General features: G+C 68.1%; 114 protein-coding genes (2 of these 114 cut by a window edge). 49 read left to right on the top strand and 65 right to left on the bottom strand.

What is annotated here, in order from left to right; genetic code table 11:
* On the bottom strand, positions 1-416 hold the start of the coding sequence (gene rpsB / locus ACYVN4_RS32075; protein WP_379356575.1) for a 30S ribosomal protein S2. It extends 469 nt beyond the left edge of the window; only the first 416 of its 885 coding nucleotides appear in the window; it begins with the start codon at positions 414-416; the stop codon falls past the left edge of the window.
* A 254-nt stretch (positions 417-670) separates the two neighbouring features.
* Here rpsB and ACYVN4_RS32070 point away from each other — a divergent pair, with 254 nt between their 5' ends.
* From ACYVN4_RS32070 to ACYVN4_RS32060, 3 genes are all read left to right on the top strand, one after another.
* A complete protein-coding gene (locus tag ACYVN4_RS32070) occupies positions 671-1,195 on the top strand; it encodes a GNAT family N-acetyltransferase (RefSeq protein ID WP_460725719.1) in 525 nt (174 codons plus the stop codon).
* Positions 1,196-1,302: 107 nt separating this feature from the next.
* Positions 1,303-1,827 (top strand): M23 family metallopeptidase, encoded by a 525-nt coding sequence (locus ACYVN4_RS32065; protein ID WP_460725718.1) that lies wholly within the window; start codon positions 1,303-1,305, stop codon positions 1,825-1,827.
* Between the two features lie 102 nt (positions 1,828-1,929).
* The gene (locus ACYVN4_RS32060) at positions 1,930-2,445 is read left to right on the top strand and encodes a DUF1990 family protein (RefSeq protein WP_460725717.1); all 516 of its coding nucleotides are present in this window, start codon (positions 1,930-1,932) and stop codon (positions 2,443-2,445) included.
* A 35-nt stretch (positions 2,446-2,480) separates the two neighbouring features.
* Here the strand turns inward: ACYVN4_RS32060 and ACYVN4_RS32055 are convergent, their stop codons facing one another.
* The 5 genes from ACYVN4_RS32055 to ACYVN4_RS32035 all read right to left on the bottom strand — a co-directional run bounded on the left by ACYVN4_RS32055 (position 2,481) and on the right by ACYVN4_RS32035 (position 6,251).
* Positions 2,481-2,855, bottom strand: a complete 375-nt coding sequence (locus ACYVN4_RS32055; protein ID WP_460725716.1) for a GatB/YqeY domain-containing protein — start codon at positions 2,853-2,855, stop codon at positions 2,481-2,483.
* A 60-nt stretch (positions 2,856-2,915) separates the two neighbouring features.
* Positions 2,916-3,680 carry a siderophore-interacting protein gene (locus ACYVN4_RS32050; protein WP_460725715.1) on the bottom strand — a complete coding sequence of 255 codons (765 nt, stop codon included), beginning with the start codon at positions 3,678-3,680 and terminating at the stop codon, positions 2,916-2,918.
* An 85-nt stretch (positions 3,681-3,765) separates the two neighbouring features.
* Positions 3,766-4,557, bottom strand: coding sequence for an N-formylglutamate amidohydrolase (locus ACYVN4_RS32045; RefSeq protein ID WP_460725714.1), 792 nt, complete (start codon positions 4,555-4,557; stop codon positions 3,766-3,768).
* 23 nt (positions 4,558-4,580) lie between these two features.
* Positions 4,581-5,504: a tyrosine recombinase XerC gene (locus ACYVN4_RS32040; protein ID WP_460725713.1), complete on the bottom strand. Its 924-nt coding sequence runs from the start codon at positions 5,502-5,504 to the stop codon at positions 4,581-4,583.
* A 69-nt stretch (positions 5,505-5,573) separates the two neighbouring features.
* The gene (locus ACYVN4_RS32035) at positions 5,574-6,251 is read right to left on the bottom strand and encodes a FadR/GntR family transcriptional regulator (RefSeq protein WP_460725712.1); all 678 of its coding nucleotides are present in this window, start codon (positions 6,249-6,251) and stop codon (positions 5,574-5,576) included.
* A gap of 201 nt (positions 6,252-6,452) precedes the next feature.
* Between ACYVN4_RS32035 and ACYVN4_RS32030 the strand changes: the two genes are divergently transcribed.
* Genes ACYVN4_RS32030 through ACYVN4_RS32020 form a run of 3 tightly spaced genes read left to right on the top strand, consistent with a single transcriptional unit; the run spans position 6,453 to position 10,459 of the window.
* A complete protein-coding gene (locus tag ACYVN4_RS32030) occupies positions 6,453-7,928 on the top strand; it encodes an amino acid permease (protein WP_460725711.1) in 1,476 nt (491 codons plus the stop codon).
* Complete coding sequence (locus tag ACYVN4_RS32025) at positions 7,925-8,980, top strand: asparaginase (RefSeq protein ID WP_460725710.1); 1,056 nt, start codon at positions 7,925-7,927, stop codon at positions 8,978-8,980. The genes ACYVN4_RS32030 and ACYVN4_RS32025 overlap by 4 nt, the downstream gene beginning before the upstream one ends.
* Positions 8,981-9,040: 60 nt before the next feature.
* Positions 9,041-10,459, top strand: coding sequence for an aspartate ammonia-lyase (locus tag ACYVN4_RS32020; protein WP_460725709.1), 1,419 nt, complete (start codon positions 9,041-9,043; stop codon positions 10,457-10,459).
* A gap of 19 nt (positions 10,460-10,478) precedes the next feature.
* Here ACYVN4_RS32020 and dprA read toward each other — a convergent pair whose 3' ends face one another.
* The 7 genes from dprA to rplS form a co-directional block, all read right to left on the bottom strand.
* Complete coding sequence (dprA, locus tag ACYVN4_RS32015; RefSeq protein WP_460725708.1) at positions 10,479-11,630, bottom strand: DNA-processing protein DprA; 1,152 nt, start codon at positions 11,628-11,630, stop codon at positions 10,479-10,481.
* A gap of 299 nt (positions 11,631-11,929) precedes the next feature.
* On the bottom strand, positions 11,930-13,438 hold the full coding sequence (locus ACYVN4_RS32010; RefSeq protein WP_460725707.1) for a YifB family Mg chelatase-like AAA ATPase: 1,509 nt from the start codon (positions 13,436-13,438) through the stop codon (positions 11,930-11,932).
* Between the two features lies 1 nt (position 13,439).
* A complete protein-coding gene (locus ACYVN4_RS32005) occupies positions 13,440-13,796 on the bottom strand; it encodes a YraN family protein (RefSeq protein WP_460725706.1) in 357 nt (118 codons plus the stop codon).
* A gap of 86 nt (positions 13,797-13,882) precedes the next feature.
* A complete protein-coding gene (locus ACYVN4_RS32000; RefSeq protein ID WP_019929973.1) occupies positions 13,883-14,188 on the bottom strand; it encodes a DUF2469 domain-containing protein in 306 nt (101 codons plus the stop codon).
* A 46-nt stretch (positions 14,189-14,234) separates the two neighbouring features.
* Positions 14,235-14,918 carry a ribonuclease HII gene (locus ACYVN4_RS31995; protein ID WP_460726785.1) on the bottom strand — a complete coding sequence of 228 codons (684 nt, stop codon included), beginning with the start codon at positions 14,916-14,918 and terminating at the stop codon, positions 14,235-14,237.
* 90 nt (positions 14,919-15,008) lie between these two features.
* The gene (lepB, locus tag ACYVN4_RS31990) at positions 15,009-15,845 is read right to left on the bottom strand and encodes a signal peptidase I (protein ID WP_460726783.1); all 837 of its coding nucleotides are present in this window, start codon (positions 15,843-15,845) and stop codon (positions 15,009-15,011) included.
* Between the two features lie 122 nt (positions 15,846-15,967).
* Positions 15,968-16,309: a 50S ribosomal protein L19 gene (gene rplS / locus ACYVN4_RS31985; protein ID WP_120737548.1), complete on the bottom strand. Its 342-nt coding sequence runs from the start codon at positions 16,307-16,309 to the stop codon at positions 15,968-15,970.
* Positions 16,310-16,699: 390 nt separating this feature from the next.
* On the opposite strand from rplS, the gene ACYVN4_RS31980 reads away from it, so the two are divergent.
* The gene (locus ACYVN4_RS31980; protein ID WP_460725705.1) at positions 16,700-17,197 is read left to right on the top strand and encodes a hypothetical protein; all 498 of its coding nucleotides are present in this window, start codon (positions 16,700-16,702) and stop codon (positions 17,195-17,197) included.
* On the opposite strand, the gene ACYVN4_RS31975 is transcribed toward ACYVN4_RS31980, so the two are convergent.
* Together ACYVN4_RS31975 and ACYVN4_RS31970 are read right to left on the bottom strand one after the other, a co-directional pair.
* Complete coding sequence (locus ACYVN4_RS31975) at positions 17,198-18,880, bottom strand: alpha-keto acid decarboxylase family protein (protein WP_460725704.1); 1,683 nt, start codon at positions 18,878-18,880, stop codon at positions 17,198-17,200.
* Positions 18,881-18,916: 36 nt separating this feature from the next.
* Entirely contained in the window at positions 18,917-19,852 is a 936-nt protein-coding gene (locus tag ACYVN4_RS31970) for a hypothetical protein (RefSeq protein ID WP_460725703.1), read from the bottom strand.
* Positions 19,853-20,196: 344 nt separating this feature from the next.
* Here ACYVN4_RS31970 and ACYVN4_RS31965 point away from each other — a divergent pair, with 344 nt between their 5' ends.
* Together ACYVN4_RS31965 and ACYVN4_RS31960 are read left to right on the top strand one after the other, a co-directional pair.
* The gene (locus ACYVN4_RS31965) at positions 20,197-20,568 is read left to right on the top strand and encodes a bleomycin resistance protein (RefSeq protein ID WP_460725702.1); all 372 of its coding nucleotides are present in this window, start codon (positions 20,197-20,199) and stop codon (positions 20,566-20,568) included.
* A gap of 267 nt (positions 20,569-20,835) precedes the next feature.
* Positions 20,836-22,062, top strand: coding sequence for a methyltransferase (locus ACYVN4_RS31960; RefSeq protein ID WP_460725701.1), 1,227 nt, complete (start codon positions 20,836-20,838; stop codon positions 22,060-22,062).
* Between the two features lie 69 nt (positions 22,063-22,131).
* Here the strand turns inward: ACYVN4_RS31960 and ACYVN4_RS31955 are convergent, their stop codons facing one another.
* The gene (locus ACYVN4_RS31955) at positions 22,132-24,588 is read right to left on the bottom strand and encodes a Tex family protein (RefSeq protein ID WP_460725700.1); all 2,457 of its coding nucleotides are present in this window, start codon (positions 24,586-24,588) and stop codon (positions 22,132-22,134) included.
* Positions 24,589-24,709: 121 nt separating this feature from the next.
* On the opposite strand from ACYVN4_RS31955, the gene ACYVN4_RS31950 reads away from it, so the two are divergent.
* Positions 24,710-25,930 carry an outer membrane protein assembly factor BamB family protein gene (locus ACYVN4_RS31950; protein WP_460725699.1) on the top strand — a complete coding sequence of 407 codons (1,221 nt, stop codon included), beginning with the start codon at positions 24,710-24,712 and terminating at the stop codon, positions 25,928-25,930.
* On the opposite strand, the gene trmD is transcribed toward ACYVN4_RS31950, so the two are convergent.
* From trmD to ACYVN4_RS31900, 10 genes are all read right to left on the bottom strand, one after another.
* Positions 25,927-26,610, bottom strand: coding sequence for a tRNA (guanosine(37)-N1)-methyltransferase TrmD (gene trmD / locus ACYVN4_RS31945; protein ID WP_460725698.1), 684 nt, complete (start codon positions 26,608-26,610; stop codon positions 25,927-25,929). The two genes, ACYVN4_RS31950 and trmD, sit on opposite strands and share 4 nt — an antisense overlap.
* A gap of 4 nt (positions 26,611-26,614) precedes the next feature.
* Entirely contained in the window at positions 26,615-27,151 is a 537-nt protein-coding gene (gene rimM / locus ACYVN4_RS31940; RefSeq protein WP_460725697.1) for a ribosome maturation factor RimM, read from the bottom strand.
* Positions 27,151-27,393, bottom strand: coding sequence for an RNA-binding protein (locus tag ACYVN4_RS31935; protein WP_213557053.1), 243 nt, complete (start codon positions 27,391-27,393; stop codon positions 27,151-27,153). The genes rimM and ACYVN4_RS31935 overlap by 1 nt, the downstream gene beginning before the upstream one ends.
* Positions 27,393-27,830 (bottom strand): 30S ribosomal protein S16, encoded by a 438-nt coding sequence (rpsP, locus tag ACYVN4_RS31930; RefSeq protein WP_460725696.1) that lies wholly within the window; start codon positions 27,828-27,830, stop codon positions 27,393-27,395. The genes ACYVN4_RS31935 and rpsP overlap by 1 nt, the downstream gene beginning before the upstream one ends.
* 437 nt (positions 27,831-28,267) lie before the next feature.
* On the bottom strand, positions 28,268-29,335 hold the full coding sequence (locus ACYVN4_RS31925) for an LppU/SCO3897 family protein (protein WP_460725695.1): 1,068 nt from the start codon (positions 29,333-29,335) through the stop codon (positions 28,268-28,270).
* Between the two features lie 97 nt (positions 29,336-29,432).
* The gene (locus tag ACYVN4_RS31920; protein ID WP_460725694.1) at positions 29,433-30,533 is read right to left on the bottom strand and encodes an amidohydrolase family protein; all 1,101 of its coding nucleotides are present in this window, start codon (positions 30,531-30,533) and stop codon (positions 29,433-29,435) included.
* 48 nt (positions 30,534-30,581) lie between these two features.
* Complete coding sequence (locus ACYVN4_RS31915) at positions 30,582-31,508, bottom strand: LysR family transcriptional regulator (RefSeq protein WP_460725693.1); 927 nt, start codon at positions 31,506-31,508, stop codon at positions 30,582-30,584.
* Positions 31,509-31,749: 241 nt separating this feature from the next.
* Positions 31,750-32,484: an MBL fold metallo-hydrolase gene (locus ACYVN4_RS31910; protein ID WP_460725692.1), complete on the bottom strand. Its 735-nt coding sequence runs from the start codon at positions 32,482-32,484 to the stop codon at positions 31,750-31,752.
* A gap of 10 nt (positions 32,485-32,494) precedes the next feature.
* Positions 32,495-33,442: a fumarylacetoacetate hydrolase family protein gene (locus ACYVN4_RS31905; protein WP_460725691.1), complete on the bottom strand. Its 948-nt coding sequence runs from the start codon at positions 33,440-33,442 to the stop codon at positions 32,495-32,497.
* Positions 33,439-34,797, bottom strand: a complete 1,359-nt coding sequence (locus ACYVN4_RS31900) for an alpha/beta hydrolase family protein (RefSeq protein ID WP_460725690.1) — start codon at positions 34,795-34,797, stop codon at positions 33,439-33,441. The genes ACYVN4_RS31905 and ACYVN4_RS31900 overlap by 4 nt, the downstream gene beginning before the upstream one ends.
* Before the next feature lie 92 nt (positions 34,798-34,889).
* Between ACYVN4_RS31900 and ACYVN4_RS31895 the strand changes: the two genes are divergently transcribed.
* The 3 genes from ACYVN4_RS31895 to ACYVN4_RS31885 all read left to right on the top strand — a co-directional run bounded on the left by ACYVN4_RS31895 (position 34,890) and on the right by ACYVN4_RS31885 (position 36,539).
* Positions 34,890-35,483, top strand: coding sequence for a TetR/AcrR family transcriptional regulator (locus ACYVN4_RS31895; protein ID WP_460725689.1), 594 nt, complete (start codon positions 34,890-34,892; stop codon positions 35,481-35,483).
* Positions 35,480-35,971 (top strand): DinB family protein, encoded by a 492-nt coding sequence (locus ACYVN4_RS31890; protein WP_460725688.1) that lies wholly within the window; start codon positions 35,480-35,482, stop codon positions 35,969-35,971. Before ACYVN4_RS31895 ends, ACYVN4_RS31890 begins: the two co-directional genes overlap by 4 nt.
* Positions 35,972-36,056: 85 nt before the next feature.
* Positions 36,057-36,539: a cupin domain-containing protein gene (locus tag ACYVN4_RS31885; RefSeq protein WP_460725687.1), complete on the top strand. Its 483-nt coding sequence runs from the start codon at positions 36,057-36,059 to the stop codon at positions 36,537-36,539.
* Positions 36,540-36,801: 262 nt separating this feature from the next.
* On the opposite strand, the gene ffh is transcribed toward ACYVN4_RS31885, so the two are convergent.
* The 6 genes from ffh to ftsY form a co-directional block, all read right to left on the bottom strand.
* Positions 36,802-38,373, bottom strand: coding sequence for a signal recognition particle protein (gene ffh, locus ACYVN4_RS31880; protein WP_460725686.1), 1,572 nt, complete (start codon positions 38,371-38,373; stop codon positions 36,802-36,804).
* A 51-nt stretch (positions 38,374-38,424) separates the two neighbouring features.
* The gene (locus ACYVN4_RS31875; protein WP_460725685.1) at positions 38,425-38,733 is read right to left on the bottom strand and encodes a hypothetical protein; all 309 of its coding nucleotides are present in this window, start codon (positions 38,731-38,733) and stop codon (positions 38,425-38,427) included.
* A gap of 182 nt (positions 38,734-38,915) precedes the next feature.
* A complete protein-coding gene (locus ACYVN4_RS31870; protein ID WP_460725684.1) occupies positions 38,916-41,363 on the bottom strand; it encodes a [protein-PII] uridylyltransferase in 2,448 nt (815 codons plus the stop codon).
* A gap of 110 nt (positions 41,364-41,473) precedes the next feature.
* Positions 41,474-41,812, bottom strand: coding sequence for a P-II family nitrogen regulator (locus ACYVN4_RS31865; RefSeq protein WP_326309191.1), 339 nt, complete (start codon positions 41,810-41,812; stop codon positions 41,474-41,476).
* Positions 41,813-41,817: 5 nt separating this feature from the next.
* Positions 41,818-43,140, bottom strand: a complete 1,323-nt coding sequence (locus tag ACYVN4_RS31860; RefSeq protein ID WP_460725683.1) for an ammonium transporter — start codon at positions 43,138-43,140, stop codon at positions 41,818-41,820.
* Positions 43,141-43,402: 262 nt separating this feature from the next.
* Positions 43,403-45,169 carry a signal recognition particle-docking protein FtsY gene (gene ftsY, locus ACYVN4_RS31855; protein ID WP_460725682.1) on the bottom strand — a complete coding sequence of 589 codons (1,767 nt, stop codon included), beginning with the start codon at positions 45,167-45,169 and terminating at the stop codon, positions 43,403-43,405.
* A gap of 215 nt (positions 45,170-45,384) precedes the next feature.
* Between ftsY and ACYVN4_RS31850 the strand changes: the two genes are divergently transcribed.
* A complete protein-coding gene (locus ACYVN4_RS31850; RefSeq protein ID WP_326357779.1) occupies positions 45,385-45,774 on the top strand; it encodes a DUF2237 family protein in 390 nt (129 codons plus the stop codon).
* A 17-nt stretch (positions 45,775-45,791) separates the two neighbouring features.
* Here the strand turns inward: ACYVN4_RS31850 and ACYVN4_RS31845 are convergent, their stop codons facing one another.
* Both ACYVN4_RS31845 and ACYVN4_RS31840 read right to left on the bottom strand, forming a co-directional pair.
* The gene (locus ACYVN4_RS31845) at positions 45,792-46,727 is read right to left on the bottom strand and encodes a hypothetical protein (protein WP_460725681.1); all 936 of its coding nucleotides are present in this window, start codon (positions 46,725-46,727) and stop codon (positions 45,792-45,794) included.
* A 168-nt stretch (positions 46,728-46,895) separates the two neighbouring features.
* Positions 46,896-47,687 (bottom strand): TetR/AcrR family transcriptional regulator, encoded by a 792-nt coding sequence (locus ACYVN4_RS31840; RefSeq protein WP_460725680.1) that lies wholly within the window; start codon positions 47,685-47,687, stop codon positions 46,896-46,898.
* 103 nt (positions 47,688-47,790) lie between these two features.
* Between ACYVN4_RS31840 and ACYVN4_RS31835 the strand changes: the two genes are divergently transcribed.
* Positions 47,791-48,705 (top strand): NmrA family NAD(P)-binding protein, encoded by a 915-nt coding sequence (locus tag ACYVN4_RS31835; protein ID WP_460725679.1) that lies wholly within the window; start codon positions 47,791-47,793, stop codon positions 48,703-48,705.
* Here ACYVN4_RS31835 and ACYVN4_RS31830 read toward each other — a convergent pair.
* Together ACYVN4_RS31830 and smc are read right to left on the bottom strand one after the other, a co-directional pair.
* The gene (locus tag ACYVN4_RS31830; protein WP_460725678.1) at positions 48,684-49,328 is read right to left on the bottom strand and encodes an HAD family acid phosphatase; all 645 of its coding nucleotides are present in this window, start codon (positions 49,326-49,328) and stop codon (positions 48,684-48,686) included. The two genes, ACYVN4_RS31835 and ACYVN4_RS31830, sit on opposite strands and share 22 nt — an antisense overlap.
* Positions 49,329-49,433: 105 nt before the next feature.
* The gene (smc, locus tag ACYVN4_RS31825; RefSeq protein WP_460725677.1) at positions 49,434-53,093 is read right to left on the bottom strand and encodes a chromosome segregation protein SMC; all 3,660 of its coding nucleotides are present in this window, start codon (positions 53,091-53,093) and stop codon (positions 49,434-49,436) included.
* A gap of 94 nt (positions 53,094-53,187) precedes the next feature.
* On the opposite strand from smc, the gene ACYVN4_RS31820 reads away from it, so the two are divergent.
* Together ACYVN4_RS31820 and ACYVN4_RS31815 are read left to right on the top strand one after the other, a co-directional pair.
* On the top strand, positions 53,188-53,649 hold the full coding sequence (locus tag ACYVN4_RS31820; RefSeq protein WP_460725676.1) for a nitroreductase family deazaflavin-dependent oxidoreductase: 462 nt from the start codon (positions 53,188-53,190) through the stop codon (positions 53,647-53,649).
* Between the two features lie 33 nt (positions 53,650-53,682).
* On the top strand, positions 53,683-54,624 hold the full coding sequence (locus ACYVN4_RS31815; RefSeq protein ID WP_460725675.1) for a MerR family transcriptional regulator: 942 nt from the start codon (positions 53,683-53,685) through the stop codon (positions 54,622-54,624).
* Here ACYVN4_RS31815 and ACYVN4_RS31810 read toward each other — a convergent pair.
* Positions 54,611-55,111 (bottom strand): hypothetical protein, encoded by a 501-nt coding sequence (locus tag ACYVN4_RS31810; protein ID WP_460725674.1) that lies wholly within the window; start codon positions 55,109-55,111, stop codon positions 54,611-54,613. The genes ACYVN4_RS31815 and ACYVN4_RS31810 overlap by 14 nt on opposite strands.
* Positions 55,112-55,161: 50 nt before the next feature.
* Positions 55,162-55,584 (bottom strand): DUF1707 SHOCT-like domain-containing protein, encoded by a 423-nt coding sequence (locus ACYVN4_RS31805; protein ID WP_460725673.1) that lies wholly within the window; start codon positions 55,582-55,584, stop codon positions 55,162-55,164.
* Between the two features lie 173 nt (positions 55,585-55,757).
* Between ACYVN4_RS31805 and ACYVN4_RS31800 the strand changes: the two genes are divergently transcribed.
* Positions 55,758-56,990 carry an acyl-CoA dehydrogenase family protein gene (locus ACYVN4_RS31800; RefSeq protein WP_460725672.1) on the top strand — a complete coding sequence of 411 codons (1,233 nt, stop codon included), beginning with the start codon at positions 55,758-55,760 and terminating at the stop codon, positions 56,988-56,990.
* A gap of 2 nt (positions 56,991-56,992) precedes the next feature.
* Positions 56,993-58,117 carry an acyl-CoA dehydrogenase family protein gene (locus tag ACYVN4_RS31795; RefSeq protein ID WP_460726781.1) on the top strand — a complete coding sequence of 375 codons (1,125 nt, stop codon included), beginning with the start codon at positions 56,993-56,995 and terminating at the stop codon, positions 58,115-58,117.
* 32 nt (positions 58,118-58,149) lie between these two features.
* On the opposite strand, the gene ACYVN4_RS31790 is transcribed toward ACYVN4_RS31795, so the two are convergent.
* On the bottom strand, positions 58,150-58,320 hold the full coding sequence (locus tag ACYVN4_RS31790) for a hypothetical protein (RefSeq protein WP_460725671.1): 171 nt from the start codon (positions 58,318-58,320) through the stop codon (positions 58,150-58,152).
* Positions 58,321-58,548: 228 nt separating this feature from the next.
* Here ACYVN4_RS31790 and ACYVN4_RS31785 point away from each other — a divergent pair, with 228 nt between their 5' ends.
* The 5 genes from ACYVN4_RS31785 to ACYVN4_RS31765 all read left to right on the top strand — a co-directional run bounded on the left by ACYVN4_RS31785 (position 58,549) and on the right by ACYVN4_RS31765 (position 63,905).
* On the top strand, positions 58,549-58,980 hold the full coding sequence (locus tag ACYVN4_RS31785; RefSeq protein ID WP_460726779.1) for a carboxymuconolactone decarboxylase family protein: 432 nt from the start codon (positions 58,549-58,551) through the stop codon (positions 58,978-58,980).
* Between the two features lie 65 nt (positions 58,981-59,045).
* Positions 59,046-59,792 carry a metallophosphoesterase family protein gene (locus ACYVN4_RS31780; RefSeq protein WP_460725670.1) on the top strand — a complete coding sequence of 249 codons (747 nt, stop codon included), beginning with the start codon at positions 59,046-59,048 and terminating at the stop codon, positions 59,790-59,792.
* A 99-nt stretch (positions 59,793-59,891) separates the two neighbouring features.
* Positions 59,892-60,335, top strand: a complete 444-nt coding sequence (locus ACYVN4_RS31775) for a CBS domain-containing protein (protein ID WP_460725669.1) — start codon at positions 59,892-59,894, stop codon at positions 60,333-60,335.
* 43 nt (positions 60,336-60,378) lie between these two features.
* A complete protein-coding gene (locus tag ACYVN4_RS31770) occupies positions 60,379-61,671 on the top strand; it encodes an ArsB/NhaD family transporter (protein ID WP_460725668.1) in 1,293 nt (430 codons plus the stop codon).
* A gap of 83 nt (positions 61,672-61,754) precedes the next feature.
* Positions 61,755-63,905, top strand: coding sequence for an acyltransferase family protein (locus ACYVN4_RS31765; RefSeq protein ID WP_460725667.1), 2,151 nt, complete (start codon positions 61,755-61,757; stop codon positions 63,903-63,905).
* A 7-nt stretch (positions 63,906-63,912) separates the two neighbouring features.
* Here the strand turns inward: ACYVN4_RS31765 and ACYVN4_RS31760 are convergent, their stop codons facing one another.
* Positions 63,913-64,248, bottom strand: coding sequence for a winged helix-turn-helix transcriptional regulator (locus ACYVN4_RS31760; RefSeq protein WP_460725666.1), 336 nt, complete (start codon positions 64,246-64,248; stop codon positions 63,913-63,915).
* 148 nt (positions 64,249-64,396) lie between these two features.
* Here ACYVN4_RS31760 and ACYVN4_RS31755 point away from each other — a divergent pair, with 148 nt between their 5' ends.
* Positions 64,397-65,929: a substrate-binding domain-containing protein gene (locus ACYVN4_RS31755; protein WP_460725665.1), complete on the top strand. Its 1,533-nt coding sequence runs from the start codon at positions 64,397-64,399 to the stop codon at positions 65,927-65,929.
* A gap of 7 nt (positions 65,930-65,936) precedes the next feature.
* On the opposite strand, the gene ACYVN4_RS31750 is transcribed toward ACYVN4_RS31755, so the two are convergent.
* Positions 65,937-66,611 carry a phosphate signaling complex PhoU family protein gene (locus ACYVN4_RS31750; RefSeq protein WP_460725664.1) on the bottom strand — a complete coding sequence of 225 codons (675 nt, stop codon included), beginning with the start codon at positions 66,609-66,611 and terminating at the stop codon, positions 65,937-65,939.
* Between the two features lie 159 nt (positions 66,612-66,770).
* Between ACYVN4_RS31750 and ACYVN4_RS31745 the strand changes: the two genes are divergently transcribed.
* Entirely contained in the window at positions 66,771-68,717 is a 1,947-nt protein-coding gene (locus ACYVN4_RS31745; RefSeq protein ID WP_460725663.1) for an ATP-binding protein, read from the top strand.
* A 9-nt stretch (positions 68,718-68,726) separates the two neighbouring features.
* Here the strand turns inward: ACYVN4_RS31745 and ACYVN4_RS31740 are convergent, their stop codons facing one another.
* The 3 genes from ACYVN4_RS31740 to ACYVN4_RS31730 all read right to left on the bottom strand — a co-directional run bounded on the left by ACYVN4_RS31740 (position 68,727) and on the right by ACYVN4_RS31730 (position 71,821).
* The gene (locus ACYVN4_RS31740) at positions 68,727-70,604 is read right to left on the bottom strand and encodes a potassium transporter Kup (protein WP_460726777.1); all 1,878 of its coding nucleotides are present in this window, start codon (positions 70,602-70,604) and stop codon (positions 68,727-68,729) included.
* Positions 70,605-70,897: 293 nt separating this feature from the next.
* Positions 70,898-70,975 carry a 50S ribosomal protein bL37 gene (locus tag ACYVN4_RS31735; protein ID WP_379448814.1) on the bottom strand — a complete coding sequence of 26 codons (78 nt, stop codon included), beginning with the start codon at positions 70,973-70,975 and terminating at the stop codon, positions 70,898-70,900.
* A 27-nt stretch (positions 70,976-71,002) separates the two neighbouring features.
* Positions 71,003-71,821, bottom strand: a complete 819-nt coding sequence (locus ACYVN4_RS31730) for an SDR family NAD(P)-dependent oxidoreductase (protein ID WP_460725662.1) — start codon at positions 71,819-71,821, stop codon at positions 71,003-71,005.
* Between the two features lie 402 nt (positions 71,822-72,223).
* Between ACYVN4_RS31730 and ACYVN4_RS31725 the strand changes: the two genes are divergently transcribed.
* A complete protein-coding gene (locus ACYVN4_RS31725; RefSeq protein ID WP_460725661.1) occupies positions 72,224-72,781 on the top strand; it encodes an Rv1733c family protein in 558 nt (185 codons plus the stop codon).
* Here ACYVN4_RS31725 and ACYVN4_RS31720 read toward each other — a convergent pair.
* Positions 72,778-73,137 (bottom strand): hypothetical protein, encoded by a 360-nt coding sequence (locus tag ACYVN4_RS31720; protein WP_460725660.1) that lies wholly within the window; start codon positions 73,135-73,137, stop codon positions 72,778-72,780. The genes ACYVN4_RS31725 and ACYVN4_RS31720 overlap by 4 nt on opposite strands.
* 212 nt (positions 73,138-73,349) lie before the next feature.
* Between ACYVN4_RS31720 and ACYVN4_RS31715 the strand changes: the two genes are divergently transcribed.
* Together ACYVN4_RS31715 and ACYVN4_RS31710 are read left to right on the top strand one after the other, a co-directional pair.
* Positions 73,350-73,655: an ArsR/SmtB family transcription factor gene (locus ACYVN4_RS31715; protein WP_460726774.1), complete on the top strand. Its 306-nt coding sequence runs from the start codon at positions 73,350-73,352 to the stop codon at positions 73,653-73,655.
* Positions 73,652-74,134 carry an SRPBCC family protein gene (locus tag ACYVN4_RS31710; protein WP_460725659.1) on the top strand — a complete coding sequence of 161 codons (483 nt, stop codon included), beginning with the start codon at positions 73,652-73,654 and terminating at the stop codon, positions 74,132-74,134. Before ACYVN4_RS31715 ends, ACYVN4_RS31710 begins: the two co-directional genes overlap by 4 nt.
* Positions 74,135-74,190: 56 nt before the next feature.
* On the opposite strand, the gene ACYVN4_RS31705 is transcribed toward ACYVN4_RS31710, so the two are convergent.
* From ACYVN4_RS31705 to ACYVN4_RS31675, 7 genes are all read right to left on the bottom strand, one after another.
* Positions 74,191-75,120 (bottom strand): potassium-transporting ATPase subunit C, encoded by a 930-nt coding sequence (locus ACYVN4_RS31705; RefSeq protein ID WP_460725658.1) that lies wholly within the window; start codon positions 75,118-75,120, stop codon positions 74,191-74,193.
* A complete protein-coding gene (gene kdpB, locus ACYVN4_RS31700) occupies positions 75,120-77,264 on the bottom strand; it encodes a potassium-transporting ATPase subunit KdpB (protein ID WP_460725657.1) in 2,145 nt (714 codons plus the stop codon). Before kdpB ends, ACYVN4_RS31705 begins: the two co-directional genes overlap by 1 nt.
* Positions 77,261-78,937, bottom strand: coding sequence for a potassium-transporting ATPase subunit KdpA (gene kdpA / locus ACYVN4_RS31695; RefSeq protein ID WP_460725656.1), 1,677 nt, complete (start codon positions 78,935-78,937; stop codon positions 77,261-77,263). Before kdpA ends, kdpB begins: the two co-directional genes overlap by 4 nt.
* Positions 78,938-79,024 (bottom strand): K(+)-transporting ATPase subunit F, encoded by an 87-nt coding sequence (gene kdpF, locus ACYVN4_RS31690; protein WP_157514163.1) that lies wholly within the window; start codon positions 79,022-79,024, stop codon positions 78,938-78,940.
* Entirely contained in the window at positions 79,021-79,131 is a 111-nt protein-coding gene (locus ACYVN4_RS31685) for a potassium-transporting ATPase (protein WP_460725655.1), read from the bottom strand. The genes kdpF and ACYVN4_RS31685 overlap by 4 nt, the downstream gene beginning before the upstream one ends.
* Before the next feature lie 209 nt (positions 79,132-79,340).
* Positions 79,341-81,077, bottom strand: coding sequence for a serine/threonine-protein kinase (locus tag ACYVN4_RS31680; RefSeq protein ID WP_460725654.1), 1,737 nt, complete (start codon positions 81,075-81,077; stop codon positions 79,341-79,343).
* A 57-nt stretch (positions 81,078-81,134) separates the two neighbouring features.
* Positions 81,135-82,490 carry an MFS transporter gene (locus tag ACYVN4_RS31675; protein ID WP_460725653.1) on the bottom strand — a complete coding sequence of 452 codons (1,356 nt, stop codon included), beginning with the start codon at positions 82,488-82,490 and terminating at the stop codon, positions 81,135-81,137.
* 203 nt (positions 82,491-82,693) lie between these two features.
* Here ACYVN4_RS31675 and ACYVN4_RS31670 point away from each other — a divergent pair, with 203 nt between their 5' ends.
* From ACYVN4_RS31670 to ACYVN4_RS31630, 9 genes are all read left to right on the top strand, one after another.
* The gene (locus tag ACYVN4_RS31670) at positions 82,694-83,410 is read left to right on the top strand and encodes a hypothetical protein (protein WP_460725652.1); all 717 of its coding nucleotides are present in this window, start codon (positions 82,694-82,696) and stop codon (positions 83,408-83,410) included.
* Positions 83,411-83,427: 17 nt separating this feature from the next.
* Positions 83,428-83,769, top strand: coding sequence for a hypothetical protein (locus ACYVN4_RS31665; RefSeq protein WP_460725651.1), 342 nt, complete (start codon positions 83,428-83,430; stop codon positions 83,767-83,769).
* Between the two features lie 34 nt (positions 83,770-83,803).
* Complete coding sequence (locus ACYVN4_RS31660) at positions 83,804-85,153, top strand: hypothetical protein (RefSeq protein ID WP_460725650.1); 1,350 nt, start codon at positions 83,804-83,806, stop codon at positions 85,151-85,153.
* 9 nt (positions 85,154-85,162) lie between these two features.
* Positions 85,163-85,612: a hypothetical protein gene (locus ACYVN4_RS31655; RefSeq protein WP_460725649.1), complete on the top strand. Its 450-nt coding sequence runs from the start codon at positions 85,163-85,165 to the stop codon at positions 85,610-85,612.
* Entirely contained in the window at positions 85,599-85,880 is a 282-nt protein-coding gene (locus tag ACYVN4_RS31650) for a hypothetical protein (RefSeq protein ID WP_460725648.1), read from the top strand. Before ACYVN4_RS31655 ends, ACYVN4_RS31650 begins: the two co-directional genes overlap by 14 nt.
* The gene (locus tag ACYVN4_RS31645; RefSeq protein WP_460725647.1) at positions 85,877-86,173 is read left to right on the top strand and encodes a hypothetical protein; all 297 of its coding nucleotides are present in this window, start codon (positions 85,877-85,879) and stop codon (positions 86,171-86,173) included. The genes ACYVN4_RS31650 and ACYVN4_RS31645 overlap by 4 nt, the downstream gene beginning before the upstream one ends.
* Before the next feature lie 182 nt (positions 86,174-86,355).
* Entirely contained in the window at positions 86,356-86,508 is a 153-nt protein-coding gene (locus ACYVN4_RS31640) for a hypothetical protein (protein WP_460725646.1), read from the top strand.
* Entirely contained in the window at positions 86,505-89,024 is a 2,520-nt protein-coding gene (locus tag ACYVN4_RS31635) for an ATP-binding protein (protein WP_460725645.1), read from the top strand. Before ACYVN4_RS31640 ends, ACYVN4_RS31635 begins: the two co-directional genes overlap by 4 nt.
* On the top strand, positions 89,021-89,722 hold the full coding sequence (locus tag ACYVN4_RS31630) for a response regulator (protein ID WP_460725644.1): 702 nt from the start codon (positions 89,021-89,023) through the stop codon (positions 89,720-89,722). The genes ACYVN4_RS31635 and ACYVN4_RS31630 overlap by 4 nt, the downstream gene beginning before the upstream one ends.
* A gap of 209 nt (positions 89,723-89,931) precedes the next feature.
* Here ACYVN4_RS31630 and ACYVN4_RS31625 read toward each other — a convergent pair whose 3' ends face one another.
* Together ACYVN4_RS31625 and ACYVN4_RS31620 are read right to left on the bottom strand one after the other, a co-directional pair.
* Positions 89,932-91,533 (bottom strand): alkaline phosphatase family protein, encoded by a 1,602-nt coding sequence (locus ACYVN4_RS31625; protein ID WP_460725643.1) that lies wholly within the window; start codon positions 91,531-91,533, stop codon positions 89,932-89,934.
* Between the two features lie 142 nt (positions 91,534-91,675).
* A complete protein-coding gene (locus tag ACYVN4_RS31620; RefSeq protein ID WP_460725642.1) occupies positions 91,676-92,869 on the bottom strand; it encodes a cytochrome P450 in 1,194 nt (397 codons plus the stop codon).
* Positions 92,870-93,041: 172 nt separating this feature from the next.
* Here ACYVN4_RS31620 and ACYVN4_RS31615 point away from each other — a divergent pair, with 172 nt between their 5' ends.
* The 6 genes from ACYVN4_RS31615 (at position 93,042) to ACYVN4_RS31590 (ending at position 97,340) form a co-directional block, all read left to right on the top strand.
* Positions 93,042-93,701 carry an HAD family hydrolase gene (locus ACYVN4_RS31615; protein WP_460725641.1) on the top strand — a complete coding sequence of 220 codons (660 nt, stop codon included), beginning with the start codon at positions 93,042-93,044 and terminating at the stop codon, positions 93,699-93,701.
* Between the two features lie 70 nt (positions 93,702-93,771).
* Complete coding sequence (locus ACYVN4_RS31610; RefSeq protein WP_460725640.1) at positions 93,772-94,236, top strand: OsmC family protein; 465 nt, start codon at positions 93,772-93,774, stop codon at positions 94,234-94,236.
* Entirely contained in the window at positions 94,233-94,514 is a 282-nt protein-coding gene (locus ACYVN4_RS31605) for an acylphosphatase (protein ID WP_460725639.1), read from the top strand. The genes ACYVN4_RS31610 and ACYVN4_RS31605 overlap by 4 nt, the downstream gene beginning before the upstream one ends.
* A 27-nt stretch (positions 94,515-94,541) precedes the next feature.
* Positions 94,542-95,684, top strand: coding sequence for a hypothetical protein (locus tag ACYVN4_RS31600; protein ID WP_460725638.1), 1,143 nt, complete (start codon positions 94,542-94,544; stop codon positions 95,682-95,684).
* Positions 95,684-96,847, top strand: coding sequence for a glutathionylspermidine synthase family protein (locus ACYVN4_RS31595; RefSeq protein WP_460725637.1), 1,164 nt, complete (start codon positions 95,684-95,686; stop codon positions 96,845-96,847). Before ACYVN4_RS31600 ends, ACYVN4_RS31595 begins: the two co-directional genes overlap by 1 nt.
* Positions 96,848-96,890: 43 nt before the next feature.
* Positions 96,891-97,340, top strand: coding sequence for a DUF350 domain-containing protein (locus ACYVN4_RS31590; protein WP_460725636.1), 450 nt, complete (start codon positions 96,891-96,893; stop codon positions 97,338-97,340).
* Here ACYVN4_RS31590 and ACYVN4_RS31585 read toward each other — a convergent pair.
* The 6 genes from ACYVN4_RS31585 to ACYVN4_RS31560 form a co-directional block, all read right to left on the bottom strand.
* Positions 97,337-97,918, bottom strand: coding sequence for a dihydrofolate reductase family protein (locus ACYVN4_RS31585; RefSeq protein ID WP_460725635.1), 582 nt, complete (start codon positions 97,916-97,918; stop codon positions 97,337-97,339). The genes ACYVN4_RS31590 and ACYVN4_RS31585 overlap by 4 nt on opposite strands.
* A 118-nt stretch (positions 97,919-98,036) precedes the next feature.
* Entirely contained in the window at positions 98,037-98,894 is an 858-nt protein-coding gene (mutM, locus tag ACYVN4_RS31580; RefSeq protein ID WP_460725634.1) for a bifunctional DNA-formamidopyrimidine glycosylase/DNA-(apurinic or apyrimidinic site) lyase, read from the bottom strand.
* Positions 98,895-99,662: a ribonuclease III gene (gene rnc, locus ACYVN4_RS31575; protein WP_460725633.1), complete on the bottom strand. Its 768-nt coding sequence runs from the start codon at positions 99,660-99,662 to the stop codon at positions 98,895-98,897.
* A 20-nt stretch (positions 99,663-99,682) separates the two neighbouring features.
* Positions 99,683-99,865, bottom strand: coding sequence for a 50S ribosomal protein L32 (rpmF, locus tag ACYVN4_RS31570; RefSeq protein WP_033088742.1), 183 nt, complete (start codon positions 99,863-99,865; stop codon positions 99,683-99,685).
* Between the two features lie 2 nt (positions 99,866-99,867).
* Positions 99,868-100,530, bottom strand: coding sequence for a YceD family protein (locus tag ACYVN4_RS31565; RefSeq protein WP_460725632.1), 663 nt, complete (start codon positions 100,528-100,530; stop codon positions 99,868-99,870).
* Positions 100,531-100,635: 105 nt separating this feature from the next.
* Entirely contained in the window at positions 100,636-101,382 is a 747-nt protein-coding gene (locus ACYVN4_RS31560) for a DivIVA domain-containing protein (protein WP_460725631.1), read from the bottom strand.
* 266 nt (positions 101,383-101,648) lie between these two features.
* On the opposite strand from ACYVN4_RS31560, the gene ACYVN4_RS31555 reads away from it, so the two are divergent.
* Both ACYVN4_RS31555 and ACYVN4_RS31550 read left to right on the top strand, forming a co-directional pair.
* Entirely contained in the window at positions 101,649-102,185 is a 537-nt protein-coding gene (locus ACYVN4_RS31555; protein ID WP_460725630.1) for a GtrA family protein, read from the top strand.
* Between the two features lie 562 nt (positions 102,186-102,747).
* Positions 102,748-103,407, top strand: coding sequence for a hypothetical protein (locus tag ACYVN4_RS31550; protein WP_460725629.1), 660 nt, complete (start codon positions 102,748-102,750; stop codon positions 103,405-103,407).
* Between the two features lie 67 nt (positions 103,408-103,474).
* On the opposite strand, the gene coaD is transcribed toward ACYVN4_RS31550, so the two are convergent.
* Complete coding sequence (gene coaD / locus ACYVN4_RS31545) at positions 103,475-103,960, bottom strand: pantetheine-phosphate adenylyltransferase (RefSeq protein ID WP_460725628.1); 486 nt, start codon at positions 103,958-103,960, stop codon at positions 103,475-103,477.
* Between the two features lie 267 nt (positions 103,961-104,227).
* Between coaD and ACYVN4_RS31540 the strand changes: the two genes are divergently transcribed.
* Positions 104,228-105,376 carry an alkaline phosphatase family protein gene (locus ACYVN4_RS31540; RefSeq protein ID WP_460725627.1) on the top strand — a complete coding sequence of 383 codons (1,149 nt, stop codon included), beginning with the start codon at positions 104,228-104,230 and terminating at the stop codon, positions 105,374-105,376.
* Positions 105,377-105,441: 65 nt separating this feature from the next.
* Here ACYVN4_RS31540 and ACYVN4_RS31535 read toward each other — a convergent pair whose 3' ends face one another.
* The 4 genes from ACYVN4_RS31535 to ACYVN4_RS31520 form a co-directional block, all read right to left on the bottom strand.
* Positions 105,442-106,473, bottom strand: a complete 1,032-nt coding sequence (locus ACYVN4_RS31535; RefSeq protein ID WP_460725626.1) for a sigma-70 family RNA polymerase sigma factor — start codon at positions 106,471-106,473, stop codon at positions 105,442-105,444.
* A 12-nt stretch (positions 106,474-106,485) separates the two neighbouring features.
* Positions 106,486-107,226, bottom strand: coding sequence for an SDR family oxidoreductase (locus tag ACYVN4_RS31530; RefSeq protein ID WP_460725625.1), 741 nt, complete (start codon positions 107,224-107,226; stop codon positions 106,486-106,488).
* A gap of 70 nt (positions 107,227-107,296) precedes the next feature.
* Positions 107,297-107,854, bottom strand: a complete 558-nt coding sequence (gene rsmD / locus ACYVN4_RS31525; RefSeq protein ID WP_460725624.1) for a 16S rRNA (guanine(966)-N(2))-methyltransferase RsmD — start codon at positions 107,852-107,854, stop codon at positions 107,297-107,299.
* A complete protein-coding gene (locus ACYVN4_RS31520) occupies positions 107,851-111,255 on the bottom strand; it encodes a pyruvate carboxylase (protein ID WP_460725623.1) in 3,405 nt (1,134 codons plus the stop codon). Before ACYVN4_RS31520 ends, rsmD begins: the two co-directional genes overlap by 4 nt.
* 360 nt (positions 111,256-111,615) lie before the next feature.
* Between ACYVN4_RS31520 and ACYVN4_RS31515 the strand changes: the two genes are divergently transcribed.
* Together ACYVN4_RS31515 and ACYVN4_RS31510 are read left to right on the top strand one after the other, a co-directional pair.
* The gene (locus ACYVN4_RS31515) at positions 111,616-112,812 is read left to right on the top strand and encodes a DUF7373 family lipoprotein (protein WP_460725622.1); all 1,197 of its coding nucleotides are present in this window, start codon (positions 111,616-111,618) and stop codon (positions 112,810-112,812) included.
* A 3-nt stretch (positions 112,813-112,815) separates the two neighbouring features.
* Positions 112,816-113,278: the beginning of a DUF7373 family lipoprotein gene (locus ACYVN4_RS31510; RefSeq protein WP_460725621.1), read on the top strand. It continues 800 nt past the right edge of the window; only the first 463 of its 1,263 coding nucleotides appear in the window; it begins with the start codon at positions 112,816-112,818; its stop codon lies off the right edge, out of view.

Genomic DNA, 113,278 nt, shown 5'->3' with positions numbered 1-113,278 from the left:
CGCGTCAGCATGAGGATTTCCTTCTTGGTGCGACCCTCGAAACCGCCGGTCTGCTCCATCGACTCCAGCTCCTTGAGGCGCTGCAGCCGCTTGTGCACGGTCGAGAAGTTGGTGAGCATGCCGCCCAGCCAGCGCTGGTTCACGTAGGGCATGCCGACACGGGTCGCCTCAGAGGCGATCGACTCCTGGGCCTGCTTCTTGGTGCCGACGAAGAGGACGGTGCCGCCGTGGGCAACGGTCTCCTTGACGAACTCGTAGGCCTTGTCGATGTAGGTCAGCGTCTGCTGCAAATCGATGATGTAGATGCCGTTGCGGTCGGTGAAGATGAACCGCTTCATCTTCGGGTTCCACCGGCGGGTCTGGTGACCGAAGTGCGCGCCGCTGTCGAGCAGCTGCTTCATTGTTACGACAGCCATGGCTCCGTAACTTCCTCTCGTTGCTGGTTGACACAGGAATCGGCGATCCCTGCCCTGGCGACCACGGCCACCGGAACCTCCGAAAATGAATTCAGGGACCAGCCGGCGACACTCACTGTGGGCGCGCGAAGTCGGTTCGCATAAACGCAAACCGCTGGATCAGTTTACGCAGTAGTGCCCCCAGACCGAAATCGCCCCCGTCGGGCAGTGATAACCCGGTGCGGACCCGCAGGTCAGAAGCCTACTGTGGGCTGATGCTGCGGACCGCGCGGATGACCCTGACCCCACTGCACGCCAGCGACCACGACGAACTTTTGCGGCTGTGTCGCATGCCGAAAGTCCGCGAATTCCTGTTCGATGGCGAGCTGCTCTCCTCCGAACAGGTCACGACGACGATCGCCGATTCCGAAAGAGATTTCGCGACCGCGAATTTCGGAATCTGGGCGTTGCGGGAGACCGGTGGCGGAGATCTGCTCGGCACCGCCGGTCTTCGAAGGCTCGATGGCGGAGCCGACCTGGAAGTCGTCTACAGCCTCGACCCCGCCCGGTGGGGGCAGGGCCTGGCGGGCGAGGCCGCCACGGCGGTCCTGACCTACGCCTTCGAGGTACTCGGCCGCGACCGCGTCCTCGCCGAGATCGATGAAGGCAACAGGGCCTCCATCACCGTGATCGAGCGCCTCGGCATGCACCCGTTCGAAACCGTCCCGGGCGTGCTGGGTCCGATGACCCACTACGCGGTCGATCGCGCCACCTGGCAGCAGCTCACGGCCAGGGACTGAAAACCAGGCCGGGCGAGTGATATTCGCGCTGTTCACAACCGGCGGTAATATCCACACTCGCCGAAACCGCTGTTCCACAGTCGGTTTCGAGCGCGCACGCTGGTCGTATGCGGCTCACGATGGTGTTGCTACTGATTGTCGCGTGCACGGCGGCACTCCTGACGGAGTGTGCCAGTGCGGCGGCCGCGCCGGGCACGGTCGTTCCCGGCAGCGAATTCGACTGGCCGTTGCAGCCGCGACCGGCCGTGGCGCGGGTGTTCGACAAACCCGAGCACGATTGGCTGCCCGGGCATCGGGGCGTGGATTTGGCGGGCGCGCAGGGTGAGTCCGTGCTCGCGGCGGGCGACGGCATCGTGGTGTTCGCAGGCACCGTGGCGGGGAAGCCGGTCGTGTCCATCGATCATCCGGGCGGTCTGCGCACCACCTATGAGCCGGTCTCGGCGGCAATCCCCGTGGGCCGTCGCGTGATTCGCGGCACTCCCATCGGCACTCTGCAAGACGGCCATCCGCCTTGCTCCCCCTGCCTGCACTGGGGAGCGCGCCGCGACCGCGAATATCTGGATCCGCTGGGCCTCCTCCGGCACACGCCCCTGCGCCTCAAACCCCTGATCGCGGAGCCACTGCACAATTGAATGCGCACCTTGTGAAGGCCCACTTCGCCGCGAAGATCCGGCCCCACCACACGAGACTCACCTCACGTCGCATCGCCCCGCACTGGACGCAAGGATGAGGTTATGCCGCAACAGCCCGACGCCGTGCCGTTCACCTACGCCGAGGTCGGCGCAACCGCGGGCGACTTCCCGCCCGGCTACGACCAATTCCGGCTGCGTCGGCGAATCGGTTCCGGACGTGAGCTTTTCGAGCGGGCAGGCGAGCAAATCCGCACCTACCGAATTCAGCACGGCACCGGCATCTTCCAGTCCGCCAGCACCGCGACCGCCGAGCCCGGCACCGACCTGACGGTCCGCCTCGGCCTCGGCCCCCTCGGTGTGAGCGCGCCCTGCCGAGTCGTCTACGTCCTCGACGAGCCCAACCGCCGCGGCTTCGCCTACGGCACCCTGCCCGGCCACCCCGAAATCGGCGAGGAACTCTTCGCCGTCGAATACGACCCCACCGACGACGCGGTCTACGGCCTCATCGCCGCCTTCTCCCGCCCCGGCACCTGGTACGTCCGCCTCGGCGGCCCCATCGTCCGCCTCATCCAACGCTGGTTCGCGCACCGCTACATCAACACCCTCCGCCCCCGCTGATCGCGGGCGACGGCGAAAGGCCGCCGGTCGCGCGGTCAGCGCTGGTCGAGATGGGTGGCGAGGGCGGCGGCTTCGGCGCGGAGGAGGGTGGCGCGGTCGGCGCCGCCGGTGAGGGAGTCGTATTCCTTTGCGGCGGTGAGGCGGTCGTCGATTTCGGTGCGGACGATGGCTTCGATGTCGGATTCGGTGAGGTCGCGGCGGCGGACTTCGGCGGTGCCGAGGCCGACGGGGCTGGTTTCGATGGCACCCGCGCGAACCCCGGAACCGTCGACGGCTTCGGCATTGTCGATCGCGCCCAGGGCCGAGCGCAGGGCCGCGGTGGCGGCGCGGTCGCGGGCCTTCATGGCGGCGGGGAGCGCGGCGCGCAGGCGCTCACGCAGCGGGGATGTCTCGCTCGATCGGTCGGTCATGATCATCGACGCTACCGGCTCGTCGACGAGGGCTTCGTCTGATTCGACCGGGCGCGCGGTCTAAACGCCTGCGGGTGCGGCCTTCTCGGCCTCGGCGAGTTCGGACTTCCAGCGGCGGAAGCCCTCTTCGGTGCGGCCCAGCCGCCAATAGCCGGAGATCGAGGACGCCCAGACCGCGGGGACGCCGCGCTCTTTGCGGATGTAGGGGCGCAGGTCGTGCATGACGGCCCGCGCTTCACCGTGAATGAATACCTGTACGTTGCCGTCCAGCCACGGCGCGGAACGCACGGCCGCGGCCAGCGCCTCCCCCGGCTCGGCATCGCCACGGTGAATCCAGGTGAGCGCCACACCTTCCGGATACGCGAAGGACAGTTCGTCGCCGGGACCGGCGACCTCCAGGAAGACCTGCCCGACGGCATCGGCGGGCAGGACCGCGCAGGCGGCGGCGATGGCCGGGAGCGCGGATTCGTCCCCGGCGAACAGATGCCAGTCGGCGTCGGCGCGCGGCGCGTACCCGCCGCCGGGTCCCATCAATTCGATGGTGTCGCCGGGCTCGGCCGCGGCCGCCCACGGACCGGCCACGCCCTCGTCGCCGTGGTAGACGAAATCGATGGCGATCTCCTGCGCCGCCGCGTCCACCTCACGAACCGTATAGGTGCGCACGGTCTCGCCGTCGGGTCCCGGGAACACCAGCTTGACGTACGCGTCGGTGGAGTCGTTGGGCTGAAAGGCCGTGAAGCCGGGTCCGCCCAGGCGGACGCGGATCAGGTGATCGGTCAGGCGGATCGTGTTCTGGACCACCAGCGATATGCGTGTGCGTGCCAAGGTGCCACCTCCATAATTAGGATTACCTAAGTGACGCTAGCACGCTTTCCGATAGCTCGTCGATAACTTTTCGATATGCCATCGCTCAAGACACGGCTGCTACGAGGGAGGCCAGCGCCGCGGCCAGCCGATCTATTCCCGGCCCGGGTGGCCCGCCGGGCTCGGGCAGGTAGAGGTCGCGTCGGATCTCCACCATCAGCGCGGCGACCAGCGGCTCGGAACCATAGAACTCCAGCGGCACATACGTGCCCGCAAACGGGCTGTTGACGCCGACATCACCGAACTCGACGAAAACCCCGGCGGCACGGGTGAGCAGTTCGGGCGGAGTATGAAAAGCGTCCGCGCCCAGGCAGATCGGCGGGCGCGGACCGTAGCCGTGCAACTCGTATGGCAGCTGCCGCTCCGGATACGAATGCACATCGATGATCACGACCCGGCCGACCGCGGCCAGCCTCTCGGCCACCAGCTCCGTCATCGCCCGCGCATACGGGTGGAAGTAGCGATCCAGCAGCTCCCGCTGATCGAAATCCGCGCTGCGCAACGGCTTTCGATCCGTCGTCGCGGTATACACCGCGCCCATACCGACCCTGAGCATCTCCTCCCGCTCATCCGGAAACCGCTCCGGATCGACCACCAGCCGGGAGAGCCGATTCACGAACCGCCAAGGCCGCGACGGCGACAGGTCCGCCGCCGACTCGGCCAGCTGCGCGGTGTGCGCATCGGTGATGGCATCGAGCTCGGTCTCGAGCGCCCCGTCGTCAAGCAGCAGGTCCGCGCGCACGGCGGCGGGAATCGCGCGGGCCGAGTGCGGAACATGCAGTACCACGGGCGAATCGGCCGCGCCCGGTAGGACCTCGACCGATTCCGGAACAGACATCTCGCTCACCCCGCCATCATCGATCAGGCGCGCGGGTGGGCCTGATCGTGGACCTTCTTGAGCCGTTCGATGGAGACGTGGGTGTAGAGCTGGGTGGTCGCCATGCTGGCGTGACCCAGAATCTCCTGCACCACACGCAGATCCGCGCCGCCTTCGAGCAGGTGAGTGGCGGCCGTGTGCCGGAAACCGTGCGGACCGATATCGGGGGCGCCGGGAATCGCGGAAACCACGTCGTGCACAACCGTTCTGGCCTGCCGCGGGTCGATGCGGCGGCCACGGCGTCCGAGCAGCAGCGCGCGACCGGACTCCGGGATCGCCAGCGCCGAGCGGCCGAACCGCAACCATGCGTCGAGGGCCTGCTCGGCCGGTCCACCGAAAGGCACGGCACGTTCCTTGTTCCCCTTGCCGAGCACCCGCACCAGCCGCCGCTCGCGATCCACGTCCTCGATGTCGAGCCCGCACAGCTCGCTCACCCGGATCCCGGTGGCATACAGCATCTCCACGATCAGCCGATCCCGCAGCGCCATCGGATCCTGTTGCGCCGCACCCGACTCCGCCGCCTCCATGGCGGCCCGCGCCTGCTCCTTACCCAGCACCGAGGGCAGCACCCGGTGCGCCCGCGCCGACCCCAGCCGCGGCCCCGGATCCGCCGCCAACCTGCCGGTATGGGTCAACCATGCCGTGAAGGTCCGCGCCGACGAGGCCCGCCGGGCCATGGTGGTCCGCGCCGCCCCCGCACTCGCCTGCGCGGCCAGCCACGACCGCATCAACGCCAGATCCACCTCCCCCACACCGGAATCCACGGCCCGCTTCAGCAGGTGTTCCAACAATCCGCGCGCATCTCCCACGTACGCCCGCACGGTGTGCTCGGAGCGGTTGCGCCCCAACCGTAAATGCCGCCCGTACTCGGCCAGCAATGCCTCCAGGTCCTCGGGCAGCTCACTCATGCCCCCACGCTGACCCCGATTCCGGGAGATATCAAGCGCCCTCGCCGACGCGGGGGCCTCCGGCGGGGATCAGCCGTCGATGCGAGCGACGGTCTCGGCGACCTTTTCCAGATGCTCGGCCATCGCGCGGCGCGCCTCCTCGGGCAGGCGCGCCTCGATGGCCCGCACGATGGCCTCGTGCTCCCGATCGGAGTCAGCGCGGCGGTCCTGGGTTCGGTTGAGGAACTCCGACTGCACGTCGAGCGCGCGGCGGGTGTCGGCGACCATCGAGGTCAGCATCTTGTTTCCGCTGGCCGCGGCGATGGCGATGTGCAACTCGCCGTCGTGGCGGACCCATTCGCTCGGATCGGTGGTGGCGGCCAGCGTGTCCAGCAGGGTGAACAGATGCCCGAGCTGTTCGGGCGTGTGCCGCTCGGCGGCGAAACCGGCGGCCGGAATCTCGACCAGGCGGCGGGCCTCGATGAGATCCCCGGCATCGATGCCGGCGAAGGTCAGTCGCGCGTTCTCCTCGGTGGAGATGACGAAAGTGCCTCGGCCGGTACGCGTTTCGGTGAGCCCGAGAATGGCGCAGGCCTGCAGCGCCTCGCGCACCACGGGACGGCTGACCCCGAATTCCTTGGCCAGCGCGATCTCTCCGGGCATCCGATCGCCGACCGCGTATTCACCACCGGTGATCAGGCTCTTGAGTCGACGGAAGACGGCTTCGGTAGCGCCGATGCGCTGTACACGTCCCTCTTCGACCGTCACGCGACCAGTATGGGCGACCCGGCTCGAGGCACGCAAAACGCTCGTCCGGTGTCGCGGCCCGGTGAGCCATCAGGCCATTGACAGCCGGTGTGACGGCCATTACGGTTCACCTGTCTTACAGCCTGACAGCCTTACTGCCTGAGCGCATGTTCACCGCTCGCGGAGGCTGGATGCGGCCCCAGGAAGGTTTGAAGGTTTCCCATGCAGCTCGACCACCCGCCGTCCGCGGCGCACCCCACCGCCCCGACCGAACGAGTCGACGCCGGTGATCTCGGCTATCAGAAGCACCTGCGCACCCGACACCTGCGGATGATCGCCATCGGCGGATCCATCGGCACCGGCCTGTTCCTCGGCGCCAGCGGCCGCATGGCCCTGGCCGGGCCATCGCTGGCGATCGTCTACATCGTGTGCGGGATCTTCACCTTCATGGTGGTGCGCGCCCTGGGCGAACTGGTCATGTACCGGCCCTCGTCGGGGGCATTCGTGTCCTACGCCCGCGAGTTCCTCGGTGAGCGCGGCGCGTACTCGGTGGGGTGGCTGTACTTCCTGAACTGGTCGACGACCCTGGTCGCCGACATCACCGCGGTCGCGCTGTACGCGCACTACTGGTCGATGTTCGTGGCGGTGCCGCAGTGGGTGCTCGCGCTGATCGCGCTGGGGATCGTGGTCGGCCTGAATGTGGTGTCCGTCAAGCTGTTCGGCGAGCTGGAGTTCTGGTTCGCGCTCGTCAAGGTCGGCACCATCGTGCTGTTCATGCTGGTGGCGATCGGCTTCCTCGTCACCGGCACCGATATCGGCGGGCACACGCCGGGCCTGTCGACCATCACCGACAACGGCGGCATCTTCCCGCGCGGGCTGGCCCCGATGCTGACCATCGCGCTCGGTGTGGTGTTCGCCTTCGGCGGCACCGAGATGATCGGCGTGGCCGCGGGCGAATCCGATAACCCGCGGGCGGTGGTGCCGAAGGCGGTCAACTCCATCATGTGGCGGATCGTGTTCTTCTACGCCGGATCGGTCGTGCTGTTCACGCTGCTGCTGCCGTGGACCGCCTACTCCGCGGGCGAGAGCCCCTTCGTCACCGTCATGAGCAAGATCGGCATTCCGCACGCCGGTGACGTCATGAACCTGGTGGTCCTCACCGCCGCCATGTCCAGCCTCAATGCCGGGCTCTACGCCACCGGACGCACGCTGCGCTCGATGGCGGTCGCCGGTACCGCGCCGAGTTTCGCCGCGCGCATGAACCGTCGCGGCGTGCCCTACGGCGGGATCCTCATCACCAGTGCCGTCGGGATCGCGGGGGTGGTGCTGAATCTGCTGGTGCCGCAGAAGGCGTTCGAGATCGTGCTGAATCTGGCCGGGCTGGGCATCGTGGGCACCTGGGCCTCGATCATGGTGTGCCACTGGATCTTCGTGCGGCGCGCCGAGCGGGGCGAGTACGCCCGGCCGGAGTTCCGGCTGCCCTTCGCACCCGTGCTCAATGTGCTGACCCTCGGATTCCTGGTCGCCGTCGTGCTGCTCATGTTCTTCGACGCCGAGATCGGGCGCATCACGCTGGCGGCGTTCCTGGTCGTGGTGATCGCCATGGTGGCGGGGTGGTACCGGGTGCGCGGGCGGCTGAACCCCGATGTCCTCGCGAACGCCGATTCCACACCGGCGGAAGGGAAGCCCGCGCCGTGACCGACATCGCCTGCGACACGGTGACGCTGGATCTCGCGATACTGCGTGTCGAAATCCTTTACACCGGAGGCACCTTCGGCATGGTCGACGGCGGCGACGGGCTGCGCCCACGCACCGGGATCGGCGGCGACGTGGCCGATCTGATCGACGCCTACACCGACCGGTTCGGGATCCCGGTGGAATTCCGCTACCGCGAACTCGAGCACGTCATCGACAGTGCCCACGCCGGTCCGGACACCGTCGGTGTCATTGCCGAGCAGGTGCGCGCCGCGCTTCGGGTCACCCGGTCCGAGGGCGGCACCCCGCCCGACGGCGTCATCCTCATCCACGGCACCGACACCATGGCCTATACCGGCGCGCGCCTCGCGTTCGAACTGCATGACCTCGCCATACCGGTGGTGTTGACCGGTGCGCAGATCCCGCTCGGGCAGCCCGGCAGCGACGCCGGGGAGAATCTGCTGCTGGCATTGAATTCGATTGCCACCCAGCCTGCTTCGGGTACGTTCATCGCCTTCGGGTCGCGACTGCATCCGGCCGTGCGGGCCAGCAAGCGCAGCAGCCACGACCGCGACGGTTTCGTCACCGTGCGCCCGCACACCCCGCCACCGGGCCCGATCGCGTCCCCAGACACGGGGGCGAAGGCCGAAACACCCTCCCCCGTGGGTCTTTTCACTGTCTTCCCGGGGATGGACACCGATCTGCTCGATGCCGCGCTGCGCATCTATCACGGTGGCGTGGTGCTCGAATGCTACGGAGCCGGGACCATGCCTGCCTCCGCGGCTGCGATCGACGCGATCCGCAAGGCGACCGGGCGCGGCACGCCCGTCGTGGTGATCACGCACTGCGACAGTGGATCCGTCGACCTGAGCCTGTATCAGCCCGGACGGGCGCTGCTCGCCGCGGGCGCGATCGGGGGCGGCGATATGACGCGGGAGGCCGCGCTGGCCAAGCTCGGCCATCTCGCGGGCTTCGAGCTCACCGCCGCTGAGCTGCGCCGGTGGATGACGAGCAATCTGCTCGGTGAACTCACCGAATCCCCGGCTAGTCACTGAGTTTCGACCTGTTTCACCTCTCTTCCCCGCCAGCCACAAGCCGATCGGATGGAGCCGACCATGACCGAGACCCGCATCGAACACGATTCGACCCGGACCGAACACGATTCGCTGGGTGCACTCGAGGTGCCCCGGGGCGCCTACTGGGGTGTGCACACCGCCCGCGCCCTCGACAACTTCGCCATCTCCGGGGAGCGCCTGAGCCGGTACCCGGCGTTGATTACCGCCTTGGCCGCGGTCAAACAGGCCGCCTGCCAGGCCAATCGGGAACTCGGGCTGCTCGATGACCGGCGGGCCGGGGCGATCGAGGCGGCCTGCGCCGAAATCCGCGGCGGGGCACTGCACGACCAGTTTCCCATCGATCCCATCCAGGGTGGTGCGGGGACCTCGACCAATATGAACGCCAACGAGGTCATCGCCAATCGCGCGCTGGAGCTGCTGGGTCACGCGCGCGGCGACTACGCCGAGCTCGATCCGCTCGACCATGTCAACCTCGGGCAGTCCACCAACGACGTCTACCCGACCGCGGTGAAGCTCGCCGTCATCGGGCACATTCGGCTGCTGATCGCCGCGCTGGAGCGGCTCGCGGACGAATTCGCGCGCAAGTCGGCCGAATTCGCCGATGTCATCAAGATGGGCCGCACCCAGTTGCAGGACGCGGTGCCCATGACCCTCGGGCAGGAGTTCGCCACCTTCGCGATCATGCTGCGGGAGGACTGCGCCCGGCTGGCCGAGGGTACGGCGCTGCTGCGGGAGGTCAATCTCGGTGGCACCGCCATCGGCACGGGGATCAACGGCCATCCGCTGTATCCCGCGCTGGCCTGCGCACGGCTGAGTGAACTCACCGGCGAGCAGGTGGTTCCGGCCGAGAACCTGATCGAGGCCACCCAGGATTGCGGTGCCTTCGTGCAGGTGTCGGGCATCCTCAAGCGGGTGGCGGTGAAGCTGTCCAAGACCTGTAATGATCTGCGGCTCATGGCATCCGGGCCGATCACCGGGTTGCGGGAGATCACGCTGCCGCCGGTGCAGGCGGGCTCCTCGATCATGCCCGGCAAGGTGAATCCGGTGATTCCCGAAACCGTCAACCAGATCGCCTTCGAGGCGATCGGCGCGGATCTGACGGTGACCATGGCCGCCGAGGGCGGGCAGTTCCAGCTCAACGCTTTCGAACCGATCATCGCCTACAGCCTGTTGCGGACCACCGCCCACCTCACCGCGGCCGCTGACACCCTGGCCACCCGCTGCGTCAACGGCATCACCGCCCACCGTGACCACCTCGCCGCGGGCGTCAACCGTTCCATCGGCATCGTCACGGCCCTCACCCCGCACATCGGTTACGCCACCAGCGCCCGAATCGCCAAGCACGCCTTGAGCACCGGACAGCCGGTCGCCAAGGTGGCCACCGAACTCGGACTGCTCTCCCCCGAGACGGTCGCCGAGCTGCTCGCCCCGCACCGCCTGGCCGGCCTGCCCGACTGAGAACCCGGATCCCACGAGATCACCCCCGCCGTTCGTGGTCGGCGACGGCCACGGTGGAGATCGCCGATCCCGCGGCGCGATACCAGCCGTTCCCGTCGCAGCCGACCAGCCCCGCGATCTCCAAGGCCGACAAGGTGGCTCGGACAACCGGCAAGACCAGACCGGTGTCGGTGACCAGAGCGCGGGGCAGCCGGGAGCCGACAGCGGGCAGGGCTGCGAAGACGAGCGCCTCGTCGCCGGACAGGTTGTCCTCCGGGCTGGGCGCGACCGCCCCGGGCAATGAAAGCCGCAGCGGCCCCGCCTCATCGAGAATGTCCTCGGCCCGCGTAACGATGAATGCCTCCCCTTCCCGGATCATCCGGTGGCATCCAACCGAAGCCGCAGAGGTAACCGGCCCGGGCACGGCCATGGCCGGACGCCCCAGTCGTCGGCACCACTTCACGGTATTGCGAGCACCACTACGAATACCGGCCTCCACCACCACAACTCCGTCCGCGAGCGCCGCGATCAACCGATTGCGAGCCAGGAAGTAGTGTTTGCGCGCCGACGTTCCAGGCGGATATTCGGTGACCACCAGCCCGGTATCCGCGATCTCCGCAAGGAGATGATCGTGCTGCACCGGATACGGCCGATCCGGCCCACAAGCCAGCACCGCAATCGTCATCCCGCCGACAGCGAGCGCGGCCCTATGAGCCATCCCGTCGATCCCGAAAGCCGCCCCGCTCACCACGGTCCACCCCCGCGCCGCCAACTCCCCGGCAATCTCCCCCGTCGCATGATTCCCGTACCCGGTACTACACCGAGCACCCACCACCGCGATCGACCGCTCGGTGGTTTCCAACAACGACCTCTTCCCCCGCACCCACAACACCAGTGGCACAGCCCCATCCGCATCGTAAGCCGGATCCAACTGCCCCAACCCGAGCAACCGCCACGCAGGCCACTCCGCATCATCCGGCGTCACCACCCGCCCTCCGAGCCGCTCGATATGCGCCAAATCCTCCTCGGCCCTATCGATCCCACGCCGCAACTCGGTAGGCCCCCGCAACACCTCCGGCAACGCACACTCCCGCACCGCCCGAGCCGCCTCCACCACCCCCACCCCCTCGATCAACGCCGACAACGCCGCACAAGGCCCCTCCACCACCCGCGACAAATACACCCAGGCCAACCGCCGCTCATCGGCATTGCCACCACCAACCGGTTCCGCGGTGGTGCCGCGCAGTGCACCGGTCCAGCCGGACCCCCGGCCGCGTTCGGGGCTGTGGCCCGATACGTGTGTCTCTCCGGCTGAATCTTCACCGCCATCCCTGCGACCGAACGAACCGGATGCGGGCCCACCCGACTCGCCACGAACGGAATCGCGCTCGGCGGATGACCGCAGGCCGACCGTTCGATCCACTGCATCCGTTGCACCCGACCAAGTTTCGTCGAAATCCTGCGTCGAATCGCATCCATCCTCTGTCCGGCTCATGCTCCACTCCGCTGTCGAAAGCTCAAGGCCTGCAGGATGTCCTGACCATTGGGCAGGTCACCGCCGCGCAGATCGCAGATGGTCCAGGCAACTCGGATGGCGCGGTCCGCGCCGCGGGCGGACATGCGGCCGTGCCGTAGCGCGTTCTCCACGGGGGCCAACGCCTCGCGAGGCAGTCGAAAGCGTTGGCGCAGGACATGTCCCGGGACTTCGGCGTTCGTGGTCATGCCCAGCTCGGCCCACCGCCGTGCGGCAGTCTCGCGGGCCGCGGTCACCCGGGCGCGCACCGATTCGCTGCTCTCGACCTCGTCGCCGGTGAAGGCGCCTGCCGCCTGGGCGTGCATCTGAACCATGAGGTCGATGCGATCCATCAGCGGACCCGAGAGTTTGCCGAGGTAGCGGCGGCGGGCCAGCGGCGCGCAGATGCAGTCGATATCGCGAGCAGGGGCGCAGGGGCAGGGATTCGCGGCCAATACGAGCTGAAACCGCGCCGGGAAGCGCGACACGCCGTCACGCCGGGCAATGCGAACTTCCCCCTCCTCCAAGGGAGTTCGCAATGCCTCCAGCACCTTGCTACCGATTTCGGCGCACTCGTCGAGGAACAGGACGCCTCGATGAGCGCAACTCACCGCACCCGGCCGCGCCGAACCTGAACCGCCGCCGATCATCGAGGTCACCGACGACGAGTGATGGGGAGCGACGAACGGTGCGGCGGTGATGAGCGGGGCATCGTCGGACAGGGTGCCTGCCACCGAATGAATCGCCGTCACCTCCAGGGATTCTCGTTCGCGCAGGGGTGGGAGCAGGCCTGGGAGGCGTTGGGCCAGCATGGTTTTGCCGATGCCGGGTGGGCCGGTGAGCAATAGGTGGTGGCCGCCCGCCGCGGCGACTTCGAGGGCCCAGCGGGCCTCGTCTTGGCCTACTACCTCGCGGAGGTCTCCGATGGAGGTGGGGGTTGGGACTTCGAGGGGTTCGGGGTGGGCGAGGTCGCCGCCGCTGCGGAGCCAGTCGAGGAGTTCGATCAGGGTGGCGGCGCCGAGGACGCGGATGCCGTCGACGAGGCCGGCCTCGGGGAGGGCGTCGGTGGGGACGATCACGGTGCGGCGGCCTGCGGTGCGGGCGGCGAGGACGGCGGGGAGGATGCCTCGGACGCGGCGGACTCGGCCGTCGAGGGCGAGTTCTCCCAGGAGCACCGATTCGGCGAGGCGGTTGGAGGGGATGGCGCCTGCGGCGTCCAGGACCGCGCCGGCGAGGGCCAGGTCGTAGACGCTGCCGACCTTCGGGAGGGTGGCCGGGGAGAGGGCCAGGATGACGCGGCCGTCGGGCCATTTCTCGCCCGAGTTGCTGACCGCGGCCCGGACCCGGTCCCGGGATTCCTGGAGGGTGGTGTCGGGGCGGCCGACCAGGTGGACCGAGGGGAGGCCCTGGCCGATGTCGGCTTCGATTTCGACGAGTTGGCCTTCGACGCCGTTCACGGCGACGGAATAGGCTCGGCCCAAAGGCATCTCAGAACACCGCCTCGAGGTGGCGGATCTCCGGGTCGCGGCCGGGGAGCAGGAGGACCGAGACGACGTCGAAGCGGACCCGCTGCCAGGGGCCGTTCTGTTCGCGCAGCCAGCGCGCGGCCAGTTCTCGGATGCGGCGTTGTTTGCGGTAGGTGACGGCTTCCTCGGGGCGGCCGCAGGTCAGCCCGGTGCGGGTTTTGACCTCGACGAACGCCGTGATCTCGCCCACGCGGCCGATGATGTCGAGCTCGCCGAACCGGCATCGCCAGTTGCGGGCGATGATCTCCATCCCGGCCGCGCGCAGAAACCACGCCGCCAGGTCCTCCCCCTGCGCTCCGAGCGCCAGATGCTGTGCCATTCAGCCAGCATGGCCGGGCCCGCGCCGGGCCCGGCCATGCCGAACTGGGAAAACAGCGGAGCTGTGGATAGCCGCCGGCCTGTGGATTACTCCGGAAGCCGCAGGTCGGTCTTCTCCAGCTCCTCGATATTCACGTCTTTGAAGGTGATCACGCGAACGTGCTTCACGAAGCGCGCGGGCCGATACATGTCCCATACCCATGCATCCGACATCCGCACTTCGAAATACACCTCGCCATCGGCGTTCTGCGGTCGCAGTTCGACGGAATTGGCGAGGTAGAAGCGACGCTCGGTCTCCACCACGTACGAGAATTGGCCGACGATGTCCTTGTACTCGCGGTACAGGGATAGCTCCATCTCGGTTTCGTACTTCTCGAGGTCCTCGGCGCTCATCGGGTGGAACGTCCTCCTTGTCGCCCAACGACTGGGTGTAGAGACATCATCCCGCATACGCCGTATCGGTAGCCACTCGGCCGGTCTCCCGGACGTTTCGCCAGGACCGACGGTGCTCGGGGGTGATGCCGAGGCGCGTCAGCGCCTCGTTGTGCTCGGACGTGTTGTAGCCCTTGTGGGCGGCGAACCCGTAGCCCGGATACTGCGCGTCCATCTCGACCAGCATGCGGTCGCGGGTCACCTTGGCCAGCACGCTGGCCGCCGCGATACAGGCCGCCGACGCATCGCCGCCGATCACGGGCAGTGACGGCACCGGAATGCCGGGCACCCGGAAGCCGTCGGTGAGGACGTAGCCGGGCACCGGATCCAGGCCCGCCACCGCGCGGCGCATGCCCTCGATGTTGGCCACGTGGATGCCGATGGCGTCGATCTCCCAGGCCGGGATCACCACCACCTGCCAGGCCAGGGCCAGCCGTTTGATGATCGGGAAGAGCTGTTCGCGAGCGTTCTCGGTGAGCTTCTTGGAGTCGTCGAGACCGGCCAGTGAGGTGTAGGCCTTGGGCGGTAGCAAGCAGGCGGCAACGACCAAAGGTCCTGCCGCGCAGCCGCGCCCGGCCTCGTCCACGCCCGCCACCGGGCCCAGCCCGCTGCGGATCAGCGCGGATTCGAGGGTGCGTAGCCCGCCAGCGGAGCGCATGACCACGCGCGGGGGCCAGTCACCGCGGTCGATCCGCTGAATCTTCTTGCCGCCGCGTACCTTCCGGCTCGCGGCGGCGCTCACCGTATTCCCCACCGATCGATTATCCCGCGTTCGCCGGTTCTACTGGGGGTCCTGCGCCCGGACCGGACCGATCCGGCTCGGCGGCCAGATCTTGAACACGGCCTTGCCGCGCACATCCTTGATCGGGACGGTGCCCTGCAGCTCGTCGGTCATGTGGTAGCGGGAGTCGGCGGATTCGGCGCGGTTGTCGCCCATCACCCACAGGTTGCCGTCCGGCACCTTGACCGGGCCGAACGCGCGGCCGCCCGCATTGAACTGCACCTCGGGGTGTGCGGGATCGAACGGGTTGTTGAACTTCACGTACGGCTCGTCGAGTGGCTTGCCGTCCACCAGGATCCGGCCCTGCGCATCACAGCACTGCACGGTCTGCCCGCCGGTCGCGATGACCCGCTTGACCAGATCGTTCTCGTCCGGCGGCACCAGGCCGAAGAAGGACAGGAAGTTCTGCACCCCGCGCACGGCGGTGTTGGACGAGCGGATCGACTTGTAGTGGCTGTTCCAGGAGCTGGTCGGCCCCACGAACACCACGACGTCGCCCGGCTTGGGATCGCCGAAGTAGTAGCTCAGCTTCTGCACGTAGATGCGGTCGCCGGTGCAGCCCGCGCAACCATGCAGGGTGGGTTCCATCGACTGCGAGGGAATCACATAGGGCCGGCCGATGAAGGTCACCAGCAGCGCCACGATGAGCGCCGCGAAACCGACCAGGATGGGGAGTTCCTGCCAGAACGGGCGCTGCTTCTTCTTCGGCTTCGCCTCGGCACCCTCGGAGCCGTCGGCGGCATCGGGGGCCTCGGGGGTCTCCGGCTTCTCGGAAGTCCCGGAGGTCTTCGAGGTTTCGGGCTGGTCTGCCCGGTTCTCATCGCCCGACCCGGACATCGTCACCGACTCGCTCTCGTCTGCCACCGGAACAGAGTAGCCCGGCACCGCGAAGATCCATGCGGTGCCGGGCTACTCGGCGCTGTCGAGCCGATCCAGGCTCGGTGCGGAGGTCTGCTACCTCAGCGCTTTTCCTTGATCTTGGCGGCCTTGCCGCGCAGATCGCGCAGGTAGTACAGCTTGGCGCGACGCACGTCACCGCGGGTCACGACCTCGATCTTGTCGAGGTTGGGGCTGTGCACCGGGAAGGTACGCTCCACGCCGACACCGAAGGAGACCTTACGCACGGTGAAGGTCTCGCGGATGCCGCCGTTCTGGCGACGGATGACGACGCCCTTGAAGACCTGGACGCGTTCCTTGTTGCCTTCGATAACCTTCACGTGCACGTTGACCGTGTCACCCGGGCGGAAGTCCGGGATGTCGTTGCGCAGCGAGCTGGCGTCGACGAAGTCGAGGGTGTTCATTTCCGTCCTTATTGGAGTTCGCGCGAACAGAGGAACCTGGCGGCTGGCCCCGCGAGGGGCGCTCGACCGGTTCGTGCTCCGGATATTGGGCGGTGCCCGGGCATGACTGCTCCCAAGGCAACCTGAGTATTGTGCCAGACCGGCGAACCAAGCTGTGAATCGGGGGTCGCCGGAAGGTGCCAGCAAGACAACCGACCGGTTGACAATAGCCGCCGGACCGTTGTGGTCGCCGAGGAAGGCACGGTTCGTCGGCGCGGGTGGCACGCACCGGACGGATGCCACCCTGTGAATCGCAGCGAAATACCCAGTGCCCCTTGGTAATCCGCCAATCGGAAGGTTCGCGCGGTAGTAGCATGTTCGTGTGCTCGGGTCTTAGCAAGGAGTTCAGCCATGGGTACACCCGTCTATTCGCAGATCTTGATCGCCAATACCCGGACCGACGGTCAGAATCCCAATGTTCTGCATGCCGCCCACACGGCCCAGGGATTCGTGCCGCGGCTCGCGGTCTACGACAAAGGCATCCTGCCCCCGTTCTGCCGTTGGAATATCGGTTGGGCCACTCCGGGTGCGCAATACACCCTGGAGATGGAGGACGAGCACGGCAACGTCTACACCCTGGGCGTCCCGAAGACCGCGCTCGCCGGCACACCGGCCCTGCTGCAGGGACCGAGCGCGACCGACTTCTGCAATTCGTGGGCGTTCCCGTGGCCCACCCGACTGCTGTCGGGTCTGGGTTCGGGTAATCATGAATACAGCGGAAAACTGGGCACGCTCTCCCTCGATGCCAGGCAGTATCCGGTCCCGACCGTCCAGGAATTCGATTCCAAAGTCAATCAGACCTGGGAATTCGGTTACAGCATCGACAGTTTGAAGACGCTGCCCTACTAGTCAGGAACGCGTATTCGCGCGGGTGAGCGCGGACGCGATATCCGAGACCAGCGGCGGATAATCGGTCGTCCCGGTGACGACCTGCAGGAAAACCAATCGATCCTGCTCCGCCGCTGCGGCTTTCAAGCATTCCCGCAATTCACCGACGGTGTTCGCGCGCAAGGTCAGCACGGATTCGGCATCACCGCCGAAGGCGTACGGCAATTCGGGCCAGCGCCAGGGCGCGATGTCGTTGTAGGGCGCGTCGGGGCCGTGGATGGCGCGTTCGATGGCGTAGCCGTTGTTGTCGACCAGGATGATGACGCCGTTCATCTGCTCGCGAATCCAGGTGCCCAGCTCCTGGATGGAGAGCTGGGCGGCGCCGTCGCCGATGACCAGGACCGCGCGGCGGTCGGGGCAGGCGATGCCCGCGCCCAGGGCCGCCGGCAAGGCGTAGCCGATGGAACCCCACAGCGGCTGACCGAGAAAAGTGATGCCGGTCGGCATGCGCAGGGTGGCCAGGCCGAAGAAGGCCGAGCCTTGATCGGCCACCACGATGTTGTTGTTGCCGAGGGCCTCGGCGACCAGCGGCCACAGGGCTGCCTGGGTGAGCGGGGCAGCGTCGGCGGGCGGGTCGAAGGCCGCGGGGTCGGCATGCGCGGGAAGCGGTGCGGGCTGCGCGAATTCGGGGGCCAGCTCGGTCAGGATTTCCAGCGCGGCGGTCAGCGACAGCGGCGCGAAGGCGTCCACTCCCCCGATGACCGTGCGCTCGGGGCCGATGTCGATGGTCCGGCGGGGATCGATGCGCTGGCTGAAACCGGCGGTGATGCTGTCGGTGTACTGGACGCCGACGGTGACGATGCGTTCCGCGTCCTCGACGGCGGCACGCACCTCGGGCGGGGAGGCCGCGCCGGTGTAGATCCCGAGGAAGTTGGGCGCGGATTCGTCGACGACCGTCTTGCCCCAGGCCAGCGTGGCGTGCGGGATGCCGTCCGGCTGATCCATCGAAGGGCCGACCAGGGTGCGCAACCGCTCGGTCGCCCCGACGCGGTCGACGAAGATGTCGGCCAGCACGGTGACGCGCCGCCGCGCGAGGAATTCCCGGGCGGCCCGTTCGAAGGCCGCGCGTGCCCCGGCGCTCGAGAAGTCGGCGGGCGGGGCCAACGGCGTCGCGGGCGGTGACACCTCGATGCGCGCGGTGTCGGTGGCCAGCATCAGGTACCCCGGTCGCCGGTGCACGCGCACCGAGTTGAGCACCCGGTCGATCTCCTGGCAGGCGTCGGCCGCACCGAGATCGGCTTGCGCGCAGGTGACTTCGGCGGCGATGCGGCGGAAATGGTGGAAGTCGCCGTCGCCGAGGGTGTGGTGGATGACGCGGTGATGCGCCTGGATGTCCTTGGCCGGGACGCCCACGATGTGCACCACGGGGACGTGCTCGGCGTAGCTGCCCGCGATGGCGTTGACCGCGCTCAGCTCGCCGACGCCGTAGGTGGTCAGCACCGCGCCGATGCCGCGCAGGCGGGCGTAGCCGTCGGCCGCGTACCCGGCATTGAGCTCGTTGGCGCTGCCGATCCAGCGGATATCGGGGTGCGCGATGACGTGATCGAGGAACTGGAGATTGAAATCGCCCGGGACACCGAACATTTCGGTGACGCCGAGGTCGCGGAGCCGATCGAGCAGGTAGTCGCCGACAACGTAGCCCATCGTTCAACACTGGCACGTGAAGCGGCAGTCAGCAACCTATTGGCTATCGATGGGTTCGGGTGGCCGTTCCACCGGGTGGGACTCTGCGGGGCGTTCGGCCGACTTCCAGCCGGGCATCAGGTGCAAATGCGTCGAGGGCGGCGCGGGTGGCGCCGGGACGACGGTGCGGGCCAACTCCTCCTCGGCAGCGCGCAGCACGTGGGCGGCGTCGGGTTTACCGGCCAGCAGGTCCTGTACGAAGATCTTGGCGCGGATCACCGGGCGGCGGTAGCGGCGTTCGCGACGCATGGCGCGTCGCATCAGACCCGAACCCGCGCCGTAGCGCCAGCGCGCCCAGGGCGCGCCCGGGCGGCTCAGTCGCAGGGCGCCGATGACCAGCAGCGGCGGGAAGAACATGCCGAACAGACCGGTCCAAATCTTGCCTTTGGCAATGACAATGGCGGCCAGCAGCAGGTTGATCAGGGCGAAGCCGATGGTGAACAGGCGCTCGGGGAAATTCTGATCGGCGCGCAGATCGCGGACATCACCCATGTCCAGCAGCCACAGCGGATGGAAGCCCAGCAGCAGCAGTCCGGTCACGGCGATGGCGACGAACACCGCGTCCACCGAGGTGCGGCCTTGCTCCTCCCAGTACACGTCGCGCAGGTAGTAGATGAGCGCGAACTCGTCGAGCACCAGCGCCGCGCCGACCCCGAACACCGCGGCCAGCGCGCTGATCACACCGACGGAACTTTGATACAACGCCACCAGCCCCATGCCGGAGCCGAGCACCAGGATGACGCCGAAGACCATGTGGTGGATGTGCACGTCCCCGGCCCGCACATTGCCGGGCCACCAGCGCACCTGTTTGCGGATGAGCCGCACGCTGATTCGGATCAACAGGAACCCGACGATGAATCCCAGCAGCAGGCATGCCAGCGGCAATCGGCCGTGCGCCACCACGACATCTTCCCACCACCGATGCAACCGCATGCCCGTGTCGTCTCCTGTGAATCGCGTGTGAACACCAACCCCAGCCACGCTACCCGCGCCCGAGATCGGCACGCCCGGATCACGGACGCCGACGCAGTGATGTAGCAACCATTCAGACAACAGCGCCCGCTGGATGCGGCCGCTCCTGCATCACCCGCGACGCCATCGAGCCCAACGAGGCATCGCTCGGTGGGGAGCAGGCCGGTGGCCGGAGGCCGAGGTAGGTCCGAACGGGTTGGCCTCGGCCGCTTCGGTTTTCGAGCCCGTAGCGCCGCGGTTCCCGGGAGATGTCGGTGGGTGACGGTAGCGTTCGGCTACGAACGCCGTCGACGAGGGGAGAGACCGTGCCGGAGGAGATCGAGTTCGAGCGCGTGGCACCGGTGATTCCGGTCCTGGATCTCGACGCTGCTCTGGAGCGCTACCGGCGGCTCGGATTCACCGCTTACGCCTATGAAGGCCAGGCCCGTTACGGGTTCGCCGATCGCGGCGGCGTGGCCCTGCACCTGACCGAATGGCCCGAGCATGATCCGAAGCGCACGGCCTCGGCCGTGTATCTCTATATCTCCGACGCCGACGCGCTCTATGACGAGTGGCTGGCCGCGGACCTGCCCGGACGTCTCGTCCCGCCGATCGACACCGAATACGGCCTACGCGAATTCGCCTACGTCGACCCCGACGGCACCCTGCACCGCGTCGGTTCCTCGCTGCCGCACTGAGTCTCTTCGCTTTTGCGCCGAGTCTCTTCGCTGTTGCGCCGAGCCCGCCGACCGCCTCGATGCGGTGGTGGGATAGGTTGGAGGAATGACGGCACCCCACTTCGCTTCGACGGTGGGTTGACGGACGGCACAACCGCCGTTGTTCCGGTCGCTTTCGTGCGATCGATCCTCAGAATCACAGCCCGTTGTGTTCGTCGGTGCCTGTTCCGGTGATGTCCGTGTGAATCGAAGCAGCCGGTCGGCAATTCGTGCGTGTGCGGGCTGGTCATGGAACGGACCGTCATGCTCGAACACCTTTCGCCGCAACCGTACTCGCGCACCCTCACCACAGCCGTCGACGCCGCCAACTTCGCCGACACCGCCCTCTTCACCGACGCCACCCTCTCCGGCGACGCTGCCGTGCGCTGGCTCGAAGATGGGGAATGCTGGACTGCACTGTGGCGCTCCGCGAACGGGGCTCCCCCACCGGCCGAGATCGTCCCCGTGGACGACCGGCTCACCGCCGATGTGGCGCTACGCATGGCGAGCGCCGGGACAGCCCTGTTGTGGCGCGGGGATTTTCACGGCGCGAACCAACTGCTGAAGGCCCTCGACCGGCGACTCGATCGGGAGAATTCCCGCCGACCGGCAACAGACTTCCACGCCCTGCGTCAGCGGCAGGCGAGGCGGGCACGGATTCTCGGCATGGTGCTGGTGCCGTTGGACCCCGGGCATGTCGTCCCGCTGCGGCGAGCACCCGACGTCCGGCAGGCGTGTCTGCACGCCTACGGCGAGGCGGCGGAACCGGCGTTGGTGTCGTTGCGTGAATTGCGCGGTGTGACAAGCGCATACGAGTGGCGGCGCAAGGGTGTCGCGGTGCGGGCGCTGGGGGCTCGCATCCATCCGCACTACGGAGTCTTCGCACCGGCCCGCGACGAGTACGTCGATCTGGTTGCCGACGCACCCCTGCCCTCGACCCGGTTGGCCTTCGACATCGGGACCGGATCCGGCGTGCTGGCCGCGGTGCTCGCACGCCGCGGGGTGGCGTCGATCGTCGCAACCGACGACGATCCGCGCGCCCTCGCCTGTGCCCGCGAGAATCTCGACCGCCTCGGCTACGGCGACCGCGTCGAGCTGGTGCGCACCGATCTCTACCCGCCGGGCCGTGCGCCCCTGGTCGTCTGCAATCCGCCGTGGCTGCCCGCGAAGCCGCGCTCCCCCCTCGACCATGCCGTCTACGATCCGGGCGGGCGCGTCCTGCGCGCGGTCCTGGACCGCATGGCCAAACACCTCACCGCGGACGGCGAAGGCTGGCTGGTCATCTCCGACCTCGCCGAACGCCTGTCCCTGCGCGCCCCCGGCGAGATGCGAGCCGCCTTCGACGCGGCGGGACTTCAGGTCCTGGACCGGCTCGACACCCGTCCCCGCCACCCCCGCGCCGACGACCGCGACGACCCCCTCCACGCCGCCCGCAGCGCCGAGATCACCTCGCTCTGGCGGCTTTCCCCGCACTGACCCGGCGGCTCATAGCGAAAATGACTCGGGCCCCGGCGGTTTCGCCGGGGCCCGAAGCGTGCTGCGGGGTTACTTGCCGAATCCGGCGCGGCGCAGGGCGTCGGCCATCGAGCCGCTGGGGGCGGGCTGGTTGCGGCGGTCGTTGCCGCGCTGGCCGCCGGACTGACCGGCCTGGCCACCCTGACGGTTGCCACCGCCTTGGCCACCCTGGCCGCCCTGACGATTACCGCCGCTCTGGGCACCGCCGCCTTGCCGGTTGCCGCCGCCGCGCTGGCCGCCGCCCTGGTTGGTGCGGGGACCGCGGTCGCCACGCTCCTGCTTGGGCTTACCGGGCTCGTCGTCGAGGCGCAGGGACAGGCCGATGCGCTGGCGCTGGACGTCGACCTCGAGCACCTTGACCTTGACGACGTCGCCGGACTTCACGACCTCGCGGGGATCCTTGACGAAGTTGTGGGACAGGGCGGAGACGTGGACCAGGCCGTCCTGGTGGACGCCGATGTCGACGAAGGCGCCGAAGGCGGCCACGTTGGTGACGACGCCTTCCAGCACCATGCCGGGCTGCAGGTCGGCGACCTTCTCGATGCCCGCGGCGAATTCGGCGGTCTTGAATTCGGGGCGCGGGTCGCGGCCGGGCTTCTCGAGCTCGGCGATGATGTCGGTGACGGTGGGGACACCGAACTGCTCATCGGTGTAGTCGGCGGGGCGCAGGGCGCGCAGGGCCGAGCTGTTGCCGATGATCTCCTTGATGCCCTTGCCGCTGGCATCGAGGATGCGCCGAACCACCGGGTAGGCCTCGGGGTGCACGCCGGAGGTGTCGAGCGGGTCGTCGCCCTCGCGGATGCGCAGGAAGCCCGCGCACTGCTCGAAGGCCTTGGGGCCCAGGCGCGGAACGTCCTTGAGCCCGGCGCGGCTGCGGAACGGGCCGTTGGCATCGCGGTGGGCCACAATGCTTTCCGCGATCGAGTTGGAGATGCCGGACACCCGCGACAGCAGCGGGACGGACGCGATGTTTACGTCGACGCCGACCGCGTTCACCGCGTCCTCGACGACCGCGCCCAGCGAGCGGGCCAGCAGGGTTTCGGAGATGTCGTGCTGGTACTGGCCGACACCGATGGACTTCGGGTCGATCTTCACCAGTTCGGCGAGGGGGTCCTGCAGGCGACGCGCAATGGAGACCGCGCCGCGCAGCGACACGTCCATATCGGGCAGTTCCGCCGAGGCGTAGGCCGAGGCCGAGTACACGGATGCGCCCGCCTCGGAGACCACGATCTTGGTGGGCTTGTTCTCCGGAATGCGCGAGATCAGTTCGGCGGCAAGGGCGTCGGTCTCGCGCGAGGCGGTGCCGTTGCCGATGGCGATGAGCTCCACATTGAACCGGGCGACCAGTGCGCCCAGCACGGCCAGGGACTTCTCGGTCTGCCCCTGCGGCTTGTGCGGGTAGATGACCTCGGTGGCCACCACCTTGCCGGTGGCGTCCACGACCGCGACCTTCACGCCGGTGCGGTAGCCCGGGTCCAGACCCATGGTGGAGCGGGTGCCGGCCGGGGCGGCCAGCAGCAGGTCGCGCAGGTTGGCCGCAAACACGTCGACGGCGTCGCGTTCGGCGGACTGCCGCAACCGCATTCGGGTATCGATGCCCATGCTCACCTGCAGCTTGGTGCGCCAGGCCCAGCGCACGGTGTCCAGCAGCCAGGTGTCGGCGGCGCGGCCCTGCGCGGCGATGCCGAACTTGAGCGCGATGCGGCCCTCGTAGATCGAGCGCTCACCGTCCTCGAGCTCCTCGGTGTCGGATTCGAGGTGCAGGTTGAGCACCTCTTCCTTCTCACCGCGCAGCAGCGCCAGGATGCGGTGCGAGGGCAGCTTGCTGAACGGCTCGGAGAATTCGAAGTAGTCGGAGAACTTCGCGCCCGCCTCTTCCTTGCCCGGCCGCACCGTCGAGCTGACCTGACCGCGCTCCCACATGAGTTCACGCAGTTCACCGACCAGGTCGGCGTCCTCGGCGAAACGCTCGACCAGGATGGAACGCGCGCCGTCGAGCTGTTCGGCGTTGTACTGGGCGGGATCGGTGGTGGGGTCGCCGATCAGCGCGTCGGCCACCGGCTCGTGCCCGGCCTCACGCGCGATCTGCGCCTTGGTGCGCCGCTTCGGCTTGAACGGCAGGTAGATGTCCTCGAGGCGGGCCTTGGTGTCGGCGAGCATCAGCTGCGCGTGCAGCGCCTCGTCCAATTTGCCCTGGCCACGGATGGATTCGATGATCGAGCCCCGGCGCTCGTCGAGTTCGCGCAGGTAGTGCAGGCGCTCGTCGAGGGTACGTAGCTGTGCGTCGTCGAGCCCGCCCGTCACCTCCTTGCGGTAGCGGGCGATGAACGGCACGGTCGACCCGCCGTCGATCAGCTCGACTGCGGAGCGCACCTGTTCCTCGCGCACCCCCAGTTCGTCGGCGATACGCCGCCCGACACTGGCAATGCGAATGGTGCTCTCGGCACCGGTGGATGCTGCGCTGACGGTTTCGGAGGCTGTCGTCACGCCCGCAGACACTACCGGCGTCCGACGACAGCTGTTGCAACCCCCACGAACGATCAGGTCACCGTTCGTTCCACGGCGCGCCTCGGATATCACGAATCGAGACCGATGGCAGGGTCGCCTGGTGCCGATCCCGACTCTGCGCGAACGCCTTCCGCAACGTGCGCCAGCCAGCATCGCCCGTGCCGTATTCGCGACGACCATGCTGGTGGGGGCGGTGGGATGCGGTTCCCACGATTCGACCTCGGACGCGAACCGCCCGAGCGTGCCGAATCTGAAACTGGACGCGGTGCAGGCGCTGAACCTCGACGCGAACGAATCCTTCGGTGTCATGGCCAACGGGGTTTACACGGTGACCGGGCAGGAGGTCACCGGAGTCGATATCCATACCGGGCAAAAGCTCTGGCAGATCGCATCCCCGACGGCACTCGACAAGAACAAGACCCAGGTTTTGGACACAGGCCATGTGCTGCTCGTCGGCGGGAAGGACCAGCCGGGGCTCACGGCCTACGACACGGCCACCGGCCAGGTGTTGTGGAGCACCGCTGCCGAGCAGTGGTTCGAGGCGGACGAATCGACCGGGCAGTTCGTGCACAACGATTCTCGTACCGGCACGCAGCGGTGGAGTGTGGATCCGGGCACGCTGGGTTGCGCCACACCGCTGTCGAAAGACCTTCCGGCACTGTTCGATTTGGGTGTCCCCAGCCTGGTCGAGAGTCCCAGCGTGGATGTGTTCCGGTGCGCCTCACCCAATGGACGGTTCGTCGTCGGCGGACTCGATCGCGCCACCGGCGCGACGGTCTGGCATCGCGAGGTCGCGAACAAGGGCAGTTTCCTGCGTGGGCCGGGCCGGATCGGCACCGTCCGAACCGGGGACACGCTCGAGACCGTCGACATGGCGACCGGGAAATCACTGGGCATCCGAAAGCCTGTCTCGGACAACGAACTTCACATCTTCCTCGGTGACGGATCGGCATTGACGCTCGACAGCGACGTCATCGCCGAGGACAAGGACATGCGGCTACAGGAACCCGACGGCAAGATCCGCTGGACCGTTCCGCTCGACCCGAAGGAGGAGAGCCAGCCGCTCATGGCCAACAGCGGCAACGCGGTCTTCACTCTGGTTCGACAACGCGCGGATTCGAGCTACAAGGCTTGGCTGATCGCCTATGACACGAAGGACGGCAAACGCACCGTCGTGGCCGGCCCCGGTCCGACGGCGACAGGCGAAAAGCCCACCCTCACCATGAATTTGGGTGCGGTCGACACGGGGCTCGACTCGGGACCGTGGGGTCTGCTCGTCGCGGGACCGGACAACGGCTACGCCACGATTCCGGTGGCCTAGTTCTCCGGCAGCAGATCCGGGCGGCGTTCGGCGGTGCGCTGCAGCGACTGTTCGTGCCGCCACTGGTCGATTTTGGCGTGATTGCCGGAGAGCAGGATCTCCGGGACGTCGAGGCCGCGCCAGGTCACCGGGCGGGTGTAGGAGGGGCCTTCGAGCAGGCCGTCGGAGAACGAATCCTGTTCGTGGGATTGCTGATTGCCGAGTACGCCGGGGATCAGGCGGACGAAGGCCTCGGTCATGACGAGGACCGCGGCTTCGCCGCCGATCAACACGTAGTCGCCGATGCTGACCTCTTCGACGCGTACGCGGCGGGAGGCGTCGTCGAAGACGCGTTGATCGATGCCTTCGTAACGGCCGCAGGCGAAGACGATGTGCTCTTCGGTAGACCACCGCTGCGCGGTTTCCTGCGTGAACGGCACACCGGCCGGAGTCGGGACGACCAGCAGGGCGTCGTCCGGGCACACCGCGTCCAGCGCGTCACCCCACACGGTCGGTTTCATCACCATGCCGGGTCCGCCACCGTACGGGGTGTCGTCCACGGACTTGTGCACGTCGTGCGTCCATTGCCGCAGGTCGTGCACGTCGACCTCGAGCAGGCCCTTGTCGATGGCCTTGCCCAGCAAGGCCGCTCGCATCGGCTCGAGGTATTCGGGGAAGATCGTCACTACGTCGATACGCATGGCGCTACTCCGGGTCCAGCAGGCCCTCGGGCGGGTCGATGACGATCAGCTTGTCCGCGACCGACACGGTCGGGACCATGGCGAGCACGAACGGCACCAGGATCTCGCGGCCCGCGGGCGGGTACGCCTCCCCGGCCTTGATCGAAAGCAGTTCTCCCGCAGCCGAATGCAGCACCTCGTTGACGGTGCCGACGAGAGTGCCGTCACCGAGTTCGACGCGCAGCCCTTCGAGCTCGTGATCGTAGTATTCGTCCGGGTCTTCCGACGGCGGCAGGTTCGCGGTGTCGACCACGAACAGCATGCCCCGCAACGCATCCGCGGCCGTGCGGTCGGCAATGCCGTTCAGACGCAAGAGAAGCCGGCCCGAGTGCTCCCGGGCCGACTCCACTTCGAATTCCTGCGTCTGCTTCGCGCGCGGCAGCTTCCCCGCGAGGGTGCTGCCGGGCGCGAACCGCAGTTCCGGCTCGTCGGTGCGAACATCTACGACGAGTTCGCCACGCACACCGTGCGATTTGGCGACCCGTCCGACGACGAGTTCCACTATTGATCCGTGTCGACCACGTCGACGCGAATACCCTTACCGCCGATCCCGGCGACCAGGGTGCGCAGGGCGGTCGCGGTGCGACCACCACGACCGATCACCTTGCCCAGATCATCCGGGTGCACATGCACCTCGACGGTCCGGCCCCGTCGGCTGGTGATCAGCTCGACGGAGACGTCGTCGGGATTGGCGACGATGCCGCGCACCAGGTGCTCCACGGCATCGGCGACAACGGCGCTCATTACTCGGCGGCTTCGGTGGTGGCCTCGGCCTCGGCGGCCTCGTCCTTCTTGGCGGCCTTCTTCTTCGGGGTGACGGCCTCGGCGACCGGCTCGTTGTCGGCGGACGCCAGGGCCGCGTTGAACAGGTCGAGCTTGGACGGCTTCGGGGCCTTGACCTTCAGGGTGCCCTCGGCGCCCGGCAGGCCCTTGAACTTCTGCCAGTCGCCGGTGATCTCCAGCAGACGCTGCACGGCTTCGGTCGGCTGCGCGCCGACGCCCAGCCAGTACTGCGCGCGCTCGGAATCGATCTGGATGAGCGAGGGCTCTTCCTTGGGCTGGTAGATGCCGATGGACTCGATCGCGCGGCCGTCGCGGCGGGTACGGGCGTCGGCGATGACGACGCGGTACTGCGCGTTGCGGATCTTGCCCAAACGGGTCAGCTTGATACGAACAGCCATGAGCTGATGCCTTTCAAATGGTTGGTCACGTCGCAATTCAGCAATCCACGCGGGGTGGATCCGGTTTTGCGTTGAGTGCTGTGACCGCCGCGCGGTACGTAACCGGAGACGGGCTGACACTGTTCTCAGACGAGAACGGTTGACCATTCTGCCAGACCCCCGGTTCCCCGAAGAAATCGCCCCGATCCGACCCGAAAAACAGCACAGCCCATCGGGTCGACCCCGATGGGCTGGGTACGGCGACGAGCCTACTGCGGCTGCACCGGCGCGGAGTTGGAACTTCCGGCCGTCAGCGCGTGCACGATCAAACCAGCCAGCACGCTGATGGCCAGGCTTTCGATGGACCCCACGGTCATCTCCTCATCGGATTGAAACAACAAACGTCTGAAGCATGACCGATTCACTTATCTGCCGCAGCCGAATCAAGCAGAACGGACTCACTTCCGGCGCAGGCAGATCGTGAGGCCGGGCGTGGTGCCGGGAACATAGCTGAGGGTGCGGTCGGTATGCGGTGGGCAGACCTTGTTGTCGGCGTCGTGGCGGTCGATCACCGTGAACGCGGCCCCGGGATCGGTGCAGGCGACGATGTGGGTATCGGCTGCCGTACTCCGGTCGTCCATGCAGTCGTAGAACATGGCGTAGCGGGAATCGTGCCGGTCGATCGGGCCCAGGCAGATCAGCGCCGTGAGATCGGTCCGGTCGTTGCCGCGGGTGACGGCCGTGTCGGCGCCGGCCAGGTTCGGGCACTCGGTGGCCGCGGGCTTCCGGTACACGGTTTCGACGGTCAGCACGCGTTCGACGGCGGCGGGGTCGGTACAGCGCACCTTGGTCTCCGCGCGGTCGCTGCAATCGCCGTACTGGGCGCTGGTCAGGTCCGCCGGATCGACCGCGTCAGCGCACACCACGAGTGCGCGACCACCCAGCGACTCCTGCGCGAACGCCATGCGCGGCCGGGGCATGTTCGCGCACGCGTGGTCGGTCACCGGGACCCGGGCGTGCAGCTCGACGCCGAGCACCTTCGCCGAGGAGGCGGTTCCGCAGGGTAGGCGGGTGATGGTCGCGCCCGCATCCGTGACGGCGACGCAGTCACCGGCGGCCAGCGCGCCCGGGTCGGTCAGATTGGCGCGGGTCGGCTTCAGGCACAGGACCTGGTCGGGCTTCGTGCCCGCGGCGATCGCCCGGGTGGCCTTCTCGTACTTCATGCATGCCGAGTCGAGTGGGTAAGCGATGTTCTCGCGGCCCAGGACCGAATACAGCGATCCGCTGTCGTCGCACGGGTTCCCGCTCGGCACGTTCGCGACATCGAGGCGCACACAATTGCCGACGGCGAAGGGGTCCGCCCCCGGCCGGGTCAGCACATACCCGGTGACGGTCGCCGCGGCGCCGAGCACCAGCACCATCGTCGCGATCAGTACCGACCGCCACCGCCACACCCACGAGCGCACTGCACCGTTCGGAGCGGACGGGACGAGGGCAGCGGGCGGCCCGGATGGATTGTCGGTCAAGGATTTCCCCCACCATGCGATCGTGAAGCTGGTCCGCAGCAGCGGCGCGGTGATCGTAACGGCTCGGGTCCCGAGTGGCTCGGGATGACGGATTCGCCTACCGATACGCGGTGACGGGGTCGCGACGGGCGTAGACGCGGCCGCGGAGGACCACCCAGGCGGGGGTGGTGAGGGTGGCCAGGTTCGTGCGTGGGTCCTGGTCGTAGACAACGAAATCAGCGGGGGCGCCGGGTTCGATGCCGGGGTGGCCGAGCCAGGTGCGGGCGTTCCAGGCGGACGCGCCGAGGGCGTCGTGGGGGGTGAAGCCGGCTTCGGTGAGGGCGAGGATTTCGTCGGCGATGCGGCCGTGGCGGATGGAGCCGCCCGCGTCGGTGCCGGTGTAGATGGGGACGCCGGCCTCGTGGGCGCGGGCGACGGTGTCGCGGGAGCGGCGGTGGAGGTCGCGCATGTGGGCGGCGTAGACGGGGAATTTGGTTGCGCCGTCGGCGATTCCGGGGAAGGTATCGATATTGATGAGGGTGGGGACGAGGGCGGTGTGGTGGGCGGCCATCAGGGCGATGGTGTCGTCGGTGAGGCCGGTGCCGTGTTCGATGCAGTCGATGCCCGCGCCGAGCAGGCCGGGTAGGGCGTCCTCGCCGAAGACGTGGGCGGTGACGCGGGCTCCCTCCCCATGGGCGGCGTCGATGGCGGCCTTCAGGATGGTGTCGGACCAGAGCGGGGCCAGATCGCCGGTGGCGCGGTCGATCCAGTCGCCGACCAGCTTCACCCAGCCGTCGCCGCGGCGGGCCTGCTCGGCCACGATCTCGGGCAGGTCGCGTTCGTCGTCGACGTCGATGCCCAGTTCGCGGATGTAGCGCTTCGGGCGGGCGATGTGGCGGCCCGCGCGGATGATGCGCGGCAGGTCGTCGCGGTCGTCGAGGAAGCGGGTGTCGATGGGCGAGCCCGCGTCGCGCAGCAGCAGCGCGCCCGCGTCGCGCTCGATCTCGGCCTGGGTCACCGCACCGGCCCGATCCTCGTGTCCCCCACCGTGTTTGATGCCGACATGGCAGTGGGCGTCGACCAGTCCGGGCAGGATCCAGCCGTGCGCGCACACGGTGTCGGCGTCGCGGATCGGTTCGTCGGACAGGACGCCGTCGCGCACCCAGAGATCGCGGACCTCACCCTCGGGCAGTACTACGCCGCGGACATGCAGCCGCATTTCGGCCTCCTCGCCTGGGACGGTGACTCGCCGGGATCCACTATCGCATCAGTCGTCCAGCACGGTGATGTCGGTGCGTTCGCGGCAGGCCGCGCGGACGGCGGCCAGCCCGGCCGCGATCACCGGATGCTCGGCGCTACCCCGGCGCACCGCGGACAGGTGCCTGCGCACCGGAACCGGATCATCGTGCAGCGCAACGCGTGTCACCGGCAGCTCCGGCGGCAGGTAGGCGAGGCGCGGCACCAGGCTCACCCCGAATCCGTGCGCCACCATGGCCGCCACCCCCGGGAAATCGACTGCCTGCCCGGCGATTCGGGGCGAGAACCCGGCGGCGGCGCAGGCGGCCGAGACCACCAGACGATGGGTGATGCGCGCGCGTCCGGTGATCCACGGCTCGGCCGCCGCCTCGGCCAGCGCGATGCTTCCGCGCGCGGCGAACGAATGCCCCACGGGCACCAGCAGATCCAGCGGTTCGGTGAGCAGCGGGCGCTGCTCGAAACGCAGGTCGTCGAGCGCGGGGCTGCCGGGCGCGGGCAGCACGATCCCGATATCGCTGTCGCCGACGAGCAGTGCTTCGAAGCAGTGCGCGCTCTCGTCCTCGATCAGTTCCACCGTCAGCCCCGGGTTCGCGTCCCGCAGCCGGGCGGCGGCCGGGGCCACCAGCGCCGCGAGGGCGGTCGGCATCGCGGCGATCCGCAGCACCCCGGCGATGCCGGCCCGGTGCGCCGCCAGCTCCGCCCGCGCCCGCTCCGCCTGGGCCGCCAGCAGATCCGCGTGCCGCAGCAGGGCGTGCCCCGCCGCGGTCAACTGCACCCGGCGGCCGACCTGTTCGAGCAGTTCGACATCCAGTTCCCGGGCCAGCCCGCGCAACTGCTGCGACACCGTGGACGGCGTCAGATGCAGCGCGGCCGCGGCCGCGGTGACCGTGCCGTGGTCCCGCAGCACCCGCAGCGCCTGCAACCGGGGGTCGATCATGTGGCAATTCTGCACGATCCGCTGCGGAAACTTTCGATGGACCGACACCGTCACGGCTTCGAAAATTAGGCCCATGACCGAGCAAGACCAGCACTGTCACCATTGCGGCTGGCCGACAACCCAACCGTTCCAAGTACTTTCGCGCCATCGCACGTCCGAGGGGATCGTCGTCTACACCCGCTGCGCGTGTGGCGTCGTGCGCATGCACCTGTCCCCGGCAGCCTTCACGATGTGAAGCTCTTCACTTCCCGAATTCGCTGAGGCGATCCGGCAGGTTTCGGCGGATCGGCTGGCCGTGGCCGGGGACGAGGATCTCCGCGCCCACGGCCTCGAGGGCGCGCGCACTGGCGAGGGTTCCGGCCTCGTCGTGATTGAAAAAGCCTGGCAGCAGCTGCAAGCCGGGGTCCGGCAGGAGCGGATGGCCCGTTACCAGCGCATCACCGGAGAACAGGACGCCTTCCGAGGGCAGGAAGTACGCGGTGTGGCCGTTGGTGTGGCCCGGGGTCGGGACCTCCACCAGGCCGCCGGGTAGGGCGGCCAGGGTGTCGGCGGTGGCGGGTTGGGCGGTCGGGACGGTCATGCCGATGTGGCCGACGCAGGCGCGCAGGGTTTGGGCGACCCAGACGATCCCGCGGCGGGTGCCCAGTCGCTGCACCATCTGGACCGGCGTGATCTGTTGCAGATACTCACGTTTGGCGTGGCGGACCTCTTCGGCGCCGGTGTAGACCGGTACGCCGAGTTGTTCGACCAGGGTGGGGATCGCGCCGATGTGGTCGAGGTGCGCGTGTGTCACGACCACCGCGGCCACGTCGGACAGATCGCGGCCGATCTCGCGCACCGATTTCAGCAGTGCCGCGGTATCCGCCGGATATCCGGCGTCGACGACCGTCACCCCGCGATCGTCGCTGACCAGCGCCCAGTTGACGTTCGTGCCCGCCACCACGTAGACGGACTCCGACACCTGGTCGATCTTCACTTGCCCTCCCTCACTTGATGATTCGATGCTCGATGACGCCGATGCCGTCGATCTCCAGGCGCAGTTCGTCGCCGGGAGCCAGCCAGCGGCCCAGTTCCATGCCGCTGCCGCCGGGCAGGGTACCGGTGGCCACCAGCTCACCCGGATACAGCTGCTCGGAGCGTGAGGCGTGCACGATGGCCTCCGCCACCGAGTGGCGCATGCCCGAAGTGCCGGTGCGCGAGAGGGTTTCGCCGTTGATCGATACCGAGCCGGTGAGCCGGTCCAACCGGTCGGCCACCGCAGAACCGGCGACCGCGGTCGCGGACATCGAACCGGCGAAATGCTTCGACTTCTGCGGGCCGAATCCCGAACGCATCTCCGGCAATTGCACGTCGCGGGCGGAGAAGTCGTTGATCACCACGACCGCAGCGATCGCGGCCAGCGCCTCTTCTTCGGTCGCGTCGCGCAGCGGGGCGCCCAGCACCACACCGAGTTCCAGCTCGAAGTCCAGGGCGCGGCTGTACGCCGGCGGCGCGATCTCGACGCCGGACGGCACCAGCGTCAGGGGGTTGGACAGGTAGTAGATCGGCTGGGCGTACCAGAGCCGATGCGGGCGATACGGCGGGAAGGTCCGGCGGGTCAGCGCTTCGAAGACCTGTCCGATCCGGTAACCGGCGGGCAGGAACCGCCGGGCCATGCCGCGGGCGGCGTCGACGGCGTGCTGTTCGTAGAGCATGTACTCGCGGAACGACACCGGGCTGACCGGCAGGACCGTCGCGCCGTCGGGCAGGCCCAGGCGCTCCCAGCGGGCCAGCTCGAACTCGTCGGTGAACGCGGGCGGCACGAAATCGGCTGCCCTACCTTCGGATTCGGCGACGACCTGCCAGCCCTCGCAGGTGTCGAGGTGGCGGACGATGCGGCGCGCGCCGAGGTCGAGGGTGCGCCGCAGGCGGGGCAGCGGGGTCGCGTCGCTCATCGGGTCAGCGACTCCGATGTGCCGGGAAGCAGGTGCTCACGCAGGAACCGTACCGACAAATCCGACCATTGCACGGCATGACCCATGGCGCAGTGGTCGTCGTCGGCGTACAGGACCAGTTGCGCGTCCGGGGCGCCGATGGCGATGTCGATGGAATCCTGGGTGCTGATCAGGGTGTCGTTCGCCCCGTTGATCACCAGCAGCGGAATCTCGATGCGACGGTAGTGATCCCGCAGCGACATGCCGCGTAGCCGCCGCATCAGGTCGGCGGTGCCGGTCGCGCCGGTGGCGTGACGCAGGGTGGACACGATGATTTCGGGGACGCCCAGCGAGCCGCCCGGGCCGAAGGAACGGTGTGCCGGCGCGCCGTTGGCGATCGCAACCTGGAGCCGCTTCTCGACCGCCGCCATGCGGGTGGCCCAGTAGGCGCCGAAACTGAAGCCCAGCATGCCGATTCGATCGGCGTCCACGCGTGGATCGGCGGACAGGACGTCGAGGACCGTCGTATAGACGCGCTCGGCCGCCGCAGACAGTGGCTCCCGGTAGGAGTACGTGCCGGGCATCTCCATGACGAAAAGACCGAGGCCCGCATGGCGATTCACCAGCAGCGGCAGCGTCGCCTCCGCCAGGGACCCTTCCAGACCATTGGTGACGAGCACCAGCGGGACGGTCTCGACACCCTGCGGGAGGATGAGGAAGCCGCGCACCGCATCCCCGTCGCCGAGCGGGATCCGCATGGACTCGATGGTCACCTCCATCGCGGGAGCCAGTGCGGTGAGCAGGATTTCGGTCAGCCGGTGCGACCGCTCGTAGGCGGCCAGCCGCTGTGGACTCCACCCCGGCCACGCGGCGACGAACTCGTACACCATCGTCTTGATCAGGCCGTCCAGCGCATTCGCGGCGTCGGCGGCGTCCGGATGGACTGCGCAAAACTCTGCGACCGCATGAGGATTCGCGACCGGCCCACGATCGGCCAGCAGCACTGCCGCCGGAGCCAGCAGCTTGCCGAGCCCCTCGACATCGATCGCGGCGGCGGGATCGAGCAGCTCCGCGATCGACGGCCCACCCAGCCGCGCCAAGGCGGTATCGGCGCGTTCCGAATGCGGCCGGGCGAAGTCCCGCCAGTACCCGGCCCACCGCTCGTCCTCGAAGGAGCGGCATCCGGCCAGTTGCGCCTGGAACTCCGCATCCGGCATCCCGCCCAGATGGGTGAACCGGTCGGCGAACAGCGCGGGCAGGAATGCGGCGGTCCCGAGCCGCCGGGCCGCGCGTTCGGTGGTGTGGGTGAGCGCGCAGGCGGTGACAAAGATCCGGTTGGCGAGCATCGGCAGCGACGTCATGAGAGTGCCTTCCATCCAGCTACCTCGATATCGCAGAAACATCTGCATTAGCGAGGGTAGAGACAGCGCGGCACCAAACGCAAGAACTTCTGCTTTAGTATTTCGGGGTGACCACCGACGACTCCCCGCAGCGCCGACCGGGCGGCCGCTCGACCCGTGTCCGCGAGGCCGTCCACGCCGCGGTCCTCGACGCGATCGCCGAGCACGGCGTCGACCACGTCGGCATCCCCGACATCAGCCGCCGCGCGGGCGTCCGCGACAGCTCCATCTACCGCCGCTGGGGCACCCGCGAAAACCTCGTCCTGGACGCGCTACTCGCCTACAGCGAGCGCCTGCTGCCCACCCCCGACACCGGCACCCTGCACGGCGACCTCACCGCCTTCGCCACCGAACTTGCCGTCTATCTCGCCACTCCCCTCGGCCAGGGCCTCGCCCGCGCGCTCGCCTACACCACCGACACCGAAGCCACCGCCAGCGCCCGAACCACCTTCTGGTCCACGCGTTTCCGCGCCACCGCCCCGATCCTCACCCGTGCCGCCACCCGCGGCGAGCTCGGCCCGGACGCCGATGCCCGTCTGGCCCTGGAACTGCTCATCGCCCCAATCCACTTCCGCGCCATGCTGACCCGCGAGCCCGCCGACGCCGACTTCATCGATCGCCTGGCCACGTCCGTCTGCCGCGTCCTATCCTTCGGCGCATGACCTGGTCGATACCACTAGTCACCCACGGCGATGAGCGGCGACTGCTCGAGAACATGCTGGATCGCAATCGGGCCGAATTGGTCAATACGTTGCGCGGGCTGTCGGAGGAGGATGCGCGCCGCCGCTTGGTCGCCTCGGTGACCACCCCGATCGGACTGGTAAAGCACGCGGCGACCGCCCAACGCATCTGGTTCCAGCAGGTCTTGGCGGGCCTGCCCGCGAGCGAATGCGATGGGGGCACGACACCGGGCGACGCCAGTTTCGCCGTCGGCCCGGACGAGACCGTGGCCGACGTGATCGCCGAATTCGAGCGCGGCAGTGCACGTTCCCGGGCCATCGCCGCCGACTACGACCTCGACGAAACCCGCACCCACCCACGCCTCGGCGAGGTGACCCTGCGATTCATCTACCTGTTCCTGATCGAGGATTTCGCCCGCCATTCCGGCCACGCCGACATCCTCCGCGAGCAGATCGAGCATCCGCGGTAGTCACCGCCTGGCACGATGCCCGCTCGGTATCGGCGCTGCGGAACAGGTCTTGGACACCGTCACGGCCGGACGGTGCAATCGGAATATGACCGACGACGTGAAGAACAGCGAAAATAACTCTGGTGCAACGGTTTCGGTAGTGCGCCCCGGCGAGGGCGAAGTAATCATGTTGGGCGCCACCCGAATGCGCGTCCTCGAAGACGGCACCACTACCGGCCACCGCCTCGGCCTCACCGAATCCATTGTGGCCCCGCACACCCCGGGCCCGCCCCAACACCGCCACACCCTGCACGACGAAGGCTTCTACATCATCTCCGGCACCCTACGTTTCACCGTCGGCACCACCGAATACGACGCGACAGCAGGCACTCTCGTGATGGTCCCACCCGGCGCCCCCCACACCTTCGCCAACATCACCCCCGAACCCGCCGTCCTACTCACCACCTTCACCCCCGACCTCTACGTGCAGTACTTCCGCGACCTACGCGACCTGACCACCGACGGCCAAGCACCGACACCCGAGCAAACCCTCGAGGCAATGAGCCACTACGCCACCGAGCCCGCTTGAACGGTGACGGATCCAGCGACCCATACCGCCCGCCGATTCCCTGCCTAGCCTGGGTTGATCGTCTTCTCTGACGACTTCGCCATCACGGAAAGGACAGGACAATGGGCAGCTCGATCGGATTTCCCTTCTTCGACTTCGCTCGAATTCGCGAAATCTTCAGGCCCTTCTGGCCGGGTTTCCTGCCGCTGCCGTTCTGACAGAACCGGCGCACGACGCAGTTCGGCCCCGCCGATGACGACGGGGCCGAAAGTGCTGCCGCGGATCAGTTCTTGGGGAAGTTCAGCTTCGAGAGGTCGAAACCTTCGAGGCCCGGGGGGAGTTCGTTGAGGCCGGCGGGGAGGTTGGAGATGTCGGGCATGCCGGCGGGCATGCCGCCGGGGAAGCCGGGCATGCCCGGGAAGCCACCGCGTGCGGCCTTGGGCGGGGTGGGGCCGCGGCCGCCCTTTTTGCCCTTCTTGCCTTTGCCTTTGCCCTTGTTGGCGCGGGCGCCCGGCAGGCCGAACTGGCGGGACATGGCGCCCATCATCTTCTTGGCTTCGAAGAAGCGGTCGACGAGTTGGTTGACGTCGGAGACCTGGACGCCGGAGCCGTTGGCGATGCGCAGGCGACGAGATGCGTTGATGATCTTCGGGTTCGCGCGTTCGGCGGGGGTCATGCCTCGGATGATGGCCTGCACGCGGTCGAGCTGCTTGTCGTCGACCTGGGCGAGCGCGTCCTTCATCTGACCCGCGCCGGGGAGCATGCCGAGCAGGTTGCCGATGGGGCCCATCTTGCGGATGGCCAGCATCTGCTCGAGGAAGTCCTCCAAAGTCAGCTCGCCGGAGCCGATCTTGCGGGCGGCCTCCTCGGCCTGCTGCGCGTCGTAGACCTGTTCGGCCTGCTCGATCAGGGTGAGCAGGTCGCCCATGCCGAGGATGCGCGAGGCCATGCGGTCGGGGTGGAAGACGTCGAAGTCTTCGAGCTTCTCACCGGTGGAGGCGAAAAGGATGGGCTGGCCGGTGATCTCACGCACCGACAGCGCGGCACCACCGCGGGCGTCGCCGTCGAGCTTGGTGAGCACGACACCGGTGAAGCCGACGCCGTCGCGGAAGGCCTGCGCGGTGGAGACCGCGTCCTGGCCGATCATGGCGTCGAGGACGAACAGGGTCTCGTCGGGGTTGACGGCGTCGCGGATGCCCGCGGCCTGCCGCATGAGCTCCTCGTCGATGCCGAGGCGACCGGCGGTGTCGACGATGACCACGTCGTACTGCTTGGTCTTGGCTTCTTCGATACCGTTGCGCGCCACGTCGATCGGATCGGACGCGGAGACACCGAGCGGGTTCTCGCCACCGCCGATGGAGGTGCCCGGGTGCGGTGCGTAGACCGGCACCCCGGCCCGCTCACCGACGACCTGCAGCTGGGTGACCGCGCCGGGACGCTGGAGGTCACAGGCGACCAGCAGCGGCGTATGCCCCTGGCCCTTCAGGTATTTGGCGAGCTTGCCCGCGAGGGTGGTCTTACCGGCACCCTGCAGACCGGCCAGCATGATGACGGTCGGCGGGTTCTTGGCCAGCCGCAGCCGCCGGGTCTCGCCGCCGAGGATATTGACGAGTTCCTCGTTGACGATCTTGACGACCTGCTGGGCCGGGTTCAGCGCCGCGGAAACCTCAGCGCCCTTGGCGCGTTCCTTGATCTTGGCGATGAAGGTGCGCACGACGGGCAGCGCCACGTCGGCTTCGAGCAGGGCCAGACGGATCTCACGCGCGGTGGCGTCGATGTCGGCCGGCGACAGGCGTCCCTTGCCACGCAGATCCTTGAGGGCACCGGCCAACCGGTCGGAAAGGGATTCGAACACCGATGCTCCTACATCTCGAGGGACTGTCACTCGAGATACCAGGGTAGTGGGCTATTCGAGTGAGCGCGGACGCGGACCCGGACGCCGCAGGTCGTGCTTCTCGGTGGCAACCATGCCGACGGCCTCACGGGCGGTGAGCCCGAGTTCCAGGGCGAGCCCGTCGAGCATCGCCCATTCGGCGTCGGTGGGGACGTGTTCGGTGACGGTGGCGGCGATGGTCATGGCGGTCACCGCCTGCTGACCGGTGAGCGTGCGGCCCGGGAGCCAGGAGACCACCCAGCGGTCGCCGCCCACGCAGCGGGCGATGTGGGAGGTCAGATCACTCGTCATCATCGAGGCGGAAACGACTTCGATTGCCACCGACCTGCTCCCCTCGCTCGCGACAGCTCGACACCTGCACGCGAATACTAGGGTGTGATGCCGGTCACCTGATCGGTATTACAGCAAATTGCCTGCAACATTCTGATTAACTGGCAAACGCGCGGTTTGCCAGCTAATCAAGTCCCCTGGCGACCGATCAGAAAATAGCTGGAAGAACCGATTCAGCTGTCCGATTCGAGAGGTTTCTTCGGTTGTTGCGGCGGCACCACCGCCAGCAGCGCCGCCTCGATCTCCGCCCGCCGCTCCGGCGTGTCGGTGGCCCCGAGATCCAGGAAGAACGAGTCGATGACCGCCGAACCCATGGTCACCACCTTCGCCCAGCTCACGTTCACCCCCGATTCGGCCAGCGCCGCCGCCAACCGGCTGAGCAGCCCGATCCGATCCTCGGCACGCAATTCCAGCAGCACCCGGCCGGGCTCGGCGGTCTCGTGCCAGAACACCCGCGGCTGCGCCTGCGCGAACGGACTCGGCTGGGTGCCACCGGCATCACGCTCCTTGCGCGCCAGCACCGACCCCAGATCCAGATCGCCGTTGATGGCGCGGATCAACTCCTGACGCAGCAGCCCCGGGTCCGGCGGATCACCGAATCGCGGTGCGACAACGAAGGTGTCGATGGCCGAGGCCCCGACACTGGCCAGTTCGGCCGAGAGCACCCGCAACGAATGCACCGCCAGCACGCCCGCCGCATCCGAGAGCAGCCCAGGATTATCGGGCGCGACCACGGTCACGATGTGGTGGTAGCGGCCCTCGCCCGGCTTCAGATCCACGTGCACGCCACCGGCTTCCGCCCGCGCGCGCAATTCCTCCGGGATCGGCACCGGCTCGGGCAGCTCCTCCCCCGCCATGGCGCGGCGGCAGTTGCGCACCAATTCGCCGATGAGCGAGGCCTTCCAGTCGTTCCACACGCCGGGCCCGGTGGCCAGGGCGTCGGCCTCGGACAGGGCGGCCAGCAGATCGAGCAGGTTGGGGTCGCCGTCGAGGGCGTCGATCACCATCTTCACGGTGTCGGAGTCGGTGATGTCGCGCCGCGTGGCGGTGTCGGGCAGCAGCAGGTGCCATCGCACCATGGCCGCGAGCGTCGCGACGTCGGAAGGCCAGAGCCCCAGCCGTTTTCCGATGGAGGCGGCCAGTTCCGCACCCACCACGCTGTGATCCTCGGTGCGTCCCTTGCCGATATCGTGCAGCAGCGCACCCAGCAGCAGCAGGTCCGGGCGGGCGACGCGGGTGGACAGCGCCCCGGCCTGGGCGACCGCCTCCATCAGGTGACGGTCCACGGTCCAGGTGTGCATGGCGTCGCGCGGCGGCAGGTCGCGCACCACTCCCCATTCCGGAAACAGCCTGCCCCACAGGCCGGTCCGGTCCAATGCCTCGATGGCGTCCACGGTGCCGCGGCCCGCACCCAACAAGACCAGCAGGTCGTTGAGCGCCTCCTTGGGCCACGGCTCGCGTAGCTCGGGCGCGTCCTCACCGAGCCGGTTGAGCGTGGTGGCCGACATCGGCAGCCCGGTCAGCGCCGACGCCGAGGCCACCCGCAGCACCAGCCCCGGGTCGCGTTGTGGACGCGCGTCCCGCGCCAGCACCACCTCGCCGGAATGCTCGACCACCCCCTCATCGAGTGGTCGACGCACCGGGACCCGGCGCAGTCGCGCCAGGCCGCGCCGCGGCAGCGCGTTCCCAGCCGTGCGCAGTCCGACGTCGGTGGAATAGCTGACGGTGCGGGCCGCATCGCTGAGCGTGCGGGCCAGATCGAAGCGATCCCCGAGGCGCAGGGCGGCCCCGATCTCGTCCGCGTCCTGCGCGCGCAGCTGGTCGCGGGCCCGGCCCGCCACCCGATGCAGTTCGGTACGCACATCCAGCAGGCGGCGATGCGCCTGTTTCAGCCCGCCGCCTGGCACTTCCGGACCGAGCCCCGGCATGGCGTCGGTCAGTTGTGCGATGGCGAGGGCGTCCAGCAACTGGATGTCACGCAGTCCGCCGCGGCCGTTCTTGAGGTCGGGTTCGGCGCGGTGGGCGACGTCTCCGCTTCGGCGCCAGCGGGTTTGGGCCTGCTCGAGCAGGGCGTCGAAGCGGGAACGGACGCCGGCACGCCAGTCCCGTCGGACACCGGTGATGAGCAGGCTGCTCAGTCCTTCGTCGCCGACGATGTGCCGGGCCTCGAGCATGCCGAGGGCCGCGGTCAGATCGTCGGAGGCCACGCGCAACGCCTGCGGGACGGTGCGCACACTGTGATCGAGCTTGATGTGGGCGTCCCACAGCGGATACCAGAGCTGATCGGCGACCTCGGCGACCCGCTTGGGGTCGATTTCGTCGTAGAGCAGCACCAGATCCAGGTCGGAGTAGGGCAGCATCTCGCGGCGGCCCAGTCCGCCCACCGCGACGATGGCGAGCCCGCTGTCGGCGGTGATGCCGACCTCGTGGCCCTTGGTGGTGAGCCACAGGTCGAACAGGTCCACCAGGGCTTCCCGCAGAGCTTCGGCGTCCAGCCGCGCGGAGCGGCCGTTGGCGGTGTGCTCAGCGAGCAGTTGATCGCGGGCCCTCACCAGATCCGAAGCACCATTGGAAGCCTTGTCGGCTCCGGCCTTCTCGTCGCGTGCTTGTTGAAAACCCACGTCCCACCACCCATCTCGATTCAGTTCGTCGCCCCACATGGGGGCGGCCCCGCCTCCGCCGGTCAAAGGACACCGACGGAGGCCGGGGCCGCCTCTGGATCTGCCTGTGATTACAGAGCGTCGGCTCCGCGCTCACCGGTGCGCACCCGGATGATCGCGTCGACCGGGGTCACCCAGACCTTGCCGTCACCGATCTTGCCGGTGCGGGCGGCTTCCACGATGACCTCGACGACCTTGTCGACGGAGGCGTCGTCCACGACCACCTCGACCCGAACCTTCGGGACGAAGTCGACGGAGTACTCGGCACCGCGGTAGACCTCGGTGTGGCCCTTCTGGCGTCCGTAGCCCTGCACTTCGCTGACGGTCATGCCGAGCACGCCCGCCTGCTCCAGGCCGGTCTTCACGTCCTCCAGGGTGAACGGCTTAACGATCGCAGTGATCAGTTTCATTTTCGTCATGCCTCCTTGACGGCGGCGGTGCGCGCCGCACCACCCACAGCAGCGAAATCGTATGCCGTCTCGGCATGATCAGACTCGTCCATGCCCACGAACTCCTCTTCCTCCGTAGCGCGGAGGCCGATCGTGAACTTGATGGCGAAGGCGATGATCAGCGTCACGGTGAACGAGAACGCAAGAACCACACCGGCACCGACGGCCTGACGCCACAGCTGGTCGAAGCCACCGCCGTAGAACAGACCCTTGACCGCGGCCGGGGCCTCGGGGGCGGCGACCAGGCCGACCATCAGGGTGCCGATGATGCCGCCGACGAGGTGGACACCGACCACGTCGAGCGAGTCGTCGAAGCCGAGCTTGAACTTCAGGCCCACCGCCAGGGCGCAGGCGACACCGGCGACCAGGCCGATGGCCAGCGCGCCGAGCACGTTCACCGAGGAACAGGACGGGGTGATGGCGACCAGACCGGCGACGATGCCCGAGGCGGCACCCAGCGAGGTGGCGTGACCGTCACGAATCTTCTCGACCAGCAGCCAGCCGAGCATGGCGGTGCAGGTGGCGAAGGTGGTGGTCAGGAAGGTGGAACCCGCGGTGCCGTTGGAGGACAGCGCCGAACCGGCGTTGAAGCCGAACCAGCCGAACCACAGCAGACCGGCGCCGAGCATGACGAAGGGCAGGTTGTGCGGACGCATCGGGGTCTTGGGCCAGCCCTTGCGCTTGCCGAGGACCAGGCAGAGCGCCAGACCGGCGGCACCGGCGTTGATGTGGACCGCGGTACCACCCGCGAAGTCGATCACCTTGAGCTTGTTGGCGATCCAACCACCCGCGTGGATGATGTTGCCGTTCGAGTCGGTGGCGTTGAAGTCGAAGACCCAGTGCGCGACCGGGAAGTAGACGACGGTGGCCCAGATCGCGGCGAACAGCGCCCAGGCGCCGAACTTCAGGCGATCGGCGACCGCACCCGAGATCAGGGCGACGGTGATGATCGCGAACATCAGCTGGAACGCGACGAACACGGTCATCGGGATGCCGGTGTTACCCGCCAGCGGGATGCCCTGCGCTGCCGCGGTGGAGGTCGCCGCCTTGGCGTCCGCTCCGATCAGGCCCTTGAGCCCGAAGAACTGGGTCGGATTACCGATCAGCCCGAACTTGTCATTGCCGAACGCCGTGGAGAATCCGAAGATTGCCCATAGGACGCCCACGATGCCCATCGCACTGATGCTCATCATGATCATGTTCAGCACGTTCTTACCGCGGACCATGCCGCCGTAGAAGAACGCGAGCCCAGGGGTCATCAGAAGCACCAATGCCGAGCTCGCGAGCATCCATGCTGTGTCGCCGGTGTTCGGCAAATCAACGAGTGGGTACGCCACCTTTTTGTCCTCCTCATCATGAGCCCCGCAGCAACCTGCGAATAAGCCTGCAATGAGATTCGTCAGTCGGTGTTTCCGCCGTGATCCTGCGGCGTTTCGCGTAGGTGAACGGATGAGATTGCAGTGTTGCGGTCACGTTTCCGAAACCGCGCCACTGTTACGAGGACATTGTGAGGTTGATGTTGATTTCGGTATCGATGCAGTTCAGGGGTTGTTATCCGAGCAAAGCATCGACGAATGCACCCGGTTCGAAGGGGGCGAGATCATCCGCACCCTCTCCCAAACCGACCAGTTTGACTGGTACGCCGAGCTCGTGCTGAACCTGGAAGACGATGCCGCCCTTGGCAGTTCCGTCCAGCTTGGTCAGCGCGACACCCGTGATATCCACGACATCCGCGAACACCCGGGCCTGCATCAGACCGTTCTGGCCGACCGTCGAGTCCAGCACCAGGATGACCTCGTCCACCGCGGCCTTCTTCTCGACCACGCGCTTCACCTTGCCCAGCTCGTCCATCAGGCCGGTCTTGGTGTGCAGGCGGCCCGCGGTGTCGATGAGCACGACATCCACGCCCCGGTCGATACCGGCGGCCACCGCGTCGAAGGCGACGGCCGCGGGGTCCGCGCCCTCCTTGCCGCGCACGGTCTCCGCGCCGACCCGCTCGCCCCAGGTCTGCAGCTGATCGGCGGCGGCGGCACGGAAGGTGTCGGCCGCGCCCAACAGCACCCGGCGGCCGTCGGCGACCAGCACGCGCGCGAGTTTGCCGGTGGTGGTGGTCTTTCCGGTGCCGTTCACGCCCACGACCAGCAGGATCGAGGGGTGATCGGCGTGCGGCAGCGCGCGGATCGAGCGATCCAGTTCCGGGCGCAGGGCCTCGATGAGCACGTCCCGCAGCACCGCGCGCGCCTCGGCGGCGGTGCGCACGCTGCGCGACGCCATCTCCTCGCGCAGCCGATCCACGATGACCGCGGTGCTGGCCGTGCCGAGATCGGCCATGACCAGGGTGTCTTCGATCTCCTCCCAGGACTCCTCGTCCAGGTCGCCGCCGCCGAGCAGGCCGAGCAGCGACTTGCCGACCGCGGTCTGCGAGCGGGACAGTCGCCCGCGTAGGCGGGTCAGGCGGCCCGCGGTGGGCTCGATATCGGCGAGGTCGGGAGCGGAAGTCGCAGCGGGCGCGGCGGTTTCGGCGGGCGCGGCGGCATGGGCACTGACGGCAGCCTCGGCAGCAGCGGCGACCTCGGCGGCAGCGACGGCGGCCTCGGCCGCTTCCTCGGCGGCGGCCTCCTGCGAGAGCGGCTGCTCGGCAACGTCTCCCGCGCCCTTGTCGGCGGCCGACTCACCGGCCTGCGCGGCGGCCGCCACGGCGGCGTCACGCGCGTCCTCGTCGGTGGTGGCGGCTTCCGCGATGGAACTCGGACCGGCCGTGCCGGCTTCGACCGCAGCCGCGTCCGCCTCGGTGGTGCTCGCCGCGTCACTACCGGACCCGGCGGCGGTGGCGGACTCGGCCGCGCTACCGGACTCGGCGGTCGCGGCGGGTGTCACGCTCGCAGCGGCCGGAGCCGACTCGTCGGCGGGGGCGGGGGTGGATTCGGTGGGCGTGACGGACTGGGCGACCGACTCCGGCGCTAGCTCGGGGCCCTGGACCGGGTCGGGCAGGCGGACATTGGTGATGGTGCGCTTGGGCGCGTCGCGCGGGACGGCGGCGTCGTCGCCGATGTGCGGCTGCCCCTCGTCGTCGGTGCGCTCGGGCAGCGGCGGTTTCGGGGCCGGAACCTTCTCCTTCTCCGCCGCGCTGCCCTGGCTGAAGCTGAATCCGCTCGAGGCTTGATACCCGCCCGACCGGTCGGTGACCTCCTTGGTTTCGGTGGTCTCCGGGGTCAGCGAGATCCGGCGGCGCTTGTTGAGGCCGTATCCGGCCACCAGCGCCACGAGCAGCACCGCGGCGATCGCCGCGATGAGAATCCAAACTTCTGCAGTCGTCACGGCCCCATCCTTTCAGAGGCACCTGTATTGCCGGTTTCACACACCTGCCGACGCGTCGAGGAGCAGTGTCGTTTATCACACAGCTATGCCGTGCAAGCGTCGACACGCCGGGGTGGGGCTTGGAGATCCCAACAACTACCGACCGGTCTGCTCGACTACGTGCCACAGTGCGGAAGGAGCGGCGAATGCGACACCGAGACAATAGGATCGGCCCTGTGACCGATCGAAATGTGCTTGGGGGACCGCTGGAGGAGTGTGGCACCGATCCTCTCACCGGCTTCTACCGGGACGGATGCTGCAGCACCGGTCCCGAAGACTTGGGTAGCCACACCGTCTGCACGGTGGTGACCGCGGAGTTCCTGGAGCACCAGAAGTCGATCGGCAACGACCTCGTCACTCCGCGGCCGGAGAACAACTTCCCCGGTCTGCAGCCGGGCGACAGATGGTGCGTGGTGGCGGTGCGCTGGCTGCACGCCCACGAGGACGGGGTGGCCGCACCGGTGGTGCTGGCCGCCACCCACGAGAACGCGCTGGAAGTCGTTCCGATGGAGACGCTCCGCAAGTACGCCGTCGACGTCCCCGACGATGTGAGCGACCTGCTGTAGGTCGCTCGCCGTAGCGGCTAGATCCCGCCGTCCCCGCCTGCGCGCAGACCGTCTCCGCCTGCGCGCAGCCCTTCACTGCTCGCCCGCAGCAGAGCTTCGGTGGCGCTGCGCAATTCGACCCGGGCGGCGAACAGGCGCGGGTCCGAGGCGAAGGCCAGCCGGTCCGCGCCCGCCTGCAGCGGGGCGTTGAGCACCTGCAGGGTGATGGCGGCGGCGATGGCGCCGAACAACAGCGACACCAGGGCGGGTCGCTCCCCCGCCAGCGCGAGGGCCAGCGCGGCCTGCCCGCCGAACACCGCGGCGGTGGCGGCCGAGATCACCAGCGAGTGGATCATGGCCGCGCGCAGGGCTTCCCCCTCGTCGTAGGCGTCCACCACCGCGATGCCCAGGCCCAGCACCACCAGGTCGGCGGCCAGCACCGAGAGCATGGCGGTGCGCGGAAGCACATTGAGGCCCAACAGGATCAGGGCCGCACTCAGGCCGAGCAGCAGCGCGCCGACGGTGAGCAGTCCGGCCGCCGAGCGGCGCGAATCCTCCGACCATTCGGCGTGCTGGCCGAGCATGCCCAGCATGGTGCCCAGCAGGGCGAGCAGGGTGAGGGCGCCGAGTAGGTAACCGGCGGGCAGGAATCCGCCCGCGGCGGGCAGGGCCAGCAGCGCGCACAGCGGTATCAGCCCGACCCGCCACACCCGGTCCACGCGTTCGACCGCGCGGGCGGGCAGCAGCCGCACGAACACTCCGCTGAAGGCCAGCACCGGCGCGCACACCAGCACGATCCGCACCCCGTCGAACCAGGGGTTCCCCCCGGCCAGCCGATCGGCCACCACCGCTGCCGCATAGACCAGCAACCCGACGGCCGCCCTGCGTAACAACGGCTTTCGCGGATCCCGCGCCAGCAAATACAAACCGAGCCACCATGCGACACCGAACGTCGCGGCCGACACCCAAACCACGCAGGGAGCGTACTTCCCCACTGCCGGTTTGCGGGTGGTAACAAAGACACCGTATATCGCCCTCTACCAGCGTTTTTCACCATCTCGGCTGTCTCGTCACACCTTCGCACCGTTTCGGACACACCCAGGTCACGAAGCGCCCCAACGGGTTTCACTCCGGCCCGGAATTCAGCCCTGGTGACGGCGGCGATGAGCCTTCTGCCGACAGGCGGGCGAGCAGTAACGGGCCGGGCGGCCGGTACCGGTCGGGTGAATCGGCGCGGCGCAGATCGGGCAGTGCGGGACCGGCGTTTCGTTACGCCCGGCACTTTCGTCACGCCGGGCAGACGGGTTCCGGCGTTTCGTTACGGCGGCGACCACGGGCCGCGCCCGCATCGAATCCAGCACCAGTGCGGCCGGACGCGACAGCTCCTGATCGGCGCTCAGCCGTTGAATGGCAACGCATCCCGTGAACAGGGCCAGCACATCGGACAGGCCGAGATCCGCACGCACCGCGCCCTGCCGCTGCGCCGCGGTGAGCAGATCGTCGAGCGCGGCATGAAACCGCGCCCCCGCGTCCCGCACCAGCTCCCGCGGCCACCCGTCATTGCTGACCATGTCGCACATGGCCTGATTGCGGTGACTGGAGACGACCACTTCGGTACAGAAAGAGAAGAACGCCGCCTCCGCGTCCGGCGCATCCCGCAGCCGATGCGCCAACCCGGTGAGCCGATCGATCCGCTGCTGCATAACCGCTTCCAGCAGCGCGGTCTTGGTCGGGAAATGCCGATACACGGTCCCCGCCCCGACCCCCGCCCGCCGCGCCACCTCGGCCAGCGACACCGCCACCCCGCCCTCGGCCAAGGCTCGATGTGCGGCGGCGAGCACCAGCGCTCGATTGCGCCGCGCGTCCGCCCGATTGTTCGGGAGGGCTCGGGTGTCCGGAACAGCTGCGGTGCGAGAAAGAGTGGGTGCGGACATTTCGTTACGCGGGTCCTTTCCGGTGGTGGCCAACGGAAACGAGCGCTCCTAGCGTTCGTATTCGGGTCGACTGACCCGAATAATACCGAACGAACGGGTGACAATGTCTTCTCGTAATGATCTGATCCTGGTCACCGGCGCGACCGGTAAGCAGGGTGGCGCGACCGCGCGGCGGCTGCTCGCGGTGGGACGGCGGGTGCGCGTGCTGGTGCGTGACCCGGAATCTCCTGCCGCGCAGGAGCTCGCGGCGGCGGGCGCGGAATTGGCCGTCGGCGACTTCGACGATCCACACAGTGTCGCGGCGGCGCTGACGGGTGCGGGTTCGGCCTTCCTGGTGCCGCCCGCGACCTTCGGTCCGAACGGGTGGGATGTCGGACTGGAGGTCGAACGCGGCGTCGGCTTCATCGAGGCGGCGCGGGCGGCGGGGGTCGAGTTCATCGTGTTCGCGAGCGTCGCGTCCTTCACCGCCGACGGCCAGTGGGGTGCGCAGGGCAAGCGGCAGATCGAGGCGGCGCTGCGCGAGAGTGGGCTGCACTGGACCATCCTGCGTCCGGTCCGGTTCATGGAGAACTATCTGATGCGGGGGTTCCCGATCGACGGCATCAACAATGGCGTGCACCGGCAGCTGTTCCCGGCCGACCGGCCGATCCAGTCCATCGCCGTGGACGATATCGCCGTGTTCGCGCAGTTGGCGTTCGACGATCCGGCCCGATTCCACGGGGAGATCCTCGAATTGGCCGGTGATGCTCGAACCATGCCCGAGGCCGCGGCGGTGGTCGGTGCCGCGATCGGGCAGCCGGTGCGCTACGAGGAGGCTCCGGAAGCGGAGGCCGAGGCCATGGGCCCCGAGGTGGTGGCGGCGTGGCGGTTGGGCCGACAGGGGCAGGGCTGGCACGCCGATATTGCCGCGCTGCGCGAAATCCATCCGGGACTACGAACTTTGGAGACCTGGCTGGCGGAATCCGGTGCAGCGCGGCTGAAATCGTCGATGGCGGATCAGGGCAGTGCGCCGTTGTAGTCCGGGAGTTTGAAGGTCTGCTGGGCGTGGCCGCCGGACAGGTCGGAGGCGCTGTTGCCGATATTGGCGACGATGGTGTAGCCCTGGGCCTCGATCGAGGCGCGGGTGGCGGTCTTGTAGTCGGCGAGGGCGGCCGCGCCGCCGGAGCCGGTGGTGAGGCCGCCACCGTAGAGCCCGTCGACGGAGTAGCCCACCGAGCTGAGGTTGATCTGGGTGTAGAAGCCGAGCAGGGCGGGGCGTCCGGTCACGAAGATGAGCGACGCGCCTTGGCTTTTCGCCCACTGCGCCAACTTCAGCATGGGCGGGATGGCCGGGGTGATCGGACCCGGGTGATAGGTGGTCTCCAGCACCGTGTTGTCGACGTCGAAGACGATGGCCGGCTTGGTCGCGCCGGGCAGCGCGGTGGTCAGGTAGGTCTGGGCGGCGTTGGCGACCGTGGTGACGTCGCTGATCCACTGGCTGTAGGGCGGCAGGTTGCTGTTGCTGCCGCCCGACCCGGACAGCGAACCGGTGCCAGATCCGGATCCCAGTCCGGCCGAACCGGAATCGGCCAGGGCGACGGGGAGCGGGGCAGCGAGTCCGACGGCTAGACCGGCGGCCAGTACGGCGATGGAGCGTCTCATGGGGCGGGACGCTAGCGCCTACCCCATACGACCCGCAGGCGTTTCACATTGCCGTGCACCGGAATTCCCGCTCACCGGGACCGCCCGTTCTCAACGCTCGCAGGGTCAGGGTGTGGCGCCGACCAGGTTCTCGCCACGCAGCCGCTGCGAGATCACCTGGGTGATGCCGTCACCGCGCATGCTGACGCCGTAGAGGGCGTCGGCGACCTCCATGGTCGGCTTCTGGTGGGTGATGACGATCAGCTGGCTCTTCTCGCGCAGCTGCTCGAACAGTCCGATGAGGCGGCGCAGGTTGGTGTCGTCCAGGGCGGCCTCGACCTCGTCCATGACATAGAACGGGGAGGGGCGGGCGCGGAAGATCGACACCAGGAAAGCGACTGCGGCCAGGGACTTCTCGCCACCCGAGAGCAGCGACAGGCGCTTGACCTTCTTGCCCGGCGGGCGGGCCTCGACCTCGACGCCGGTGGTGAGCATATTGGCGGGGTCGGTGAGCAGCAGCCGTCCTTCGCCGCCGGGGAACAGCCGCGAGAACACGCCCTCGAACTCGCGTTCCACGTCCTCGTACGCCTCGGTGAACACCTGCAGGATGCGCTCGTCCACCTCGGCGACGACGTCCATCAGGTCCTGGCGGGCCTTCTTGACGTCCTCGAGCTGGGTGTTGAGGAAGGTGTAGCGCTCCTCGAGCGCCGCGAACTCCTCGAGCGCAAGGGGATTCACCTTGCCGAGGGTGACGAGGTCCTTCTCGGCGCGCTTGGCGCGGCGCTCCTGGGTGGCGCGGTCGTAGGGCATGGGCTGGGGTTCGCTGACGGCTTCACCGCGGTCGCGCGCGGCCTCGTACTCCATCATCTCCAGCGCGGTGGGCGGCATGGGGTTGTCCGGGCCGTATTCGGCGATGAGGTCGTCGAGGCTGAGGCCGAACTGTTCGGAGATGGTCGTCTCGACCTGCTCGATGCGCAGCGCCGCCTGGGCGCGGGCCACCTCGTCGCGGTGCACGGTGTCGGTGAGCTGGGTCAACTGGGTGTTGAGGGCGCGGGCGCGTTCCTTGGTCTGTTCCACCCGGGCCGCGAATTCGCTTCGGCGGCGCACCAATTCGTCGCGGCGGGCCGACGCCTGCGCGACCACCTGCTCCAGTTCGGCCGAGACCTTCTCGGCGGATTGGGCGACCACCGCGGCGACGGCGGCGGCCTGGCGGCGGGCGGCGTGCGCGCGTTCGGCGCGGGCGCGGTTCTCGCGTTCGGCGCGGGCGGCGCGGCGCAGCGAATCCGCCTTGCCGCGCACCGATTCCGCGCGTTCCTCGGCGGTGCGGACGGCCAGGCGGGCCTCGACCTCCATGGAACGCGACTCGGCGAGGGCGGCGGCGGCCTCCTCGCGGGCATACCCGGCGGTCTCGGTGCCCGCGGTCTCCGGGTCCATGCCGTCCTGCTCGTTCTCGGCGTTGCGCAGCCGGGCCTCGAGTTCGGCGAGCTTGGAAAGCGTGTCCTCGCGGCCGGTTTCGGTGTCGGCGCGCTGGGCCAGCAGGCGGTCGCATTCGCGTTGCGCGCTGCGGGCGGTGTGGCCGAGGCGGCCCAGGCGGTCGTAGATGGCGACCAGGGCCTGATCGGATTCGTGCAGGGCGAGCAGCGCGTGGTCGACCGCTTCCTTGCGGTCGGTCTGCTCGGCGAGCGCACCGGAAAGCGCGGCCTCGAGTTCCTCGGCCTGCCGCTGCCAGGACACCAATTCATCCTTGGCGGAATCGATCTCGGCCTGCACCTCGAGCTGGCTGGGGGCGCGATCGGAGCCGCCGAGCACCCAGCCGCTGCCGGTGAGGTCGCCCTCGCGGGTGACCACGCGCAGTTCGGGGCGGGCGGCGATGACCTGGGCGGCGGTGGCGAGATCCGGAGCGACGGCGATGCCGGTGGTGAGCGCGGTGATCGCGCCGCGCAGATTCGCCGGGCAGTCCACCACCTCGGCGAGCCACCGCGCATTGCCCGGTAGTCGCGAATCCACCTGTCCGGCAACAGAGTTCATGCCGGTTCCGGCCCCGGCGATATCGGAGACCAGCTCCCCCATACCTTGGGCATCGGTGAATACCAGGGCGGCGCGGCCGCCATCGGCTTCCTTCAGCGCGCGCACGGCGGCGTGGGCCGAGGGGCCGGTGTCGGCGGCCACCGCGTCGGCGAGGGGGCCGAGGGCGGCGGCGACGGCGGCCTCGAATCCGCCGTGCACGCGGATCAATCCGGACAGCGGGCCGAGCAGGCCGTCGGCGCGGTGCTCGAGCAGCCAGGCCGCGCCGTCCTTGCGGCGCAGGCCCATGGTGAGGGCTTCGATGCGGGCGGTGAGGGAGGCGACGCGTTTGCCGGCCTCCCGGTCCTTGTCGCGCAGTTCGGTGACGCGCTGGTCGGCCAGGGCCAGGGCTTGCGCGGCGTGCTCGTAGGCGTGGTCGAGGCCCTCCTCGCCCGCGTCGAGTTCGCCGAGTTCGCTCTGTACGGCCTCGAATTCGGCATTGGCCTCCTCGCCGCGGCGGCGAGCCTCGGCGATACCGGCGGACATGCGCGCGATCTCGCCGTCCACGGATTGCGCGCGGCTGCGCAGGGTGTCGACCTGGCCGGAGAGCCGGGCCAGGCCCTCGCGGCGGTCGGCGATGGCGCGCACGGCGGCGAGGTGGGCCTGTTCGGCGGCCTTGGCGGCCTGTTCGCGTTCATAGAGTTGCTCGCGGGCGGCTTCCAGCGTCTCGGTGGCCATTTCGACCGCTTCGCGCAGTTCGGCCTCTTCGGCCTCGACCCGATCCGCCTCGCGTTCCAGCTGATCGGGGTCGCGGCCCTCGCCGGTCGGCTGTTCGATGGTGAGATTTCGGGCGCGGTCGCGGGCAATGCGGATGGTGGCATTGACGCGTTCGGTCAGAGCGGACAGCTGGAACCAGGTCTGGGCGGCCGCCTCGGCGCTGGGCGTCAGCTTGGAGAGCTCGAATTCCTGCTGCGCGAGTGCGGCATTCGCGGCATCCATCTCGGTCTGCACGGTGACCTGCTGCTCGCGCGCGTAGGCCTCCTTGGACTGCTGGCTCTCGAGTTCTCGGCGGCGCGACACCAGATCGTCGGCGGCCAGGCGCAATCGGGAATCCCGCAGTTCGGACTGGACGGTCGCGGCGCGGCGGGCCACCTCGGCCTGACGGCCCAATGGCTTCAGCTGCCTGCGCAATTCGGTGGTGAGGTCGGTCAGGCGCGCCAGATTCGACTGCATGGCGTCGAGCTTGCGGACCGCCTTCTCCTTGCGGCGGCGATGCTTGAGCACACCCGCGGCCTCCTCGATGAAGGCGCGTCGGTCCTCCGGCCGCGATTCCAGAATCGCGGAGAGCTGTCCCTGTCCGACGATGACGTGCATCTCACGGCCGATGCCGGAGTCGCTCAACAATTCCTGCACATCCATCAACCGGCAGGAGTTTCCGTTGATCTCGTACTCGCCCGCGCCGTCGCGGAACATGCGGCGGGTGATCGACACTTCCGAGTATTCGATGGGCAGCACGCCGTCGGAATTGTCGATGGTCAGCGTGACTTCGGCACGACCGAGCGGCGCGCGGCCCGAGGTGCCGGCGAAGATGACGTCCTGCATCTTCCCGCCCCGCAGCGCCTTCGCGCCCTGCTCACCCATCACCCAGGTGAGCGCGTCGACGACGTTCGACTTGCCCGACCCGTTGGGCCCCACCACACAGGTGATCCCCGGCTCGAATCGCAACGTCGTCGCGGACGCGAAGGACTTGAACCCCTTCAGCGTCAGACTCTTCAGGTGCACAGCGGCTCACCCTACCCGCTCCCCCGCGATTGCCCCGAGTATGCCGGAACACCGAGTCCCAGATCAGGACACCCGCGTGACCTATGGTGAAGAAGTGACCGCGTCAGGGCTGGGTGCACGACTCTTACAGACCCGCTGGTTCGTCCGGGCGCCGATTCGGCTTTTCCGGGCCCGCCTCGGATTCCTGTTCGGCGGCCGCATGCTCCTGCTCGAGCATCTCGGCCGAAAATCCGGCGAACCGCGCTATGCCGTCCTGGAAACCGTGGCCCGCCCGGACGCCCGGAGCGTCATCATCGCCTCCGGCTTCGGTACCGGCTCCCAGTGGTATCGCAACCTGATCGCTCATCCGGCCTGCCACGTCAGCATCGGCTTCCACTACCGCGCCCCCGCCACGGCCCGCGCACTCACCCCGGACGAGGCGAAACCGGTACTGGCCGAATACAAGCGGGCCCATCCCGCCGCCTACCGGGAATTAAGCGGCATCATCGAGGCCGCCATCGGCACCACCATCGACGAAGTCCCCCTGGTTCACCTGGCATTTCAATCCGGGGCTTGAGTCTCCCCCAAGGGGAACCTGCAGGGTAGAGCCATGGACGACGACACGCTCCTCACCATCGGAGCCCTGGCTCACCGAACCGGACTGACGGTCAAGACGATTCGGTTCTACGACGACAAGGGGATCGTTCCGGCGACCATGCACAGCGCCGGCGGCTACCGGCTCTACGACATCGACGCCGTGACCCGGCTCGAACTGGTCCGCACCCTGCGCGACCTGGGCATGGACCTGGCGACCGTGCGCCGCGTCCTGGCCCGCGAGACCTCGCTGACCGAGGTCGCCACCGCGCACGCCGAAGCCGTGGACGCGCAGATTCGCGTCCTGCGGTTGCGGCGCGCGGTCTTACGGGCGGTAGCCAAACGCGAATCGGACGACAAGGAGATGGGATTCATGACCAAGCTGGTACAGCTGACGGAAGCCGAGCGCGACCGCATCATTCACGACTTCGTCGACAACACCTTCGGCGCCTTCGACGGCAACCCCGCCGTCGTCGAACTGCTGCGCTCGAGCATGCCCGAACTCCCCGACGACCCGACCCCCGACCAGGTCAGCGCCTGGATGGACCTGGTGGAACTGGTGCGGGACACCGACTTCCGCACCGCGGTCCGGCACATGGCCGAATACCAGGAGCAGGAGAAGGCCGCGGGCGACGACACCGGCCTGCACCACGACCTCACCGAGGCCGTCCAGCAGGAGGTCGCGCGTGCTCTGTCCGAGGGCATCTCCTCCGAGAGCCCCGCCGCCGGCGCGATCATCGACACGCTGACCGCCCGCTACTCCGAAACCTTCGGAAAGCCGGACGACCGGGCGCTGCGTGAGTGGATCCTGAACCGGCTCACCATCGCCAACGACCCTCGCGTAGCCCGCTATTGGCAGCTGGTGACCACCATCAACGCGTGGCCCGCGCTCCCCGACCTGGCCCCCACCTTCGACTGGTTCGCCGCCGCCCTGCGCGCCGATCTCACCCGGCGGTAGCGGGGACCGGGGCGGGCAGGTGCCGCCGCCAAAGTTCCAGGAGCGGGAGGGCGACGAGGGTCGGGCCGAGCCAGGCGATGAGTTCGGCAGGGCCGTAGAGCGGGCCGTGCAGCGCGAAGGCCACGACGAGTGTCGCTGTCCAGAGGGCGATAGAGGAGCCGCCGAGGCCGTGGACGTAGGCGTGGGTCCAGCCGCCCGGGCGTCCGCGGGCTCGGCGGCCGAGGTCGGCCAGCGCGTACGTGACAGCGGACAGGGGGATCAGCCACCAAAGGTCCTGGCGGTGCCAGAGGACCATGACGGTGGCGGTGATGCCGACGGCGGCAAGGGTTCCCAGGTACCAGCGCCACAGCTCGGCGGTGCCGGGTCGGCGGGAGAGGGCTGGGGTGCGCCGGGTTCCGATGTCGGCCAAGGCGACTGCGGGGCCGAGCAGGAGGCCGAGGGTGCCGACGATGATGTGCAGGGTGAGCAGGACCGGGTATGTGGGCACGGCCCACCTCCAGGGCAGGTGAGCGGGCGGCCGGGTAGGGCCGCCGCGACTCAGTGGGTGCGGGTGCGGTTCCAGGCGTTGGATTCCCAGCCCATGACGACGCGGAAGACGAGGACCGCGCCCCAGGGTGCGATGACCCAGATGGGCCAGGGGTAGGTGAATTCGCCTGCGGCGACCGAGATCGCGGCCCAGATGAACAGGCACAGCAGGCTGGTGCCGAGCCAGGCGGAGCCTTCGATCTGCTGCCAGATGGGGAGGCGGGTGCCGGCCTGGGGCGCAGCGGTCTTCGAGAGTTTGGGGAGGTCCGCGAGGACCAGGGGCAGGTCTTCGCGGGTGGTGGTGGCGTAGACCTGGGCCAGACGGTCGTTGTATTCGGTCGGGTCGAGGCGGCCGTCGGTGAGGTGGCGGCCGAGCTGCTCGGCAATGTGGGCACGTTCGGCGTCGGAGGCGCGGGTGCCGGTGGTGATCTCCATGTCGATGCCTAACGGTCGGGCGGTCTCGGATATTCCACTGTGGAACGTACTACTCAGGGTAAACCTCCATAGTGGAATGTCAAGAGATCGAAGTGAAGGCGGGTGCCAGCACATTTGCCAGCAGGGGCGATGCGATGAGATCGTTAGTCACAGTTCTCGGACAAGGAGTCATCGTGGACCTCGATTGGTCGCCTGCCGATCTGGCATTTCGTGATGAAGTGCGCGGCTTCCTCGACGAAAAGTTAACCGACGATCTTCGCCGGGCGGGTCGCCTCGCGACCAGCGTCTATCCGGACCACGAAGCCAGCATGCAGTGGCAGCACATCCTGCACGAGCGCGGCTGGGCCGCCCCGGCGTGGCCGGTGAAGTACGGCGGCTGCGACTGGACGCTGACCCAGCACTACATCTTCGGCCGCGAATGCACCCTGGCGGGCGCGCCCAACCTGTCCCCCATGGGCATTCGTATGGTCTCGCACGCCATCATGGCTTTCGGCACCAAGGAGCAGAAGGACTTCTATCTGCCCCGCATCCTCACCGGCGAAGTGTTCTTCTGCCAAGGCTATTCGGAGCCGGAGGCGGGTTCGGACCTGGCCGCACTGTCCATGACCGCGGTCGCCGACGGCGAGGACTTCCTGGTCACCGGCTCCAAGATCTGGACCACGCACGCCACCGAGGCCAACTGGATCTTCGCGCTGGTGCGCACCTCCAAGCAGGCCAAGAAGCAGCAGGGCATCACCTTCCTGCTCATCGACATGCGCACCCCCGGCATCGAAATCCGGCCGCTGGTCATGACTTCCGGCGAGCAGGTGCAGAACCAGGTGTTCTTCGACCAGGTCCGGGTGCCGCGGGCGAATGTGCTCGGCGCCGTCGACGACGGCTGGACCGTCGCGAAGTTCCTGCTCAACTTCGAGCGCGGCGGCGGCGCGGCCTCGCCGATGCTGCAGGTGATGGCCGAGGAGCTGGCGCAGGCGGCCAAGGATCAGGTCGGCCCGAACGGCGGTGCGCTCATCGACGATCCGGCCTTCGCCGCCAAGCTGGCCGATGCCCGGCTGCGCGCGGATGTGCTGGAGATCCTCGAATACCGCACGCTCGCACTGGTTTCCAGCGGCAAGGATCCCGGCCCGGCCGCCTCCACCATCAAGATTCTGGGCACCGAGCTGAGCCAGGTGCTCACCGAGCTCGCGCTGGAGGCCGCCGGTCCGCGCGGTCGCGCCTACCAGCCGCACGCCACCATGCCGGGCGGCCCGATCGCCGACTTCACGCCGCCCGCAGACGGTTTCGTCACCGGCGCGGACTGGCAGGCGGTCGCCCCGCTGCGGTACTTCAACGACCGCGCGGGCTCGATCTACGCCGGTAGCAACGAGATTCAGCGCAATATCATCGCCAAAGCCACCCTGGGACTGTGACCATGGACTTCTCTTTCACCGCCGAGCAGGAGCTGCTCCGCGACACCGTCACCGAATTCCTTTCGGCGCGTTACGATCTCGAAGCCAGCCGGGCCGCGGCCCGGACCGGGGCCGGATGGCAGCCGGAGGTCTGGCGTGGGCTGGCCGAGGAGGTCGGCATCCTGGGGGCGAGCCTGCCCGAGGAGGTCGGCGGCATCGGCGGCGGCCCGGTCGAGACCATGATCATCGCCGAGGCCCTGGGCGCGGCACTGGTGCTGGAACCGTACGTGGACACCGTGGTGGTCGGCGGCGGGCTGCTGCGCCGCAGCACCGGCAAGCGGGCCGAGGATCTGCTGTCCGGCATCGCCGCCGGTGCGGTGGTCACCGGATTCGCCGCGCTGGAACCGCAATCCGGCTACGACTACACCAATGTCGCGACCACCGCGGTCCGCGACGGCGACGACTGGCTGCTCACCGGCGAGAAGACCGTGGTCACCTCCGCGCCGCTGGCCACCCACCTGCTGGTGACCGCGGCCGTGGATGGCGATATCGCGCTGTTCGTGGTGGATTTCGAGGCCGCGAACCCGCCCGCCGGACTCACCGTGCGCCCGTATCGCACCATCGACGAGCGCCCGGCCGCCGATCTGAGTTTCGAGAATCTGCGCCTACCCGCGGATGCCCTGCTGCTGGCGCAGGCCGGGGCGGCCGTCGCGGCCACGGTGGACGAGGCCATCGCGGCGGTGTGCGCCGAGACGGTCGGGGCGCTGCGCAAGGTGGTGGCCGACACCGTGGCCTACACCAAGCAGCGCCAGCAGTTCGGTGTTCCGATCGCCAGCTTCCAGGCGCTGCAGCACCGCATGGTGGACATGCTGCTCGAGCTCGAACAGGCCGTGGCGGCAACCTATCTGGTGACGCTCAAACTGGACGCCCCCGCCCCGGAGCGGGCCCGGGCCGCCTCGGCCGCCAAGGCCACCATCGGCCGCGCGGCCCGGCGCATCGGTCAGGAGTCGGTGCAGTTGCACGGCGCGATGGGCATGACCGAGGAATTGGCCATCGGCCATTTCTTCAAGCGCCTCACCGCCGTCCAGTACGAGTTCGGCACCACCGACCAACACATTGCCCGCTACGCCGCCCTGACCCGCCCCTAGCGGTCAGCGCGTAGTGCCCCGTGCGCACCGGCTCAGGGGTGGCCAGTGCGCACGGGTATCCGGCGAGCATCTTCGGGGGCGGGCCGTCGCGAGGCGATGACCTCCCGGGCCGAACTACGCACGGCGAGCACGATTACCAGCGCCAATGCGGGTCCGGTGACGAAGAACAACACACCCAGCGCGATGAGCAGAACAGTTCCCACGTGCGGATTATCGTCCGCGGTGCCGCATTTCGCACAATTACGGCAAACCAACCGCTTTGGACGTAATGGGCAGAGCGGTCGGGCTCGGACCGGTGCTGTGACGCGCCACAGCACCGCTCGGCGCGCCGCTGTGACCGGCCTCATAGCCGCGCGGCCGTCACGTTGGGGAAGGCTGTCTCGTCCAAGGGGTGCATTCGAACCGGACGAAAGGACGACATCGTGTCGCGAATGAACCTGAGCGAAGTAGCCCCCGAGGTCTACAAGGGGTGGGTGGCCGCGGACATCGCCATTCGGCGCGGCCCGCTCGACGCCACCGTGCGGGAACTGGTGAAGATCCGCGTCTCGCAGATCAACGGGTGCCTGTTCTGCATCGACATGCATGCCACCGAGGCCCGCAAGGAGGGCGAGACCGAACGCCGCGTCTGGCACCTCAGCGCTTGGCGGGAGTCGGCGCTGTTCACCGAGGCCGAGCGGGCCGCGCTGGAATATGCCGAGGCCGCAACCGAACTCGGCCCGCACGGGGTGAGCGATGAGATCTGGGCCGATGTCGAGAAGCACTTCGACGAGGGTCAGCGAGCGGGTCTGGTCGCGGTGACCGCCCAGATCAATATGTGGAACCGCCTCGGCGTCCCACTGCGCATGGAGCCGCTCGAGCCCTAGGCGCAATCAGGCCGCCGCCCGGGAATGCCGTTGACAGGCCGCGTGGTCTGTGGCTGATTGACGGTATGGGCAGCGCGGTCGAGGCCGGTACCGGACGAGTGCGGATCGCCGCAGTGGGCGATCTGCACATGCGGGAGAGCATGCGCGGGCGCTTCCGCCCCGCGCTGCTCGACCTCGCCGATCACGCCGACGTCCTGCTACTGGCAGGCGATCTCACCAACGGCGGAACCCTGCGCGAGACCGACGCGCTGTGCGCCGAGATCGCCGAACTACCGGTCCCGGTGGTCGCGGTGCTCGGCAATCACGACCACGATCGACGATTGGGCTTCCGAATCACGGCCCAGCTCACCGGGATCGGCGTACACATGCTGGAGGGCACGGCGATCACCCTGCCCGTCAACGGCATTCGACTGGGCATCGCCGGAGTGATGGGCGGCAGCGGCGGATTCCCGGGCCACCGGGCCAATCCCGACGAGGGCAGTGTGGAACACCGCCGGCGCTTCCGCCGCGGCCCCGCCGACGCGATCCGCCTGCGCGCCGCCCTCGAATCCCTCGACTGCGACCTCCGCATCGCCCTCATGCACTTCTCCCCCGTCCTCGACACCCTCGTCGGCGAACCCCCCAAGATCTACCCGGGCCTCGGTTGCCAGGGCCTCGCCGAGGCGGTCGAAGCGGGCGGTGCGGTGCTGGCCATCCACGGACACGCCCACGGCGGCAGCGAATTCGGCCGCACCGCGGCGGGTGTCGAGGTTCGCAATGTCTCCTACCCGGTCATCCGCAGCCCCTATCGGGTCTACGAGCTGGGCGGTTAGCGAAGGGCGTCGACCTGTCGGTTCCCATCCCGCAACACCCGTTGATCTTGACATATCCTTTGCGGGTGATTGCCCCGCGGTGGGTCGTATCCTGCACTTATGTATGCCGCTCAGATGGCCGAGGAATATCCCGTGATCGATCTGGACTCCGACGCGATCGACGCGGCGAAGTTGCTGGCCGAGCATCGGTTGCCGGGGATTCTGGTGATCGACGCGAACGGGAAGCCGCATTCGGTGCTGCCCGCCTCGCAGGTGGTGTTGTTCATCGTGCCCAAGTACGTGCAGGACGATCCGTCGCTGGCGGGGGTGCTCAACGATTCCATGTGCATGCAGGTGGTGAAGCGGTTGCGGGGCAAGAAGGTTCGCGACGTGATCCCCGAGCGGCTCACCAAGATCCCGGCGGCCAAGCACGACGACAATATCGTCGAGGTGGCGGCGCTGATGTCGAAGTACAAGTCGCCGTTGGTGGCGGTGCAGGACGGGGATCGGCTGATCGGCGTGATCACGTCCTCGCGGCTGCTGGAAGTGGCGCTCGCGAACTGAGTCCGCCGGGGCGGTGCCCCGAATTGGCGCAGCGGCGGCGACTATGACCGTCGCCGTGTCCATCGCGGTCTTCACGATCGCCTACATCCTCATCGCGTCGGAGCGCGTGCACAAAACCATTGCCGCGCTGGCCGGTGCGGGCGCGGTGATCGCGGTCGGCATCATGAACTCCGACGACGTCTTCTACTCGCACGAGACCGGCATCGACTGGAATGTCATCTACCTGCTGCTCGGGATGATGATCATCGTCGGCGTGCTGCGCCAGACCGGCATCTTCGAGTACGTCGCCATCTGGGCGGCCAAGCGCGCCAAGGGTTCCGCGCTGCGGGTGATGATCCTGCTGGTACTTATCACCGCCACCGCGTCGGGCTTCCTCGACAATGTCACGACCGTGCTGCTGATCGCCCCGGTGACCATGCTGGTGTGCGAGCGCCTGGAGGTGTCGCCGACGCCGTTCCTGATCGCGGAGGTGCTGGCGTCCAATATCGGCGGCGCGGCCACCCTGATCGGCGACCCGCCCAACATCATCATCGGCAGCAAGGCGGGCCTGTCGTTCAACGACTTCTTCCTGAACCTGACCCCGATCGTGCTGATCGAGCTGGCGGTGTTCACGCTGCTGCTGCCGCGCCTGTTCAAGGGCTCCTTCGACGTCGATCCCGAACGTGCCGCCGACATCATGCAGCTGAACGAGCGTGAGGCCATTCGCGATCCGCGCCTGCTGATCAAGTGCGGAATTGTGCTGGCGGGAGTTTTCGCGGGATTCTTCGGCCACCCCATCTTCCATCTCGAACCGTCCCTGGTGGCATTGCTCGGCGCGGGTGTGCTGGTGTTGATTTCCGGTCTGCCACAACGCGATTACCTGTCCGCGGTGGAATGGGAGACGCTGCTGTTCTTCGCCGGTCTGTTCGTGATGATCGGGGCGTTGGTGAAAACCGGTGTGATTGCCCGATTGGCGAAATCCGCGACCGAACTCACCGGCGGAAACGCCCTGCTGGCAACCATGCTGATACTCGTGGTGTCGGCGGTGCTGTCGGGTGTCATCGACAACATCCCGTACGTGGCGACCATGAGCCCACTGGTGGCCCAGCTGGTGGAGCACGTCGATCAGCCGGCGCAGGCGGACGCGCTGTGGTGGGCGCTGGCATTGGGCGCGGATTTCGGTGGCAATCTCACAGCAGTCGGGGCCAGCGCGAACGTGGTGATGCTCGGGATCGCCAAGCGTTCGGACCATCCGATCTCGTTCTGGGAATTCACCAGGAAGGGAATCGTGGTGACCGCGGTCACGATTGTGGTGGCCGCACCCTATCTGTGGCTGCGCTATTTCGCCTTCGCCTGACCAGCGACAAAGGGCTCATTACGGACAACTTCTGTGTGGCGATTGTGATTTTCCAGCAACCCTGACCGACAATGGCAGCCGCCATGTCCATATCCAGCACCGATCATCCGACAGCGCCGGACAGCGACCGCCAGGACGCCCCGGCCACCCCTGCCGCTCCCGGTTCCTACCGGCTGGATCTGGACGGACTGCGCGGTGTAGCTATCGCGCTGGTGGTCGCCTTCCACATCTGGGCCGGGCGCGTGTCCGGCGGCGTCGATGTCTTCCTGGTGCTGTCCGGATTCTTCTTCACCGGCATGCTCATCCGCCGCGCCGACGGCGGTTCGGTCGGCGTGCTGACCACCGTGCGGCGCACGCTGCGGCGACTGCTGCCCGCCATGGTGGTGGTGCTGGGCGCGGTGGTGGTCGCCACGGTCACCCTGCTGCCGCACACTCGCTGGTCGGATATCGCGGGGCAGACGGTGGCTTCGCTGTTCTACTACCAGAACTGGTACCTGGCGACGTCCTGGTCGGACTATCTGGCCGCCGACCCGTCGGTGAGTCCGCTGCAGCACCTGTGGTCGATGTCGGTGCAGGGGCAGATGTATCTGGTCATGCTGGTCGCGGTCGCGTTGGTCGCCTGGGTGATTCGCCGGGCGGTCGCGGCCGGGGCGTGGAAACAGGCTGCGCGGCATCCGATCCTGCGTCGCGCCGGGCAGGGCGGAGTGTTGCGGATCGCCCTCGCGGTTGTCTTCGCCGTCGCCGCGATCATCTCGTTCTGCTATGCCACCGAAGGTGTTTCGACCCAGCAGGGCTGGAATTACTACGACACCTTCGCCCGCGCGTGGGAGCCGCTGACCGGTGCGCTGCTGGCCATCGCGGCGCCGCTGATCCGCCTGCCCCGGCCGACGCGAGAGGTGTTCGCGTGGGCGGGAATCGCGGCCATCGCGTGCTGCGGGTGGATCGTCAACGGCGTGCTGGTCTTCCCCGGCCCGGCCGCCCTGATCCCCGTACTCGCCACCGTCGCACTGATTCTCGCGGGCGCGGGCCGGGATACCGCCGATCAGCCGCTGGTCAATCGCGCGCTCGCCACCGGCCCGATCGTGCAGCTGGGCGGCTTCGCCTACGCGCTGTACCTGTGGCACTGGCCGATTCTCATCTTCTACCTGGGCCACCAGCATCAGCGCGGGGCCGGGGCGCTCGGCGGGCTGATCATCATCCTGGTCTCCCTGGTGCTCGCCTATCTGACCCATCATCTGGTGGAGGAGCCACTGCGGCTGCGCTCCAAGCCCTCCGCCACCCCGGCGCGCGGACGGCTGCTCGCGGGTGTCGCGGTGTCCACGGTCGGGGTCCTGCTGCTCGCCTCGACACTGACCTGGCAGTGGAGCATGGGCGCGAAGGCGCACGCGGTCGGCGAGCTGGATCCGGCCAAATATCCGGGCGCGGCGGCGCTGACCGACCATGCGCTGGTACCGCGCGCGCCGATGCGGCCCACCACCGAGGAAGCCCCCGCCGATATCGCCTACCCGACCCGCGACGGCTGCATCTCCGACTTCGACACCCGCTCGGTCACCACCTGCACCTACGGTGACCACGACGCGCATCGCACCATCGCGGTGGTCGGCAATTCCCATGCCGAGCACTGGATTCCGGCGCTGCAGATCCTCGGCGAGCAGTACCGATTCCGGGTTGTGGTGTACCTGAAGATGGGCTGCCCGCTCACCGTCGCCGAGGATCCGGTGTACAAGGGCCAGCAGAATCCGGACTGCCGTGACTGGTCGACGGAGGTGATCGACCGGCTCGGGGCCGAGCGTCCCGACTTCGTCTTCACCACCGCCACCCGCCCCAGCGACAACGGGGGCGACGAGACCCCGCAGGACTACGTGGACGTCTGGTCGGCCCTGCACGATCGCGGGCTGCAGGTCATCGGCATTCGCGATACTCCGTGGCTGCGCCGCAACGGGATTCGCTACCGCGCCATCGACTGCCTGGCCGGCGGCGGCGACCGCATCAGCTGCGGGCTGCCGCGCTCGGAGGCGCTGTCCCCGGTGAACCCGGCCATCGAGCCCGCCGCCGCCTTCCCGAACATGCACCTGATCGACCCCAACAACGCGGTCTGCGAGCCCACGGTGTGCGCGGTGGTGGAGGGGAATATCCTCATCTACCACGACGAACACCATTTGACCGCAAGCTATTCGAGGTCACTGGCCCCCGAACTCGACCGCGAGCTGCAGCCCATCCTCGGCTGGTGGTGAGGCCCGCTCAGCGGTCGCGAACGGTGTCCGGCTGCTCGTAGAGGGCCTCCCAGACCGCGAAGCTGGCCAGCAGTTCGACGGTGCGCCAACCACGTTCGGTCAATCGAACCCGGCTCGCGCCGTCGAGCCGGTCGTCCCAGGAGCCCGGCTCGTCGCTGGTCACCACCCCGTAGGCCGCGACCACGCGCAGCACCCGGGAGACGCCGGGCCGCCGCAGTCCGAGTTCGGCCCGCAGCTCACGCATCGACCGCGGCCCCGAGACCAGCAGGTCCAGCAGTTCCACCACGCCCCGGTGATTCACCAGTACACGCAATGCGGACAGTTCATCCGCAGGGTTGTCCATGGTCTCGACGCTAGGAGCGCGACCCTACCTACCGGCGGGTCTTGACGGCACCGATTCGCCACGCCCCAGCTTCTCTACGGATTCCTTACGGTCCTACTCTCGACCGTTACCGCGGTAGGACAGTAGGACAACAGAATTCGGGGTTTCTGTGAACGGCTTTCCCTTGGACATCGTGCTGGCCCTGATCGGCATCGCCGTGCCGATCCTGGCATTCATCTGGGAATTCGTGCTGGTGGGGCGCAAGCGGCTCGGGTATCGGGTGCAGATGGATACGCCCGTCACCGGCGAGATCGAATCGGTGTTCCCGGGGGTGCTGCCGCAGTTGCGCCCGGACGGCGGGGGCACCGCGCCGGATCTGCAGGATCTGTCGCTGGTGTTGGTGCGGATCGAGAACAACGGCATCACCGACGTGGACAGCACCGATTACGCCGTGCCGGACAGTGAACCGGTCGGGCTGCACATCCGATTCCCGCACCGCCGGGTCATCGGGATGGCGGTGACCGAACTGTCCGACGACGCCCTGGGCGACAGCCTGAAGCCGGGCACCGGGATCGGCAGCCGCGAGGACGCGCTGAATCGCAGCGGGATCATCGACCTGCCGAAGGTGCCGATGGATCGCGGCGACCACTACAAGATCCTCGCGATTCTGCAGCGCACGGCCGGGGCGGGGGCCTACCCGGATCCGGTGGTGCGGGCCAAGCTCAAGGGCGGGCGGGTATCGGAGACCCGCAGCCGGGTCGGCGCGTCACCGAAGCTGGTGGCGCTCATCGGATTTCTGGTGGCGGTGATCGCGGTACAGTTCGCGTTCACTCTGAACGACGGCTCGACGTCGTCGAACGCCGAGGACTGCGTCGCGGGCAAGCTGACGCTGGTCGGCTCCACCGCCTTCGAGCCCGCCGTCCGGGACGCGGCCGATGCGTACGCCAAGCATTGCTCCGGCGCGCAGTTCGCATTCGAATTCGACAGCAGCGACCGGGGTTTGAGCCGCCTGGACGAGGAGGGCAAGAACAATCCGGGCCTGCTCGCCATCACCGACGGCCCCAAGGGCGTCGGATACCCGACCCTGCTCCCCCGCACCCTGACCCTGTCGCTGTACACGATAATCGTCAATCCCGGTGTGGGCGTGCACGATCTGACCGCCCAGCAGATCCGCGATGTCTACGCGGGCCACGTCGGCAACTGGCAGCAGGTCGGCGGCCCGGATCTGCCGGTGCGCGTGGTGAATCGGGCGCTGGGCTCCGGTACCCGGGAGACGTTCCGCGCCCGCGTGCTCGGCAACGACCAGCCCCCTGCGCCGGCCGCCACCGGATGCCGCACCCTCGAGGCCACCAACCCGCCCGGCGCCTCCTTCTGCGAGGCCCCGGTCACCAACGACATGGTGAAAATCATTGCGGAACTGCCGGGTTCGATCGGTTACAGCGAATACTCCGACGCCACCAAGACTCCCGGCATCCAGACCGTCAGCATCGACGGCCACCCGGCGGGCCGCGACCAGGCCCTCGATCACACCTACCCGTTCTGGAGCGTCGAATACGCCTACAGCAACGGCGAATTGCCCGCCGACTCCCTCGCCGCCGCCTTCCTCCGGTTCCTCACCACCGGCACCGGCAAGGACGTCCTGCGCGCCCACGGCAACACGCCCTGCGGCGAACTGCCGAACCCGACGACCTGCACGCCGTGAGGCGCCTTCAGGCGGACAGGTTGGTGCGGGCGGTCCAGTGCTCCGGTGATTCGCCGGTGGTCATGAAGATCGTCCGGCGGCCGACCTCGACGGCGTGGTCGGCGAAGCGCTCGTAGTAGCGCGCCACGAGGGCGAGGTCGACCGCGGCGATGACGCCACCGTCGAAATCGGGTGCCAGCACGGCGTCGAGGACGGAGTGGTGGAGCTGGTCCATGAGGTCGTCCTGGTTGTCGAGTCGCGCGGCGTCGTAGGGATCGCACGAGTTCAACACCGCGACAGCACTTTCGGCCACCGCGACGGCGACGGCACCCATGCGGGCGATCACCGGTGCCGAGGCCTCGGGAATCGCGCAGGCGGGATGCCGACGGCGGGCGATCAGCGCAATGTGATTGGCCAGCACGCCCATTCGGGTCAGGTCGCCGACGAGCTGGATCGCTGTGACCACCCGGCGCAGTTCGCTCGCCACGGGCGCCTGCAGCGCGAGCAAGGTCATCGCGGCGTGTTCGCTGGCCTCGCGCATCCCGGCGATTCGGACGCATCGGTCGATCGCCTGCTCCGCTCGATCGAGGTCGGCCGTCAGCAAGGCTTGCGTCGCCAGTTCGATCGCGGCGCGGTCGAGCTCGCAGGTCGTCCGCAGCCGCCCGGCCAGCTCGTCGAGGTTGTGATGGAACCGAGTACGCATGTGCCCCATCCTTCTCGAGATTCGGTCCGGTGTCCGTCAAGAAAGCGCGAAGAACAGGCCGTCTTCCGAATTGTTCCTTTACGGTCACCGCCGTTCGGATTCCGAAAAGATTGCAGGCCACGGCGCTGACGGCCGGTCAACCGTCCTACTGTGGCGTCGATGTCCACTGTGCGATGCGGGGCGATGATGACGAAAACTCCGATGCGGAGGCGAGTAGGGATCCAGCTCGGGGACACTCGACCCGAACACCCCATCACCCGGATCCCGGAGACTCGCGAGTGCATCGTGGTTGCCTGCGACGGCGAGCCCGAGGGCGACGCCATCGTCCGGCGCGCCGCGCGCATCGCGGGCCGGAACACCGGTGCGGATCTGCTCGCCGTCCATGTGACGCGCAGTGACGGGCTCGTCGACGCCGGTCCCGATCACCTGGCCCGGCAGCGGCGGCTGGTCGAGGATCTCGGCGGCAGCTACCACCAGGTGATCGGCAACGACATCCCCACGGCCATCCTGGATTTCGCGCGGGGCGTGAACGCCACGCAGCTGGTGCTGGGCGCGAGTCGGCGGGGGCCGCTGGCGGCACGGCTGTCGGCCGGGGTCGGCGCGACGATCAGTGTCCGTTCGGACGCGATCGATGTGCACCTGGTGCCGCACGAGAGGACGCACACCTCCCGGCGCGGCTGGCATACGCCGCCCGCATTGAGCATGCGGCGCAGGCTGATCGGGCTCGCGGCGGCGCTGGTCGGGCTGCCCGGTGTGCTCGCCGCCGCACTCGCGATCGGGCTGCCGTTGGCGGCCACCATCGTGTTGCTGTTCGGAGCGGTCGTCACGGTCGCGCTGATCGGCGGGCTCTACCCGGCCGCCCTCGCGGCCGTCGGCGGATTCGCATTGCTCGACTACTTCCTGATTCCGCCCAAACACAGTCTGGCCGTGGGTGATCGCGGCAATCTGCTCGCGCTGGTGATCTTCCTGGTGGTGGCGGTCGCGGTGAGCGCCACGGTCGAGGCGGCCGCGCGGCGCACCGCCGAGGCGGCCCGGGCGCACGCCGAATCCGACACCCTCTCGACGCTCGCGGGCAGTGTGCTGCGCGGTGATTCGGCCCTGCCCGCCCTGCTGGAGCGGGTACGCGAGAGCTTCGGCATGGATGCGGTCACGCTGTTGGAGCGGCAGGAGGACAGCGTGGACGATCCGGAGCTGCGCCACGATCCGGATCGCTGGCGGATCGTGGCCACCAGCGGCGGCGAACCCTGCACGGCACCGGGTTGCGGCGACGTCGAGGTGCCCGCGGACGACCGGCTCACCCTGGCGTTGCGGGGGCGACGCCTCGAGGCCGCCGACCAACGCGTCGCCGCGGCCTTCGCGGTCCAGGCGGCCGTCGCCTTGAAGCAGCAGCGGCTGGCCGAACAGGCCGCCGCGGTCGCGCCGCTCACCGAAACAGACCGGATGCGCACCGCGCTGCTGGCCGCCGTGAGTCACGACCTGCGCACCCCGCTGGCCGGGGCCATGGCGGCGGTCACGAGCCTGCAGGACAACAGCGTCGAGTTCTCCGTCGAGGATCGGGACCAATTGCTGGATGCGGCCGCCGAATCCCTCACGCGCCTCAACCGTCTGGTCACCAACCTGCTCGACATGAGCCGATTGCAGGCCGGTGTCATCGGCGTCCACTTCGAAGACGTCACCCTCGACCGGGTCCTGCCGCGGGCGCTGCACGACCTCGACGCCACCGGCCTGGTGGACGTCGCCGTCGACCCGCTGCTCCCGGCGATCCGGGCGGATTCCGTACTGCTGGAACGGGTCCTGGTGAACCTCGTCGCCAACGCGCTGCGCTACAGCCCCGACGATCGGCCACCGACCGTGGCGGCCGTCGGCACCGGGAACGGAACCGTCCGGATCCAGGTCATCGATCACGGGCCCGGCATCGACCCCGCCGACCATGAGCGCGTGTTCCTGCCGTTCCAGCGCCTCGGTGACCGCCACAACGGCAACGGCATCGGGCTTGGCCTGGCGCTGGCGCGCGGCCTGGCAGAAGCCATGGGCGCCACCATTGTTCCCGAGGCCACCCCGGGTGGAGGCCTGACCATGACGGTCACCCTAGAACGTGCGATCTAGCGGCCCGAACTACACCTCGACCTGCGAACCCATGATGACCGTGCGCTCGCGCGGCAGGCCGAAGTATTCGGCGGCGTCCGCCGTGATGTGGCTGGTCGCGATGAACAGGCGTTTGCGCCAGCGCGCCATGGTCGGGGCCGAGCCGGGGAGCAGTTCGATGGTGGACAGGAAGTAGGAGGCGTGCTCCAGGTCCAGGGGGCCTTCGGTTTCGGCCGGGTCGACCAGGGCCAGGGCGGCCGGGACGTCGGGGGTTTCGGCGTAGCCGTAGCGCGCGGTGACGTGGATGATGCCGTCGTCCCGGAAGTCCAGATGGTCGACGGCGATGCGCTGGTCGGCCGGAATGCGTGGGACCAGTTCGGTTTTGATCGACAGGAACACGACCTGCTGATGGCGCACATGGTTGTGCTGAACATTGGCGCGCATGGCCAGCGGGGCGGTTTCCTTGCCGCGGTTGAGGAATACCGCGGTGCCGGGGACGGTGACGATCGCGGGCCGCTGCTCCTGCAGGTGATCGATGAACACGCGCAGCGAGCCCTCGCGCTCTTCCCTTTCCGCCGTGACGATTTCGCGGCCCCGCTGCCAGGTGGTCATGATCGTGAACGCGGTCAGGCCGATCAGCAGCGGCAACCAGGCGCCGTGCACGAACTTGGTCAGGTTCGCCGCGAAGAACAACAGATCGACAATGAGCAGCGGGGTCGCGCCCACCACGATCAGCCACACGGGCGTGCGCCATCGCGCCCGTGCGACATAGAAGAACAACAGGGTCGAGATGGTGATGGTGCCGGTGACGGCCATGCCGAAGGCGAAGGCCAGCGCCGCCGAACTGCGGAACGCGAAGACCAGGGTCAGCACCGAGACCATGAGCAGCCAGTTGATCCACGGCACGTAGATCTGACCGATCGTCGATTCGGAGGTGTGCGCGATCCGCAGCCGGGGCAGGTAGCCGAGCTGAGCGGCCTGTGCGGCAACCGAATACGCGCCGGTGATCACCGCCTGCGAGGCGATGACGGTGGCGGCCGTGGCCAGGATGACCATCGGCAGTCGACCCCAGCCCGGCACCAGCAGGAAGAACGGGGCGCTGATATTGCTCGAATCGTCGAGAATCAATGCGCCCTGGCCCATGTAGCTCAATGCGCAAGCCGGGAAGACGAGGAACAACCAGCCGCGGGTGATGGCGCGGCGGCCAAAGTGCCCCATGTCCGCGTAGAGCGCCTCCGCGCCGGTGACCGCCAGCACGATCGCGGCGAGGGCGAAGAACGCGATTCCGAAGTGGCCGAACAGGAATCCCAGCGCGTAGCTCGGCCACAGCGCCTTCAGGATCTCCGCGTGCTTGGCGATGCCGGTCACGCCCAGCACGCCGATGGTCGCGAACCACACGATCATCACCGGCCCGAACATCCGGCCCACGGCCGCGGTGCCGCGGCGCTGCACCAGGAACAAGCCGATGATGATCACCACCGTGATCGGGACGACCAGATCGGCGAGCGAGGGCTGCACGACCTTCAAGCCCTCGACCGCGGACAGCACCGAGATCGCGGGTGTGATCATGCTGTCGCCGAAGAACAGTGACGCACCGAAGATCCCGAGCGCCGACAACACCATGGCCGTCCGCCGCCCACCCGGCGCGACCCACCTGCGCAACAACGTGATCAGCGCCATGATGCCGCCCTCACCATCGTTGTCGGCGCGCATGGCCAGCAGCACGTAGGTGACGGTCACGATGATCATGACCGACCAGAACACCAGCGAGACGACCCCGAACACGTTCTCCCGGCTGACCGGAACCGGGTGCGGGTCACCGGGATCGAACACGGTCTGCAAGGTGTAGATCGGGCTGGTGCCGATATCGCCGAAGACCACGCCGAGCGCGCCGACCACCACCCCCAGTTTCGCGGTATCGTGCGCGACCGACGCGCCCGAGGCCGATGGGGCCGCGGGCGCATCGCCTGTCGTCTCGCTGGGTCGTTGCTCGGTCACGGTGCTTCCTCCTCCGTGCGGGCAGTTCCGCGCGTCGTGCCGGACGATACCGGCTGCGACGCCACAACTCCCGACACGTCACCGGACCCGAGCCGACCCGTTGCCACAAAACGACGAAGCCGCCGTGGACACCTGTGGGTTCCACGGCGGCTCCTATCCTCGGCCGACCGTGACATGCCGGTGCTGGGAGGGCCGCAGGCTTTTCAGCGCTGGTTGGGCCGGTGGCCGTGGTTGGCCTTCTTCAGCCGGCGGGCGCGCTTCTTTCGGGCTCGTTTGGACATGTTCTTTCCTGTCGGGATGTCAGATGATCACGCGGTGCGCGCGAGCCGATTGCTCCAAGCGGCCAGTCGCGTACGCGCGCGCGAATTGCGGACCAGCGCAGCGGCATTGGCCTGTTCGTAGCCTTCGTAGTAGCCGCCGTTCACCACCGGGGTACCCGGTGCGCTCAGCGCGACCAGCACATCGACGGCCATCGTGAGGGGCGCACCGCGGTGGCTCCGCAGCTGCGGCACGTCGATCTCGAAGTCGGCGGGGTCCACGCTGACCGAGGTCAGCCCGGTCGGACCGGTCTCGGCCAGCGAGCGGCTGAACATGGTCAGCGCCAACTTGGCCTGCGCGTAGATCGCGTCCTGCGTGTAGATGCCACGGTTGCGATCCAGATCCGAGTAGTCGATATTGCCGCCGCGGTGCAGCCGCGAGGTCACGGCGACCACCCGGCCGTGTGCAGCCGCCAACGCGGGCACGAGTGCCATGGTGAGTCGTTGCGGCGCAAGGTAATTCACCTGGAACGTCAGCTCATGACCGTCCTCGGTGTGGGTCTTCGCCTGCGGGGCAGCGATGGATGCGGTATGGATCAGCGCGTCCAGCCCGGAAAGCTCCGCGGCCAGAGCGCGCCCGAGCTCCTCGACCTCGCTCAGGCGCGCGAAGTCGCCCTGCACCATGCGCACCTGCCCCGGCCGTGCGGCCGCCTGCAGCAGCCGCACCGTTTCATCGGCCTGACTCTTGTCCAGAATGTGCGCGATGACCGTATCGCCATCGGCGATCACCCTTTCCGCGGTAGCGAAACCGAGGCGCCCCTCGGCACCGGTGACGAGAACGGTGCGGGTGCTGGACGAACTTGCGGACATAGGTCTCCCATCAGAATGCGCACGGCCTGAACCGAAGATCAGCCGCGCGACAGGGGTCGCGAGCAGAGTCGCGAGATTGTTCGGAATATCGCCCATGTGGCGACGACAGAGCACGGCGCAGATCAACTGCGCGGCACAGGATTTGACGAACGGCTAAACCCGACTGGGCGGCTCGTCCTCGCTCCCGAAGCCGTACAGCTCCAGGACGGTTGTGGTCATACTGCGATATCAGCCCATCCCGGATCCCCGGGCAAGACGCCCGGGGATGGATTGACGAATCCTTGACAGCTCGACGAGTCGAATGGCCTGAACCCGTATAGGTTTCGTCAAGCACGCCGAGCAGCGCGACAGGAGCTCGTCAATGCGTAGATGAGCCTCGGCGGCCGGTCGTAGGTTGTGCGGATGTTTCGTCTCGACGCGGCGGCGGAGCCCCGGCTGCCGTCCGCATTCGTCCGACTGTGGCGTCTGGGCCCCTGGAACCGAAACCCCTTGATGCGCACCGCCGATCGCATGCTTTCCAGTGCCGCAATCCTCGGTTTCGCGCTCTGCCTGCTGGCCGTCCCGATAGCACTGACGATCGGCACGGCGGGCTACACCGCCGAGGCGGCACGGATCCGGGCAGCGGACGCGGCCAAGACCGAGTTCATCGCCACCGTCGTCACCGATCCCGTGTACACCGACCATCACAACGTGGCCGAAGTGGTGTGGCACGACGGAAACCAGACCCGCTCGCAGACCGCACCGGTAGGGAACTTCGCATTCCGAGGCGCAGCGGTCCACGTCTGGCTGTCCGCAGACGGCACACCCGCTGCCCCTCCCGCCCCAGCCGGTACCGCACTGCTGCGCGGCATCGGCAATGGGACGGGATTCGCTCTGGCCATTGCGTTTTCGGTATGGATCGCCCTGGCCTCGATTCGACACCGGCTCGAGACCTGCGCACGAACCGGTGGTTCGCGCTAGACCCGCCCTCGGCGCCGGAACAGGTGACGGGTGGCGTGTGGCCGATCGCCGGATAGCGCCCGGGCCACCGTCGGATGCGACAGGATTCGTGCGACCGCCTCGCCCCGATCGGTCAGGTGGAGGGCTCCGGGGACCAGCAGGGGCTCGTCCCAGCTGCCGGGCTCGGCGGTCGAGAGCAGGCCGTGTGCGGCGATCAGGCGGAGGGCGGCCGCCAGATCTGGACTCGGTGCCTTCAGGATTCTGACCAGAAGTGCTGTGGTGCAGCCGGATTCGGAGAGCAGATCGAGGATCTCGATTACGTAGCGGTGGGTGATCAGCTCGTCCAGCATCACCGGGTCTTCGCAATCGCCGGACATCTCCACCATCTCCTCGCTGTCCGAAACGAGAACCGGACAGAAACTGGACGGTAGGCGCGGTGATCTGGGGGCGATAGGCACCTTGACGCATCCCTGGCGCTGTTGACCTGCGTATTGACGGGATTCGTACGGCTCGGGGCGAGGGGTTGCGCTGGGGGTTGTGAAAGCGAATACTTACGTAAGTGGCGGCTTTCAGAGATGTCGATCTGGGGATGCTGGGCGATCCGATGCGGCGGGCGATCTTCGAGCGGTTGGCGCGGCAGCCCTGCTCGGTGGGTGAGTTGGCCGAGTCCTTACCGATCACGCGGCAGGCGGTGTCGCAACATCTGCGGGTGCTCAAGGACGGGGGTCTGGTGGTGGCCACGGCGGAGGGGACGCGGCGGATCTATCGGATCAATCCGGAGGGGCTGGCCGCGATACAGGCGTACTTCCAGCGGATCTGGGATGACGCGTTGACCGCTTTTCAGAAGGCCGCCGACGCGGCGGCACCCGATCCCGAACAGGAGCAACAGCCATGAGCACACCCGAACTGCCTGTCCTGCAAGGCAAAGCGACCGTCGCGATGCCGCTCGACCAGGCCTTCGCGTTCTTCACCGAGAACTTCGGCAGTTGGTGGCCCGCCGACTATCACATCGGGCAATCCGCGATGGCCGACGCGATCATCGAACCCCGCACCGGTGGACGCTGGTACGAGCGCGGGGTCGACGGCGTGGAGTGCGAATGGGGTCGCGTGCTGGCCTGGGAGCCGCCGCATCGGCTGGTACTGACCTGGCAGATCAACGGCTACTGGCAATTCGATGCTGACCCCGCGCATGCCAGTGAGATCGAAATCCGTTTCACCCCTGAAGGACCCGCGCAAACCGGGGTCGAACTCGAACACCGCTACCTCGACCGACTCGTCGAGGGCAAGGGCATCTACGAGGCGATCGCCGAACAGGGCGGCGGCTGGAGCACCATGCTAGAACTCTTCGCGAAGGCCGCCGCGGCACAAGGGTGAAAAGCCAAGGGCCCCGGCCGCTCTCGTGAAGCGACCAGGGCCCTGGTATCGACTGATCAGCCCTTGAACGGGTACTTGCTGTCCAGGTCGTAGTTCAGGTCGACGACGTTGACCGTGGGCTCACCCATGAAGCCCAGGGCCCGTCCGCTCTTGTGAGCGTCCACGACGGCCTTGATCTGATCGGGAGAAACGCCGCGCGCCTTGGCGACCCGGGCCACCTGGATGGCTGCGTACTCTGGCGAGATCTGCGGGTCCAGACCGGAGCCCGAGGCGGTCACCGCGTCGGTCGGCACCGGGGTGTCGACCGAGGCGTCGCCGCGGATCGGCACGATCTGACCGTTCGAGTAGTCCTCGCCGCGCTTGGCGCACTCGACCTTCACACCCTCGTACGCGTCCAGGAACGGCACGGTCGGGTTCTTGGCATCGGTCGAGCAGGCCTCGTTGATGCTGATCACCTGGGTCGGGTGGGTCACCTTGCCGTGCGCGTCCCGCTCGCCCATGAGCGCCAGCACCGAACCGACGCCGCCGGAGGTGCAGTACGGACGAGAGCCATCCACGCCCTCGAGCTGACCGACCGCCGCGCTGCGCGAGCACACCGTGCTCAGCAGGCTCTGCTTGTCCTTCTTCGGGTCACTGGCGTCCAGGGTGTCCACCACGGACTCCGGACCCATATTGCCGAAGGAGGTGTTGGTCGGGTCGTAGCCGTCGGGAATGCTGCCGTCGGAGGGGGCCGAGTTGGACGGGCGCGTCTGGAAGTACTGCACCAGCACGTTGCCCTTGCCGTCGGTGAACGCCTGCCCGATCAGGCTGGAGCCCACCAGTTTTCCGTCCTTGGTGATCAGCGACCCGTCTGCTTTGTCCTTGAGACCGGGTATCTGCGAGATACCCAGAATCACGGCCGGGTAGATGAGCCCGGTGATCACCGTGAGCACCAGCAGCGCGCGCAGCGCCGCCACATGTTGCCTGATCCAGGCTGACATACGCATTAGGACATCCCGGGGAAGAATTGAATGACAAGGTCGATGAGCTTGATCCCGATGAACGGCGCGACGATGCCGCCGATGCCGTAGATGTACAGGTTGCGGCTCAACAGTTTCGACGCGGACGACGGCCGGTAGTTCACACCGCGCAGCGCCAGCGGGATCAGACCCACGATGACGAGCGCGTTGAAGATGACCGCCGACAGGATCGCCGACTGCGGCGAATGCAGCCGCATGATGTTGAGGACGTCCAGGCCCGGGAACAGCGCCACGAACATCGCGGGAATGATCGCGAAGTACTTGGCGATGTCGTTGGCGATCGAGAACGTGGTGAGTGCACCACGGGTGATCAGCAACTGCTTGCCGATCTCCACGATCTCGATCAGCTTGGTCGGGTCGGAATCCAGGTCGACCATGTTGCCGGCTTCCTTGGCGGCGGAAGTACCGGTGTTCATGGCCACACCCACGTCGGCCTGGGCGAGGGCGGGCGCGTCGTTGGTGCCGTCGCCGGTCATGGCGACCATGCGGCCACCGGCCTGCTCCTTCTTGATGAGCGCGAGCTTGTCCTCCGGAGTCGCCTCCGCGAGGAAGTCGTCCACGCCCGCCTCGTCGGCAATCGCCTTGGCGGTCAACGGATTGTCGCCGGTGATCATCACCGTGCGGATGCCCATCTTGCGCATCTCGTCGAAGCGCTCCCGCATGCCCTGCTTTACAACGTCTTTCAGATGAATGACGCCGATCAGCTTGGCGGTGCCCTGCTTGATCTCCGCCACCACCAGCGGGGTGCCACCGGAAGCGGAGATGCCGTCGACGGTCACGCCGACCTCGTTGGGGATCTCCCCGCCGTTGCTGCGCACCCATTCGGTGACGGCGCTGGCCGCGCCCTTGCGCAGCTGGAGACCGTCGGCCAGGTCCACACCCGACATGCGGGTCTGGGCGGTGAATTCCACCCAGGTCGCGCCGGTGAGCTCACCGGGGGTGCGCTCCCGCTTGTTGTACGCGGTCTTCGCGTACACCACGATGGAGCGGCCCTCGGGGGTCTCGTCCGCGAGGCTGGAAAGCTGTGCGACATCGGCCATTTCGTCGGCGGTGATGCCCGGCATCGGCACGAAGTCCGAGGCCTGACGGTTACCCAGGGTGATGGTGCCGGTCTTGTCCAGCAGCAGCGTGTTCACATCGCCGGCGGCCTCGACGGCACGACCGGACATGGCGAGCACATTGCGCTGCACGAGGCGGTCCATACCGGCAATACCGATGGCGGACAACAGCGCGCCGATGGTGGTCGGGATCAGGCAGACCAGCAGCGAGACCATCACGATGCCGGTGACACCGTTGATGTCGAGCGCCTGGTTGCTGACGATGCCACCGATATTGGAGTAGATGGCCAGCGGCTGCAGGGTCGCCACCGCGAACACGAAGATGATCGTGAGCGCGGCCAGCAGGATGTTGAGCGCGATCTCGTTCGGCGTCTTCTGCCGCGAGGCGCCCTCGACCAGCGCGATCATCTTGTCGATGAACGAGCCGCCCGGCTCCTGGGTGATCTTGACGACCACCCGGTCCGACAGCACCGTGGTGCCGCCGGTGACCGCGGAACGGTCACCGCCGGACTCGCGGATCACCGGCGCGGATTCACCGGTGATGGCCGACTCGTCCACCGAGGCAATGCCTTCCACGACATCACCGTCGCCGGGGATGACCTGTCCAGCCTCGACGACCACGAAGTCGCCACGCTGCAGTTCCGGAGCCGCGACGCTCTCCTCGACCACCCGTGCACCGGGGGACCAGTTCACGAGACGGCGAGCGACGGTGTCGGTCTTGGCCTTTCGCAGGGCATCGGCCTGCGCCTTGCCGCGCCCCTCGGCCACGGCCTCGGCCAGGTTGGCGAAAATCACCGTCAGCCAGAGCCATACGACGATGGCCCAAGAGAAGAACGTCGGCTTGGTGATCGCGAGGATGGTGGACCAGACCGCGCCGATCTCGACGATCAGCATCACCGGATTGCGCCACATGGTGCGCGGATCCAGCTTCTTCACCGCGTCCGGCAGGGCCTTGACCAGCATCTTGGGGTCGAACAACCCGGCCGCGACGCCACGTTTCGAGCCGCCGGGCGCGTCTGTCACCGGCGCGGAATCGATTACGGGAGTGCTCATGAGTGGATTCCTTCAGCGAGCGGGCCGAGCGCCAGCATGGGCAGGAAGGTGAGCGCGACCAGGATGATGGTGACGCCCGCGACCATGCCGACGAACTGCGGCCGATGCGTCGGCAGCGTGCCCTCGGAGGCGGGGGTGTGACCCTGAGCCGCCAGCGAACCGGCCAGCGCCAGCGCGAAGATCATCGGAATGAAGCGGCCGAACACCATGGCCAGACCCAGCGCGGTGTTCCACCATGGCGTATTGCCCGACAGACCGGCGAAGGCCGAACCATTGTTGTTGGCCGCGGAAGTGAAGGCGTACAACACTTCCGACAAACCATGCGGACCCGAGTTGGCCATTCCGGCGCGCTCGCCCGGCAGCGCCATGGCGACGGCGGTACCGGTCAGCACGATCAGCGGCGTCACCAGGAAATAGGCGGCGGCCAGCTTGATCTCGCGCGGGTTGATCTTCTTGCCCAGGTACTCCGGGGTGCGGCCGACCATCAGGCCCGCCACGAACACGGTGATGACCGCCAGGATCAGCAGACCGTAGAGACCCGAACCGGTACCACCGGGCGCGACCTCACCGAGCTGCATGTTGAACATGGTCATCATGCCGCCGAGGCTGGTGTACGAGTCGTGCGCGGAGTCCACCGCACCGGTCGAGGTGAGCGTGGTCGCCGCCGCGAAGGTCGCCGAATTCGCCACGCCGAAGCGGGTTTCCACGCCCTCCATGGACGCGCCGATCGCCGACGGCACGGTGCCGTGGTGCTGCAGCTGGAAGAGGTTCATCAGCGTGACGCTGAAGATGGCCAGGGTGGCCATGACCGCGGCGATGGCCGCGCCCTGCTTCTTGGAGCCGATCATGCGACCGAAGGTGCGCGGCAGCGAGAAGCTGATCACCAGCAGCATGAAGATCTCGACCCAGTTGATCCACGCCGTCGGGTTCTCGAACGGGTGCGCGGAGTTCACGTTGAAGAAACCGCCGCCGTTGGTGCCGAGCAGCTTGATCGCTTCCTGGCTGGCAACGGGTCCGCCCGGCAGGGTTTGCGAACCGGTGTTGCCGACCGTCTGCGCGACCTGGTCGTAGACGTGCAGGTTCTGGATGACGCCACCCGCGACGAGCACGATGGCGAACACGACCGCCAGCGGCAACAGGATGCGGATGGTTCCCCTCACCAGATCCACCCAGAAGTTGCCGAGCTCGGCGGTGTGGCGCCGGGCGAAGCCGCGCACCAGCGCGACCGCCACGGCCATGCCGACGGCCGCCGAGACGAAGTTCTGCACCGACAGGCCGACGGCCTGCACGACGTGACCCATCGTCGATTCACCGGCGTAGTTCTGCCAGTTCGTGTTCGTGACGAAGCTGATCGCGGTGTTCCAGGCCAGATCCGCGGTCATCTTGGTGCCCGGATCATGCAGGTGCAGCGGCAGTTTGCCCTGGATCAGCTGCAGGAAGAAGAGGAACAGCACGCTGATGGCCGAGAAGGCCAGCACGCTGCGGGCATAGACGGCCCAGGTCATCTCCACGCCCGGCTGCACGCCGATCAGCTTGTAGATGCCTTTTTCGGCCTTGGAGTGTTTCTCACTGCTGTAAGCCCGGTACATGTAGTCGCCCAGCGGCACATGCACCGCGGCCAGCGCGATGACCAGGGATACTGCGAACAGGATCCCCGCTGTTGTCGTGCTCACTCAGAACCTCTCCGGATACAGCAGCGCTGCCACTAGATAAACGGCGATGCCGATGGCCAGGACCAGACCGATAATGTTCTGAGTCACAGCCGTTCCACCCCGCGTTGGATCAAGCCGAACAGGGCGAAGATCGCCACCGTCAGCACCGTGAACACCACGACGGACATCTCTCGAAACCTCTCTTCTGACGGCACGTCCCGAGACGCGCCGGAGTGAGTCAAGCGCCCGAATAGCCCATTTCCGAGGTCGTTTACGCCTTCTTAGCGTCCCAGACCTCCGCATTGACGGTCCGCTTACGCCGGTCGCGTCGCGCGTCACAGGACGGCGCCCAGCAGGGCGGAGACAACGAAAAGGCCCCGGGGAGCGGATGCTCTCCGGGGCCGTGGCGCGTGGGTCTCGGTGGCTACTTCGGATACGTCTTGACGACCGTGCCGTCCGTCGTAGCCGCCAGATAGCCGCCGCCGTAATCGTTGGACAGATAGACCAGCAGCATCGGCTGGTTGTCGTTGAAGACCCAGGCGGGTTGCACGATCAGGTAGCGGTTCGTCGGATTCTGCACATTGAGCGTCTGTTCCGCGGCCGCGAGCAGATCCGGCAGCTTGTCCCAGTCGAAGATGGTCAGGTCGACGGTGGCGTCGCCGATCACATGGCCCGCACCGTCGCGCTTCACCACCCCGTTCCGCAGGGTGTACGAGTCGAAATCCTTGGGCTGTCCCTTGACCGGCACGTCGGTGGTGATGAAATCCGGATAGATGGTGGTCTCGTTGAACTGATTGCCGCCGGTGGCCTGCTGCAGAGCGGTGATGGCCTTGCGGATGCCGTCGGGCGTGAGCAGATCGCCGGTGGCGGTCGCCTTGGCGGTGGTCGTCGGCCCCGTCACCCCCGGCCCGATGGTCACTCCCGGCCCGATCGTCACGCCGGGCGGCAGTGCGGGCGCGCTCGGCTGAGCCGAATTCCCCTGCCCACCGGACGAATTCGGCCACAGGGCGATGCCCGCCACCACCACGACCGCGAGCACGGCCGCCACACCGGCGAGGATCCACACGCGCGAATTACCTTGCGGTGCAGGTCTGATCGAATCCGGCGGGATCAGCGGGAACGGCGGCGGAGCCGAGAAGTCCCGTGGCTGTTGGGCTATCGGATAGCCCGGCGCAGAAAACCCCTGGGCAACAGGAAATCCCACCGGCTGCGACGGCGGTGTCGGGTCCCACTGCGCGGTGGGCCTGAGGTCCCGGGGCGGAGGCGTGAAGTCCTGCGGCGAGGTGACGGTCGGGTGCGAACCCGAAGACGGCGGGTAGGCAAGCGGTTCCACCGGGGGCGGGCCGGTCCCGGTCACCTGGGCGAGCATGCGGTCGACCTGATCCGCGGGCGGGCGCTGGCCGGGATCGGGGACCAACAGCGCCTGCAGCACCGGGGTCAGCGGTCCGGCCTGCCGGGGCGGCGGCACCGCGCCCATGAGCACCGCCGCGAGGGTGGCCACATCGGTGTCGCGGCGCATGGGCTGATAGCCCTCGACCGCCGCGAACATGACCAGGCCGAGCGACCAGAGATCGGAGGCCGGGTTGCCCTCCTGACCCTGTAGCCGTTCCGGCGCCACGTACGGTAGCGACCCGACCACGCTGCCGGTGGAGGTCAGCCCGGTCAGATCGTTCACCGCGGCGATACCGAAGTCGGTCAGCACGGGCGAACCGTCCACGCGCAGCAGCACATTCGGCGGTTTCACGTCCCGGTGCAGCACCCCCACCGCGTGCGCCGCCCGCAGTCCGGCCAGAATCCCGCGCCCGACCCAGGCCGCCTGCTCGGGCGACATCGCGCCCTCCGCCATCCGGTCCGACAGCGATCCGCCCGCGACGAGTTCCATCACGATCCACGGGTGCTTCTCGGCGGGGGTGTCCACGATGTGGTGAATGGCCACCACATTCGGGTGACTGATCCGCGCCAGCGCCCGCGCCTCGCGCAGCACGCGTTCGCGCCGCACCTCCGCCGAGGTGCCCTCGTCGCCCTCGGCGCGCACCTCTTTCAGCGCGACCTCACGATGCAGCGCGACGTCGTAGGCCCGCCACACCGTGCCCATGCCGCCGCTACCGAGTGGTTCGATCAACTCGAAACGCCCGTCGACCATTGACCGCCCGGAATTCACGGACGACAGCTTAGGGTCGGTGTCCCCGCCGCGCGAGATTTCGTACCAGCCGGTCTTCTATGACCGACCGCCAGGCGCCGACGCCGCGGCCACCAATCCAGGAGCCCCGGCCTCCGGAATCTCGGTGCCGTGCAGCGAGGTTCCCGCCGTCTCCCGCAGGAAAGCGCACGCGACCAGGCCGATCAGTGACGCGGCCACCATATAGCCCGCCGGGAACAGCGACCAACCGGTCCGTTCTATGACCGCTTCGTTGACCAGCGGGGCGGTCCCGCCGAACAGGGCCGTGGACACGTTGTAGCCCAAGGCGAATCCCGCGTAGCGCACCTGGGTCGGGAAGATGGCCGGGAAGGTCGAGCTGATGGTCGACAGCTGCGGCACGTACAGCAGGCCCAGCACGATGAATCCGAGGACGGCCCACACGATCCCGCGACCCATCAGCCAATACATGGGCGTCGCCAGCACGGCGAGCCCGAGCAGCGAGGCCAGCCACAGCGGGCGCCGCCCGATCCGGTCGGAGAGGCGGCCGAAGAACGGCAGCGCCACCATCATCACCAGCTGGCCGATCAACATCATGGCGGTGGTGGTGGATTCGCCCACGCCGAGGGTGTGTTGCAGGTAGGTCGGCTGGTAGGTGAGGAGCGTGTAGTTCACCACGTTGAGCGCCACCACCAGGCCGATCAGGGTGAACAGCTCGCGGCGGTAGGTGGTGAGCACGACGCGCAGACCGCCCGGCGGGGTGACCCGATCCGGGCGCTCGGACAACTCGGTGAACACCGGCGACTCGTCCAGCTTGGCCCGCAGATACCAACCGGTCAGGCCCAGCGGGACCGCCAGCAGGAACGGGATGCGCCAGCCGCCCGCGTACATGGCCTCCGACCCGAGCGCGAGCTGACAGACCAGCACCACCGCCGAACCGCCGACAAAGCCCGCGAGCGTGCCGACTTCGAGGAAGCTACCCAGGAACCCCCGCCTGCGGTCCCCCGCGCATTCCGCGAGATAGGTTGCCGCACCGCCGTATTCACCGCCGGTGGAGAAGCCCTGTACTACGCGCAGACCGATCAGCAGGATCGGCGCGAGCACACCCGCCGTGGCATGGGTGGGCAGGATGCCGATGGCGCCGGTGGCCACCGACATGAGCAGGATCGTGGTGGCCAGCACCGCCTTACGGCCGATGCGGTCGCCCAGCGGACCCCAGACCATGCCGCCCAGTGGCCGCAGCACGAACGAGACGGCGAAGCCCAGCATGGTGCCGAGCGTCCCCAGTGTGCCCGGGAAGAAGGCCGCGGTGAGGTAGCCGGCCGTGGCCGCGTACACGCCGTAGTCGAACCATTCGGTGGCATTGCCCAGGGCGCTCGCGATGACCGACCGCCGCAGCGGGAAGTCGGGTCTGTCGGGTTCCGTCGAATCTCGCATCACAGACCCTTACCCACGCTCACCATCGGCAAACTGCCTGGTCGGATGTCGTCAACAACCCGACACACGACCGCAAAGAGACCGCAGGGTCGGCGACGCGGCACCACCGGACGGACACCCGGGCAGACAGCCAGCCGTAGCGCACAACCCGATGATCGCGTTACCGTCTTGTGGGCGTACCGATTCGAGGGGGAGCAGCGACTTTGCCGAAACCCGCCGACCGCGCCCAGCCCCGGCAGCGCCACACCACGGGCAAGCCCCAGCGCCGTACTACCGGCAAGGCCGAGCCCCGCGCCACCCCCGATGATCATCTCCGTGCCGTCCTCAATTCCCGCCACCGCGCACCCCGAGAGCGACGACGCATCCCGAAGTCGGCGATCATCATCGGGGCAGGCATGGCCGTCTCGATCGCGCTGGTGGTCGTGGCCAACAGCAGGCACCACGCACCGGCGACACCGACCCTGACCGGCGAGGGCCCGGCCGCCGTCACCAGCGCCATCGCCACCTCACCACCGGCCGACAGCTATCCGCACGCCACCGCCGGTTGCTTCACCACCATCACCGGCGACACCGTCACCGGAGCCGGTCCCGGCGACCCGGCGACCGGGCCGGGCGCGATCCTCGGCTTCGAATGGGCCTACTACAGCGACAGATCCGGCGCCCGCGCCCGCGAATGGGTGACCGCCGACGCGCAGGTGCCGACCGCGGAAACCATTCAGGCCGGGATCGATTCGATGCCGGTGGACACGAAGTACTGCGCGCACATCACCCGCGCCACGGGCGATACCGGCGACACCTGGAATGTCACGCTGTCCGAGCAGTATCCGACCGACCCGACACCGCAGCAGTGGGCGCAGACCATCACCACCGCCGAGGTCGGCGGGCGGGTGCTGATCACCGGAATCCGGAAAGCCCAGTGAGAGAGGACGACACACGCATGGAGAACAACCGTGATCGCGTGGTGTGGGACTACCCGGCAGCCGCGGCCTACACCAAGGCCGCCGACCAGGCGGCCACGCTGCTGGGCACCGCCCGCGACCATGCCGCCACCGTGGCCGGACTGGACCTGTCCGGGTTGGGCCTGTTCGGTGCGGAATTCGCGGCGGCCTGGAGCCGGGCGTGGAGCGATCACTCCGGTCACCTCGGCACCGCCGCGGCCGTCACCGACGGCTACGGCCAGGCCATCACCGGCTGGGGCCGGGTGCTCGGCGCGGTCGATACCGAGTCCGCCGCGCAGATCGCGGGCACAATACCGGGCACGGACGAAATCCAGGCCTAGCCGACCCGCGCGAAACCGATAGGGGGACAACGATTTGCAGACCGGATTCCAAGCCGATGCGAGTGAACCGGCGCTGGTGACCGCGCTGGTCGCGCCGCTGGTGAAACTGCGCGCCGCCCTCGGCGACGGCGCCCGCCCGGATGCGGCCGGGCTGTCGGCGATGTCGGCGGTCCCCGGGGTGGTGCGCGCTTCCGACGACACCCACCGCGGCGGCCTCACCCCGCTGGCGGCCACCGAGACCGCCGCCGCCGCGGTGCCGGTGATCAAGAAGACCAGCGGTGAGGTCGCGGCCCTGTCCGACGTGGCTCCGGCCTTCGCGCCGCTGCTGACCTCGGCCTACGGCGTTCGGGACAAGGCCGCCGCCGCGCTCGACTCGTTGATCTCCGACTTCCGCACCCAAGCCACACCGTTGGTGAATTCCGCACGCTCCCAGGCGGACCTGGACGCGGTCGTGACCCTGGCCGCCGACCGCCTGCAGAGCGGAGTGGGCGTGATCAAGGCCGCCGACGGTGAAATGGACGCGCTGACCACCCAGCTCGCGCAGGACCAGCCGCACGTGACCACCCCGGAGGTCACCCCCGTCTCCGATTCCACGGGCCAGCCCGGCCTCGCCGTGCCCGCCCAGGGGCAGCCCGGACTCGCGGTGCCCGCCGGCAGCCAGGCCGACGCCTTCACCGGCGCCTCGCTCCCGAATCAGGAGACGGCCCAACCGGATTCGAGTACACCCGAGCCCGCCACCAACCCGCCGTCGGGCACCGATCCGGGAAACGGCACCGATCCGCAGTCCGGTACCGATCCGGAGTCCGGCACCGACACCACGCCGGGTGCCGACACCACCGCCCAGCCGACGCCGACCGATCCGCTGCAAGCCGCCCAACAGGCCATCCAGAACGCACTGTCCGCGGCGACGCAGGCGATCACCACCGGTATCCAGCAGGCCGAGACCGCACTCCAGAATGCGTTGGCCGGCGGCACTTCTCCGCAGCCCGACGGCACGACTCCGGCCCCGGCCGATACGACACCGGATCAACCCCCCAGCGCGCCACCACAATCCACCCCGCCCAGCGCGGGCGTGCCCGACCCCGGCACTGTTCCCGACCCCAGCCCCCTTCCCGACTACAGCGCCGTCCCGGACCCCAGCCCGGTTCCCGACCCCGGCCCCGTCCCCCACCACGGCGGCGCACCCGTACCACCGATCACGGCAGACCCCAAGCCCGGCAACGACATCCAACAACCCCGCGACGGTCAGGCGGGCGTCACCTCGATCCCGGCCCCGGGACTCGCGCGTGACGGCCAGGCGGGCGTCACCCCGATCTCGCCCGCTCCCACCGGCCGTCCCCGCGACGGCCAGGCGGGCGTGACGTCGCCCCCGAACACCCCCTAGGAGCCCCTCATGCCCGACTTGTTCGGCGGCCTGCGCGGATTCGCGGGCCCGACCCTGCCGACCAACCCCACTCCCCCACCGGCTCCCGTGCCCGAGCCCGACCCCGTCGAGGAGGACTACGGCCCGGCGCGCAGCATCCTCGACCTCGGCGAGGCCCCGATGGCGCGGCCCGGTCAGACCACGACACTCTGGGGCGCCCCCGAGCGTGCGGACGCGCTGTGGGGCCCGATGGCGGCCGCCGAGCCCGTGCTCGGCGCCGAGTCCACCGCGATCGCCATGGGGCGCATCGAAACCGAGACCACGTATCACGAGATCGAGGTCATGTCCTCGATCGAGCTGTCGACCACCATCTCCATCGAAATCGAGGCCCATCCTCATGAGCGAGCCAGCGAGCACCGATCTGGTGGCGATCGCGACCAGCAGCAGCCCGGCCGGCACCGTCGCGGTGACCTGCACTGATCAGGGCATCGTGACCGGATTGCAGTTCGAGGTCGGCGATTACGCGCACGGCGCAGCCGCCCTGGCCGCCGAGATCGTGCGCCTGGCGCAACGCTCGACCCTGCTCGCGCGGGCTCGCCGCCGCGAAACCCTCGCCGGTATCGGGCTGGCCCCGGTGCTGCTCGATCGCCTCGGCCTGCCCGACCCCGCGACCGTGGCCGCCGAACTCGACCGCCTCGACGCCCCGACCGCCGACGATGTCCCGCGTAGCTGGGTGCGTGCCCTGTGAGCGCCGATATGCGGGCCCTGATCGCCGAGGTCGCCGATCAGCTCGAGGCCCTCACCCTCGCCTCCGACGGACTGGCCCGGCTGACCGGCCGCGCCACCAGCCCCGACGGCGCCATCACCGCCCACGTGGCGGGCGACGGTGAACTGACCGGCCTGTGGCTGTCGGAATCCATCACCGCCCGACCGCCGCACCAGGCCGCCTTCGACATCACCGAAACCATCGGCGCGGCCGCCGCCGACGTCGCCGACCAGCGCGCCGCGCTGCTGGCCCGGCTGAGCGAAACCCTCACCTAGACAACGGCTCGACACGCCCGGTCGGCGGCCGCTCGGATGCCGTCAACATCACGACACACGGGCGTAAAGAAACCGTCAGGATCGGCGACTTGACCAGCGCAGAAGGTATGAGTGGAGAGTCCGGCCGCGCCCCTTTCGAACGCGGCCGGGCACATACCCGGGCACAGAGGTAAGGAGAAGCCGTGGCGCACCTCGCCGTCACCCTGATGGTGATCTTCGGATTCGTCGGATGCGCGCTCGTGCTGCGCGTGCTGGCCACCACCGAAGGGACTCGCGCACCCGTCCGCACGGCGCAGCAGGGCATCCGCGCACCTCGCGCGATGATGGACGAGTGAAACGCGGTCAACTACGCATCTATCTCGGCGCTGCCCCCGGCGTGGGCAAAACCTTCTCGATGCTCTCCGAAGCGCACCGGCGGGTGGAACGCGGCCGCGATGTGGTGGCCGCCGTCGTCGAGACGCACGGCCGCTCCAAGACCGCGGAAATGCTGGGCGGGATCGAACGCATCCCGCCCCGAATGATCGAGTACCGCGGCACGAGCATGCCCGAACTGGATGTCGAGGCCGTGCTGCGCCGGCGACCGGCCGTGGTGCTGGTCGACGAGCTGGCGCACACCAATGTGCCGGGCAGCAAGAACGAGAAGCGCTGGCAGGACGTGCAGGAGCTGCTGGACGCGGGCATCGATGTGGTGTCCACGGTCAATGTGCAGCACCTCGAGAGCCTCAACGACGTGGTCGAGCAGATCACCGGCATCGTGCAGCGGGAAACCGTGCCGGACTGGGTGGTTCGCTCCGCCGACCAGGTGGAACTGGTCGACATCACCCCGGAAGCGTTGCGCCGCAGAATGTCCCACGGCAACGTGTACGCCGCCGAGAAGGTGGACGCCGCGCTGCGCAACTACTTCCGCCCCGGCAATCTGACCGCACTGCGCGAACTGGCCCTGCTGTGGCTGGCCGATCAGGTGGACGCCGCCCTCGCCAAATACCGCGAGGACCACAAGATCACCAAGACCTGGGAGGCCCGCGAACGGGTGGTGGTGGCGGTGACCGGCGGCCCGGAATCCGAGACCATCGTGCGCCGCGCCAGCCGCATCGCCGCCAAGTCCAGCGCCGAGCTGATCGTGCTGCACATCGTGCGCGGTGACGGCCTGGCCGGGGTGTCGCAGCAGCGGCTGGGCCGCCTGCGCGACCTGGCCACCAGCCTCGACGCCAGCCTGCACACCGTCACCGGCGAGGACGTGCCCTCGGCGCTGCTGGATTTCGCGCGCCAGGTCAATGCCACCCAGCTGGTGCTGGGCACCTCCCGGCGCTCGCGCTGGGCCCGCATGGTCGACGAGGGCATCGGCGCGACCGTGGTGCAGGAGTCCGGAAAGATCGACGTGCACATGGTGACCCACGAGGAATCCAACAAGGGCGGCGGCTTCCGGTGGTCCTCGCTGACCCGCGGCGAACGCAAGATCGGTTCCTGGTCGGCGGCCTTCCTGGTGCCGTCGGTGATCTGTGCCGTCATCTATTTCTGGCTCGATCGCCTGCTGGATCTCAGCGGGGAGAGCGCCCTGTTCTTCATCGGCGTGCTCGCGGTCGCACTGCTGGGCGGCGTGGCCCCGGCGGCGCTGTCGGCGATTCTGTCGGGCATCCTGCTCAACTGGTTCTTCACCGAACCGCGCTACAGCCTGACCATCGCGCAACTGGACAACTTCCTCACCATCGTGGTCCTGCTGGCCGTGGCTGTCGCGGTGGCGGCCCTGGTCGATGTGGCGGCCAAGCGAACCCGGGAGGCGCGCAAGGCTTCCCGGCAGGCCGAACTGCTCGCCCTGTTCGCGGGCTCGGTGCTGCACGGCGCGGATCTGCAGGATCTGCTCGAGCGCGCCCGCGAGACCTGGGGACAGGAGGCGGTCAGCCTGATCGCCGACGACACCGTGGTCGCCTCGGCGGGCGAGAACCCACCGTCCAAGGTCGACGACTCCCTGACCGCATTGGAGGCAGGCGATGACATGCACTGGCTGCTACTGCGCGGACGTCCCGTGACCTCCGGGGACCGCCTCGTGCTCGGCGCGGTCGCGAATCAGGCAGCCGGACTGGTGCATCAGACCCAGTTGCAGGAGGAGGCCAGCGCCGCCCAGGCGGTCATGGAGGCCGACAAGCTGCGCCGCGCGCTGCTCTCGGCGGTCAGCCACGACCTGCGCACCCCGCTGGCCGCGGCCAAGGCGGCGGCGTCGAGTCTGCGCAGCGACGATGTCGAGTTCTCCCCGGAGGACACCGCCGAATTGCTGGAGACCATCGAGGAATCCGTGGATCAGCTGACCGCCCTGGTCGGCAACCTGCTGGACTCCTCGCGACTGGCGGTCGGGGTGATCAAGCCGCAGGTGCGCAAGGTGTATCTGGACGAGGTGGTGCATCACGCGCTCATGGGCATGGGTACCCGCGGCATGCGCCGCACCACCATGGACCGGGTGAAGGTGGATGTGGACGCCGTCTCGGTGCGCGCCGATCCCGGTCTGCTGGAACGGGTGCTGGCCAACCTGATCGACAATGCCGCCCGCTACTCGCCGCGCGATTCGGTGGTGCGGGTGGCCGCCGAGCAGGTCGGCAAACGGGTGGCGGTTACCGTGGTCGATACGGGTCCGGGCGTTCCGACGGGCCTCGAGGACCAGCTTTTCGAGCCGTTCCAGCGGCTCGGCGACCGCGACAACTCCACCGGTGTGGGCTTGGGACTGTCGGTGGTTCGCGGCTTCGTGGACGCCATGGACGGCACCGTGCACGCGGAGCCCACCCCCGGCGGCGGACTGACAATGGTGATCGATCTGCCCGCCGGGGACGACCCCGCGGGCACGGCAGAGGAGAACGGGTGACGAACGCGGCGGCAGCGCCGACCAGAGTGCTGGTGGTCGATGACGAACCACAGATCCTGCGCGCCCTGCGCATCAATCTGTCGGTGCGCGGCTACGAGGTGACGACCGCGTCCAATGGCGGGGCCGCCCTGCGGGCCGCCGCCGAAAAGCACCCCGACGTCATCATTCTCGACCTCGGCCTGCCCGATATGGACGGCATCGAGGTGCTCGCGGGTCTGCGCGGCTGGTCGACCGCCCCGGTCATCGTGCTCTCCGCGCGCACCGACTCCTCGGACAAGGTGGAGGCCCTCGACGCCGGCGCCGACGACTACGTCACCAAGCCGTTCGGCATGGACGAACTGCTGGCCCGGCTGCGCGCCGCGGTCCGCCGCTCCGCCAATACCAACGACGCCGCCGAGCCGATCATCGAAACCGGTTCCTTCACGGTGGATCTCACCGCGAAGAAGGTGACCCGCCACGGCCACGACGTGCACCTGACCCCCACCGAGTGGGGTGTGCTGGAGATGCTGGTCCGCAACAAGGGCAAGTTGGTCGGCCGCCGCGAACTGCTGCGCGAGGTGTGGGGCCCGTCGTACGCCACCGAAACCCATTACCTGCGGGTGTATCTCGCCCAGCTGCGCCGCAAACTCGAGGACGACCCCTCGCAGCCGAAGCATCTCCTGACGGAAGCAGGCATGGGCTACCGCTTCCAGTCGTAGACACCTCCCGCCCCTGGCGATACCCCGGCGCAACCCAGCCTCGTCATCCCGGCGTGTTTTTGGCCGGGATCCACACCCGCAGCGTTGGATTCCGGCCAAAAGCACGCCGGAATGACGGGGAGATCAGCCGCACAAAGAAGATCAGGGAGCTCTCACGCGCCGAATCGGACAGAATCGCGCGGAGAGCTCCCTGATCTAGTAGGACCCCTTTAGCTCGGCAGGGCCGCCGTGTGTTCGGATTTCACGGCGTCGAGTTTCTGGGGGTCCAGGCCGAGGCGATCCAGGACGGTGGGGGCCACCTGGGTCAGCGAAACCTGGTCGGGCACATCGTGCTTCGAGATGCCGGAGCCGACGACCAGCAGCGGGACGTGGCGGTCCTCGGGGCTGGAGCCGCCGTGCTCGGCGATCTTGGACTTGCCCGCGGTGTAGACGGTGCCGTTGGTGCCCGCGAACAGGTCCGGCACGCGGGGGTCATCGGCGTTGGTGCCGAAGAACTTCACGGCGTCGGTGCCCGCGTACACCTGTGCGGTGTCCACCCCGGAGGCGGTGTAGGGCTTCGGGTTACCGCTGATGTCGGTGCCGGTGCCGTTGGCCTCCAGCAGCTTTCGCTTCGCGAAGGCGACGGCGTCGGGCGAGCGGTCGGCCAGCCACCACAGGATGGCGGCGTCGTCGATCGAGTGCGCGATCAGCTTGGGGGTCTCCGGGTGGGTGGCCGCCCACTCCTTGTTGATGCCGTCGATGATCGGCTTGTCGTCCACGCGGGTCAGCCCGTCCGGCTTGATGGGCGACTGCCCGTGCTTGGCGGTCAGCACGATGGTGGTCTTGTCGGTCAGCCCGGCCTTGTCCAGGGCGGCGACGAAGCGGCCGACCTGCTGATCCACGAAGTCCAGCGCACCGGTCAGCAGCCCACCGGGCTTGCCGTCGGCGCTGTAGCCCTTGGACGCGGGCAGCTTCTGCGTCACCGACACGTCCTGGAAGTTCATGCCGAACACCGCGGGCACGCCGACCTGCTTGGCGCCGGAGTGGTCCTTGCCGTTGATCTCGTTGACGATCGCGTCGGCCTTGTAGGTGTCGTAACGCTTGGTCTGGTCCGAATCCTTGGTCCAGGCATCACCCTTGGGCGAGTTGCTGTCGATCTCCGGGGTGAACAGGTCGTCGATCGAGCGACCGCCCTTACCGTTCATGATCTGGTAGGCCGGGTGCTTGTCCGACCAGGCGGTGCGCTGACCGGCCTCGTGGACCACCGAGAAGATGGTGTTCACCTTCAGGTAGTCGGCGGGCGCAATCGGCTTGCAGGTGGCCGGATCCACCGGCAACTTGGCCGGATCCAGCACGCTGCTCGGATCGTCGGTCATCGCCGCGATGCCGTCGGGCAGACCGGAAAGGCCCTGGCCGCCGTCGAGATCCTCGGTCTTCTTGTCGATCTCCTCGGTCAGCGGGACCTGCGCGCCCTTCTTCGCGGTCGCGCAGTCCTTGGTGCCCGCGGGCAGCAGGTCACGAGCCCAGGTGTCGTCGTAGTAGACGCCGGTGGTCTTGGGGCTGCCGCCGGTGATCATCGCCATGGTGCCCGGGAAGGAGTCGGCCGGGGTCAGCACCTGCGCGTTGGTGTACTGCGCGCCGCGGGCGACCAGCTTGGCCAGCGTCGAATCCTGGTGCGCCGCCACATAGTCGGCCAGATCGGACTGATGCATGCCGTCGATCGACAGCAGCAGTACATGCTGATCGTGCTTGGCCGTATCGCTGCTGCCGCACCCGGCGACCGCAAACCCCATCGCCGCACATGCACCGGCGGCGACCAGCCGGTATCCCATCTTGCGCACCTGACCCCACTCCAATCCTCACCTCCGGCTCCCCTGAACGAGTGAACCGAGATCCGGAAAGGTTTGCGGGCGCGGGTAACGGGCGGGCGTCGCGGCGGTGATGGCCGCGCGAATATTCGCTACGCGGCGCCGATCACCGCGACAGCCGGATCGGCAACGACTTCAAACCGTTGTTCAGGTTCGAGCGGATGCGCCGGGAATCGCCGGTCTGCTCGAGCTTCGGGTAACGCGCCAGCAGCTCCTCGAAGAACACCCGGCCCTCCAGCCGCGCCAGATGCACACCCAGGCAGAAGTGCTGAGCCAGCCCGAAGGACAGGTGCGGGTTGGGGTTCCGGTGGATGTCGAAGCGCTGGGCGTCGGCGAAGACGTCCTCGTCGCGATTGGCCGAGGTGTACCACATGGCGACCTTGTCGCCCGCCTTGATAGGGACGCCGCGGATCTCGGTGTCGGCGGTGGCGGTGCGGCGGAAGTAGTGCAGCGGGTTGGCGTAGCGCAGGATCTCCTCCACCGCACCGGGAATCAGCGCCGGGTTGTCTCGCAGGGCCTGCAGTTGGTCGGGATGCGCGAGTAGCAATTCCAGGCCCGAGGACAGCATGGTCTTGGTGGTGTCGTTGCCCGCAGTCACCAGCTGGGTGAAGAAGCTGCCGAATTCCAGGTCCGACATGGGTTTTCCGCCGAACGCCCCGGACAGGATGAGCCCGGTGAGATCGGCCTGCGGTTCCTGCTCGCGCCGCGCCATCGAGAACTGGATGGCGTAGATGGCCATCTTGGTGAGCTCGGCGGTGACGTCGAAATCGCCGACCAGTTCCGGATCCTGTTGGCTGGTGGACTGTTCGGCCCACTGCCGGATGCTCGGCCAGTCCGCTTCGGGGATGCCGAACATGCCGCCCACCACCTGGCTGGGCAGCACGCCCGCCACGTCGTGCACGAATTCCACGTCGCCGTCGACACTGTCGAGCAGGGCGCGGGTGAGTTCCCGGATGCGGTCCTCGAGTTCGCCGATCACCCGGGCCTTGAAGTGCTCGGCCAGCGGGCGGCGGTAGTCGGTGTGCCGGGGCGGGTCCATCATGAGCAGCATGTTGCGGGTCTGCTCGAGGCGTTCGGGCGGCTGATTCTCCAGGATCACGCCGCCCTCTTCGGCGGAGAACAACTGCGGATTGCGGGCCACGTGGGCGACATCGGCGTGCTTGAGAATCGCCCAGTAGCCGGGCTCGCCGGGCATCTCCTGCCAGTGCACGGGATCGGTGCGCCGCAGTCCGGCGAAGATCTCGTGGATCGGTCCGGCCACATAGAGCTCCGGATCGTAGATGTCGGTGACCGTGCCCACGTCGCACCTCGGTATTCACTTGCGGATCTGCGTCTTTCGTTCCCGACGCTAAACCCGTGCGGCGCACGGTGACACGATTACGGACGAACATCCCATTCAGTGGACATGGCGTCAGTGAGCGTGCGGCACCCCGTGCCAAGGCCGTCATGGGCAATGAACCACCATGGAGGCCATGCCGATTGCCGCGATCGTGTTCGACATGGACGGTGTGCTCATCGATACCGAGCCCATCTGGGAAGACGTCCGACGGGAGTACGTCGACGAACTGGACGGCCGCTGGCTGCCCGACACCCAGGACCGGTTCATGGGCATGAGCACCTCCGAATGGTCCGAATACACCAGCCGGGAACTGCTCGACGGCCGCCGCACACCCGACGAGGTGGCCGAGGACGTCATCTCACGAATGGCCGCCCGCTACACCGAGCACCTGCCGCTCATGCCCGACGCCACCGAGACGGTCCGCCGCTTCGCGCAGACGTACACGCTCGGTCTGGCCAGCTCCTCGCCGCGGCGGCTCATCGATGTGGTGCTCGACCACATGGGCGTCACCGATCTGTTCACCGCGACGGTGTCGACCGAGGAAGTGGAGCGCGGCAAGCCCGCGCCCGACGGGTACCTCGAGGCCGCCCGGCGGCTGAGCATCGATCCGGCGCAGTGCCTGGCGATCGAGGACTCCAGCAACGGGCTGCGCGCCGCACACGCCGCGGGCATGACGGTGATCGCGGTCCCGCATCCCAAGTACCCGCCCGCCCCCGATGCCATCGCTCTCGCGGCCACCGTCGCCGACAGCCTGACCGACGTCACACCGGAGCTGGTGGCGGAATTCCGCTGACGGCGTCGGTGTTTCGAAGGACTGGCAACCAGATGGTTGTCCCGGGTGACTCAATGGGAGGATCTTTCCTATGTCCGAACAGACCGCCGCACCGCAGACCGCCGCCGCCGACCAGTCCGCCGAACCGGTGAAGCTCTGGGCCGAGCGCACGGGCACTCGCGCCTACACGGGCCGCAACAACCGCGGCGGTGAGGTGCTCATCGCGTCCGCGGGGGTGCCCGGTGCGTTCACCCCGGGTGAGCTGCTGAAGATCGCGCTCGCGGGCTGCTCCGGACTCAGCGCCGACTTCACCCTCGCCCGCCGCCTCGGCGAGAGCTTCGACGCCACCGTCCACGTCTCCGGCGATGCCGACCGCGAGAACGAGGTCTACCCGGAGCTGACCGAGGAGTTCGACCTCGACCTGTCCGAGCTCGACGAGGAAGCCCGGCAGCGCCTGCTGGTCGCCGCCCAGCGCGCCATCGACAAGGTGTGCACGGTCGGCCGCACCCTCAAGGCGGGCACCACCGTCAACCTCACCTTCCGTATCGACGAATGAGTGCGGAACCGGTCCGGCTCAGCGCCTGGGTCCACGGTGATGTGCAGGGTGTCGGGTTCCGTTGGTGGACCCGTTCGCGCGCCCTCGAACTGGGCCTGACCGGCTACGCCCGCAACCACCGCGACGGCCGCGTACACGTTGTCGCCGAAGGACCCCGCGAACGCTGCGAAACCCTCCTCGACCTGCTACGTTCCGGTACTACACCGGGTCGGGTAAACCTGGTGGTGGAAGACTGGAACACCGCCCAGGGCGGCATGACAGGATTCGAAGAACGCTAGCGAGCGGCGAGCCCACGGAGTCGACCGATGCCAACGAACCGTCCCGGTGATCCGGACAACCCGGACCGCCCTATTCCCGACCCCGCGCAGCCCAGCGAATCCCACACCGGCCCAACAGATCCCGCCCACCCGGGTGCCTTCCATTACCCCGTCGTCGGCGAATCCGATCAGCCCGCATCGGCGGCGAACCCGACCGCAGGGCTACCCGGACCGTCGGGCGGCAGCGACCCGACCGTCCGATTCCCGACCTGGCCGGAACCCACGATCCGAATCGAAGCCCCGGCCGGCGGCTTCGAACACCACCCGCTCCCGCCCTACCCGGAAGACGATCCCGCCCCCGGCGGCGTGCCGCCGACGCCCGTGCAGCCGACGCTGCCGTTGCCCGCGGATTTCGGGCAGGAGCAGGGTGGGGAGCATCATGGGCCGCATCGGCTGGCGGGGGAATCCCATGGCGGCCCTGGTGCTTTCGGGCAGGCGGTGACGCCGGGTCCGGGGCTCGACGAGGGCGGGTTCCTGTTATCGGGGCCGTCGCCGTATCCGGCGGAACCGGCGTTGCCTGCGCCGGTGGATGAGCCCCGGCCACCGCGGCGCGGGCGCATCGTCACGCAGGAGGAGGGGGTCACGCAGCCGCGGCCGCCTACGGTGGCGGAGGCGCGAGCCCGGGAGAAGGCGCGGCGGCGGGCCGAGGAGCAGGAGCGGGCCGAGGAAGAGGCCGCGGAAGCCAAGCGGCGCAAGAAGAAGCGGGTGCTCATCGGCGGGGCCGCGGTCGTGGGGATCGCGGCGCTGGTGGGTGGCGGTTATCTGGTTGCCCAGGCGTGGAACGGGCCCGAGGTGTCGGCCATGTGCACCGTGGTGGCCAAGCAGGGCGAGGTGGTGCCGACCGGGCCGGGCCAGAGCGTCACCGCCACACAGGACAATCAGGAGATCGTGGTTCCGGACAACTACTGTTCGGATGCATCGGATCGCGGCGACAGCGGTATTCACCCGGGCTTCTTCTTCCTGGCCGGGCACTCCTACCGCTACTACTACGGCGGCTCCGGCAGCATCGGGCACGCGCCGTCGGGCGGCAGCATCTCCGCCCCGTCGGGCGCGACGGTGAAAACCAAGAGCGGCAGCACGATTCAACGCGGCGGTCTCGGCGCGAAGCTTCACGGCAAGGGTGGTTCCTAGTGCGACGCGAACGCGGCAACCCGCGACCGGGCTGGCAGCGGATCATCGAGGGGCAGGGTCTGGTCTACGGGTCGCCGGGGCAGTACGCCAACGGTCAACCCCGTCCGTACTGGGACGAGTCGGTGCACTACGTCTTCGACATGGACGAGATCCTGGCCATGGAGGCGCAGGTCGAGGTGCTGCACACCATGTGCCTGCACGCCGTCGAACAGGTGGTGCTGACCGAGCGTTTCGCGGATTTCGGTCTGCCGCAATGGAGTTGGGAGCACATCACCAAGTCCTGGCACCGCTCCGACCCGCACATCTACGGCCGCTTCGACATGCGCTACGACGGCCGCGGCCCCGCAAAACTGCTGGAGTACAACGCCGATACGCCGACCTCCCTGCTGGAGGCGGCAATCGTGCAGTGGCACTGGCTGACCGACACCCACCCCGATGACGATCAGTGGAACTCGTTGCACGAGAAGCTGGTCGAGCGCTGGGGTGAGATGCGCGATACCCTGCCCGCCGGTCAACTGCACTTCAGCTGGTCGGGCGCGGACTCCTCGGGCGAGGACAATGTCACCACCGCCTATATGCAGGAGACCGCCGCCGAGGCCGGGTTCGACACCGTCGCACTCCCCATCGAGGATGTCGGCTACGACACGGAGCTGGACCGTTTCGTCGATCTGGCCGAGGCCCCCATCGAGGCCATCTTCAAGCTCTACCCGTGGGAGTGGGCGCTCGACGACGACTTCGGCAAGCGTGTGGTCACCTCGCTGCCGGAAACCATGTGGCTGGAACCGCTCTGGAAGACCCTGCTGTCCAACAAGGCCATCCTGGCCGTGCTGTGGGAGATGTACCCGGGCCACCCCAATCTGCTGCCCTGCTACCTCGACGACCCGCACGAGCTGACCGAGTACATCCGCAAGCCCAAGCTCGGCCGCGAGGGCGCGAACATGACCATCGTCGGCGCGGGCATGGAGACCGCCACCGGTGGCGTCTACGGCGAAGAGGGCTACGTCTACCAATTGCTGGACCCGCTGCCCGAATTCGACGGCATGCGGCCGGTGCTGGGTGCTTGGATCGTGGGCGACACCTCCGCGGGACTGGGCATCCGCGAGACCGTCGGCCTGATCACCGACGACTCCTCGACCTTCGTCCCGCACCGCATCCCGCAGTGACCGACTCCCCTGTGACCACCCCGAATCACCCCAAGGAGCACCGATGACGGTTCTCGCGCTCGAAGCAGGCTACTGGCACTCCCTCGGACGCGGCGTCGGCGCGATCCTCTGCTACGCCGTGCTGGGCCTGGTGCTCCTACTGCTCGGCTTCCAAGCCGTGGACTGGACCACGCCGGGCCCACTGCGCTCCATGGTCGCCCGCGGCCTCCCCAACTCCGTCATCATCAGCTCCGCCGCCATGCTCAGCGTCGCCCTGATCGTGGTCTTCGCCATCTACGCCCAGGCGGGCAAACTCACCGAGGGCCTGATCGCCACCACCGTCTACGGCCTGGTCGGCATCGCGGCACAGGTGGCCGCGACGCGCGCCCTGGAGTACGTCCTCGGCATCAACATCGGCGCAGTCCTGAAGAACCCGGAATTCAGCATCGAATCCGTCGTGGTCTCGGCCGCCCACATCTCCATCGGCGCGGTGATCGCCTTCGCGATCCTCTAACGCACCCGCCCGTATTTGATGAAGGCGACGCCGTCTTCGAAGATGCGGCTGGTGATCACCCGGAAGCGGGAGGGTTCGGGGAGTTGGCCGCAGGCGCCGAAGAGGGGGCGGCCGTGGCCGAGGACGATGGGGTAGAGCTTCAGGAAGACCTGGTCGATCTCGGGGAGCAGGGTTTGAGCGAGTTCGCCGCCGCCGCACAGCCAGATGCCGAGGCCCTTCTCGCGCTTGAGTTCCCGGACCCGATCGAGCGGGTTGTCGGCGATCAACTCCACATCCGAGGCCGGAGCCTCCGGCAGCGTGGTGGAGACCACGAACTGGCGCAGGTGCGCATACGGGCTGGAAGTGCCGGTGCGGACACCGAAGTCGTGGGTTTTGCGGCCCATGATCACGGTGTCGAAGTTCTGGCAGGGTTTGTCGACGCCGAGCACCTGACGCACCTTGGTCGGCAGCGTCTCGGGATACTGCGCGATGATCGCGGGCCCGTGGTCGCCCCCGACGGGGAAGAAGTCGACCGAGCCCGCATCGGTGGCGATGAATCCGTCGATGGTGGCCGAGACGAAGTAGGTCAGTTTGCGCATCTGTTTCCTCCAGGCGGCACAACGCATGCCGCTAGTGAAAAAGGTAGCGCCAAATCACTCCCGATTGGGAGGCTCGATCACATCACGTACACCGGAGGGGTAATTAAACCCGCTGGTCTCAGCCGCGCGGGCGGGGTTGACAGCGTGGGCAGGAGAAAGACGAACGGTTCATGAACTTCTCCCGGCGCATGATCGCACCGCAGCGGCGGCAGGGCTCGTCCTCGCATCCGTAAGCATTGAGCGAACGCTCGAAGTACCCGGATTGCCCGTTCACGTTCACGTAGAGCGCGTCGAAGGAGGTGCCCCCGGCCTGGAGTGCCTCCCCCATCACGTGCTGGGTCTCGGTCAGTAGGGCGTGCAATGCGGGCTTGCTCAGCTTCTCCGCCGACCGCTCACCGTGAATCTTGGCCCGCCACAGCGCCTCGTCGGCGTAGATGTTGCCGACCCCGGACACCACGGTCTGATCCAGCAAGAGCCGTTTGATCTCGGAGTGCTTGCCGCGCAACGTCTTCACGACGGCGTCGGCGTCGAAACGGGGATCGAGGGGATCGCGCGCGATGTGCGCCGCGGACTCGGGCACCCAGGTGCCGTCCACCTCGACCAGATCCGAGAGCATCCAGCCGCCGAACGTGCGCTGATCGATGAACCGCAGCTCATTGCCGTCGTCGAGGGCGGCGATGATGTGCGCGTGCTTCTCCAGCGGCGCGTTCGCGGGCTGCACGAGCATCTGCCCGGACATGCCGAGGTGCACGACGAGGGAGGTATCGGGCTCATCGAAGGTGAGCCACAGGAATTTGCCCCGCCGCTGCGCGCTGTCGACGCGCAGTCCGGTCAGTCGGGCGGCGAGATCGTCCCCGCCGAGCTCGTGCCGACGCACCGAGCGCGGATGTTTGACGGTCACCCGGTCCAGGACGCGGCCCACCACGTGTTCGGTGAGCCCGCGCCGGACGACTTCGACCTCGGGGAGTTCGGGCATCTAGCTCTTCGAGCCGTCTGAACCCTCGGGCGCGTTCTCGGCGTGCAACGCCTTGTAGGCCGCGCCCGCGGCCTTCTGCTCCGCTTCCTTCTTGGAGCGGCCCACCCCCTGGCCGTAACCCTTCCCACCGATCACCGCGGTGGCGGTGAACTCCTTGTCGTGGTCGGGTCCGGTGGAGGTGATCTCGTAGCTGGGCACGCCGATGCCGCGCTCGGCGGTCAGTTCCTGCAGGCTGGTCTTCCAGTCGAGCCCGGCCCCCATGCGGGGACCGCGCTCGAGCAGATCGGCGAACAGCCGCAGGACAACGGTGCGTGCCACATCGATGCCGTGCTCGAGATGCACGGCACCCAGCAGCGATTCCATGCCGTCGGCGAGAATGCTGGGCTTGTCCCGGCCGCCGGTGAGCTCCTCGCCCTTACCGAGCAGGAGATGGCGGCCGAGGCCGCCGGCACCGAGCACCCGGGCCACTTCGGCCAGCGCGTGCATGTTGACCACGCTCGCGCGCAGCTTGGCCAGCTCACCCTCGGACTTGTCCGGGTGCTCCAGATAGAGGCGCTCGGTAATGCTCAGACCGAGCACCGAGTCGCCCAGGAATTCCAGGCGCTCGTTGGTCGGCAGGCCACCGTTCTCGTAGGCGTACGACCGGTGCGTCAGCGCTAGGCGCAGAAGCTCCGGTTGTACGTCCACGCCGAGAGCCTCGAGCAGGCTGGCATGGTCGGCTGCATCACCTACGGCGGACAAATCCGCCGCGTCCTTGCTGGCGGTCACGGTCGCTGCTTGATGCGAAATCAGATCGCCGAGGTGACCTGGCGGCCCTTGTAGGTGCCGCAGGACGGGCAGGCGATGTGCGGCAGGGTCTGCTGGCCGCAGGCGCGGTTCGGGCAGGTGATCAGGGTCGGCGCGGTGGCCTTCCACTGGCTGCGACGCGCGTGGGTGTTGGCACGGGACATCCGGCGCTTCGGAACGGCCACGACTAGCTCTCCTCTGTCTTGCTTGCGGCACCGTTGTGTCCCGCAAGGGTGGAATCTGTTGATGGGTCCGACGCAGTGTCTGCATCGGTCGACTCAGCAGTAGTGAAAGTTGCGAGTCGGGCCCAGCGAGGGTCAAGTATCTCATGACCGTGTCCGGAACCCGCAATCGCCATCTTGACGCCGCATTCCGGGCACAGACCGGCACAGTCGGGTTCACACAGCGGCTGCAGCGGAAGCTCCAGGCCGACGGCGTCCACGACGACCGGTTCCAGGTCGATCATGTCGTCGACGAGACGATGGATCTCGTCTTCCTCGGTGGTCTGCTCGGTCGCGCTGTCCGGGTAGGCGAACAGCTCCGTGAGGTGCAATTCGAGCTCGTCGGTGAACGATTCGAGGCAGCGCGAGCATTCACCCTCGATGGGCGCGTGCACGGTGCCCATGACGAGCACACCCTCGGAGACCGACTGCAGGGTGAGATCCATTTCGATCTCCGCACCGACCGGGATGGCGACCAGGTCGAGCCCGAGCCGCTTATCGGTGGTGAAGACCCGATGCCGTTCTTTCATCGACCCGGGGGCGCGTCCGAGACTGCGCACATCCAGCACAAAGCCCGCGTCGATCACCTGCTGACGATGACGCGAAGGCTTACCGGAATCGGCAGGCATAGACGAACTCACCTCACGGTAGATGGGGGAATGGGCAACCACCCCACAATACCGAAAGCCCCGCTCGCAACCCAAACGGGGCAAGCGGGGCACGAGAGTGGTTGCTCAGCGGCGGAATTCGGAGGCGTAGTCGGGGATGGGCCCGCCGGAACGCACCTGGTGGCGGCCGCGGCCGACGATGCGCAGGGTGTTGGAGAGGGTTTCCTCGAAGTCGGCGAGCTTGCCGTCGACGTAGTCGTCGCATTCGGAGCGCAGGCGGTCGGAGTCGGCCTGGGCGCCGTCGATGAGGCGCGCGGATTCGGTGTGGGCGGCGCGGACCACCTCGGTCTGGGAGACCAGGCGTTCCTGTTCGGCCTTGCCGTCGGCGACCGAGCGGTCGTAGGAGGCTTGGCCCGCGGCGGCGAGGCGGTCGGCCTCGGTGCGGGCGCGGCCGGTGAGCACGTCGTATTCGTTCTTGCCGTCGGCGACGGTGCGCTCGGCCTCCTCCTCGGCGGAGGAAACGAGGTGTTCGGCGTGGGCGCGGGCCTCGGCGACCATGCGGTCGGCGTGCGCCTTGGCGTCGGAGAGGATGCGGTCGGCCTCGTCGCGGGCGGAGGTAACCGTGTGGTGCGCTTGCTCGTTCGCGGTCTTGACCGTGGTGTCGGCGCCGGTGCGGGCGTCGGTGACGATCTTGTCGCGGTGATCGAGCACGTCCTGGGCGTCGTCGAGCTCGCCGGGTAGGGCGTCGCGGACGTCGTCGAGCAGTTCCAGGACCTCGCCGCGCGGCACGATGCAGTTGCGGGTCGGTGGGATTCCGCGGGCCTCTTCGATGATGGCCACCAGTTCGTCGAGCGCTTCGAATACCCGGTACATGTGCTACCCCACTCTCCTGCCAGGACTCACGGCGAGACTCTCCGCTGCAGCCAGTCTGCCAATCTCCGCGCTGTCAACAAGGTCCGACACGGCGTGTCGCCGGTTTTCCAAAACATGGCCTGTTTCACAGACAGCAAAAACAAGTGGAGGGAATAGCTCCACTTGGGTTACCGTTGAAGGGCAAGACAGTGCCCGCCCAATGGCGGTGGCCCGGAAGCACTCCCGGACCGCCTGGTCGGCATAGCAGCGTTCGGATGGGGAAGACCATGGCTGTCCACGAGATTCCGGATCGGGCGACGATGCCCGGCACCGGTCTGGTGAACACCTATGCCTATGGCACCGAGGCCCTCACCCAGGGCGCGGTGGACCTGCACGCCTCGGGCATCCGGGGATTGGCCCGGCTGGGTGTGTGGCTGCGCGGTGACGCGGTCTTCGCGCAGTTGATTCGTTTCGCCCTCGTCGGCGGCCTCAGCAATGTCGGTTACGTGCTGCTGTTCCTGGCGCTCTACGGCGGCGGCCCGCAGCTGGCGAATCTGGCCGGTTCCATCGTCAGCACCGCACTCGCCAACGAGATGCACCGGCGGCTCACCTTCCAGGCGGCCGACCGCGTGCGCTGGTACACAGCCCAATTGGAGGGCGGCGCGCTGGCACTGGCCGGTCTGGCCATCACCTCCGGCTGCCTGGCCATCCTCGAAGTCACCGCCCCCGGCATGGGAGACGTCGCCGAAGCCCTCGCCGTCCTGGCCATCACCGCCGCCGTCGGCACCATGCGCTTCCTCACCCTCCGCCTCTGGGTCTTCTGACCCCACCCACTCCCCCGACCTCGCACCCGCCCCGGACCGAATTCCGGCGCGCCGTGCGAGGTTTCGGCGTGTCCACCCCCATCCCGGAACCCCGCTCGGACTGCCCGCGTCCAACAAAGCATCCGATCGACGAAAGGGGTTCCGACATGGACCGTTGGCGCGGATGCCTTGGGGGACGCCGAGATACAGCGGGCCCACGCCCACAACGCCCACCCACCCGAGCGTGCGCATCCTGCGTGCGCCCCCGCCCTACCCGTCCACAGCGCAGGGAGGGCGAATGAATACCGAGACGACGAAGACCGGGCGGCGTTGCGAAGCAACGCGATCGCGGCGGGCGCTGCTCGAGGGGTGTGGTGCGCGGCCGGGACCGGGGCAGCGGAGTGGGCTGGATCGGCGCGAGCAGCATCGGCAGTTGGTTCGGGAGGTGGTGGCGGAGATGGCGGCGGGGACCGTGGTGAGCCATCAGTCGGCGGCGGTTTTGTACGGGACCGGGTTGTGGCGGGCGCCTTTGGAGCGGGTGTGCGTCACGCGGAATCGGCGGGGCGGAGGGAGGGTGCGGGCGATGACGAAAGTTCATGGGTCGCCGGTGGATTCGGCGGTGGAGGTGGATGGGCTGCTGGTTACCACGCCTGCGCGGACCGTGGTCGATCTGGCCCTGACGCTGCCGTTGGATGTGGCGGTGGTGGCGGGCGATGCACTGGCCGGGGCCTTCGGCCTCACCGCGCTCGAGCTCGCCGACGAGCTCGCTCAGGCCAAGGGACGGTATGGGATCGGCAAGGCCAAGCAGGTGGTGGGGATGGTGGATGGGCGGAGTCAGAGCATCGGGGAATCGTTGAGCCGCCTCATGATTCATCGACACGGGTTGCCGCGGCCCGGGTCGCAGGGGAATGTGTTCACACCTGACGGGCGGTTCGTGGCGCGGGTCGACTTCTATTACGAAGCCGCGGGGGTGGTGTGTGAATTCGACGGGCCGACCGCTTACGGCCGATTGCTGCGGCCGGGGCAGGATCTCGCGACCACCGTCGCGCGTGAGCGCACTCGCGAGACCTACTTGCGCACGCTGGGTTTCGAGGTGATCCGCTGGACCTGGGACGAGCTGGTGCGAGGCAACCCCGCACAACGCCTGCGCGCGGCACTCACCGCCCAACGCGCTTCGACCTTCGGCCGCATCGAACCGGCCGCCGCCCCCGAACCCCGCCGCCTCCCGATCCGGGCGGTATGACCGCGAGCCGCACGCTCGCAGGGCCGTAAGGGGTTGCAGCCCTGCGAGCGTCAGCCTGTGCGGTCCGCTATTTCTTGCGTTCGGCGATGCGGGCCAGGAGGCGCTTGTGCACGACCGGGGGGAGGAAGTCGGCGATGTCGCCGCCGTAGGAGGCTACTTCCTTGACCAGGGAGCTGGAGACGTAGCTGTAGGTGGGGTTGGTGGCGATGAAGTAGGTGTCGACGCCGGTGAGTTTGCGGTTCATCTGGGCCATTTGGAACTCGTAGCTGAAATCGGTGAAGTCGCGCAGGCCCTTCACCATGGCGGTGATGCCTTCTTGTTTGGCGAAGTCGACGAGTAGTCCGCGCCAGGATTCCACGCGCACATTGGGGAGGTGCGCGGTCACTTCGCGAATCAGTTCCATGCGCTCTTCGACGGTGAACATGCCTTGCTTGTTCGGGTTCACCACGACGGTGACCACGACCTCGTCGAATTGCTCAGCGGCACGCGCTATCACATCGAGATGTCCATTGGTCACCGGATCGAACGACCCCGGGCACAGTGCTCCAGCCATGGCCGCACGCTACCCTATGGGGTAGGGGCGATTTTCGACCGGCCAATTCGGACAATTCAGTCATGCCTGGTCAGCTATGGATTTGCAACCCTGCAACTGCTCGCCCAACGTTCGCCCAATCGCTCATCCAGTTCGCGTACTGTTCGGTTTGCTCCCGTTGATCGTTTGAGAAGCCAATTGCGAAGCTGCATCGGCAATCTCGCTCGATCAGGAAGTACACATATGGCAACGGCATCGTTGGGTCGGAAGATCGCAGTCTCTGTGGCTGTGACCGTGAGCGCGTTCGGCGGCCTGGTAGGCGCGACCGCGTCCGCCGACCCGGGCGGCCACGGGTCAGCACCCGAGCACATTTTTTACATCATGATGGAAAACCAGGGTGACGAGGACATTCTCGGCAATACCGCCGATGCGCCGTACATCAACGACTTGGCGAACAAGTACGGCGTCTCCACCGGTTTCCACGGCGTGACGCACCCGTCGCTGCCGAACTACCTGTCCATGTTCTCGGGCGACTTCCAGGGCATCTGGGACGACTGCAAGGCCGGCGCCGACTCCAAGTGCGCCCCTGAGGAATTCGTCCCGAACTCCGGTGACGGCACCTCGACCGCGTCGCTGACCCCCGCGCAGGTCGCCTCCGCGACCAACCAGCCGCACATGTTCGCCGGCAAGAACCTGGTCGACCAGCTCGAGGCCAAGGACAAGTCCTGGAAGGCCTACATGGGCGGCATGCCCTCGGCCGGTTTCGAGGGTGAGTTCGCCCCGGGCGTCGTCAACGGCACCCTGGTGAAGCTGTACGCCCAGAAGCACAACCCGTTCATGTACTTCTCGGACATCAACACTCCCGGAAACAAGCGTCTGCAGAACGTGGTTCCGTTCGAGAACAACTTCGACGCCGACCTGAAGAGCGGCCACGTGCCGGCCTTCACCTGGATCAGCCCCGACCAGTGCTCGGACATGCACGGCATCTCGCACGACGCCGCCGCGCTGATCAACAAGCCGACCTGCGAGGAGCCGGCCACCGGCGTCGCGCACGGCCCGATCCACCTGGGTGACGACTACCTCAAGGACACCGTCACCAAGATCATGAACTCGGAGACCTGGAAGCACTCGCGCTCCAGCATCGTGATCTCCTGGGACGAGAACGACTACTCGGGCTTCTCCGGCGGCCCGGGCAGCCCGGTCGGCGCGAACAATGTCGTGCTCGGTGGCGGCGACGCCCCGCTCCTGGTGATCAACTCCGACAACGATCACAAGAAGGACAAGAACAAGAAGGACAACGACCACAAGACCTCGACCGAGGTCTCCGACCACTACTCGACGCTGTCCGCGATCGAGGAGATGTGGCACCTCGGCTGCCTGGCCAACACCTGCAAGCACAAGGCGCCGGAGTCCTTCCGGGACCTGTTCGAGGACTGACCTTCTCGACAATCTCGACCGTTGCCCGCCGTGTCACCCACGGCGGGCAACGCCGCGTTCCGGGATCAGTTCTCGACGGTGGTCTCGAAACCGAAGGCCGCGACCAGGCTCGGGTCGTTGAACGAGGTGATGCGGGCGATGCGGTCACCGATCAGGGTCAGCACCTGAATTCCGTACGCGCCGTAGCGGTTTCCCTCCAGGTGTTTGTAGGCGACGAGCGCGGGCTGACCGTTGGCGCGGGTCGGGCGCAGCAGCCACAGGCGCGGGCGCACGACGCGGGCCATGAGGAAGCCGTGCACCGCCTCGCGGCCAGTGAACCACGTTGGGATGGGCGGCATTTCCATCTCGACGTCGGCGCGCAACAGGGCCAGCAGCGCGGCATGGTCGGCGCGAGTGAAGGCGTCGACGTAGTCGTCGAGCAGGCGACGCTGCCCGGATTCGTCGGGTTCGGCCAGATCCTCTTGCACCGGACCCGATTCGGTGAGCCGGGCGCGGGCGCGCCGCAGCGCGCTGTCCACGGCGATCGGGGTGGTGTCGAGCATGGTGGCAACCTCCGCGGATCGGAAGGCCAGCACGTCGCGCAGGGTGAGCACGGCGCGCTGGCGGGCGGGCAGGAGTTGCAGTGCCGCAATGAAAGCCAGCCGAATCCCGGCCCGACCGGCCACGATCGCGGCCGGATCACCGAACCCCAGCAGACTGTCGGGCGCGGGTTGCAGCCACGGCACACTCGGCTCCCGCGCCGCGATCGTCACCCGATGATCGTCCTCGGGCGCACCCAACCCCGAAGGCAACGGCCGCCGCGCCCGCCCGTCCAACGCCGTCAGACACGCCATAGTCGCGATCTTGTACAGCCAATTCCGCAGTGACGAACGCCCTTCGAATCGGTCGAATCCCCGCCAGGCGCGCAGATACGTCTCCTGCACCAGATCCTCGGCGTCCTGCACCGACCCGAGCATCCGATAACAGTGCGCCAGCAGTTCCGGCCGGAATCTCTCTGTGAGAGTGGTGAATTCACGTTCGCTGGGCACTGCGGTCTCGCTGGGCACTGCGGTCTCGCGAGGCATGGCCACCACTCCCGGAGGTGCGCTGATCGTCATGGTCGCGGCACCTCAGCCGATCTTTCCGAGCCCGGCGCCGCTCACCAAGTATTCCGCAGCGCTGTCGGGATCATCGGCGAGTTCGAGGACCGCCTTGCCGACCTGTTCGGGGGTGAGGACCGGGCCCATTCCGGCGATGTAGGTTTCGACGTCCTTGCCCTCGCGGGCCGCGTAGGCGGCGACCGCGTCCGCGCCCAGACCGGTGACCGGGGTGAGTCGCGGCAGGAGCGCTACGAATCGAATGCCGAGTTCGGCCCGGTCGGATTCCGCCGCGGCGTAGGAACGGATGAAGCGGATGGTCGATTTGGCTCCGGCGTATCCGCCGCTGAGCGGTGACCCGTTCAGGGCGGCCCCGCTCGAGAGGGCGATTACCGTGCTTCCCGGTGCCAGCGGCTGGCGTAGCGCTGCGCCCACCCACACGAACGCGTGCTTGGTGTCGACGACCCAGTTGCGGCTGAAGGTCTCCCAGGTCTGTTCGTGGATGGGCGCGGCGTGCGGCGACGCCCCGGCATTGAGCACCAGCAAGCCGGGCTGGTAGACCCGGATCACCTTCTCCGCCACCGCTTCGTCGGTGGCGTCCGCGACCACGGCCACGAACCCGTCGCCGAGTTCGTCGCGGACCTCCCCCAGCGCCTGCTCGTCGCGCGCCACCCCGATCACGCGCATCCCCGCGCCGACGAGCGCGGTGGCGATGCCCCGCCCGAATCCGCGGCTCGCCCCGGTGACGACTGCTGTCTGTACCGACTCCGACATCACGCACTCCCAACTTCGGTCTGTTCCTGTCGGTATTCAGACCAGCGGGAGCCGGGAAATCCGTCGGCGCTCAGCCCTCGAATTCGGCGAGGTCGATGCGCGTCTCGCCGTAGTCGCGGGATTTCAGGGCCGTGTAGCCCTTGGGCCAGGTGATTTCCGGGGACCGGGTGGAGCGTTCGACCACGATGAGGGCTTCCTCGTGCAGCCAGCCGTTCTCGGCGAGGGCACGCAGGTCGGCTTCGACGTCGGCTACCTCGAGCGCGTACGGCGGGTCGGTGAAAACCAGGTCGTAGCGTTCCGAGGGCGTGGCGGACAGCACCGCACTCACCGAGTTCTGCCGCAATTCCGCGCCCGGCAGCCCGAGGTCGCCGATATTGCCGCGGATGACGGCGGCGGCCTTGCGGTCGGATTCGATCAGCAGGGCGTGGGATGCGCCGCGCGACAAGGCTTCCAATGCCAGCGCCCCCGACCCCGCGTAGAGGTCGAGAACATGCAGCCCGTCGAAGTCCATGCGCGCGTGCAGCAGTGAGAACAGCGCCTCGCGCACGCGGTCGGAGGTAGGCCGGGTGCCCGCCGGGGGAACGCGTAGTCGGCGTCCCCCGGCGGTCCCCGCCACGATCCGGGTCATTCGGCGGCGGCCTCGTTGAGGTTGACGTCGACCAGCAGGTCGCCGCCTTCCACCTGCTGCACCTTCGCGATGGCCACGCGCCGCACGATGCCCGCGCGCGGCGCGGTGATGGCGGCCTCCATCTTCATGGCCTCGATGGTGCCGATGGTGTCCCCGGCGGTGACCGAATCCCCTTCGGAGACAGCGAGGGTCACCACACCGGCGAACGGCGCGGCGATGTGCCCGGCATTGGTCCGGTCGGCCTTCTCGGCGGCCGGGATCTCGCTGGCGATGGAGCGGTCGCGCACCATGATGGGCCGCAGCTGCCCGTTGAGGATGCACATGACGGTGCGCATGCCGCGCTCGTCGGGCTCGGAGATGGCTTCCAGCCCGATGAGCAGGGTGACGCCCTTGTCGAGCTGGACGCGGTGTTCCTCATCGTGGCGCAGGCCGTAGAAGAACTGGTTGGCCGAGAGTCCGGTGGTGTCGCCGAACTTCTCGCGGTGGGCGAGGAATTCGGCGGTGGGCCCGGGGAACAGCAGCCGGTTGAGGGTGGCGCGCCGCTCGTCGGAGCTGCCGTTCAGCCCGGCCTCGTCGGCGGCGGTGAGCTGGGTTTCCGGCTTGGCAGGTCCGCGGCCTTCCAGCGCGCGGCTGCGGAAGGGCTCGGGCCAGCCGCCGGCCGGGGTGCCGAGTTCGCCACGCAGGAAGCCGATCACGGAGTCCGGGATGTCGTAGCGGGCCGGGTCGGAGGCGAAGTCCTCGACGTCGACGCCGCTGCCGACGAGCGCGAGTGCGAGGTCGCCGACCACCTTGGAGGACGGGGTGACCTTGACGAGGCGGCCCAAAAGCCGGTCCGCCGCCGCGTATTTGGCCTCGACCTGCTCGAACTGGTCGCCCAGGCCGAGCGCGATGGCCTGCTGCCGCAGGTTGGACAGCTGCCCACCCGGGATCTCGTGGTGGTAGACGCGTCCGGTCGGGCCCGGCAGGCCGGATTCGAAGGGCGCGTACACCTTTCGCAGCGATTCCCAGTACGGCTCGAGGTCGCACACGTTCTGCAGGTTCAGCCCGGTGTCGTAGGGCGAATTCGCCGCCGCCGCAACGATGGCCGACAAAGCGGGCTGAGAGGTGGTGCCCGCCATGGGCGCCGACGCACCGTCGACCGCGTCCGCCCCGGCCTGCCACGCCGACAGGTAGGTGGCCAGCTGACCGCCCGGGGTGTCGTGGGTGTGCACGTGCACGGGCAGGTCGAATTCCCGACGCAGCGCGGTGACCAGGGTCGCGGCGGCGGGTGCGCGCAGCAGTCCGGCCATGTCCTTGATGCCGATGACGTGCGCCCCGGCCTCGACGATCTGCTCGGCGAGCTTGAGGTAGTAGTCGAGGGTGTAGAGGTCCTCGTTCGGGTTCGACAGATCACCGGTGTAGCTCATGGCGACTTCGGCCAGGGCCGTGCCGGTTTCACGCACGGCGTCGATGGCCGGGCGCATCTGGTCGACATTGTTGAGCGCGTCGAAGATACGGAAGATGTCGATGCCGGTGGCGGTCGCCTCGGAAACGAAGGCGCGCGTGACCTTTTCGGGGTACGGCGTGTAGCCGACGGTGTTGCGCCCGCGCAGCAGCATCTGCAGATTGATGTTGGGCACGGCCTCGCGCAGCGCGGCCAGGCGCTCCCACGGGTCCTCGAAGAGGAACCGCAGCGCCACGTCATAGGTTGCGCCGCCCCAGCATTCGATGGACAGCAGTTCCGGTGTCAGCCGCGCCACGTGCCCGGCGACGTCGAGCAGGCCGTTGGTGCGCACGCGAGTCGCCAGCAGCGACTGGTGCGCGTCACGGAAGGTGGTGTCGGTGACGGCGACGCCCTCGCGATTGCGCAGCCACTGCGCGAACCCTTCGGGCCCGAGTTCCAGCAGCCGCTGGCGGGTGCCGGGCGGCGGCGGGACGGTCAGGTCGAGGGCGGGCAGCTTGTCGTGCGGGTACAGCTTGGTCGGGCGCGAGCCGTGCGGCTTGTTCACCGTCACGTCGGCCAGGTAGTTCAGGATCTTGGTGCCGCGGTCGGCCGAGCTCTTCAAAGTGAGCAACTGCGGCCGCTCGTCGATGAACGAGGTGGTCACGCGGCCCGCGCGGAAGTCCGGATCGTCCAGCACCGCCATCAGGAACGGGATGTTGGTCGTCACGCCACGAATGCGGAATTCGGCGACCGCGCGCCGGGCACGCGCCACGGCGGTGTCGAAATCGCGTCCGCGGCAGGTCAGTTTGACCAGCATGGAGTCGAAGTAGGCCCCGACTTCCGCGCCGACGTTCGCGCCGCCGTCGAGGCGCACGCCCGCGCCGCCGGGCGAGCGGTAGCCGGTGATGCGGCCGGTGTCGGGCCGGAACCCGTTGGCCGGGTCCTCGGTGGTGATGCGGCACTGCAGGGCCGCGCCGCGAATGTGGATGGCGTCCTGGCTCAGTCCCAGATCCGCCAGGCTCTCCCCCGCCGCGATGCGCAGCTGCGACTGCACCAGGTCGACGTCGGTGATCTCCTCGGTCACCGTGTGCTCCACCTGGATTCGCGGATTCATCTCGATGAACACGTGGTTGCCGCGCTCGTCGAGCAGGAACTCCACGGTGCCCGCGCAGGAGTAGCCGATCTGGCGGGCGAAGGCCACGGCGTCGGCGCAGATGCGTTCGCGCAGTGCGGGATCCAGATTGGGCGCGGGCGCGAGCTCGATCACCTTCTGGTGGCGGCGCTGCAGCGAGCAGTCGCGCTCGAACAGGTGGATGACATTGCCGTGCTGGTCGGCGAGGATCTGCACCTCGATGTGGCGGGGGTTGATCACCGCCTGCTCGAGGAACACCGTCGCGTCGCCGAAGGCGGATTCGGCCTCGCGCGCGGCGGCCTCGATGGATTCGCGCAGCTGCGCGGGATCGGCGACACGACGCATACCGCGCCCGCCACCACCGGCGACGGCCTTGACGAAGACCGGGAACTCCATGTCCTCGGCGGCGGCCACGAGGAAGTCCACATCGGCGGACGGTTCGCTCGAGCGCAGCACCGGCAGCCCGGCGGCCTTGGCGGCGGCGATGGCGCGCGCCTTGTTACCGGTCAGTTCGAGCACGTGCGCCGAGGGGCCGATGAAGGTGATGCCCTCGCGGGCGCAGGCGGCGGCCAGGTCCGGGTTCTCCGACAGGAAGCCGTAACCGGGGTAGACGGCGTCCGCGCCGGCGGTCTGGGCGGCCTTGATGATCTCTTCGATCGACAGGTACGCCCGTACCGGATGGCCGGGGGTACCGATCTGGTACGCCTCGTCGGCCTTGAGCCGGTGCACGGAGTTGCGGTCCTCGTACGGAAAGACCGCCACGGTTCCGATGCCGAGTTCGTAGGCCGCGCGGAAGGCGCGAATGGCGATCTCGCCGCGGTTGGCGACCAGGACTTTGGAGAACATGGAAAGAAGGTACCTGCCCTCGGACACGGATCGGGCATCGAAGTCCCGTTCGCAGCAATCTTCACAGTCCCGCCGCCGCGATTGCGAATTTGTGTTAATCACCGTGATACATGCCTGCCGGTGAGGGTCGCGCCGCGCCGACCACCGAATTCGCCGCCTTGCTAAGGAAATGGCCTCCGGACCGACCCGCGAGCCGGGTCGCGCACCGATATGCCGCCGCGTCCGGATCGCCATCCGATCGTGTCCGACACCACAGTGCGGGACACGCGGAAGTCTCCGGGCCGGAAGTCCCGGCACGGCCGCTGGTTCGGACGCGAGAAGGCTTGGGGCGCGCTAAGATCCGGCGCGAGGAGGGGGTCGTTGAGATCGATCGCGTCGCGCACGCTGCTGCCGGTAGCCCTGGCGCTGACGCTCGCCGCCGGGACGGGTTGTGCCACCAGCGTTCCCGGCTCCCCCGTCCGGCAGCAGACCGATCCGGCGAGCCTGCAGGTCGGCAACTATCAGACCGTGCCGCGGGTGCTGGGGAATGCCAAGACCGACAAGCAGTCCCGGGTGCGTGAATCGCAGCGACTGTCGGACTATGTGGCGCTGCCGTTCGAGGCCGACCGCGACTACACCTACGAATGTTCCAACGATGTGCACCCGCACCTGGTCACCAATCACAAGGGCCTGGGCGACATCCTGATCAACGACACCTTCGACGAGGTGGCGCACGATCTGCACGGCGGCTGGATCAATACCTGGTGCACGGGTGCGGAATCCGACGAGAAGCACCGCACGCTCAGCATCGCGGTGCTGGAGTTGCCGGATGCGGGCCGCGCGGCGGCGGTCGGTCCGGCGCTCGAGCACGACGACTTCACCTACAACGTCGACAATCGTCCGGTCACGCTGTCGAAATACCCTGACAGCCGCGCACATTGGCGACCCACCGTGGCCTCGCTGGGTTCCTGGACGGTGCACGACCGCTACGTGGTGTTCATCAAGATCGTCGATGAGCTGTCCGCGCCGAACCTGCCGGATCTGACCGCCCGCACCGAGCAGATGCTGGATGTGGCGCTGCCGCTGCTGGACAAGTTCGTGCCGACGCCCGCCGACAAGTTCGCGCACCTGCCGCTGGATCCGGACGGCATTCTGGGCCGGACCCTGCCCACCAATCCCGAGGAGACCCTGCGCCCGGACCCGGACGGGGCCTACACCGGTCGCGGCGCGCTGCAGAGCCTCAGCGACGCCGACCTCGATTTCCTGACCGTCGGCGATGTGGACCTGGTCGGCTACGGCGATGCGATCGTGGTCCACAGCCGGACCGGCACGGCCGCGGCAGCCCTGTGGCAGCGGTGGAATCCGGCCACCGGCAAGCCCGACACGCAGCAGACGATCGCACCGCCACCGGATTTCCCCGGCGATGTCGGCTGCTTCGCGATCCTGGCGAACGGCCAGGTCGTCTTCAACCAGTGCACTTTTCACGTGGACCGGTACAACGTGCAGGTGGGTGCGCGCAATGTGCTGGAGCTGTATCAGAAGACCTCCGCGCAGTACGTGCTGGTGACGAGTAGGTGAGCGGTGCGGAGAATTCGTGAATCCCGAAGGCTGCGGACCGGTTTGCTGGTGCTCGCGGCGACGGCGGTCGCGCTGGCCGTGCTGATCGCGTGGGCGGCCGCCCCGATCGCGGGGCATGCGCGGCCGGGGATGACCGCGCCGGACTGGTCGAAACTCGCGGTGGGCCCGTACCCTTCGGGCCCGACCGACTACAACCCGCTCTACGACTCGGCGACCGACGCGTACCGCATCGAATCCCGGCGCATGTACAGCTATCTGGTGAGTCCCGACGAGATCGACCCGGACATCACGACGCTGGGCGCGGCCCGCACGCTGGACACCTCCGACGGCAATTTCGGCGATCCGGACGACTTCCTCGGCAAGGACGCGCCGTTCCCGAAGAACTGGCAGCCGGTCGCTGTGGCGAACCGGTTGATCGCGGGCGCGTACATCTGGCGCACCAACAACAGCGTGCGGGCTCGCAAGC

This window comes from Nocardia heshunensis, assembly GCF_054782115.1.
The sequence above is the reverse complement of the archived record's forward strand: the minus strand, read 5'-3'. Positions and strand labels throughout refer to the sequence as shown.

Coding starts and splice junctions, on each gene's coding strand:
- ACYVN4_RS32070 (WP_460725719.1), top strand. CDS start 671: ATGCTGCGGACCGCGCGGATGACCCTGACCCCACTGCACGCCAGCGAC.
- ACYVN4_RS32065 (WP_460725718.1), top strand. CDS start 1,303: ATGCGGCTCACGATGGTGTTGCTACTGATTGTCGCGTGCACGGCGGCA.
- ACYVN4_RS32060 (WP_460725717.1), top strand. CDS start 1,930: ATGCCGCAACAGCCCGACGCCGTGCCGTTCACCTACGCCGAGGTCGGC.
- ACYVN4_RS32055 (WP_460725716.1), bottom strand. CDS start 2,855: ATGACCGACCGATCGAGCGAGACATCCCCGCTGCGTGAGCGCCTGCGC.
- ACYVN4_RS32045 (WP_460725714.1), bottom strand. CDS start 4,557: ATGTCTGTTCCGGAATCGGTCGAGGTCCTACCGGGCGCGGCCGATTCG.
- ACYVN4_RS32040 (WP_460725713.1), bottom strand. CDS start 5,504: ATGAGTGAGCTGCCCGAGGACCTGGAGGCATTGCTGGCCGAGTACGGG.
- ACYVN4_RS32030 (WP_460725711.1), top strand. CDS start 6,453: ATGCAGCTCGACCACCCGCCGTCCGCGGCGCACCCCACCGCCCCGACC.
- ACYVN4_RS32020 (WP_460725709.1), top strand. CDS start 9,041: ATGACCGAGACCCGCATCGAACACGATTCGACCCGGACCGAACACGAT.
- ACYVN4_RS32010 (WP_460725707.1), bottom strand. CDS start 13,438: ATGCCTTTGGGCCGAGCCTATTCCGTCGCCGTGAACGGCGTCGAAGGC.
- ACYVN4_RS32005 (WP_460725706.1), bottom strand. CDS start 13,796: ATGGCACAGCATCTGGCGCTCGGAGCGCAGGGGGAGGACCTGGCGGCG.
- ACYVN4_RS32000 (WP_019929973.1), bottom strand. CDS start 14,188: ATGAGCGCCGAGGACCTCGAGAAGTACGAAACCGAGATGGAGCTATCC.
- lepB (WP_460726783.1), bottom strand. CDS start 15,845: ATGTCCGGGTCGGGCGATGAGAACCGGGCAGACCAGCCCGAAACCTCG.
- rplS (WP_120737548.1), bottom strand. CDS start 16,309: ATGAACACCCTCGACTTCGTCGACGCCAGCTCGCTGCGCAACGACATC.
- ACYVN4_RS31980 (WP_460725705.1), top strand. CDS start 16,700: ATGGGTACACCCGTCTATTCGCAGATCTTGATCGCCAATACCCGGACC.
- ACYVN4_RS31975 (WP_460725704.1), bottom strand. CDS start 18,880: ATGGGCTACGTTGTCGGCGACTACCTGCTCGATCGGCTCCGCGACCTC.
- ACYVN4_RS31970 (WP_460725703.1), bottom strand. CDS start 19,852: ATGCGGTTGCATCGGTGGTGGGAAGATGTCGTGGTGGCGCACGGCCGA.
- ACYVN4_RS31960 (WP_460725701.1), top strand. CDS start 20,836: ATGGAACGGACCGTCATGCTCGAACACCTTTCGCCGCAACCGTACTCG.
- trmD (WP_460725698.1), bottom strand. CDS start 26,610: ATGCGTATCGACGTAGTGACGATCTTCCCCGAATACCTCGAGCCGATG.
- ACYVN4_RS31935 (WP_213557053.1), bottom strand. CDS start 27,393: ATGAGCGCCGTTGTCGCCGATGCCGTGGAGCACCTGGTGCGCGGCATC.
- rpsP (WP_460725696.1), bottom strand. CDS start 27,830: ATGGCTGTTCGTATCAAGCTGACCCGTTTGGGCAAGATCCGCAACGCG.
- ACYVN4_RS31920 (WP_460725694.1), bottom strand. CDS start 30,533: ATGCGGCTGCATGTCCGCGGCGTAGTACTGCCCGAGGGTGAGGTCCGC.
- ACYVN4_RS31915 (WP_460725693.1), bottom strand. CDS start 31,508: ATGATCGACCCCCGGTTGCAGGCGCTGCGGGTGCTGCGGGACCACGGC.
- ACYVN4_RS31905 (WP_460725691.1), bottom strand. CDS start 33,442: ATGAGCGACGCGACCCCGCTGCCCCGCCTGCGGCGCACCCTCGACCTC.
- ACYVN4_RS31900 (WP_460725690.1), bottom strand. CDS start 34,797: ATGGAAGGCACTCTCATGACGTCGCTGCCGATGCTCGCCAACCGGATC.
- ACYVN4_RS31890 (WP_460725688.1), top strand. CDS start 35,480: ATGACCTGGTCGATACCACTAGTCACCCACGGCGATGAGCGGCGACTG.
- ACYVN4_RS31885 (WP_460725687.1), top strand. CDS start 36,057: ATGACCGACGACGTGAAGAACAGCGAAAATAACTCTGGTGCAACGGTT.
- ACYVN4_RS31865 (WP_326309191.1), bottom strand. CDS start 41,812: ATGAAACTGATCACTGCGATCGTTAAGCCGTTCACCCTGGAGGACGTG.
- ACYVN4_RS31860 (WP_460725683.1), bottom strand. CDS start 43,140: ATGCTCGCGAGCTCGGCATTGGTGCTTCTGATGACCCCTGGGCTCGCG.
- ACYVN4_RS31840 (WP_460725680.1), bottom strand. CDS start 47,687: ATGTCCGCACCCACTCTTTCTCGCACCGCAGCTGTTCCGGACACCCGA.
- ACYVN4_RS31835 (WP_460725679.1), top strand. CDS start 47,791: ATGTCTTCTCGTAATGATCTGATCCTGGTCACCGGCGCGACCGGTAAG.
- ACYVN4_RS31830 (WP_460725678.1), bottom strand. CDS start 49,328: ATGAGACGCTCCATCGCCGTACTGGCCGCCGGTCTAGCCGTCGGACTC.
- ACYVN4_RS31815 (WP_460725675.1), top strand. CDS start 53,683: ATGGACGACGACACGCTCCTCACCATCGGAGCCCTGGCTCACCGAACC.
- ACYVN4_RS31805 (WP_460725673.1), bottom strand. CDS start 55,584: ATGGAGATCACCACCGGCACCCGCGCCTCCGACGCCGAACGTGCCCAC.
- ACYVN4_RS31795 (WP_460726781.1), top strand. CDS start 56,993: ATGGACTTCTCTTTCACCGCCGAGCAGGAGCTGCTCCGCGACACCGTC.
- ACYVN4_RS31785 (WP_460726779.1), top strand. CDS start 58,549: ATGAACCTGAGCGAAGTAGCCCCCGAGGTCTACAAGGGGTGGGTGGCC.
- ACYVN4_RS31780 (WP_460725670.1), top strand. CDS start 59,046: ATGGGCAGCGCGGTCGAGGCCGGTACCGGACGAGTGCGGATCGCCGCA.
- ACYVN4_RS31775 (WP_460725669.1), top strand. CDS start 59,892: ATGTATGCCGCTCAGATGGCCGAGGAATATCCCGTGATCGATCTGGAC.
- ACYVN4_RS31770 (WP_460725668.1), top strand. CDS start 60,379: ATGACCGTCGCCGTGTCCATCGCGGTCTTCACGATCGCCTACATCCTC.
- ACYVN4_RS31765 (WP_460725667.1), top strand. CDS start 61,755: ATGTCCATATCCAGCACCGATCATCCGACAGCGCCGGACAGCGACCGC.
- ACYVN4_RS31760 (WP_460725666.1), bottom strand. CDS start 64,248: ATGGACAACCCTGCGGATGAACTGTCCGCATTGCGTGTACTGGTGAAT.
- ACYVN4_RS31750 (WP_460725664.1), bottom strand. CDS start 66,611: ATGCGTACTCGGTTCCATCACAACCTCGACGAGCTGGCCGGGCGGCTG.
- ACYVN4_RS31745 (WP_460725663.1), top strand. CDS start 66,771: ATGTCCACTGTGCGATGCGGGGCGATGATGACGAAAACTCCGATGCGG.
- ACYVN4_RS31735 (WP_379448814.1), bottom strand. CDS start 70,975: ATGTCCAAACGAGCCCGAAAGAAGCGCGCCCGCCGGCTGAAGAAGGCC.
- ACYVN4_RS31730 (WP_460725662.1), bottom strand. CDS start 71,821: ATGTCCGCAAGTTCGTCCAGCACCCGCACCGTTCTCGTCACCGGTGCC.
- ACYVN4_RS31725 (WP_460725661.1), top strand. CDS start 72,224: ATGTTTCGTCTCGACGCGGCGGCGGAGCCCCGGCTGCCGTCCGCATTC.
- ACYVN4_RS31720 (WP_460725660.1), bottom strand. CDS start 73,137: ATGTCCGGCGATTGCGAAGACCCGGTGATGCTGGACGAGCTGATCACC.
- ACYVN4_RS31715 (WP_460726774.1), top strand. CDS start 73,350: ATGCTGGGCGATCCGATGCGGCGGGCGATCTTCGAGCGGTTGGCGCGG.
- ACYVN4_RS31710 (WP_460725659.1), top strand. CDS start 73,652: ATGAGCACACCCGAACTGCCTGTCCTGCAAGGCAAAGCGACCGTCGCG.
- ACYVN4_RS31705 (WP_460725658.1), bottom strand. CDS start 75,120: ATGCGTATGTCAGCCTGGATCAGGCAACATGTGGCGGCGCTGCGCGCG.
- kdpB (WP_460725657.1), bottom strand. CDS start 77,264: ATGAGCACTCCCGTAATCGATTCCGCGCCGGTGACAGACGCGCCCGGC.
- ACYVN4_RS31675 (WP_460725653.1), bottom strand. CDS start 82,490: ATGCGAGATTCGACGGAACCCGACAGACCCGACTTCCCGCTGCGGCGG.
- ACYVN4_RS31665 (WP_460725651.1), top strand. CDS start 83,428: ATGGAGAACAACCGTGATCGCGTGGTGTGGGACTACCCGGCAGCCGCG.
- ACYVN4_RS31655 (WP_460725649.1), top strand. CDS start 85,163: ATGCCCGACTTGTTCGGCGGCCTGCGCGGATTCGCGGGCCCGACCCTG.
- ACYVN4_RS31625 (WP_460725643.1), bottom strand. CDS start 91,533: ATGGGATACCGGCTGGTCGCCGCCGGTGCATGTGCGGCGATGGGGTTT.
- ACYVN4_RS31615 (WP_460725641.1), top strand. CDS start 93,042: ATGCCGATTGCCGCGATCGTGTTCGACATGGACGGTGTGCTCATCGAT.
- ACYVN4_RS31610 (WP_460725640.1), top strand. CDS start 93,772: ATGTCCGAACAGACCGCCGCACCGCAGACCGCCGCCGCCGACCAGTCC.
- ACYVN4_RS31605 (WP_460725639.1), top strand. CDS start 94,233: ATGAGTGCGGAACCGGTCCGGCTCAGCGCCTGGGTCCACGGTGATGTG.
- ACYVN4_RS31600 (WP_460725638.1), top strand. CDS start 94,542: ATGCCAACGAACCGTCCCGGTGATCCGGACAACCCGGACCGCCCTATT.
- ACYVN4_RS31590 (WP_460725636.1), top strand. CDS start 96,891: ATGACGGTTCTCGCGCTCGAAGCAGGCTACTGGCACTCCCTCGGACGC.
- ACYVN4_RS31585 (WP_460725635.1), bottom strand. CDS start 97,918: ATGCGCAAACTGACCTACTTCGTCTCGGCCACCATCGACGGATTCATC.
- mutM (WP_460725634.1), bottom strand. CDS start 98,894: ATGCCCGAACTCCCCGAGGTCGAAGTCGTCCGGCGCGGGCTCACCGAA.
- ACYVN4_RS31565 (WP_460725632.1), bottom strand. CDS start 100,530: ATGCCTGCCGATTCCGGTAAGCCTTCGCGTCATCGTCAGCAGGTGATC.
- ACYVN4_RS31560 (WP_460725631.1), bottom strand. CDS start 101,382: ATGTACCGGGTATTCGAAGCGCTCGACGAACTGGTGGCCATCATCGAA.
- ACYVN4_RS31555 (WP_460725630.1), top strand. CDS start 101,649: ATGGCTGTCCACGAGATTCCGGATCGGGCGACGATGCCCGGCACCGGT.
- ACYVN4_RS31550 (WP_460725629.1), top strand. CDS start 102,748: ATGACGAAAGTTCATGGGTCGCCGGTGGATTCGGCGGTGGAGGTGGAT.
- coaD (WP_460725628.1), bottom strand. CDS start 103,960: ATGGCTGGAGCACTGTGCCCGGGGTCGTTCGATCCGGTGACCAATGGA.
- ACYVN4_RS31535 (WP_460725626.1), bottom strand. CDS start 106,473: ATGACGATCAGCGCACCTCCGGGAGTGGTGGCCATGCCTCGCGAGACC.
- ACYVN4_RS31530 (WP_460725625.1), bottom strand. CDS start 107,226: ATGTCGGAGTCGGTACAGACAGCAGTCGTCACCGGGGCGAGCCGCGGA.
- rsmD (WP_460725624.1), bottom strand. CDS start 107,854: ATGACCCGGATCGTGGCGGGGACCGCCGGGGGACGCCGACTACGCGTT.
- ACYVN4_RS31520 (WP_460725623.1), bottom strand. CDS start 111,255: ATGTTCTCCAAAGTCCTGGTCGCCAACCGCGGCGAGATCGCCATTCGC.